At 71.5% G+C, this 114,127-nt stretch carries 108 protein-coding genes, 4 tRNA genes and 1 other RNA gene (2 of these 113 only partly in view); 46 read left to right on the plus strand and 67 right to left on the minus strand.

The genetic code is table 11. The features are described 5' to 3' along the window. The 8 genes from N8N77_RS12550 to N8N77_RS12585 form a co-directional block, all read left to right on the plus strand. A protein-coding gene (locus tag N8N77_RS12550) for a glycoside hydrolase family 3 N-terminal domain-containing protein (RefSeq protein WP_261167213.1) crosses the window boundary here: on the plus strand, positions 1–2,598 show its 3' portion. Its footprint begins 312 nt before the window's first position; 2,598 of the gene's 2,910 nt are visible here — the last part of the coding sequence; the start codon falls outside the window, past its left edge; its stop codon occupies positions 2,596–2,598. Positions 2,599–2,687: 89 nt separating this feature from the next. Continuing rightward, positions 2,688–5,117 carry a glycoside hydrolase family 3 C-terminal domain-containing protein gene (locus N8N77_RS12555; RefSeq protein WP_261167214.1) on the plus strand — a complete coding sequence of 810 codons (2,430 nt, stop codon included), beginning with the start codon at positions 2,688–2,690 and terminating at the stop codon, positions 5,115–5,117. Continuing rightward, positions 5,114–5,764 (plus strand): hypothetical protein, encoded by a 651-nt coding sequence (locus tag N8N77_RS12560; protein WP_261167215.1) that lies wholly within the window; start codon positions 5,114–5,116, stop codon positions 5,762–5,764. The genes N8N77_RS12555 and N8N77_RS12560 overlap by 4 nt, the downstream gene beginning before the upstream one ends. Before the next feature lie 34 nt (positions 5,765–5,798). Next, on the plus strand, positions 5,799–6,527 hold the full coding sequence (locus N8N77_RS12565) for a LytTR family DNA-binding domain-containing protein (RefSeq protein WP_261167216.1): 729 nt from the start codon (positions 5,799–5,801) through the stop codon (positions 6,525–6,527). Next, positions 6,524–7,852 (plus strand): ATP-binding protein, encoded by a 1,329-nt coding sequence (locus tag N8N77_RS12570; protein ID WP_261167217.1) that lies wholly within the window; start codon positions 6,524–6,526, stop codon positions 7,850–7,852. Before N8N77_RS12565 ends, N8N77_RS12570 begins: the two co-directional genes overlap by 4 nt. A 4-nt stretch (positions 7,853–7,856) precedes the next feature. Continuing rightward, complete coding sequence (locus tag N8N77_RS12575) at positions 7,857–8,900, plus strand: glycosyltransferase family A protein (protein WP_261167218.1); 1,044 nt, start codon at positions 7,857–7,859, stop codon at positions 8,898–8,900. Positions 8,901–9,105: 205 nt separating this feature from the next. Then, positions 9,106–10,128: a TerC family protein gene (locus N8N77_RS12580; protein ID WP_261167219.1), complete on the plus strand. Its 1,023-nt coding sequence runs from the start codon at positions 9,106–9,108 to the stop codon at positions 10,126–10,128. A gap of 91 nt (positions 10,129–10,219) precedes the next feature. Beyond that, positions 10,220–11,506 (plus strand): hemolysin family protein, encoded by a 1,287-nt coding sequence (locus tag N8N77_RS12585; protein WP_261167220.1) that lies wholly within the window; start codon positions 10,220–10,222, stop codon positions 11,504–11,506. Here the strand turns inward: N8N77_RS12585 and N8N77_RS12590 are convergent. From N8N77_RS12590 to N8N77_RS12600, 3 genes are read right to left on the minus strand one after another with little or no spacing between them, the layout of a single operon-like run. Beyond that, positions 11,503–12,096 carry an energy-coupling factor transporter transmembrane protein EcfT gene (locus N8N77_RS12590; protein WP_261167221.1) on the minus strand — a complete coding sequence of 198 codons (594 nt, stop codon included), beginning with the start codon at positions 12,094–12,096 and terminating at the stop codon, positions 11,503–11,505. The two genes, N8N77_RS12585 and N8N77_RS12590, sit on opposite strands and share 4 nt — an antisense overlap. Then, complete coding sequence (locus tag N8N77_RS12595) at positions 12,093–12,797, minus strand: energy-coupling factor ABC transporter ATP-binding protein (RefSeq protein ID WP_261167222.1); 705 nt, start codon at positions 12,795–12,797, stop codon at positions 12,093–12,095. Before N8N77_RS12595 ends, N8N77_RS12590 begins: the two co-directional genes overlap by 4 nt. Then, positions 12,794–13,384 carry a biotin transporter BioY gene (locus N8N77_RS12600; RefSeq protein WP_261167223.1) on the minus strand — a complete coding sequence of 197 codons (591 nt, stop codon included), beginning with the start codon at positions 13,382–13,384 and terminating at the stop codon, positions 12,794–12,796. The genes N8N77_RS12595 and N8N77_RS12600 overlap by 4 nt, the downstream gene beginning before the upstream one ends. A gap of 49 nt (positions 13,385–13,433) precedes the next feature. Here N8N77_RS12600 and N8N77_RS12605 point away from each other — a divergent pair, with 49 nt between their 5' ends. Beyond that, the gene (locus N8N77_RS12605) at positions 13,434–13,976 is read left to right on the plus strand and encodes a TetR/AcrR family transcriptional regulator (protein WP_261167224.1); all 543 of its coding nucleotides are present in this window, start codon (positions 13,434–13,436) and stop codon (positions 13,974–13,976) included. Between the two features lie 10 nt (positions 13,977–13,986). On the opposite strand, the gene N8N77_RS12610 is transcribed toward N8N77_RS12605, so the two are convergent. From N8N77_RS12610 to sufB, 7 genes are all read right to left on the minus strand, one after another. Next, a complete protein-coding gene (locus N8N77_RS12610) occupies positions 13,987–15,402 on the minus strand; it encodes an MFS transporter (RefSeq protein WP_261167225.1) in 1,416 nt (471 codons plus the stop codon). After that, positions 15,399–16,556 carry a MalY/PatB family protein gene (locus tag N8N77_RS12615; RefSeq protein ID WP_396652841.1) on the minus strand — a complete coding sequence of 386 codons (1,158 nt, stop codon included), beginning with the start codon at positions 16,554–16,556 and terminating at the stop codon, positions 15,399–15,401. The genes N8N77_RS12610 and N8N77_RS12615 overlap by 4 nt, the downstream gene beginning before the upstream one ends. 64 nt (positions 16,557–16,620) lie before the next feature. Next, positions 16,621–16,950, minus strand: a complete 330-nt coding sequence (locus N8N77_RS12620) for a metal-sulfur cluster assembly factor (protein ID WP_261167227.1) — start codon at positions 16,948–16,950, stop codon at positions 16,621–16,623. Between the two features lie 10 nt (positions 16,951–16,960). Beyond that, on the minus strand, positions 16,961–17,731 hold the full coding sequence (gene sufC, locus N8N77_RS12625; protein WP_261167228.1) for a Fe-S cluster assembly ATPase SufC: 771 nt from the start codon (positions 17,729–17,731) through the stop codon (positions 16,961–16,963). Between the two features lie 35 nt (positions 17,732–17,766). After that, positions 17,767–18,093 carry a non-heme iron oxygenase ferredoxin subunit gene (locus tag N8N77_RS12630; protein WP_261167229.1) on the minus strand — a complete coding sequence of 109 codons (327 nt, stop codon included), beginning with the start codon at positions 18,091–18,093 and terminating at the stop codon, positions 17,767–17,769. Then, positions 18,090–19,313: a Fe-S cluster assembly protein SufD gene (gene sufD / locus N8N77_RS12635; protein ID WP_261167230.1), complete on the minus strand. Its 1,224-nt coding sequence runs from the start codon at positions 19,311–19,313 to the stop codon at positions 18,090–18,092. The genes N8N77_RS12630 and sufD overlap by 4 nt, the downstream gene beginning before the upstream one ends. 1 nt (position 19,314) lies before the next feature. Beyond that, positions 19,315–20,733 (minus strand): Fe-S cluster assembly protein SufB, encoded by a 1,419-nt coding sequence (sufB, locus tag N8N77_RS12640; protein ID WP_261167231.1) that lies wholly within the window; start codon positions 20,731–20,733, stop codon positions 19,315–19,317. A 224-nt stretch (positions 20,734–20,957) separates the two neighbouring features. Here sufB and N8N77_RS12645 point away from each other — a divergent pair, with 224 nt between their 5' ends. After that, positions 20,958–22,061: a heme A synthase gene (locus tag N8N77_RS12645; protein ID WP_261167232.1), complete on the plus strand. Its 1,104-nt coding sequence runs from the start codon at positions 20,958–20,960 to the stop codon at positions 22,059–22,061. Positions 22,062–22,132: 71 nt separating this feature from the next. Next, complete coding sequence (locus N8N77_RS12650) at positions 22,133–22,582, plus strand: dinucleotide-utilizing enzyme (RefSeq protein ID WP_261167233.1); 450 nt, start codon at positions 22,133–22,135, stop codon at positions 22,580–22,582. 61 nt (positions 22,583–22,643) lie between these two features. Here the strand turns inward: N8N77_RS12650 and N8N77_RS12655 are convergent, their stop codons facing one another. Together N8N77_RS12655 and N8N77_RS12660 are read right to left on the minus strand one after the other, a co-directional pair. Next, on the minus strand, positions 22,644–23,948 hold the full coding sequence (locus tag N8N77_RS12655; RefSeq protein ID WP_261167234.1) for an SLC13 family permease: 1,305 nt from the start codon (positions 23,946–23,948) through the stop codon (positions 22,644–22,646). 43 nt (positions 23,949–23,991) lie between these two features. Continuing rightward, positions 23,992–25,368, minus strand: a complete 1,377-nt coding sequence (locus N8N77_RS12660; RefSeq protein WP_261167235.1) for a homoserine dehydrogenase — start codon at positions 25,366–25,368, stop codon at positions 23,992–23,994. Between the two features lie 177 nt (positions 25,369–25,545). Between N8N77_RS12660 and otnK the strand changes: the two genes are divergently transcribed. The 3 genes from otnK to N8N77_RS12675 are packed head-to-tail and all read left to right on the plus strand — an operon-like array spanning position 25,546 to position 28,218. Further along, positions 25,546–26,772 (plus strand): 3-oxo-tetronate kinase, encoded by a 1,227-nt coding sequence (gene otnK / locus N8N77_RS12665; protein ID WP_261167236.1) that lies wholly within the window; start codon positions 25,546–25,548, stop codon positions 26,770–26,772. Then, a complete protein-coding gene (locus N8N77_RS12670) occupies positions 26,769–27,410 on the plus strand; it encodes a class II aldolase/adducin family protein (protein ID WP_261167237.1) in 642 nt (213 codons plus the stop codon). The genes otnK and N8N77_RS12670 overlap by 4 nt, the downstream gene beginning before the upstream one ends. A 19-nt stretch (positions 27,411–27,429) precedes the next feature. Further along, positions 27,430–28,218 (plus strand): DeoR/GlpR family DNA-binding transcription regulator, encoded by a 789-nt coding sequence (locus N8N77_RS12675; protein WP_261167238.1) that lies wholly within the window; start codon positions 27,430–27,432, stop codon positions 28,216–28,218. Positions 28,219–28,227: 9 nt separating this feature from the next. Here the strand turns inward: N8N77_RS12675 and N8N77_RS12680 are convergent, their stop codons facing one another. Further along, positions 28,228–28,743: a YbhB/YbcL family Raf kinase inhibitor-like protein gene (locus N8N77_RS12680; RefSeq protein ID WP_261167239.1), complete on the minus strand. Its 516-nt coding sequence runs from the start codon at positions 28,741–28,743 to the stop codon at positions 28,228–28,230. Positions 28,744–28,774: 31 nt separating this feature from the next. Next, positions 28,775–29,749, minus strand: coding sequence for a thiamine-phosphate kinase (gene thiL / locus N8N77_RS12685; RefSeq protein WP_261167240.1), 975 nt, complete (start codon positions 29,747–29,749; stop codon positions 28,775–28,777). A 43-nt stretch (positions 29,750–29,792) separates the two neighbouring features. On the opposite strand from thiL, the gene N8N77_RS12690 reads away from it, so the two are divergent. Further along, positions 29,793–30,296 carry a DUF3515 domain-containing protein gene (locus tag N8N77_RS12690; protein WP_261167241.1) on the plus strand — a complete coding sequence of 168 codons (504 nt, stop codon included), beginning with the start codon at positions 29,793–29,795 and terminating at the stop codon, positions 30,294–30,296. A gap of 15 nt (positions 30,297–30,311) precedes the next feature. Here N8N77_RS12690 and N8N77_RS12695 read toward each other — a convergent pair whose 3' ends face one another. The 8 genes from N8N77_RS12695 to N8N77_RS12730 form a co-directional block, all read right to left on the minus strand. Continuing rightward, positions 30,312–31,406: a D-alanine--D-alanine ligase family protein gene (locus N8N77_RS12695; RefSeq protein ID WP_261167242.1), complete on the minus strand. Its 1,095-nt coding sequence runs from the start codon at positions 31,404–31,406 to the stop codon at positions 30,312–30,314. Next, positions 31,306–32,421 carry an NAD(P)H-dependent glycerol-3-phosphate dehydrogenase gene (locus N8N77_RS12700; protein ID WP_261167243.1) on the minus strand — a complete coding sequence of 372 codons (1,116 nt, stop codon included), beginning with the start codon at positions 32,419–32,421 and terminating at the stop codon, positions 31,306–31,308. The genes N8N77_RS12695 and N8N77_RS12700 overlap by 101 nt, the downstream gene beginning before the upstream one ends. After that, positions 32,421–33,167, minus strand: a complete 747-nt coding sequence (locus tag N8N77_RS12705; RefSeq protein ID WP_396652843.1) for a lysophospholipid acyltransferase family protein — start codon at positions 33,165–33,167, stop codon at positions 32,421–32,423. The genes N8N77_RS12700 and N8N77_RS12705 overlap by 1 nt, the downstream gene beginning before the upstream one ends. Continuing rightward, positions 33,164–34,522 carry a UDP-N-acetylglucosamine 1-carboxyvinyltransferase gene (gene murA, locus N8N77_RS12710; RefSeq protein WP_261167245.1) on the minus strand — a complete coding sequence of 453 codons (1,359 nt, stop codon included), beginning with the start codon at positions 34,520–34,522 and terminating at the stop codon, positions 33,164–33,166. The genes N8N77_RS12705 and murA overlap by 4 nt, the downstream gene beginning before the upstream one ends. Before the next feature lie 87 nt (positions 34,523–34,609). Then, on the minus strand, positions 34,610–35,206 hold the full coding sequence (leuD, locus tag N8N77_RS12715) for a 3-isopropylmalate dehydratase small subunit (protein WP_261167246.1): 597 nt from the start codon (positions 35,204–35,206) through the stop codon (positions 34,610–34,612). Between the two features lies 1 nt (position 35,207). After that, the gene (gene leuC, locus N8N77_RS12720; RefSeq protein WP_261167247.1) at positions 35,208–36,680 is read right to left on the minus strand and encodes a 3-isopropylmalate dehydratase large subunit; all 1,473 of its coding nucleotides are present in this window, start codon (positions 36,678–36,680) and stop codon (positions 35,208–35,210) included. A 226-nt stretch (positions 36,681–36,906) separates the two neighbouring features. Then, complete coding sequence (locus tag N8N77_RS12725) at positions 36,907–37,986, minus strand: TerC family protein (RefSeq protein ID WP_261167248.1); 1,080 nt, start codon at positions 37,984–37,986, stop codon at positions 36,907–36,909. A gap of 254 nt (positions 37,987–38,240) precedes the next feature. After that, positions 38,241–38,313: transfer RNA gene (locus N8N77_RS12730), tRNA-Glu, on the minus strand. A gap of 144 nt (positions 38,314–38,457) precedes the next feature. Here N8N77_RS12730 and N8N77_RS12735 point away from each other — a divergent pair. Both N8N77_RS12735 and N8N77_RS12740 read left to right on the plus strand, forming a co-directional pair. Next, the gene (locus N8N77_RS12735) at positions 38,458–39,096 is read left to right on the plus strand and encodes an MBL fold metallo-hydrolase (protein WP_261167249.1); all 639 of its coding nucleotides are present in this window, start codon (positions 38,458–38,460) and stop codon (positions 39,094–39,096) included. Positions 39,097–39,150: 54 nt separating this feature from the next. Further along, complete coding sequence (locus tag N8N77_RS12740) at positions 39,151–40,137, plus strand: squalene cyclase (RefSeq protein WP_261167250.1); 987 nt, start codon at positions 39,151–39,153, stop codon at positions 40,135–40,137. Positions 40,138–40,143: 6 nt separating this feature from the next. Here the strand turns inward: N8N77_RS12740 and N8N77_RS12745 are convergent, their stop codons facing one another. The 3 genes from N8N77_RS12745 to N8N77_RS12755 all read right to left on the minus strand — a co-directional run bounded on the left by N8N77_RS12745 (position 40,144) and on the right by N8N77_RS12755 (position 42,935). Further along, positions 40,144–41,436: a CoA transferase gene (locus tag N8N77_RS12745; RefSeq protein ID WP_261167251.1), complete on the minus strand. Its 1,293-nt coding sequence runs from the start codon at positions 41,434–41,436 to the stop codon at positions 40,144–40,146. Positions 41,437–41,465: 29 nt separating this feature from the next. Continuing rightward, a complete protein-coding gene (locus tag N8N77_RS12750) occupies positions 41,466–42,242 on the minus strand; it encodes a MerR family transcriptional regulator (RefSeq protein WP_261167252.1) in 777 nt (258 codons plus the stop codon). Positions 42,243–42,611: 369 nt separating this feature from the next. Beyond that, complete coding sequence (locus N8N77_RS12755) at positions 42,612–42,935, minus strand: heavy-metal-associated domain-containing protein (protein ID WP_261167253.1); 324 nt, start codon at positions 42,933–42,935, stop codon at positions 42,612–42,614. An 85-nt stretch (positions 42,936–43,020) separates the two neighbouring features. Between N8N77_RS12755 and N8N77_RS12760 the strand changes: the two genes are divergently transcribed. From N8N77_RS12760 to N8N77_RS12780, 5 genes are all read left to right on the plus strand, one after another. After that, positions 43,021–43,533 (plus strand): O-acetyl-ADP-ribose deacetylase, encoded by a 513-nt coding sequence (locus N8N77_RS12760; RefSeq protein WP_261167254.1) that lies wholly within the window; start codon positions 43,021–43,023, stop codon positions 43,531–43,533. Beyond that, positions 43,530–44,192, plus strand: a complete 663-nt coding sequence (locus tag N8N77_RS12765; RefSeq protein WP_261167255.1) for a TraR/DksA family transcriptional regulator — start codon at positions 43,530–43,532, stop codon at positions 44,190–44,192. Before N8N77_RS12760 ends, N8N77_RS12765 begins: the two co-directional genes overlap by 4 nt. A 315-nt stretch (positions 44,193–44,507) precedes the next feature. Beyond that, on the plus strand, positions 44,508–45,041 hold the full coding sequence (locus N8N77_RS12770; protein ID WP_261167256.1) for a hypothetical protein: 534 nt from the start codon (positions 44,508–44,510) through the stop codon (positions 45,039–45,041). Between the two features lie 155 nt (positions 45,042–45,196). Continuing rightward, positions 45,197–45,916, plus strand: coding sequence for a hypothetical protein (locus N8N77_RS12775; protein ID WP_261167257.1), 720 nt, complete (start codon positions 45,197–45,199; stop codon positions 45,914–45,916). 90 nt (positions 45,917–46,006) lie between these two features. Then, on the plus strand, positions 46,007–46,753 hold the full coding sequence (locus N8N77_RS12780; protein ID WP_261167258.1) for an HNH endonuclease signature motif containing protein: 747 nt from the start codon (positions 46,007–46,009) through the stop codon (positions 46,751–46,753). Between the two features lie 177 nt (positions 46,754–46,930). Here the strand turns inward: N8N77_RS12780 and N8N77_RS12785 are convergent, their stop codons facing one another. From N8N77_RS12785 to N8N77_RS12825, 9 genes are read right to left on the minus strand one after another with little or no spacing between them, the layout of a single operon-like run. Then, entirely contained in the window at positions 46,931–47,944 is a 1,014-nt protein-coding gene (locus tag N8N77_RS12785) for a peroxidase-related enzyme (RefSeq protein WP_261167259.1), read from the minus strand. Then, positions 47,941–49,806, minus strand: a complete 1,866-nt coding sequence (locus N8N77_RS12790) for an FAD/NAD(P)-binding domain-containing protein (RefSeq protein ID WP_261167260.1) — start codon at positions 49,804–49,806, stop codon at positions 47,941–47,943. Before N8N77_RS12790 ends, N8N77_RS12785 begins: the two co-directional genes overlap by 4 nt. Next, on the minus strand, positions 49,803–51,818 hold the full coding sequence (locus N8N77_RS12795) for a hydantoinase B/oxoprolinase family protein (protein WP_261167261.1): 2,016 nt from the start codon (positions 51,816–51,818) through the stop codon (positions 49,803–49,805). Before N8N77_RS12795 ends, N8N77_RS12790 begins: the two co-directional genes overlap by 4 nt. Then, positions 51,815–53,917: a hydantoinase/oxoprolinase family protein gene (locus tag N8N77_RS12800; RefSeq protein ID WP_261167262.1), complete on the minus strand. Its 2,103-nt coding sequence runs from the start codon at positions 53,915–53,917 to the stop codon at positions 51,815–51,817. The genes N8N77_RS12795 and N8N77_RS12800 overlap by 4 nt, the downstream gene beginning before the upstream one ends. Beyond that, entirely contained in the window at positions 53,914–55,497 is a 1,584-nt protein-coding gene (locus tag N8N77_RS12805; protein WP_261167263.1) for an ABC transporter ATP-binding protein, read from the minus strand. Before N8N77_RS12805 ends, N8N77_RS12800 begins: the two co-directional genes overlap by 4 nt. Continuing rightward, entirely contained in the window at positions 55,494–56,372 is an 879-nt protein-coding gene (locus N8N77_RS12810; protein WP_261167264.1) for an ABC transporter permease, read from the minus strand. Before N8N77_RS12810 ends, N8N77_RS12805 begins: the two co-directional genes overlap by 4 nt. Continuing rightward, positions 56,369–57,298, minus strand: coding sequence for an ABC transporter permease (locus tag N8N77_RS12815; protein WP_261167265.1), 930 nt, complete (start codon positions 57,296–57,298; stop codon positions 56,369–56,371). The genes N8N77_RS12810 and N8N77_RS12815 overlap by 4 nt, the downstream gene beginning before the upstream one ends. Positions 57,299–57,350: 52 nt before the next feature. Continuing rightward, positions 57,351–58,880, minus strand: a complete 1,530-nt coding sequence (locus N8N77_RS12820; RefSeq protein WP_261167266.1) for an ABC transporter substrate-binding protein — start codon at positions 58,878–58,880, stop codon at positions 57,351–57,353. A gap of 17 nt (positions 58,881–58,897) precedes the next feature. Next, positions 58,898–59,968, minus strand: a complete 1,071-nt coding sequence (locus tag N8N77_RS12825) for a C45 family peptidase (RefSeq protein WP_261167267.1) — start codon at positions 59,966–59,968, stop codon at positions 58,898–58,900. 222 nt (positions 59,969–60,190) lie between these two features. On the opposite strand from N8N77_RS12825, the gene N8N77_RS12830 reads away from it, so the two are divergent. Next, positions 60,191–60,904, plus strand: coding sequence for a GntR family transcriptional regulator (locus N8N77_RS12830; protein ID WP_261167268.1), 714 nt, complete (start codon positions 60,191–60,193; stop codon positions 60,902–60,904). 81 nt (positions 60,905–60,985) lie between these two features. Here N8N77_RS12830 and N8N77_RS12835 read toward each other — a convergent pair. From N8N77_RS12835 to N8N77_RS12875, 9 genes are all read right to left on the minus strand, one after another. Next, a tRNA-Gln gene (locus N8N77_RS12835) sits at positions 60,986–61,057 on the minus strand. Positions 61,058–61,141: 84 nt separating this feature from the next. Further along, a complete protein-coding gene (gltX, locus tag N8N77_RS12840; RefSeq protein WP_261167269.1) occupies positions 61,142–62,653 on the minus strand; it encodes a glutamate--tRNA ligase in 1,512 nt (503 codons plus the stop codon). A gap of 48 nt (positions 62,654–62,701) precedes the next feature. Further along, the gene (locus N8N77_RS12845; protein ID WP_261167270.1) at positions 62,702–64,681 is read right to left on the minus strand and encodes a PQQ-binding-like beta-propeller repeat protein; all 1,980 of its coding nucleotides are present in this window, start codon (positions 64,679–64,681) and stop codon (positions 62,702–62,704) included. Positions 64,682–64,692: 11 nt separating this feature from the next. Further along, the gene (locus N8N77_RS12850; RefSeq protein ID WP_261167271.1) at positions 64,693–65,460 is read right to left on the minus strand and encodes a fumarylacetoacetate hydrolase family protein; all 768 of its coding nucleotides are present in this window, start codon (positions 65,458–65,460) and stop codon (positions 64,693–64,695) included. Positions 65,461–65,485: 25 nt separating this feature from the next. Next, complete coding sequence (locus tag N8N77_RS12855; RefSeq protein ID WP_261167272.1) at positions 65,486–66,577, minus strand: branched-chain amino acid aminotransferase; 1,092 nt, start codon at positions 66,575–66,577, stop codon at positions 65,486–65,488. Positions 66,578–66,648: 71 nt separating this feature from the next. Continuing rightward, on the minus strand, positions 66,649–67,701 hold the full coding sequence (locus N8N77_RS12860; protein WP_261167273.1) for a 3-isopropylmalate dehydrogenase: 1,053 nt from the start codon (positions 67,699–67,701) through the stop codon (positions 66,649–66,651). A 2-nt stretch (positions 67,702–67,703) separates the two neighbouring features. Further along, the gene (gene serA / locus N8N77_RS12865) at positions 67,704–69,293 is read right to left on the minus strand and encodes a phosphoglycerate dehydrogenase (RefSeq protein ID WP_261167274.1); all 1,590 of its coding nucleotides are present in this window, start codon (positions 69,291–69,293) and stop codon (positions 67,704–67,706) included. 131 nt (positions 69,294–69,424) lie between these two features. Continuing rightward, entirely contained in the window at positions 69,425–69,775 is a 351-nt protein-coding gene (locus tag N8N77_RS12870; RefSeq protein ID WP_261167275.1) for a hypothetical protein, read from the minus strand. Next, complete coding sequence (locus N8N77_RS12875) at positions 69,772–70,278, minus strand: DNA polymerase III subunit gamma/tau (protein ID WP_261167276.1); 507 nt, start codon at positions 70,276–70,278, stop codon at positions 69,772–69,774. Before N8N77_RS12875 ends, N8N77_RS12870 begins: the two co-directional genes overlap by 4 nt. Positions 70,279–70,334: 56 nt before the next feature. On the opposite strand from N8N77_RS12875, the gene N8N77_RS12880 reads away from it, so the two are divergent. Next, a complete protein-coding gene (locus N8N77_RS12880) occupies positions 70,335–71,387 on the plus strand; it encodes an aromatic acid exporter family protein (RefSeq protein ID WP_261167277.1) in 1,053 nt (350 codons plus the stop codon). Positions 71,388–71,391: 4 nt separating this feature from the next. Then, complete coding sequence (locus N8N77_RS12885) at positions 71,392–72,309, plus strand: 5'-3' exonuclease H3TH domain-containing protein (protein WP_261167278.1); 918 nt, start codon at positions 71,392–71,394, stop codon at positions 72,307–72,309. A 25-nt stretch (positions 72,310–72,334) separates the two neighbouring features. On the opposite strand, the gene N8N77_RS12890 is transcribed toward N8N77_RS12885, so the two are convergent. After that, on the minus strand, positions 72,335–73,594 hold the full coding sequence (locus tag N8N77_RS12890) for a CynX/NimT family MFS transporter (protein WP_261167279.1): 1,260 nt from the start codon (positions 73,592–73,594) through the stop codon (positions 72,335–72,337). A gap of 41 nt (positions 73,595–73,635) precedes the next feature. Beyond that, positions 73,636–74,697 carry an anthranilate phosphoribosyltransferase gene (trpD, locus tag N8N77_RS12895; RefSeq protein WP_261167280.1) on the minus strand — a complete coding sequence of 354 codons (1,062 nt, stop codon included), beginning with the start codon at positions 74,695–74,697 and terminating at the stop codon, positions 73,636–73,638. Between the two features lie 213 nt (positions 74,698–74,910). Between trpD and N8N77_RS12900 the strand changes: the two genes are divergently transcribed. Genes N8N77_RS12900 through N8N77_RS12915 form a run of 4 tightly spaced genes read left to right on the plus strand, consistent with a single transcriptional unit; the run spans position 74,911 to position 79,081 of the window. Continuing rightward, entirely contained in the window at positions 74,911–75,444 is a 534-nt protein-coding gene (locus N8N77_RS12900) for a heme-copper oxidase subunit III (protein ID WP_396652844.1), read from the plus strand. Positions 75,445–75,464: 20 nt separating this feature from the next. Then, entirely contained in the window at positions 75,465–76,271 is an 807-nt protein-coding gene (locus N8N77_RS12905) for a c-type cytochrome (protein ID WP_261167282.1), read from the plus strand. 36 nt (positions 76,272–76,307) lie between these two features. Continuing rightward, positions 76,308–77,360, plus strand: a complete 1,053-nt coding sequence (locus N8N77_RS12910) for a ubiquinol-cytochrome c reductase iron-sulfur subunit (protein ID WP_261167283.1) — start codon at positions 76,308–76,310, stop codon at positions 77,358–77,360. Then, on the plus strand, positions 77,360–79,081 hold the full coding sequence (locus N8N77_RS12915; RefSeq protein WP_261167284.1) for a ubiquinol-cytochrome c reductase cytochrome b subunit: 1,722 nt from the start codon (positions 77,360–77,362) through the stop codon (positions 79,079–79,081). The genes N8N77_RS12910 and N8N77_RS12915 overlap by 1 nt, the downstream gene beginning before the upstream one ends. A 346-nt stretch (positions 79,082–79,427) precedes the next feature. On the opposite strand, the gene prfB is transcribed toward N8N77_RS12915, so the two are convergent. After that, complete coding sequence (prfB, locus tag N8N77_RS12920; RefSeq protein ID WP_261167285.1) at positions 79,428–80,537, minus strand: peptide chain release factor 2; 1,110 nt, start codon at positions 80,535–80,537, stop codon at positions 79,428–79,430. A 150-nt stretch (positions 80,538–80,687) separates the two neighbouring features. Between prfB and N8N77_RS12925 the strand changes: the two genes are divergently transcribed. Beyond that, entirely contained in the window at positions 80,688–81,908 is a 1,221-nt protein-coding gene (locus N8N77_RS12925; RefSeq protein ID WP_261167354.1) for an MFS transporter, read from the plus strand. Positions 81,909–81,933: 25 nt separating this feature from the next. Here the strand turns inward: N8N77_RS12925 and N8N77_RS12930 are convergent, their stop codons facing one another. The 10 genes from N8N77_RS12930 to N8N77_RS12975 all read right to left on the minus strand — a co-directional run bounded on the left by N8N77_RS12930 (position 81,934) and on the right by N8N77_RS12975 (position 90,642). After that, the gene (locus tag N8N77_RS12930; protein ID WP_261167286.1) at positions 81,934–82,125 is read right to left on the minus strand and encodes a hypothetical protein; all 192 of its coding nucleotides are present in this window, start codon (positions 82,123–82,125) and stop codon (positions 81,934–81,936) included. Positions 82,126–82,219: 94 nt separating this feature from the next. Next, the gene (locus N8N77_RS12935; protein ID WP_261167287.1) at positions 82,220–82,855 is read right to left on the minus strand and encodes a hypothetical protein; all 636 of its coding nucleotides are present in this window, start codon (positions 82,853–82,855) and stop codon (positions 82,220–82,222) included. A 743-nt stretch (positions 82,856–83,598) separates the two neighbouring features. Then, on the minus strand, positions 83,599–84,228 hold the full coding sequence (locus tag N8N77_RS12940) for a hypothetical protein (RefSeq protein WP_261167288.1): 630 nt from the start codon (positions 84,226–84,228) through the stop codon (positions 83,599–83,601). A gap of 217 nt (positions 84,229–84,445) precedes the next feature. Continuing rightward, a complete protein-coding gene (locus tag N8N77_RS12945; protein WP_261167289.1) occupies positions 84,446–84,949 on the minus strand; it encodes a hypothetical protein in 504 nt (167 codons plus the stop codon). 242 nt (positions 84,950–85,191) lie between these two features. Next, the gene (locus N8N77_RS12950) at positions 85,192–85,530 is read right to left on the minus strand and encodes a hypothetical protein (protein WP_261167290.1); all 339 of its coding nucleotides are present in this window, start codon (positions 85,528–85,530) and stop codon (positions 85,192–85,194) included. A gap of 423 nt (positions 85,531–85,953) precedes the next feature. After that, positions 85,954–87,081 (minus strand): DUF262 domain-containing protein, encoded by a 1,128-nt coding sequence (locus N8N77_RS12955; protein ID WP_261167291.1) that lies wholly within the window; start codon positions 87,079–87,081, stop codon positions 85,954–85,956. 17 nt (positions 87,082–87,098) lie between these two features. Then, entirely contained in the window at positions 87,099–87,887 is a 789-nt protein-coding gene (locus N8N77_RS12960; protein ID WP_261167292.1) for an FRG domain-containing protein, read from the minus strand. 4 nt (positions 87,888–87,891) lie between these two features. Next, a complete protein-coding gene (locus tag N8N77_RS12965) occupies positions 87,892–89,283 on the minus strand; it encodes a DNA cytosine methyltransferase (protein ID WP_261167293.1) in 1,392 nt (463 codons plus the stop codon). Between the two features lie 211 nt (positions 89,284–89,494). Continuing rightward, on the minus strand, positions 89,495–90,325 hold the full coding sequence (locus N8N77_RS12970; RefSeq protein ID WP_261167294.1) for a helix-turn-helix domain-containing protein: 831 nt from the start codon (positions 90,323–90,325) through the stop codon (positions 89,495–89,497). Further along, positions 90,319–90,642, minus strand: a complete 324-nt coding sequence (locus tag N8N77_RS12975) for a hypothetical protein (RefSeq protein WP_261167295.1) — start codon at positions 90,640–90,642, stop codon at positions 90,319–90,321. Before N8N77_RS12975 ends, N8N77_RS12970 begins: the two co-directional genes overlap by 7 nt. Positions 90,643–90,769: 127 nt before the next feature. Between N8N77_RS12975 and N8N77_RS12980 the strand changes: the two genes are divergently transcribed. Both N8N77_RS12980 and N8N77_RS12985 read left to right on the plus strand, forming a co-directional pair. Then, positions 90,770–90,851, plus strand: a tRNA-Leu gene (locus N8N77_RS12980). A 57-nt stretch (positions 90,852–90,908) separates the two neighbouring features. After that, complete coding sequence (locus N8N77_RS12985; RefSeq protein WP_261167296.1) at positions 90,909–91,616, plus strand: DedA family protein; 708 nt, start codon at positions 90,909–90,911, stop codon at positions 91,614–91,616. Positions 91,617–91,677: 61 nt separating this feature from the next. Here N8N77_RS12985 and N8N77_RS12990 read toward each other — a convergent pair whose 3' ends face one another. Further along, complete coding sequence (locus tag N8N77_RS12990; protein WP_261167297.1) at positions 91,678–92,478, minus strand: Ku protein; 801 nt, start codon at positions 92,476–92,478, stop codon at positions 91,678–91,680. Between the two features lie 78 nt (positions 92,479–92,556). Between N8N77_RS12990 and N8N77_RS12995 the strand changes: the two genes are divergently transcribed. Next, entirely contained in the window at positions 92,557–94,995 is a 2,439-nt protein-coding gene (locus N8N77_RS12995; protein WP_261167298.1) for an ATP-dependent DNA ligase, read from the plus strand. Between the two features lie 2 nt (positions 94,996–94,997). Here N8N77_RS12995 and rdgB read toward each other — a convergent pair whose 3' ends face one another. Genes rdgB through murI form a run of 3 tightly spaced genes read right to left on the minus strand, consistent with a single transcriptional unit; the run spans position 94,998 to position 97,162 of the window. After that, on the minus strand, positions 94,998–95,591 hold the full coding sequence (rdgB, locus tag N8N77_RS13000; protein ID WP_261167299.1) for an RdgB/HAM1 family non-canonical purine NTP pyrophosphatase: 594 nt from the start codon (positions 95,589–95,591) through the stop codon (positions 94,998–95,000). Continuing rightward, entirely contained in the window at positions 95,588–96,331 is a 744-nt protein-coding gene (rph, locus tag N8N77_RS13005; protein ID WP_261167300.1) for a ribonuclease PH, read from the minus strand. Before rph ends, rdgB begins: the two co-directional genes overlap by 4 nt. Before the next feature lie 6 nt (positions 96,332–96,337). Further along, on the minus strand, positions 96,338–97,162 hold the full coding sequence (gene murI, locus N8N77_RS13010; protein ID WP_261167301.1) for a glutamate racemase: 825 nt from the start codon (positions 97,160–97,162) through the stop codon (positions 96,338–96,340). 51 nt (positions 97,163–97,213) lie between these two features. Here murI and N8N77_RS13015 point away from each other — a divergent pair, with 51 nt between their 5' ends. Continuing rightward, the gene (locus tag N8N77_RS13015) at positions 97,214–98,542 is read left to right on the plus strand and encodes a nicotinate phosphoribosyltransferase (protein ID WP_261167302.1); all 1,329 of its coding nucleotides are present in this window, start codon (positions 97,214–97,216) and stop codon (positions 98,540–98,542) included. Positions 98,543–98,572: 30 nt separating this feature from the next. Here the strand turns inward: N8N77_RS13015 and N8N77_RS13020 are convergent, their stop codons facing one another. From N8N77_RS13020 to N8N77_RS13030, 3 genes are read right to left on the minus strand one after another with little or no spacing between them, the layout of a single operon-like run. Next, positions 98,573–98,839, minus strand: a complete 267-nt coding sequence (locus N8N77_RS13020) for a DUF3039 domain-containing protein (RefSeq protein WP_261167303.1) — start codon at positions 98,837–98,839, stop codon at positions 98,573–98,575. 23 nt (positions 98,840–98,862) lie between these two features. Further along, the gene (locus tag N8N77_RS13025) at positions 98,863–100,398 is read right to left on the minus strand and encodes a hypothetical protein (RefSeq protein ID WP_261167304.1); all 1,536 of its coding nucleotides are present in this window, start codon (positions 100,396–100,398) and stop codon (positions 98,863–98,865) included. Between the two features lie 8 nt (positions 100,399–100,406). Further along, positions 100,407–101,312, minus strand: a complete 906-nt coding sequence (locus tag N8N77_RS13030; protein ID WP_261167305.1) for an ABC transporter ATP-binding protein — start codon at positions 101,310–101,312, stop codon at positions 100,407–100,409. Between the two features lie 464 nt (positions 101,313–101,776). Between N8N77_RS13030 and N8N77_RS13035 the strand changes: the two genes are divergently transcribed. The 3 genes from N8N77_RS13035 (at position 101,777) to N8N77_RS13045 (ending at position 104,460) form a co-directional block, all read left to right on the plus strand. After that, positions 101,777–102,484, plus strand: a complete 708-nt coding sequence (locus N8N77_RS13035; protein ID WP_261167306.1) for a hypothetical protein — start codon at positions 101,777–101,779, stop codon at positions 102,482–102,484. A 254-nt stretch (positions 102,485–102,738) separates the two neighbouring features. Further along, entirely contained in the window at positions 102,739–103,431 is a 693-nt protein-coding gene (locus N8N77_RS13040; protein WP_261167307.1) for a phosphocholine cytidylyltransferase family protein, read from the plus strand. A gap of 21 nt (positions 103,432–103,452) precedes the next feature. Continuing rightward, positions 103,453–104,460 (plus strand): hypothetical protein, encoded by a 1,008-nt coding sequence (locus N8N77_RS13045; protein WP_261167308.1) that lies wholly within the window; start codon positions 103,453–103,455, stop codon positions 104,458–104,460. 29 nt (positions 104,461–104,489) lie between these two features. Here N8N77_RS13045 and N8N77_RS13050 read toward each other — a convergent pair whose 3' ends face one another. Beyond that, positions 104,490–104,801 carry a helix-turn-helix domain-containing protein gene (locus N8N77_RS13050; protein WP_261167309.1) on the minus strand — a complete coding sequence of 104 codons (312 nt, stop codon included), beginning with the start codon at positions 104,799–104,801 and terminating at the stop codon, positions 104,490–104,492. A 140-nt stretch (positions 104,802–104,941) separates the two neighbouring features. Between N8N77_RS13050 and N8N77_RS13055 the strand changes: the two genes are divergently transcribed. From N8N77_RS13055 to N8N77_RS13080, 6 genes are all read left to right on the plus strand, one after another. Then, positions 104,942–105,193 (plus strand): DUF6458 family protein, encoded by a 252-nt coding sequence (locus tag N8N77_RS13055; RefSeq protein ID WP_261167310.1) that lies wholly within the window; start codon positions 104,942–104,944, stop codon positions 105,191–105,193. Positions 105,194–105,366: 173 nt separating this feature from the next. Then, positions 105,367–105,442 (plus strand) — tRNA-Lys (locus N8N77_RS13060). A 160-nt stretch (positions 105,443–105,602) separates the two neighbouring features. Beyond that, positions 105,603–106,424, plus strand: a complete 822-nt coding sequence (locus tag N8N77_RS13065) for an inositol monophosphatase family protein (RefSeq protein WP_261167311.1) — start codon at positions 105,603–105,605, stop codon at positions 106,422–106,424. Next, the gene (locus N8N77_RS13070; protein ID WP_261167312.1) at positions 106,421–107,044 is read left to right on the plus strand and encodes a hypothetical protein; all 624 of its coding nucleotides are present in this window, start codon (positions 106,421–106,423) and stop codon (positions 107,042–107,044) included. The genes N8N77_RS13065 and N8N77_RS13070 overlap by 4 nt, the downstream gene beginning before the upstream one ends. A gap of 36 nt (positions 107,045–107,080) precedes the next feature. Further along, complete coding sequence (locus tag N8N77_RS13075; RefSeq protein ID WP_261167313.1) at positions 107,081–108,514, plus strand: NAD(P)/FAD-dependent oxidoreductase; 1,434 nt, start codon at positions 107,081–107,083, stop codon at positions 108,512–108,514. 106 nt (positions 108,515–108,620) lie between these two features. Further along, positions 108,621–108,860, plus strand: coding sequence for a hypothetical protein (locus N8N77_RS13080; protein WP_261167314.1), 240 nt, complete (start codon positions 108,621–108,623; stop codon positions 108,858–108,860). 83 nt (positions 108,861–108,943) lie between these two features. Here N8N77_RS13080 and ssrA read toward each other — a convergent pair. Then, positions 108,944–109,313, minus strand: a transfer-messenger RNA (tmRNA) gene (ssrA, locus tag N8N77_RS13085). Between the two features lie 268 nt (positions 109,314–109,581). On the opposite strand from ssrA, the gene N8N77_RS13090 reads away from it, so the two are divergent. The 3 genes from N8N77_RS13090 (at position 109,582) to N8N77_RS13100 (ending at position 113,039) form a co-directional block, all read left to right on the plus strand. Beyond that, the gene (locus N8N77_RS13090) at positions 109,582–110,247 is read left to right on the plus strand and encodes an SIMPL domain-containing protein (RefSeq protein WP_261167315.1); all 666 of its coding nucleotides are present in this window, start codon (positions 109,582–109,584) and stop codon (positions 110,245–110,247) included. Between the two features lie 159 nt (positions 110,248–110,406). Beyond that, entirely contained in the window at positions 110,407–111,576 is a 1,170-nt protein-coding gene (locus N8N77_RS13095; protein WP_261167316.1) for a M20/M25/M40 family metallo-hydrolase, read from the plus strand. Continuing rightward, a complete protein-coding gene (locus tag N8N77_RS13100) occupies positions 111,573–113,039 on the plus strand; it encodes an MFS transporter (protein ID WP_261167317.1) in 1,467 nt (488 codons plus the stop codon). The genes N8N77_RS13095 and N8N77_RS13100 overlap by 4 nt, the downstream gene beginning before the upstream one ends. A gap of 126 nt (positions 113,040–113,165) precedes the next feature. On the opposite strand, the gene N8N77_RS13105 is transcribed toward N8N77_RS13100, so the two are convergent. Beyond that, the gene (locus tag N8N77_RS13105) at positions 113,166–113,606 is read right to left on the minus strand and encodes a cytochrome c oxidase subunit 4 (RefSeq protein WP_261167318.1); all 441 of its coding nucleotides are present in this window, start codon (positions 113,604–113,606) and stop codon (positions 113,166–113,168) included. A 4-nt stretch (positions 113,607–113,610) separates the two neighbouring features. After that, positions 113,611–114,127: the final stretch of a cytochrome c oxidase subunit I gene (ctaD, locus tag N8N77_RS13110; RefSeq protein ID WP_261167319.1), read on the minus strand. Its footprint extends 1,232 nt past the window's final position; the window shows 517 of its 1,749 coding nt (coding positions 1,233–1,749); its start codon lies beyond the right edge, outside the window — the gene reads right to left on this strand; its stop codon occupies positions 113,611–113,613.

Below are 114,127 nucleotides of genomic sequence, written 5' to 3' on the forward strand. Positions count from 1 at the left end.
GGCACCCTCCCCCTCGAGCCGGGTGCCGTGACGCTGCTCGGCCGCGGCGCCGCCGACCCCGTCTACGGCGGGTCGGGCTCGGGCACCGCCGACACGACGAGCGCCACGAACATCCGCGCCGGCGTCGAGGCGGGCGGCTTCCGCGTGAACGAGACGGTCTACGACCTGCTCGCGGAGTTCGCGGCCGACAACGCGCCCGCCGACGGCGGCCGCACCAACATCGTCATGGACGACCCCGAGGCATCCAACTACAACATCGGCGAGATGCCGGTGGGCGACTACACCGACGCGGCCATCGACTCGTTCGCCGAGTACGGTGACGCGGCCATCGTCGTGATCGGCCGCGGCGGCGGCGAGGGCGGCGACCTGGCCACCGACATGACCGCGTGGGACGACCGCGCGGAGCCGGGCACCCACCAGCTGGAGCTGAACACCGACGAGATCGACACGCTGAACCTCGCGAAGGAGCACTTCGACGACGTCATCGTCCTCGTCAACGCCTCGACGTCGTTCGAGCTCGGCACGCTGCAGGACGACCCGGAGATCGACGGCATCCTCCTCGTCGGCTCCCCCGGCGCCAACGGCTTCCAGGCGCTCGGCTCGGTCCTCAACGGCGACGTGAACCCCTCAGGCCACACGGTCGACATCTTCTCGCGCGACTTCACGGCCGACCCCACGTTCGTGAACTTCGGCGACTACGCGTACGAGAACATCGACGACGCCTACTTCGTGGACTACGAGGAGGGCATCTACGTCGGGTACCGCTACTACGAGACGGCGGCCGCCGAGGGCTTCATCGACTACGACCAGGCCGTCGTGTACCCCTTCGGCTACGGGCTCAGCTACACGGAGTTCCAGTGGACGGTGGCCGGGCAGGAGCTCGGTGACGTCGACGGGGAGATCTCGATCGACGTGGCGGTCACGAACACCGGTGACGTCGCGGGCAAGGACGTCGTGCAGCTGTACTACACCGCCCCCTACACGCCGGGCGGCATCGAGAAGGCGCACGTCGTGCTCGGCGACTTCGTGAAGACCCCGCTCATCGAGCCGGGCGCGACCGAGACCGTCACCGTCACGATGCCCGTCGAGGACATGGCGTCGTACGACTGGCGCGGCGCGGGCGCATACGTGCTCGAGCAGGGCGAGTACGAGCTGAAGCTGCAGACCGACTCGCACAACCTCGCAGCGGGCATCGAGCCGATCACCTACACGGTGGACGAGACCGTCACCTACGCGGACGGCCGCGCGAGCGACGAGGCGCCGGCCGTGAACCGCTTCGACGACGTCTCCGCCGCGTACGACGAGAACCGCACGGAGTTCTCGCGGGCCGACTTCGCCGGCACCTTCCCGACCGCGCCCGAGGGCGACGACTTCGTCGCGAGCGACGCCGTCGTCGAGGGCTTCGAGCCGTACGACGCCGAAGCGGTCAACGCCGCCGCCGAGGTCGAGATGCCCACGACGGGCGCCGACAACGACCTCTCGCTCATCGACCTGCGCGGGCTCGACGCCGACGACCCGAAGTGGGACGAGCTGCTCGACCAGCTCACGGTCGACGACATGACGGAGGTCCTGCTCTCGGGCGCCTACAACACGGCGGCCATTCCCGAGATCGGCAAGATCCGCACAAACGATCTCGACGGTCCCGCCGGCTTCAGCTCGTTCATCAACCCGGCGCTGTGGACGGGCACGGCGTTCCCCTCTGAGTACCTCATCGGTCAGACGTGGAACATCGAGCTCGCGCACGAGATGGGTGTGTCGGTGGGCAACGAGGCGCTCACGATGGGCGCCAACGGCTGGTACGCCCCGGCCGTCAACCTGCACCGCTCCCCCTTCGCGGGCCGCAACTTCGAGTACTACTCGGAGGACCCGGTCATCTCGGGCAAGCTGGCCACGGCGGTCTCGAACGGCGCGCTCGAGCGCGGCGTCTACACCCTGACGAAGCACTTCGCGCTGAACGACCAGGAGACCAACCGCGTCAACGGCAAGGGCCTGGCGACCTGGGCCACCGAGCAGGCGATGCGCGAGATCTACTTCAAGGCGTTCGAGATCCCCCTCAAGGAGACCTCGGGCGAGGTGCCCTACCTCGACGCCGACGGCCAGCGGCGGACCGCCGAGGTCGGAGCGCTCGGCCTGATGAGCTCGTTCAACCTGCTCGGCACGACGTGGGCCGGCGGTTCGACGGCGCTGATGACCGACGTGCTGCGCGGTGAGTGGGGCTTCGACGGCTTCGTGATCACCGACTTCAACCTGTACGACTACATGTACGCCGACCAGGGCATCGCGGCGGGCTCCGACCTGCAGCTCACCTTCGCCGGCTCGAAGGTCATGCAGGACACCGAGAGCGCTGCGGCCGTGCACAACATGCGCACCGCCATGCATCACATCCTCTACACGGTCGCCAACTCGAACGCGATGAACGGCATGGCGCCGGGCGCGACGCTCGAGTACCACATGGCCGGCTGGGAGCTCGGGGTGCTGTGGGCGACCATCGCCCTGGGCGTGCTCATCGCGGCCGGCATCGTGTGGGTCGTCATCCGCGTGCGCCGCCACCGCCCGTCCGGCGCGCCGGCCGAGACGGAAGGCGCCGCCACGGCCTGACGACGCGAACCGGGGCGGGCGCGCTCACACGAGGCGCCCGCCCCGTCCCGCCGTCCCACGGGCGGGACGTCACCCCACAGGAGCAACGCATGACCCACGACGACACGATCTCCCACCTCTCGCTGCTCGAGAAGGCGGCGCTGTTGAGCGGCGAGAACACCTGGCAGACCCGAGCGGTGCCGCGCCTCGGCATCGATCGCCTCTGGCTCGCCGACGGACCGCACGGCGTGCGCAAGCAGACCGGCGCGGGCGACCACCTCGGCATCGCGGCCTCCGAGCCCGCCACGTGCTTCCCCACGGCGGCGACCGTCGCGAACTCGTGGGACGAGGAGCTGGCCGAGCGCATCGGCACGGCCCTCGGACAGGAGGCGCGCGCGCAGGGCGTCAACGTGCTGCTCGGGCCGGGCCTGAACATCAAGCGCAGCCCGCTCGGCGGGCGCAGCTTCGAGTACTTCTCCGAGGATCCCGAGCTGTCGGGCCGCCTCGCCGCCGCGTACGTGCGCGGCATCCAGTCTCAGGGTGTGGCGGCGACCCCCAAGCACTTCGCGGCCAACAGCCAGGAGCTGCGCCGGATGGCGAGCGACTCGGTGCTCGACGAGCGCACGCTGCGCGAGATCTATCTCACGGCCTTCGAGATCGTCGTCCGCGAGGCCCGCCCGTGGGCGATCATGTCGTCGTACAACCTCGTGAACGGCACGTACGCCCACGAGAACGCGCATCTGCTGCAGGACGTGCTGCGCAGTGAGTGGGGCTTCGACGGGGCCGTCATCAGCGACTGGGGCGGCGGCAACGACGCGGTGGCCGCCGTCGCGGCCGGCGGCACCCTGGAGATGCCCTCCCCCGGCTTCACGTCGGCGCGCGAGATCGTCGCCGCCGTCGAGTCCGGCGAACTGGCCGAGAGCGACCTCGACGATCGCGTGCGCGAGCTGCTCGTGCTCATCGAGCGCACCGCGAACACCGCCGCACGCCGCGCGATCGACGTGGCCGGTCACCACGCTCTGGCGCGCCGTGCCGCCGCCGAGTCCGCCGTTCTGCTGCGCAACGCCGACGCGGTCCTGCCGCTGGCCGCCGGCACGCGGGTGGCGCTCATCGGCGACTTCGCCCAGAACCCGCGCTATCAGGGCGCCGGATCGTCCCTGGTCAACGCGACGCGCGTGACGAACCTCGTCGACGCCGTCGCGGCCTCTCCGCTCGCCTTGACCGGCCACGCGCAGGGCTTCCGTCGCGACGGCGCGCCCGAACCGGCCCTCGTGTCCGAGGCGGCGCGCGTCGCCCGCGAAGCCGACATCGCGATCGTCTGCCTGGGCCTGCCCGAGACGGCCGAATCGGAGGGCATGGATCGATCGACCCTGGAGGTGCCGCGCAACCAGGTCGAGACGCTGCGCGCGGTCGCCGCGACGGGCGTGCCCGTCGTCGTCATCCTCAGCGCGGGCGGCGCGGTCGAGACGCCATGGGCGCGGGAGGTGGCCGCCCTCATCCACGCCTATCTCGGCGGCCAGGCCGGCGCCGAAGCCCTCGTCGACATCCTCACCGGCACCGTCAACCCCTCCGGCCGTCTGGCCGAGACGCTGCCCGTCACGCTCGCCGACACTCCGACCGCCGGGGCGTTCCCCGAGGCCGGTGCCGCCGCGGAGTACCGGGAGGGGCCGTTCGTCGGTTACCGCTGGTATGAGAGCGTCGGCGCCGACGTCGCCTTCGAGTTCGGCTTCGGCCTGAGCTACACGACCTTCGCGTATCGCGACCTGGTCGCCACCGGGGACGAGGTGAGCTTCACGCTCGAGAACACCGGATCCGTGCCCGGCGCGGAGGTGGCCCAGCTCTACGTCGCGCGCAGCGATGCCGGCCGCGTGCCCCGGCCCGCCCTCGAGCTGGCCGGCTTCCGCAAGGTGCGGCTCGAGCCCGGCGAGTCGCGCACCGTCACGATCCCGCTTCCCGAGCGTGCCCTGCGCTTCTACGACGTCGAGACGGGCTCGTGGCAGGTCGAGGCGGGGCGCTACGAGGTGCGCGTGGGCGCGAGCGCGCGCGACATCCGCCTGCGGGGCGCCGTCGACGTGGCCGGCACCGTCCCCGCCGGCTCGCCCGACCCGGCCCTGGCGGCGTACCCCTCCCCCGCCGCTCGGGTGACGGACGAGGCCTTCGCCGCCCTGCTCGGCCGCGGTCTTCCGCGAGCCGCGGACGGCGGCGCGATCCGCGCGAACGATCCCCTGCTGCGCCTGGCCGACTCGCCGAGCCCGGTCGGGCGCCTCATCCACCGCGTCCTCGATGGCCGCCGCGCCGCCTCCGAGCGCCGGGGGAAGCCGGACCTGAACATGCTGTTCCTGCTCAACATGCCGTTCCGGGCGATCGCGAAGATGTCGGGCGGGCTGGCGACGCCGGAGCTCGTCGACGGCGTGCTCACCCTCGCCAACGGCCGCACGCTGCGCGGCCTCGGGCGCATCGTGCGCGCGTTCGTGCGGGGTCGCAGCGCGGAGCGGCGCACCCGTCGCTCCTTCGAGACTCTGAGTGGAGGTCGCGCATGATCGCCTCGATCCGGCGCTGGTGGTCGTCGTTCCAGGAGAAGCACCCCGAACTGTCCAAGTTCGCGATGTTCCTGATCCTCTCCAACGGCGTGACGGTGCTGCAGCTGGCGCTCATGCCGCTGTTCCGCTGGGGGTTCGACACCTTCACGGGCCTCGTCGACGTGGATTTCCGGTGGCTGCCCATCGGTTCGAACGTGGACGGCAGCCCGTACTACATGTTCGACTACGCCGCGGGGCCGCTGCCCGCGGGCGGCGGCGGCCTGGCCTACTTCCTGGCGGTCCAGATCACGCTGCTCATCGCGCAGGTCATCAACTTCTTCGCGCAGCGCAACATCACGTTCAAGTCGAACACGTCGATCTGGCGCGCGGCGTTCTGGTACGCGCTGGCCTACGTCGTGATCACCTTCCTCGCGGCGGCCGCGCAGGGCTTCTACAAGGCGCCCATCTACGACCTGCTCATCACGACGTGGGGCTGGGGATCGACCGGCGAGACCGTCGCCGACGTCGTGACGATGATCATCAACGCCGCCATCTCGTTCTGGGTCTTCTACCCGATCTTCAAGGTCATCTTCCGCCAGGTGCCCGCGGAGGGGTCCGACGCCAGCGACCGCGTGACGGAGCACACGCGGGCGGCGCGGGAATCGTGAGCCCGCTCGTGACGCGTCAGTAGGCTGGGACGCCGTGGAGGGCATCGTCCGCGTCGGCGTCGTCGAGGACGACCCGCACAGTCGGGACCAGACCGTCGCCCATCTGAGCCGGTATGAATCGGATCGGGGCGCGCGGTTCGACGTCTCGCTCTTCGACGACGGCGCGGGTCTGGTGGCCGCCTACCGCCCCGAATACGACGTGCTGTTGCTCGACATCGAGATGGAGCGTGTCTCGGGCATGGCCGCCGCGCGTCGCGTGCGCGAGCTGGACGACGATGTCGTGATCGTCTTCATCACGAACTCCCCGCGCTACGCCGTGGGGGGTTACGAGGTGCAGGCGCTCAGCTACCTGCTCAAGCCGGTGTCGTACGCCGCCTTCGCGCAGGAGATGGACCGGGTGCTCGCGCAGCTGGCGCGGCGCGAGCGGCGCACGCTGCTCTTCCAAGCGGACGGCGCCCACCATCGGGTGGACCTGGCGGACATCGTGTATCTCGAGAGCGCCGGGCACCGCGTGCTCATCCACACGCACAGCACCACGCATTCGGTCGTCTCATCGCTCAAGGCGCTCGAGGCGGAGCTCGCCGGCGCCGCTTTCCAGCGCTGCAACAGCGGCTACCTCGTCAACCTCGCGCACGTCACGGGCGTCGAGCAGAGCGAGTGCCGCCTGCGCGACGGCACGGTCCTGCCGATCAGCCGACCCAAGCGCAAGGCGTTCCTCGCGGCCCTCGCCGCGCACATCGGATCGGTCGGGGCGGCCTCGTGATCGGCGAGGCGCTGCCCGACATCCCCCGCCTCTGCACCGGCATCGCCGAGTGGGGTGCGTGCGTGGTGTACCTCGTCATCGTGCGCCGGCGCGTCGGCCTCCTGCCGCTGCTGGGCATCCTCGTCGTGGGCCTTGGGGCGCTCGTCGCGACCCAGCTGCTCGCCGATGCCCTTCCGCTGCCGCTGTGGACCGTCGGCATGCTCGCCGCCGTGCTCGTGATGCTCGTCTTTCTGCGGGTGAGCGTGGCGGGTGGCTGGGCCACGACCGCCTATCTGACGGCGCGGGCGTTCGTGCTGGCAGAGCTCGTCGCGTCGCTGCACTGGCAGCTGCACACGTACTTCTTCGCCACGGCGCAGCTCACCCCTCCGGCGATCGCGCTGCTCGCGGCCACCTACGGCGCGTGCTTCGCCGTCGCCGGCGTCGCGGAAGGCCGCCACCTGCCGCGCGAGGAGACGCTGGAGGTCGGCTGGCGCGAGGTGATCTCGGCGGGCGCGATCGCCGCCGCCACGTTCGCCCTGTCCAACCTCAGCTTCGTCAACGCCAACACCCCGTTCTCGGGGCGGCTCGGCCCGGAGATCTTCTACATCCGGACCCTCGTCGACCTGTGCGGCTACATCGCCCTGTACGCGCAGCAGGAATGGCGGATGGAGCTGCGCTCGCGCGCGCAGACGCAGGCCATGCAGTCGCTGCTGCGCAGTCAGCACGAGCAGTACCGCGCCACCAAGCGCGCCATCGAGGACACGGGCCGCAAGCATCACGACATGAAGCACGCCATCGAGGCGATCCGCGCCGAGTCCGACCCGGGGGCCCGGGCACGCCTCGTGGACGAGCTGGAGCGCTCGTTCGCCGACGACGGCGCCCTCTTCCACACCGGCAGCGCCGTGCTCGATGCCGTGCTGCACGCCAAGGCCACGGTCGCCCGCGAGGACGGCGTTGAGATCACCTGCGTGGCGGACGGGTCGCTGCTGCACGGCATGAGCGACCTCGACGTCGTCGCCGTGGTGGGCAACGCGCTCGACAACGCGATCGAGAACACGCGCCGCGTCGATGACCCGGACAGCCGCACCGTGCGGGTGGCGCTGTTCGCGCAGGACGACTTCGTCATGCTGCGCCTCGAGAACACCTTCGACGGCGTGCTGCATCGCTCGGACGGCCGCATCGTCTCCCGCAAGGGCCGCCGGGCCGACCACGGCTACGGCCTGCGCAGCATTCAGCAGACCGTCGAACGCTACGGCGGCACGGTCTCCATCTCCGCGGACGAGCGGTGGTTCTCGCTGCGGATCCTGCTTCCCTCCCCCACGTCCCACCCCCTGAAGGCGAGTTGAGTTGGTGACAACGCCCGAGATCGAGGACCATCGATACGTGCACCCGCTGCTGACGATCGTCGTCCCCGCGTACGACGCCGCCGCGTACCTGGCGCGGGCGCTCGATCCGCTCGTGCAGGTCGAACGCGTCGAGGTGATCGTCGTCAACGACGGATCGCGCGACGACACGGACACGCTCGCCGATCGCTACGCGTTCGAGCACCCCGACATCTTCCGCGTCGTCCACCAGCGCAACCGCGGTCACGGCGGCGCGATCAACGCGGGCGTGGCCGCCGCCCGCGGCACATACCTGAAGGTGCTCGACGCCGACGATTGGCTCGACGTGCCCGCGCTGCGTCTGCTCCTGGCGACGCTCGAGCGCCTCGAGGCGAAGGGCGGCGTGGACGCCGTCGTGACCAACTACGTGCACGAGCGCTTCGGACGCGGCCGACGGCGCATCCGCTACGACGACGTCATGCCGCGTCGGCGGGTGTTCGGCTGGGACGAGGTGGGCGTCTTCGGCCGGCGTCAATACCTCATGATGCACGCGCTGACGTATCGCACGTCGCTGCTGCGGGCGTCGGGCCTGGTGCTGCCCGAGCACACCTTCTATGTCGACAACCTCTATGTCGTGCAGCCTCTCACCCACACGCGCCGGCTCTACTACCTCGACGTCGACCTCTACCGCTACTTCATCGGGCGCGTGGACCAGTCGGTCAACGACGCCGTCATGGTGCGCCGCGTCGACCAGCAGCTGCGCGTGACACGGCTCGTGCTCGCCGCGCTCCCCCATCCGGCCGCCGTCCCGCAGGGCCTTTACGGCTACGTGCTGCACCACGTCGAGGTGCTGTGCGGCATCACCTCGGCACTGCTCGTCCGGGCGGGCACGCCGGACCACCTGGCCCAGCGCCGCGCGCTGTGGCGCGAGATCAAACGCGAGAGCCCCTGGATCTACACGCGGCTGCGTCACGGCATGGTGGGCACGAGCGCGAATCTTCCCGGCGCCGTGGGCCGCCGCGTGACGCTGCTGACCTACCGTGTCGCCCGCCGCGTGGTGGGCTTCAGCTAGTCCGAGCGCCCCCCACAGTCGGCCGATCCACCGCCCCGTGCGGGAGCCCCGCGCGGATCCCGTAGAATCGGAGGCGCAAGGGGAGTACTCCGACACGGTCGGCTCGTCACTACGGGCGCATCGCGCCCCGGGCCACCGGTTCCCGGCCACGGGAATGGGGAAGACCTTGACGTCGGTTCGTCCACGCCAAGTCCAGGAGCCTTCCTTGAACATCACCCCTCTCATCTGGGGCATCACGATCCTCGTCACGATCGCCTTCTTCGTCTACGAGTTCTTCGCGCACGTGCGCAAGCCGCACGAGCCCTCCATCGGCGAGGCCGCGCGCTGGTCCGCCTTCTACATCGGCCTCGCCCTGCTGTTCGGCGTGGGCGTCGGCGTCGTCTCGGGGTGGACCTACGGCGGCGAGTACTTCGCCGGGTACCTCACCGAGAAGGCCCTGTCGATCGACAACCTCTTCGTGTTCCTCATCGTCATGACCGGCTTCGCCGTGCCGCGCATCTATCAGCAGAAGGTGCTGATGATCGGCATCGTCATCGCGCTGATCCTGCGCGGCGTCTTCATCGCGATCGGCGCCGCTCTCATCGCGAACCTCTCGTGGATCTTCTACGTCTTCGGGGCGTTCCTGCTCGTGCTCGCCTACCGTCAGGCGCGCGGCGGGCACGACGACAACCCCGCCAACGGCGTGTTCATGCGCATGGTGCGCCGCGTGCTGCCCGTCACCGACGAGTACCACGGCGACCGGCTCACGGTGCGCAAGGACGGCCGTCGCTGGGTCACGCCGATGCTGCTCACGATCGTCGCGATCGGCTTCATCGACCTCGTGTTCGCCGTCGACTCCATCCCGGCGATCTACGGGCTCACGGAGGAGGCGTACATCGTCTTCACCGCCAACGCCTTCGCCCTCATGGGCCTGCGTCAGCTGTACTTCCTCATCGGCGGTCTGCTGGAGCGCCTCGTCTACCTCGCCCAGGGCCTCGCGGTGATCCTCGCGTTCATCGGTGTGAAGCTGCTGCTGCATGCCCTGCACGTCAACGAGCTGCCCTTCATCAACGGCGGTCAGGGCGTCGAGTGGGCGCCGGAGATCCCGATCTGGTTCTCGCTGCTGTTCATCGCCGCTACCGTTGCGGTGGCGACCGCCGCCAGCCTCATCAAGACCCGCGCCGACCGCCGGCGCACCGAGGACGGAACCGTCCGTCCCGTCACCGACGCTCAGAAGGAGAGCTCGTGAGCAACGCTCGAAAGGCCGATTCGTCGGACCCTCATAGTCCCAGCGCCCGGTTCGCGCCGGGCGCCGACGTCCCCCAGCGAGAGGGCCGCTGATGGACGAACTCCTCTGGAACATCGCCCTCGTCCTGCTGTTCGTCCTCGTCGGCGGCGTCTTCGCCGCCACCGAGATGGCCCTCGTCACGCTGCGCGAGAGCCAGATCAACGCGATCGCCGCCCGCGGCCGCCGCGGCGAGAAGGTCGCCGGCCTCGCGCGCAACCCCAACACCTTCCTCTCCGCCGTGCAGATCGGCGTCACGGTCGCGGGATTCGCCTCCTCCGCGTACGGCGCGACGTCGATCGCCCCCTCCGTCGCCCCGCTGATCGAGGCGCTCGGCGTTCCGGAACCCCTGGCGTTCACGATCACGACGGTGCTGCTGACGCTCATCATCGCGTTCCTCTCCCTGGTGCTGGGCGAACTCGTGCCCAAGCGGCTGGCCATCCAGCGCAACGCATCGTTCTCGTACGCCGTCGCGCCGGTGCTCGACGTCTTCGCGAAGATCATGCGGCCGGTGATCTGGCTCCTGTCGGTTTGCACCAACGCCCTCGTGCGGCTGCTCGGCGGCGACCCGCACAAGACAGCCGACGAGCTGAGCGAGGAGGAGATCCGCGACATCGTCTCCACGCATCAGGGCCTGCCGGAGGACGAGCGGCGCATCCTCGACGACGTGCTCTCGCTGCGCGGGCGCCAGATCAGCGAGGTCATGCGCCCGCGCCCCGAGGTCGTCGCACTGGATGCCACCTCGAGCGTGGGCGACGCCGTGGAGCGGGTGCGCGAGCTGCCGTTCTCCCGCTACCCCGTCTCCGAGACGTCCATCGACGACATCGTCGGCTTCGTGCACGTGCGCGACCTGTTCGAGACCGCGTCCGAGGATCCGCAGCGTCCGCTCGCGTCGGCCATGCGGCCGATCCCGTACTTCCCCTCGACGGCTCGCGTGCTGCCCACGCTCACGCAGATGCGCGCGGAGAACCACCAGATCGCGGTCGTCGTCGACGAGTACGGCGGCACCGACGGGATCGTCACGCTCGAGGACCTCGTGGAGGAGGTCGTGGGTGAGATCTTCGACGAGTACGACACCGAGGGCGTGCCCACCACGGCCAGCGGCATGATCGACGGCCGCCTCAACCTGCAGGACTTCGAGGAGCTCACGGGCCTGGAGCTGCCGCGCGGTGCCTCCGACACGATCGCCGGCTTCGTCACGGAGCGCCTCGGCCGGCTCGCCGCCGTCGGGGACAGCATCGAGGTGCCCGGCGCGACCATCCAGGTCACGGCCACGGATAGGCGTCGCATTGCCTGGCTGCGGGTCACCCCGCACGCCGCCACGCCGACGGAGGCCCCCTAGGCGAGACCGCGGGCCGTGAGCGCGTCGGCCACGTCATCGCCGTGCCGCAGCGCGAGGACGAGGAGCGTGACCACGGCCCGCGGCCCCAGGCGCACGCCGCGAGCCCGCTGCGCTTCCCGCACCTGCGCGGCAAAGCCCGCGACGACCGGCACGGCGGCGATGGCGAGGGAGACGGTGAACGCCACGCGCCACGGGTCCACTCCGAGGCGCCGCAGCGGAGCCAGTGTGCCCTGCAGCACCTCGAGCAGCTCTCCCATCGGGCTCGTGAGGGTCACGAGCGCGGCCAGCAGCACGACCGCCACCACCCGGGTGGTCCCGATGATCGCGGCTTCGGGTCCGAGGAAGACCCCTTGCGACAGGGCGAGGATGAGCACGATCCACCGCGCGCGCCACAGCTGGCGTGCGATCTCCCGCGGCCCCGCCCCGCCCAGCAGGAACAGCAGCACGACCGCGGTGAAGGCGCCCAGCGCCGTGCCCGCGGTGTGCGGGTACAGCGAGACGACCAGCGCGAGCAGCGCGAGACCGAGCAGCTTCGCCCACGCCGGCGCCCGGTGCAGCGGGCTCGTGCCGGGTCGGTAGAGCGCGATCACGCGAACTCCGCGCGGTAGCGGAAGATGACGCCCTCCGGGTCGCCCGCCTCGACGAGGCGACCGCCGGCGAAGCGCAACGCGACGTCGCACCGCGCGGCCAGCTCGAGATCGTGCGTCACGATGACGACCTGATCCGCCACCGGACCCCGTTCGTCTCCCTCGAGCAGCAGCCGCGCCATGCGGCGCGCGTTGCCCAGGTCGAGCAGAGTGGTGGGCTCGTCCGCCACGACGACGCGCGGCCGGCGCACGAGCACCGCAGCGAGGGCGAGCAGCTGCTTCTGCCCTCCCGAGAGGCTGTACGACGGCTGGTCGGACCGCTCCCCCAGGCCGAAGCGCTCCAGCGCCGCCGCGACCCGCGCCGCGATGTCGTGCCGGTTCGTCCCCGCCGCGCGCAGCGACAGCGCGAGGTCCTCACCCGGCGTGGGCATGAGCAGCTGGGCGTCGGGATTGGTGAACAGGAAGCCCACCGCGTCGCGCGCGCGTCGCGGCTCCCGCGCCACGTCTATGCCCGCCACCCGTACCGCACCCTCGGTCGGTGCGACGAGGCCGTTGAGCGTCCTCGCGAAGGTCGACTTGCCCGACCCGTTCGCCCCGATCACCGCGATCCGCCGCTGCGGCAGCGTCACCGTCACGTCGGTGAGGATACGCGCGCCGTCGATCACCACCCCCAGGCCGCGGGCCTCGATGGCACCGGTCGTCACGCGCGCGCCCGCGCCGCGCCCCGCGCCCGCACCGTGTCGGGGAAGGCCGGCGGGTATGCCCGGTAGAGCAGCAGCGTGAGGACTGTGGCGAGCACGACCTTCACCGCGTCGCCGGGCAGGAACGCCACGTTGGCGATGGCCGCCTGCGTCAGGCTGAGCCCGCCCACGAGCGCTAGCAGCGGGATGCCCACGGCGTACACCACGACCATGCCGCCGACCAGCGCGCCCAGCAGCACGCGCCACCAGGTGAGTCGACCGGAATGCGCGATCCACCCGGCGACGATCGCGCCCGGCAGCCAGCCGAGGAGGAACCCGACCGTCGGGCCCGCGAACACGCCGAGCCCGCCGCGGCCGCCCGCCAGCACGGGCAGGCCGATCGCGACGAGGACGAAGACCACGAGCACGGCCGCGCCCGCCCGCCGGCCGCCCAGCACGGTGCCGGCAAGCATCACGCCGAGCGTCTGCGCGGTGACCGGAACGGGCAGCCCGGGCACCGGAATCGGCCCCATGAGCCCGAGCACCACGATGAGCGCCGCGAACACCGCGATCCGCGCGAGGTCGCGCGCCTCCCAGGACTGCCCTGCCATGTTTCCTCCTGAACACCGTTCACTGAACACCGTTCACTATAGTCGGAGCATGCGTGACCGGGTGCGACACGACAGGGAGAGCATCCTCGATGTCGCCCTGAGCCTGCTCGATGCCTACGGCCTTCCCGACCTGACGATGCGCCGCCTTGCCGCCGAGCTGGGGGTGCAGCCGAGCGCGCTGTACTGGCACGTGGAGAGCAAGCAGGCCCTGCTGGCGGGGCTCGCCGATCGCATCGTCGCGGAGGCCGCTCCCGCCGCCGACGTGGCGGGCGCGGCCCGCGCACTGCGGGCGGCGTTGCTGTCCCACCGCGACGGCGCCGAGGTGGTGCTGAGCTCCGCGGCGCTGTCGCTGGGGGCCCTCGGCGCGCACGATGCGCTGCGCGCCGCGTTCGCCCGCGAGCACCGTCCGGATCCCGAGCTCGCGGCGCGCGTGCTGCTGCCCTTCGTCCTCGGCCACGCCTCGCTCGTCCAGCAGCGCATCCAGGCGGCCGAGTTCGGCGCGGTCCCGGCCGAGCCCGCCACGGTGGCGGAAGCGACCGCGGCGGACTTCGACGCCGGGGTGGCCGCGATCCTCGCCGGCCTGCCGACCTGACCGGCTCCGTTCAGAGCTCGTGCGCGTGCCCGAGCCGCAGGCCGGGCACGAGGGTGAGCAGGATGATCGCGACGGCGAGGGCGAAGACGACCGGGAAGCCCGCGCCGGGGCCGAGCGCGAGGAACACGAGCCCCATCACGGCGATGACGGCCGACGACCCCACCGCGTCGGAGATCTGCAGCGCCGACGAGTTGAAGCCCTGGCTGCTCGCGCTCGAGTACGCGAGCATCAGCACCGACAGGCGGGCGTAGACGAAGCCCATGCCGAGTCCGCCGATCCCCCACGCCAGCGCCGGAACGATGCCGGGCCACGCCCACAGCGCCGAAGCGAACACGAGCCCGATCGAGGCTGCCAGCAGGCCGACGCCGGTCACCACGAGGCGGCGATTGCCGACGCGGTCCGCGTGGCGGGCGGAGAGCTCCGCGCCGAGCGCCCAGGTGATGCCCGCGATCGTGAGCCCGAGCCCGGCGAACGTCGGCGTCCACGCATACGCGTCGATGAACAGCTTCGGCACGTAGACCTCGGCGCCGAAGAACCCGCCCGCGAGCACGCCGCGCATGAGGATGACCGACGGCAGCCCCGGTGCGGCGCGCAGGGTGCCGCGGGGCAGGAGCGGCACGACGGCGGCTCCGAGCACGAGCAGCGCGACGACCGCGACCGCCCACGACCATGGCGTGACGAGCTCCCCCGACAGCGCCAGCGCCAGCGCGGCCCCGGCCACCACCGTGGCGAGCAGCATCCGCCGCACGATGACGCGTCGCGAACCGCTGCCGGGATCCTCCGCGTGGGCGGCGAGCCCACGAAGGCGCGGTGCGATCATGGCCATCGCGAGCACCGCGAGGATCGCCACGCCGGCGAACACCCACCGCCAGTGCAGGAACTCGGCCACGGCGCCGGCGAGGAACGGCCCGACGAGCGCGGGCACGATCCATGCGGCCGAGAACAGGGCGAACACGCGTCCGTGCAGCGGGGCGGGGAAGATCCGCGCCACCACCACATAGAGCGCCACGATCTGTCCGCCCGACCCCAGGCCGAGCACGAGGCGGCCGAGCACGAGCACGCCCATCGTCGGCGCGACCGCGTCGATCACGAGCCCGGCCACGAACAGCGACACCGCCGCGTACAGCGGCGCGACCGGACCCGCCCGATCCGCCCACGCCCCGACCGCGACCATTCCGATCACGCTCGTGGCGAGGGTGCCCGAGAACGCCACCGCGTAGAGCGCCTCGCCGTGCAGCGCCTCACTGACCGCGGGCATCACCGTGGTGACGGCGAGCGACTGCACCGCGGCGAGGAAGATGAGGGCGAACGAGCCGATCGTCACCCACACGTACTTCGGATGCCAGACCGTCTCCGCGCCCGGTCCCGGCGCGCCGGCCGGCGCGGTAAGGGGGATGGGGCCGGAGAAGTCGCGCGGGGCGCTCACGACGCCCGCAGCGCGCCGATGCGGCGGAGCGCCTCCGAGAGGATCTCTGGACCGGTGCCGATGTTGATGCGCGCGAAGCCGCGCCCGGGCTCGCCGAACGATGGCCCGGGGTTCAGCGCGACGCGCGCCGCCTTGAGGATCAGCGCCGCCGGGTCCTCTCCCCACCCGAGCGCGGTGAAGTCCACCCAGGCGAGGAACCCCGCCTGGGGCGGCCGGTACAGCGCGCCGGGCGCGTGCTCGGCGAGCAGGTCGCTCAGCAGGTGGCGGTTGGTGTCGAGCCGGGCGAGGAGGGCGTCCAGCCACGCGTCCCCCAGCGACAGGGCCGCCTCTCCGGCGATGAGACCGAGAATCGAGGTGCGCCATTCCACCTCGTCGGGAATGCGGCGCACGATGCGGGCCGGCTCGTCGGCGGCGGTCACGATGAAGGCGCACTTGAGGCCGGCGAGGTTGAACGCCTTGCTCGCGCTCGTGAGGGCGAAGCCCACCTCGGCCGCCTCCGGGGCGGCGGTGAGGAACGGGGTGAACGTGGCTCCCGGCAGTGTGAGCGGCGCATGGATCTCGTCGCTGATGACCCAGGCGCCGTGGCGCTGTGCGATCCGCGCGAGCTCCGCGAGGGTGCCGGCGTCGTGCACGGTGCCCGTGGGGTTGTGAGGATTACAGAGCAGGATGGCGCGGGCGCCGCCGGCGAAGGCACGGTCGATCCCCGCCAGGTCGAGCGTCCAGCCCTCGTCGGAGCGCAGCAGCGGCACGCTCTCGGCCACCGTGCGGCTCTCGTCGTGCACGTCGAAGAACGGCGGGTAGACCGGAGGGGTGATGACGACGCGATCACCGGGCGCGGTGACGGCGCGCAGCAGCTCGGCGACCCCCATCATCACGTCGCACGTCGTGCGCACGCGCGCCGGGTCCACCTGCCACCCGAAGCGGCGCGCAGCGAAGCCGGCGAAGGCCATCGGGATGCGTGAGTCGCCCGGCGGGGCGTAGCCCGTGTCGCCGCGGCGCACCGCGTCGAGCAGCACCCGCTCGACCGGCTCCGCGAGAGCGAAGTCCGTCTCGGCGACGAACAGCGGCAGGACGTCATCCGGATAGCGCATCCACTTGCTGCTCGTACGGGTCCGCAGGACGTGCAGCGGGAGGGCGTCGAGAGGCGTGGTCACCCGCCTCATCCTACGTCGCCGAACGACGAGGGCCCCGTCCGCGGACGGGGCCCTCGTCGGGGGTTTAGATGGAGAAGCCGAGCGCGCGCATCATGTCGCGACCGTCGTCGGTGATCCGCTCGGGACCCCACGGCGGCATCCAGACCCAGTTGATCCGGAACTGCTCCACGACGCCGTCCAGCGCCTGCGCGGTCTGCTCCTCGAGGACGTCGGTGAGCGGGCAGCCCGCGCTCGTGAGCGTCATGTGGATGACGAGAGCGTCGTTCTCGTCATCCCATCCGAGGTCGTAGATCAGCCCCAGGTCGACCACGTTGACCCCCAGCTCGGGGTCCATGACGTCCTTGAGGGCCTCGGTGACCTCGTCGTACTTCTCGGGAGTGAGCGTCGCGGTCATGGCGTCGACCTTACGCCTCGATCGGCGCGTCCGCAGGCAGGTAGGCGGCGTAGCCCTCGGCCTCCAGGCGCTCGGCGAGCTCGGGGCCGCCCTCCTCGACGACCTTGCCCGCGACCATCACGTGCACGAAGTCCGGCTTGATGTAGCGGAGGATGCGCGTGTAGTGCGTGATGAGCAGCACGCCGAGGCCCGTGTTGGCCTTCGCGCGGTTCACGCCCTCCGACACGATCTTCAGCGCGTCGACGTCGAGACCCGAATCGGTCTCGTCCAGGATCGCCAGCTTCGGCTTGAGCAGCTCGAGCTGCAGGATCTCGTGCCGCTTCTTCTCGCCGCCCGAGAAGCCTTCGTTCACGTTGCGCTGCGCGAACTTCGGGTCCATGCGCAGCGCGGCCATGCCCTCCTTGACGTCCTTCGTCCACTGGCGGATCGAGGGCGCGTCGCCGTCGATGGCGGTCTTGGCGGTGCGCAGGAAGTTCGCGACCGTGACGCCGGGGATCTCGACGGGGTACTGCATGGCGAGGAACAGGCCCGCGCGGGCGCGCTCGTCGACGGCCATCTCCAGCACGTCCTCGCCGTCGAGCGTGATCGAGCCGCCCGTGACGGTGTACTTCGGGTGGCCGGCGATCGTCGAGGCGAGCGTCGACTTGCCCGAGCCGTTCGGCCCCATGATGGCGTGGGTCTCGCCCGAGCGCACGGTCAGGGTCACGCCGTTCAGGATGGGCGTGGTCCCCTCATCGGTCTCGACCGTGACGTGCAGGTCCTTGATCTCGAGGACAGTCATGTTGGTTCCTTCGTGTGGAGTTCGTGGGGCCTGACTCAGGCCTGCTTGATGACGGTGGGATCGATGAGCACGTCGTCGCCCTCGATCGTCACCTCGTAGACGGGCACCGGCTCGTAGGCCGGAAGGTTCAGCGGCTTGCCGGTGCGCAGCGAGAAGGCCGAGCCGTGGGCCCAGCACTCGAGCGTGTCGCCCTCGACGAAGCCCTCGGACAGCGAGATGTCGCCGTGCGTGCAGGTGTCGCCGATCGCGTGGACCTCGCCCTGGGCGTCCAGGACGAGGGCGATCGGAACGCCGTCCACCTCCACGCGACGAGCCTGGTCCTGGACCAGCTCGCTCTTGGCGCAGACGCGGGTGGCGCTCACGCGGCGATCCCCTCGCCGGCGGCGAGCTCCTCCTCGATCGCGGCGGCCAGTTCCTCCTCCAGCTCGGGGAGGCCCAGCTTCTGGACGATCTCGGTGAGGAAGCCGATCACAACGAGACGGCGGGCCTCGGCCTCGGCGATGCCACGGGCCTGCAGGTAGAACAGCTGCTCGTCGTCGAAGCGACCGGTGGCCGAGGCGTGGCCGGCGCCCTTGATGTCGCCCGTCTGGATCTCGAGGTTCGGGATGGAGTCGGCGCGGGCGCCGTTGGTGAGCACGAGGTTGCGGTTCGCCTCGTACGAGTCCGTCCCGACCGCGTCGGGCCCGATGAGCACGTCGCCGATCCACACGCTGCGCGCGCTCGAGCCCTGCAGCGCGCCCTTGTAGAGCACGTTGCCGGTGGTCTCCGGGCCCTTGTGGTGCAGGTACACCTGGCTCTCGAGGTGCTGGCCCGAGTCCGCGAACGACAGCCCGTAGACCTCGCCGTTCGAGCCGGCGCCGGCCAGCTCCACGTTCGGGTTCACGCGCACGACGCCGCCGCCGAAGCTCACGACGAAGTGGCGCAGCGTGGCGTCGCGACCGACACGGGCCTGGTGCGCCGACGCGTGGATCGCGCTGTCGTCCCAGCGCTGCACGGCCACGACCGTGAGCGTCGCGCCGTCACGGACGACGATCTCGACGTTCTCGGCGAGCTGCGCCGAGCCCTCGTGGCGCAGCACGACGACGGCCTGGCTGTGCTCCTGCGCCTCGATGACGAGGTGCGCGTCGGCGCGGCGCTGCGCACCCTGCCCCGTGATGCGCAGGACGATCGGCTCGGCCACCTCCTCCTCACGCGGAATGCGGATGTAGCGTGCCTCCGGCGAGCCCTGCCACGCCACGGCGGCGGGCAGGTCCTCGGGCTCGAACACCTCGCCGCGCGGGGCCGCGCCGATCGCCAGCGTGCCCGCGGCGTACTGCTCACCCGCGTCGAACGTGTATACGACGCCGTCGTTCTGCGCGGCGCGCTCGAACAGCGGCGAGAGCCGCTTGATCGGGGCGTGCACCCAGTTGACCTCGCGCCCGTTGGGGGTGCCGAAGTCTGCCGGCTCGTAGGAGCGGGGGCGCTCCGAGCGCGTCTGGACGGGGACCGTCACCTCGTCCTGCGGCGGGATGATGACCGTCGCGGGGTCGCGGTGGGCGTGCTCGTTCTGCGCCTCTGCAGGCGCCTGCGTGGGGGCCGTCATCTCAGCCGACCGATCCTTCCATGCCCATCTCGATGAGCTTGTTCAGCTCCAGGGCGTACTCCATGGGCAGCTCGCGGGCGATCGGCTCGATGAAGCCGCGCACGATCATCGCCATCGCCTCGTCCTCGGGCATGCCGCGGCTCATGAGGTAGAACAGCTGCTCCTCGCTGACCTTGGAGACCGTGGCCTCGTGTCCCAGCTGCACGTCGTCCACCCGGATGTCGATCGCGGGGTACGTGTCACTGCGCGAGATGGTGTCGACGAGCAGGGCGTCGCACCGCACGGTGTTCGCCGAGTGATGTGCCTTCTCGTCCACCCGCACCTCGCCGCGGTACCCGGCGCGGCCACCGCCGCGCGCGATCGACTTGGAGACGATCGAGGACTGGGTGTACGGCGCCATGTGGATCATCTTGGCGCCCGCGTCCTGGTGCTGGCCGGGGCCGGCGAAGGCGACCGACAGGGTCTCGCCCTTGGCGTGCTCGCCCATGAGGAAGATCGACGGGTACTTCATCGTGACCTTCGAGCCGATGTTGCCGTCGACCCACTCCATCGTCGCGCCCTCGTGGGCGACGGCGCGCTTGGTCACGAGGTTGTACACGTTGGTCGACCAGTTCTGGATCGTCGTGTAGCGCACTCGGGCGTTCTTCTTCACGATGATCTCGACGACCGCCGAGTGCAGCGAGTCGCTCTGGTAGATCGGGGCGGTGCAGCCCTCGATGTAGTGGACGTAGCTGTCCTCGTCCGCGATGATCAGGGTCCGCTCGAACTGACCCATGTTCTCCGTGTTGATGCGGAAGTAGGCCTGCAGCGGGATCTCCACGTGCACGCCCTTCGGCACGTACACGAACGAACCGCCCGACCACACGGCCGTGTTCAGCGCCGCGAACTTGTTGTCGCCCGCGGGGATGACCGTGCCAAAGTACTCCTCGAAGAACTCGGGGTGCTCGCGCAGGGCGGTGTCGGTGTCCATGAAGATGACGCCCTGCGACTCCAGGTCCTCGCGGATCTGGTGGTAGACGACCTCGGACTCGTACTGCGCGGCGACGCCGGCGACGAGGCGCTGACGCTCCGCCTCGGGGATGCCGAGCTTCTCGTACGTGTTCTTGATGTCCTCAGGCAGGTCTTCCCACGACTGGGCCTGCTTCTCGGTCGAGCGGACGAAGTACTTGATGTTGTCGAAGTCGATCTCGCTGAGGTCGGCGCCCCAGGTGGGCATCGGCTTCTTCTCGAACAGCGAGAGCGCCTTCAGCCGGTTCTTCAGCATCCATTCCGGCTCCTGCTTGAGGGCCGAGATGTCGCGGACGACGGCCTCGCTCAGGCCGCGCTTGGCACTGGCGCCCGCGACGTCCGGGTCGTGCCATCCGAATTCGTACACCCCCAGACCTTCGAGCTCGGGGCGGTCGATCAGCACATCGGACATGCGGTCTCTACTCTCCTCATGGGTCCCGAAACGGTGTCAGCCGGCCCGGCGCTCCGGAGATGGAGTGCCGTACAGGGGCCCCGTTGCGACGCGGATCGCGCCTTAGACTGGTAGCTGTCGCCACGGGCGCAACCGCCCGCTTTTTTCAGCGATTCAATTCTACAGGTTCGCTCCGCCGCGGCGCCGTGCGTGTCGGATTCGGAGCGGATCAGGAGGCACACCGCATGGCCACCGCGCCCGCCGCTCCCCCGCTCGCCGCGCCCCGTCCCGCCGCCGCCGGCGGCAGCTGGCTGCGCCTGTTCGCCTGGCTCTCGTTCCTCTTCGAGACGACCATCATCGGCACGGGCGGCGCCGTGCGCCTGACCGGGTCGGGGCTCGGTTGCTCCGAGTGGCCGCTGTGCACGCCCGAATCGCTCGTCCCCACCGAGGCGCTGGGCATCCACGGGTTCATCGAATTCGGCAACCGCACCATGACCGGCGCCGTCGGTATCGTCGCGATCGCGGTCCTGCTGCTCACGCTGCGTGCCGTCGGCACCCGCCGCGACGTGCTGGCGGCAGTGTGGTTCGCGCTGGGCGGAATCGCCGCCGCCATCGTCGCGTACGTCGCCGTGGGCGAGTTCTGGGCCGCGACGGCCGTCCTGCTGCTCGCGGTGATCGCCGCCGCCGTCTTCTCGGTGCGCTCTCTTCCCGCACGCCGCGACCTGCAGATCCTCGCGTGGATCGTCGTGGCGGGCGTCGTCGCGCAGGCGCTCGTGGGCGGCATCACCGTGCTGACCGAGCTGAACGCGTTCATCGTCGGCTTCCACTACGTCTCGTCGCTCGTGCTCGTCTGCGTTACGGCCGCGTACCTCGTGCGCCTGTACGAGGCGCCGGGACGGCGCGAGCGCGTGGTCCCCGCCTGGTTCACGGCGCTGACCCACCTCACGACCCTCGCGCTCGCCCTGACCATCCTCTTCGGCGTGCTGACCACCGCCAACGGCCCGCACTCGGGAGACGCCGACGTCATCCGCAACGGCTTCGACGCCACCGTGCTGGCGCACGTGCACTCGTGGCCGGGCTACATCCTGCTGGCGCTCGTCGTCGCGCTCGTCGCGGCCTCGGCAGCGCGACGGCTCCGTCCTCTCCCGTGGCTCATCGCGCTGCTCGCCGTCATCGCCGTGCAGGTGGTGGTGGGCATCATCCAGGCGCGCAACGGACTTCCGGAGCTGCTCGTCGGGATCCACATGGTGCTGGCCGCCCTGTCGGCCGCGGCGTTCACCGTGGTGGTGCTGCGCCTGAAGCGCCCCGCCGACGCGGTGCAGCGGTCGGGATCCACAGCCGACGCATAGGCGACACATCGGCGGCGCTGGGGCGCGCCGGGGATCGTGGCGGACGTCCACATGCGAACCCGAGGAGAATCATGCCCCGCACGCCCCGACTCATCACGAGCGCGCCCTACTGGGCGCTGCTGATCGGATCGCTCGCCGCCACGGCGGCGGGTGCCGCGATGAGCTTCCCCACGATCGACAACATGAGCGCGACGCTGCTCGACGGCAGCGCCACGACGGCCGACGTCTACGCCGGCCAGGCGCTCGTGACGGTGGGAGGTCCGGTGCTCGGCGCCGGCCTCATCGGCCTCGCCCTCGCCGCGGCGGTCGCCGCCGCCAGGGCGCTCCTGCGCCCGCGCGCGGCGGAGCCGCGCGAGGAGGCCGCCGTCGCGGCCCTCGCCGAGGGGCCCGCGGTGGCCGACGAGAAGCCCGCGGCGGCCGACGAGGTGGCCGAGGGGTCGCCGCTCGCGGCTGGGGATGCGCCCCGCGCCGCGACGCTGGTCGGGTCCTCTCCGTCGGAGACGACGCCGCCGCGTCCCTGACGCCAACGGGCGACGCCCGCCCCCAGGGGCCGGGGGACGGGCGTCGCGACGCGGGATGAGGTCAGGACCAGAGGAAGGGCACCACCATGGTGGCGAGCGTGACCACGGGCCCGATGATCACCATCGACAGTCCCCACAGCGTGAGGTTGCGGTACACGCGCGGCCGATCCTGCTCGACGGTCGATGCGACGATCGTCGCGCCCGTCGTGCCGAACGGCGCGCAGTCCACGAGCGATGCCGAGATCGCCACGGCGTAGATGAACCCCGTCGACTCGAGGCCGCCGCCCGGCACCAGCAGCGGCACCGCGAGGGGGATGAGCGCCCCGATGATGCCGATGGTCGATGCGAAGGCCGAGACGAGCGCCGCGACGACGCAGATCACGAGCGCGGCGACGAGGGGCTGGCTCACGGAGCGGGCAGCCTCGCCGAGCTGGTCGATCGCACCCAGGCGGACGAGCACCTCCACGTAGGTGATGATGCCACCGAGCAGCAGGATCGTCCCCCAGTCGACGCGGCCGACGGCGCGCTTGCCGACGCCCGGGTCGACGAAGGCCAGCACCACCGCGATCGTGAGGGCGACGACGCCGAGGTTGATGTCGACGCCGAGCTGGGTGAGCAGGAAGAACCCGCCGACGAGCACGACGATCGAGACGATGACGAGCACCTGCATGGCGCTCAGACGCGTGGTGGTCTTCGTCTGGGTGGCCAGAGCCACCCCGCCCGTGCCGAGGGCCGGTTCACCGGCCGGTGCCGTGCTGCGCGAGCGGGCGATCAGCTCGCGGCCACCGAACATGAAGAACGCCACGAGCACGACGAGGGCGTTCACGCCGACCGAGACGGCGAACATGAGGCCGGCGTTGTAGGGGATGTCGGCGCTGGAGGCCGCGGTCTGCACGGTGATGCCGACGATGCTCGTGGGCGCGAGCGCGCCACCGACGATCGCCGAGCTCATGGCGATGCCCATCATGGTCGAGCTGATGCGGTGCGTGTGCGCAAGGCTCATGGCGATCGGCACCACCGCGAAGGCGGCGTGCGACGTGCCGAGGCAGGCCACTCCGGTGGCGATCAGCCACAGACCCCACGGCAGCAACGCCACACGGTTGCCGATGAGACCGATGGAGCGGTCGACGAGCCAGTCGATGGTGCCGGTCTCCCGCGCGATGCCGAAGAGATAGGTGATGCCGAGCAGGATGACGAGGGCGTCGACGGGGAATCCCCCGAGCACGTCGTCCAGACCCTCGCCCACCACTCCGATGCCGACGACGAACGCCGCCACGAGCGCGAGCGCGCCCATGTGGATGCCGCGGATGGAGGAGACGGCGAAGACGAGCCCCAGGACGACGAGGGCGATGATCTCCGCGGTCATGCGCCGACCGTCCTCACGCTCGCGCGGTGTGCAGTGGGAATCGTCATCGATCTTCTCCGTTCGTGGAATCGCCGCGGGCGGCGCCCGCGAGGTAGGCGGCGAGCGTCGGGGCGTCCACGCCCTCCACGTCGCCGAGGTGGATCAGCTCGCCCGCCGGCACGTCGCGCGTGAGGCGCGCCCCGTCGAGCAGGTAATAGGGCGCGACGCCCTCGACAGCGTCGAGCATGACGGGCGCGACGCCCGCGATCTCGTGATGGTGGCCCGCCACCGCGAACTCCGTGCCGGCGGCGAGGTCACTGTCCGCCCGCGCGGCGAGCAGGGTGCTCCAGCGCGGGGCGGGCGAGGCGACGCCGTCCATGGCGGCGTGGACGGTGAGCGGCGTCTCGACACCCATGTAGTGATACGGCCAGTAGATGCAGGCGTAGCGGCCGTCGCGGCTGAGGACGTGGCCCTTGCCGCGCAGCGTCTCCCACGTGACCGGATCACCCGTGCGCACCACGGCGAAAACGCCACCGGCGAAGCTCGCCTCGCCCGGCAGGCGGAGGGCCGAGAAGACGTCGACGATGCCCTCGCGCGCGCGGATGCCGCCGCGATCCCGCTCGGCGTACACGTCGGCCAGCTCGGCGATGCGAGCCACCGGGTAGCGCATGCCCTCGATGTCGGCGACGGTGCCCGTGCGGGTGGCCACGACCGTCATCTCGCACGAGTCGGCGGCGGCCGCTCGCTTGAGTCGGCTCACGGCGGCCGCGCGACGCTCGAGCGTCGCCGCGGGGTCGTCGCCGAGCTCGAGCAGGTCGGCCAGCTCGGACGCGTCGACCTCGACGCCCGCCTGCGTGGCCCGGCCCGTGCTCGGGTCGAACACGATGTCGTACTCCCCCGACTTGCCGATCGCGACGATCTCGAGCCCGACCTGCGACACCCAGTCGACCAGGCGGAGCAGGTTGGCCGGCTGGTCACCGTCACCGGGCAGGTAGCTGAGGCCACGCTCGGCGGCGCGGGCGGCCAGCTCGGGCCCCGTGACCGTGTCGACCTCCTTGCTGACCATCACCACGTGCACGTCGTTGTCCAGCGCCGCGGCCGCGTAGCCGTACCCCTGCGGCACGCGCCCGCAGGCCTCGACGAGCACGTCGATACCGTCCCAGGCCACGGCCGCGTGACCGGGCACCACGACGATGCGCCCGTCCGCCACGGCCCCGGCAGTGCGCGACGGCTCGTCGCTGACCGCCACCGTCTCCGCCGGGATGCCGAGCTCGTCGAGCATGGTGCGCACACCCTCGATATCCGGGTCGATGAGCACCGAGGGCCAGATCTCGGGGGTGCGCGTCAGCTGCGCGAGGAAGGTGCGACCATAGCCGCCGTGCGCCCCGGTGAGAGCGATGCGAGTGAGCGGGCGCGTGCGCGCCGAGTGTGCAGGGATCACCGTCGTTCCGTTCGTCGTCCTCCCGCTCGACAGCTGAGCGGGTTCGGGGGCCCACTGTGCCACAGATTCCACAATCGTCCAACTTTGTACCAAATCGCCACATGTGCTGTGATGCCCTGAGAGAGTTTCGCGGGCCGGCCCCGCGGAGGACCGCGCGGGCGGTCGGAGAGGAGCGACGTGCTGGGAGCGATCGCCGACGACTTCACGGGCGCCACCGACCTGGCGACGATGCTGCGCCGCTCGGGCCACCGGGTGAGCGTGGTCATCGAGGGCGCCGGCATCCGCCCCGATCACGCCGACGCGGTCGACGCGATCGTCGTCGCCCTCAAGACGCGCACCGCGCCCCGCGAGCAGGCGGTCGCCGATTCGCTCGCCGCGCTCGCGCGGCTGCAAGCGGCGGGGGCGACGCGCTTCTACGTCAAGTACTGCTCGACGTTCGACTCGACGGACGAGGGAAACATCGGGCCCATCCTCGACGCGATCTCGGACGCCCTCGGGGCGCCGCGCGTCGTCGTCGTGCCCTCGCTGCCCTCCAACGGCCGCACCGTCTACAACGGTCACCTCTTCGTGGGGACGGACCTGCTCGAGAACTCCTCGATGCGCCACCATCCCCTCACCCCGATGACCCGCTCGCGTGTGGCGGACCTGCTGCGCCCGCAGACCGCGCACGCCGTGGGCGAGGTCGCCCTGCCCGCGGTCCGCGCCGGCGCGGATGCGCTGACCCACGCGCTGACGGCGGGCACGGGGCGGTACATCGTGGTCGATGCCATCGCCGATGAGGACCTCGCGACGATCGGCGCGGCGACGGCCGACGACATCCTCGTCTCGGGCGGCTCGGGGCTCGCCCTCGGCATCCCCGGCCCCGCGGGCTCGGACGATGCCTGGGCCGCGCCCCGTGACGCCGGCGGCGTCGTCCTCTGCGGCAGCGTCTCACGCGCCACCCTCGAGCAGATCGAGCGCGCCTCGCGCACCCAGCCCGTGCACGTGATCGACGCCGACGCGGCGATCGCCGACGAGCCGCGCGTGGTGGCCGACATCCTCGCGTGGCTGTCGGCACAGCCCGCCGCCGCGCACCCTGTCGTGTGCGCGGCGCGCACGCGCGACGACGTCGAACCCGTGCGCGGCGGCACCGCTGTCGCCCCGGTCATGGAGCGCGTCCTCGCCGCCGTCGCCCGTGAGCTCGTGGTCTCGGGCACGGACGCGCTCCTCGTCGCGGGCGGCGAGACGAGCGGCGCGGTGGTGCGCGCGCTCGAGATCGACCGGCTGCGCATCGGCCCGGAGCTCGCGCCCGGGGTGTGCTGGTCCACCGCGCGCGCCTTCGGTCGCGACATCGCCATCGCCCTCAAGAGCGGCAACTTCGGGCGACCCGACCTCTTCACGCAGGCCTGGGAGCTGCTGGCATGAGCGCGGCCGAACGCCTGATCGCCGCGGGCCGCCGACTGGTCGACGCCGGCCTCAGTCCGGGCAGCAGCGGCAACATCAGCCTGCGCGTGGGCGACCGCGTGCTCATCAGCGGCACGGGAGCCTCGCTCGGAACACTGACGACGGCCGACATCGCCGAGGTGGCCCTCGACGGCACCGCCCTCGGCGGCGCGCGCGCGTCGAAGGAGACCCCGCTGCACCTGGGCTTCTACCGCCGCGACGCGGCGCACGAGGCGATCGTGCACGTCCACTCCCCCCAGGCCTCGGCGTGGTCCTGCGTCGAGCCGTGGGCGGATCACAGCGCGGTGCCGCCCCTGACGCCGTACTTCGTCATGCGCGTCGGCCAGACGCCCCTCCTGCCGTACCGGCACCCCGGCGCGGCGGAACTGGGCGACGACATCGAATCGCTGGCATGGCCGGCACGCGCCGTCCTGCTGGCCAACCACGGCTCCGTCGTCGCGGGTTCCAGCCTCGACGACGCGATCGATAGGGCCGTCGAGCTCGAGGAGGCGTGCCGGATCGCCCTGCTGACCGAGGGGGCGCCGCGGCGCCTGCTCGCCCCGAGCCTCGTGCACGAGCTCGCCGAGCGTTGGCGCAGCCCGTGGACGCCGGGCTCATAGACTGGCCGCGGGAGGAACGATGCCGCGGACGACATCGCTGATCCCGGAGCAGCGCCGACAGCAGATCCTGCGCCTCCTCCGGACCGAGCAGGTGCTCAGCTACCGTCAGATCACCGAACGCCTGGGCGTGAGCCAGATGACGGCGCGGCGCGACGTCGCCACGCTCGCCGAGCACGGGCGCGTGCGGGTCACCCAGGGCGGCGTCGCCCTGTTGACGCGCCTGGACGCCGAGCCTCGCCGGGCCGAGAAGGCCGAGTCCGACGTCGCCGAGAAGACAGCCATCGCGCGGTTGGCGGCCGGGCTCGTCGAGGACGCCATGACCATCTACCTCGACGCGGGCACCACCGTGCAGGCGATGCGGCCATTCCTCGACGAGCGCCTCGGCCTCACGGTCGTCTCCAACGACCTCGCGACGCTGCAGGCCTTCGGCGATCACGCCGACGTCGAGCTGATCGCCGTGGGCGGCCGCATCGATCGCGACAACGGCTCGATGGTCGGCCGCCTGGCCGAGCTCACGCTGGCCGAGCTCTCGCTCGACGTGGCGTTCCTCTCGTCCAGCTCGTGGGACCCGATCCACGGCGTGACCACGCCCGTCGAGGCCAAGATCGCCGCGAAGCGTGCGGCCCTCGCCTCGGCCACCTCGTCCGTGCTGCTCGCCGACAGCGGCAAGTTCGGCCGCTACGCGAAGTATCGGGTGCTGCGCCTCGACGAGCTGGACACGATCGTCACCGACGCGGGCCTGGACGAGGCAGACTCCGCGCGCGTCGAGGCGCTCGGCGTGGAGGTGCTCCGCGTGCCGGCGCGCTGAGGGGCCGGCTCAGTCGCTCGTCGCCGTCGCGACGAGGATGCCGCGTGCCAGGGTGTGGAAGTGCCGGTTGAAGCCGAGGATGGCCGGCGTGGCGCCCTCGGGCAGCTCCAGCACCGTGTCGAGCGCGTCGACGACGAAGAAGTAGCGGTGCACACCGGTCCCGGGCGGCGGCCCGGCACCGATGAAGCCGGGCTCGCCCGACTCGTTGCGCAGGGCGACGCCGGCGGCCGGGCGGTCGTCGCCCGTGTCGAGCGACGTCACGTCGGCGGGCAGGTTGTAGACGGCCCAGTGCCAGAAGCCGGATCCGGTCGGCGCATCGGGGTCGAAGCAGGACACCGCGAACGACTGCGTGCCCTCGGGCGCCCCTGACCAGCTCAGCTGCGGCGACGTGTCGGAGCCGCCGCCCGCCGATCCCCACTGCGCCTTCGGCAGCGGCTGCCCGTCGGCGATGTCGGTGCTGGTGACGGTGAGCGGCGCGAAGTCCCTCAGCGTGGCGAGCTCTGCATACGGGTCGTAGGAGAACATGGCGCCAGCCTAACCACGGATTTCCGGCGCGTCAGCCCGTGCGCGCGTCCCAGTCCGCATACGGATCCCAGCCACCGCGCCGGCCGTAGGGCTCGCCGCCGACGACCAGTCCCGCGCCCTCCTCGACGCGGCCGATCGGGCGGAACCCCGGAGGGAGCATCTCGCCGGGGAACGTGGCGAGCAGCGCGTGGTCCTCACCGCCCTCCAGCGCCGCCCGCGGGTCGTTCCCCAGGGCGGCCGGGTCGAGGGCGATGCGCACGCCCGACGCCTCGGCCATCCGCGTCGCGTCGAGCGCGAGTCCGTCCGAGACGTCCATCATCGCCGTCGCGCCGGCGAGGGCCGCCATCGGCCCGAGCCCGAGCGGCGGGGCGGGGCGCAGCTGCGCGTCGAGCAGGGCGGCCTCCCCCGGCCCGAGCGCGGCGCGGTCCACGGGCACGGGGTCGCCGCGATCGTCGCGGAAGCGGTCGAAGAGGATCGCGAGGCCACGCCCGGCCGCCCCGAGCTCCCCGGCGACCGCGATGACATCACCCGGTCGGGCGCCCGAGCGCAGCACGGCGGGGCGCCCCTCCAGGTCGCCCAGCGCCGTGACGGCGATCGTCAGCGTCTCGGACACGGTGAGGTCGCCGCCGACGACGGCGCACCCGGGCGCGAGGGCCTCGCACCCCTCCCGGAGCCCGTCGGCGAGGTCCTCGACGAACGAGATCCGCGTGCCGCGCGGCATCGCGAGCGCCACGAGCAGCGCCGTCGGGCGTGCCCCCATCGCCGCCACGTCCGCCAGATTCACGGCGGCGGCCTTCCACCCGAGATCGCGGCCGCTCGACCAGGCGAGCCGGAAGTCCGGCCCGTGCACGAGCGTGTCGGTCGTGGCCACCACCGACGCCGACGGCGTCGAGATCACCGCCGCGTCGTCGCCCGGTCCCACGATCGCCGCGGCGGCTCGTCCCGTGCGGGCTGCGATGCGCCGCAGCACCTCTCGCTCGCTCAGCTCGCCCACGGTCGGATCCATCCGTTCAGGGTATCCACACGCAGCATCGCAATACGCTGGAGGGGTGATCCGCCGACCCCTCGCCACGAGCGCGCGGGTCGCCGCACTCCTCGCGGGCGCGCTCGCCCTCGGCGGCTGCGCGACGACGGTGCATCTACCCGCCGAGCCGCTGGCGAACGACCCGCTCTGCGCGGAGGTGTCGGTGCGCCTGCCCGACGCGCTGGGCGACCTGCCCCGCCTGTGGACCGACGCTCAGGCGACGGCGGTGTGGGGCGAGGACCAGGAGGTCATCTTCTCCTGCGGCCTCGAACCGCTCGCGCCCAGCACGCTGCAGTGCGTCTCGATCGGCGGCGTGGACTGGGTCGTCGACGACTCCGACTTCCCGCGCCTGCGCATGGCGACGTACGGCCGCAGCCCCGCCGCCGCCGTCCTCGTGGACACCGCGGTCGACGCGGACGGGCGAGGGGTGTCGAGCAACGACGTGCTCAGCGCGCTCTCGGGCGCCGTGTCGCAGCTCGAGCAGACGGGCGCATGTGTCGCGCCGGACGAGGCCGAGTACGTCGGCTGACGGGGGCGCGGCCGGTCAGCGGGCCTTCTCGAGCCCCAGCTCGATGAGCTCCGAGATGAGCTCGGCGTAGCTCAGGCCGGACGCGATCCAGCACTTCGGGTACATCGAGATCGGGGTGAAGCCGGGCATCGTGTTCGGCTCGTTCACGACGATCTCGCCCTCGGGCGTGAGGAAGACGTCGACGCGCGCCAGTCCGCGCCCGTCGACGGCCTCGAACACGCGCGCCGCGACGTCGCGGATCCGCGCGATCTGCTCATCGGTGAGGTCGGCGGGGCACACGACGTCGGCGCCCTCGCCGCCGAGGTACTTGCCCTCGAAGTCGTAGAACTCGCGCGTCGTGAGCACGATTTCGCCGGGCAGCGAGACGCGGGCGGGCGCGCCGCCGCGCCCCTCGAGCACCGCGACCTCGATCTCGCGTCCCGAGATCCCGGCCTCGATGAGCACCTTGTCGTCCTCGGCCAGGGCCAGGCGCATCGCCTCGTCCAGCTCGCCCGCGTCGTGCACCTTCGACACGCCCACGCTCGATCCCGCCCTGGCCGGCTTCACGAACTGCGGGTAACCCAGCGCGGCGGCCTCCGCACGCACCTCGTCGGGCGCCGCGGCCCATCGGGAGGCCCGCACGGTCACCCACGGCGACACGGTGATGCCGGCCGCCCGCAGCGCGACCTTCATGAAGTGCTTGTCCATGCAGATCGCCGAATCGAGCACGCCGCCCCCCGCGTAGGGGATCTCGAGGATGTCGAGGAAGCCCTGCATCGTGCCGTCCTCGCCGTGGAGGCCGTGCAGGATCGGCAGCACCACGTCGATCTCACCGAGGGATTCGACACTCCCGTCGGCCCGGCGCACGCGCAGCTCGCGGCCCTCGCCCGGCATGGGCCAGACGACGCGCGTGCCGTTGTCGACCACCTCGGGCAGCCGCTCGGCGTCGAGCGCGAAGCGAGCGGGGTCGTCCTGCTCGAGCACGAAGACCCCGTCGCGCGTGATCCCGACCGGGATCACCGCGTAGCGATCACGGTCGATCGCGCCGAGCACTCCCCCCGCCGTCGCGGAGGAGATCGCGTGCTCGCTGGAACGCCCTCCGAAGAGCACCGCCACGGTCGTCCTGGCCATTCTGCGTCCTCTCGCCCTGCGGGGTGTCGTCGTCCGTCGTCAGATGCGGTCCGATGTCCTTGGGGTCCATCGCACCGTCCAGCACCATCTTCACCTGCTGCACGATGGGCATCTCCACGCCCTTCGCCCTCGCGAGCTTCAGGATCGGGCCCACCGAGCCGAGGCCCTCGGCCGTCTGCTCCATGTGCGCCACGACATCCTGCAGCGTGTAGCCCTGGCCGAGCAGGCGGCCGGCCGTGTTGTTGCGGCTCAGGGGCGATTGACACGTGGCGATGAGGTCGCCGAGGCCGGCGAGCCCGTGCATCGTCTCGGCCTGGGCGCCGTATGCCACCGCGAAGTCCGTCATCTCGACGAGGCCGCGGGTGATGATCGAGGCCTTGGTGTTCTCGCCGTATCCCACGCCGTCGACGATGCCGATGGCGACGGCGATGAGATTCTTCAGCACCCCGCCGAACTCGGTCCCGGCGACGTCCGTGTTGACGAACGTGCGGAAGTAGCGGTTCGAGGCGGTGCGCGCGATGAGCTCCGCTGTCTCGCGGCTGCTCGACGACACGACCGCGGCCGTGGGTTGCTCACGGGCGATCTCGAGCGCGAGGTTCGGCCCGCTGGCCACGGCGATCCGCGACGGGTCGCAGTCGAGCACCTCGGCGATCACCTCGCTCATGCGCAGGCCCGAGCGCTTCTCCACGCCCTTCATGAGGCTGACGACCGGCACGTCGTTGCGGGCGACGAACGGCCGCAGCTGCTTCAGCGCGTCGCGTGCGGTCTGGCTCGGTACCGACAGGTAGATCTGCTCAGCGCCGTCGACCGCTCGCGCCAGCCGCGACGTGGCGCGCACCGAGCGCGGCAGGTTGATGCCGGGAAGGTACTGCGAGTTGCGCTTGGCCTCGTCGATCTCGTGGGCCTGCTCGGGGCGCCGCGCCCACATCGTCACGCGCGCGCCGCCGTCGGCGAGGATCTTTCCGAACGTCGTGCCCCAGCTGCCGGCACCGAGCACCGCCACCCGAGGGCCCATCAGAGGCGCCCCGTCTCAGCCTGCCCGTGCTGGGTGGGGTCCCACCGCGCGGGCGGCGCCGTCTCGCCGCGCAGCTCCTCGAGCAGGGCGGTGATCGCGGCCATCACGCGCTCCGTGCCTTCCTCCAGGGCGGCCCGCTCGTGCTCGCGCCCGCGCAGGTCGGAGAGGTCGACGGGGTCGCCGACGACCAGGGTGACCGGGCGGCGCGGCGGCCAGAGCCGCAGCCGGCCGTAGCGCGGCATGAACTGCTGCTCCCCCCAATGGGCCACGGGGATGACGGGCAGCCCGCCGGCCAGCGCGATCCGCACGGCGCCGGTCTTGCCCCGCATCGGCCACAGGTCGGGATCGCGCGTCAGCGTGCCCTCCGGGTAGACGATCACGCCGCTGCGGTTCTCGACGAGGACCCTGGCCTGCTCCAGCGCCAACGCGCCCTGGTTGCCGCGCTTGACGGGCACCATCTTCGTGGCGCGCAGCGCGGCCCCCAGCACGGGGACGCGGAACAGGCTTTCCTTCGCGAGGAAGCGCGGCAGACGGCCTAGCTTCCAGGTCGCCACGGCGACCGTCAGCGGGTCGATCTCGCTGTGGTGATTCGGGGCGAGAACGAACGGGCCGTCGAGCGGCATCTTCTCGCGGCCGCGGATCTCGAGCCTCGCGAACCACCCGTACAGCGGCACGACGATGGCCGCGAGCAGCCGGAAGACACCGCCCGGCCTCGCACGCTCCGGGGAGATCGGCGCCACGCTCAGCCCACGACGTCGAAGTCGGCGCCGAGGGCGCTGAGCTTGTCCAGGAACTTCTCGTAGCCGCGGGCGATGATCTTGACGCCGCTGACCCGCGAGGTGCCCTCGGCGGCCAGCGCCGCGATCACGTAGGCGTAGCCGCCCCGCAGGTCGGGCACCACGATGTCGGCGCCGTGCAGCGGCGTCGGACCGTTGATGACGGCGGCCTGCTCGAGCGCGCGGCGCGGAACGCGGCGGTTCGGGTCGGCGATGCCGTTGGGGTGCACGACGATGTCGGCGCCCATCTGGTTCAGCGCGTGGGTGAAGCCGAGCCGGTTTTCGTACACCGTCTCGTGCACGACCGACGTGCCCTCGGCCTGCGTCAGCGCCACGATGAGCGGCTGCTGCCAGTCGGTCATGAACCCGGGGTGCACGTCCGTCTCGACCATGACCGGCTTGAGCGGCGACTTGCCGCGACGGAAGGTGATGCCGTCGTCGGTGATGTCGAAGTCGCCGCCGACCTTGCGGAAGACGTTGAGGAAGGTGAGCAGCTCGTACTGGCGGGCACCCTTGACGAAGATCTCGCCGTCGGTGACGAGGGCCGCGCATGCCCACGACACGGCCTCGTTGCGGTCGAAGAGGCTGCGGTGGTCGTAGCCGCGGAGCTCCTCCACACCCTCGATGAAGATCACCCGGTTGGGCTCGTAGGAGATGATCGCGCCCATCTTCTGCAGTACGCCGATCAGGTCCATGATCTCGGGCTCGATGGCGGCGTTGCGCAGCTCGGTCACGCCGCGAGCCTTGACGGCCGTGAGCAGCACCTGCTCGGTCGCACCCACGCTGGGGTAGGGCAGCTCGATGCGGGCACCGTGGAGCCCGTCGGGGGCCGACAGGCGGATGCCGCTGGGCTGCTTGTCGACGATCGCGCCGAACTTGCGCAGCGCGTCGAGGTGGAAGTCGATCGGCCGGTCGCCGATGCGGCATCCGCCGAGGTCGGGGATGAACGCCTGGCCGAGCAGGTGCAGCAGCGGGCCGCAGAAGAGGATCGGGATGCGCGACGACCCGGCGTGCGCGTCGATCTCCTCGAAGTTCGCCGACTTCGCCCGCGCGGGGTCGAGCACGAGCGATCCGGGCTCCTCGCCCGCCGACACGGTCACGCCGTGCACCTCGAGCAGGGAGCGGACGACCTCGACATCGCGGATGTCGGGGACATCGCGCAGGATGCTGGGCGTCTCGCCGAGCAGCGAGGCGACCATCGCCTTGGTCGCGAGGTTCTTCGCGCCGCGGACGTCCACCTGACCCGTGAGCGGGCGGCCCCCGCGGATCTCGAGGATGTCAGCGTCGACGCGCTGTCTGGTCTCCGTGGAGCCGAGAAGTGTCATGGTGCAGATGGCCTCACATCGTCTGGGCGGCTGGTCGCCGCCGGTCGGGGGCCGTCTGCCCCGGTCCTCAGGGGCCTCCGGCCGGGCTCACGGCACCGGTAGGGTGCGTGGCCGCCACGCCTCGCGGCGGGCCTCGAACTGCGCGATCGCATCCGCGTTCCGCAGCGTGAGCCCGATGTCATCGAGCCCCTCGAGGAGCCGCCACCTAGTGTAATCGTCGATGTCGAAGGGAGCCGTGAAGTCGCCGACAACGGCGGTGCGCGTCGTGAGGTCCACCGTCATCTCCACGCCCGGCTGCGCGTCGATCGCCGCCCAGATCCGGTGCAGGTCGTCCTCCGAGATCACCCCCGTGACCAGGCCCTGCTTACCGGAGTTGCCGCGGAAGATGTCGGCGAAGCGGGGGCTGAGCACCACCCGGAAGCCGTAGTCGCGCAGCGCCCACACGGCGTGCTCGCGGCTCGACCCCGTGCCGAAGTCCGGGCCCGCGACGAGGATCGAGGCGCGCGTGAACGGCTCCTGGTTCAGCACGAACTCCGGGTCCTGCCGCCAGCCGTGGAACAGCGCGTCCTCGAACCCGGTCTTCGTGACCCGCTTCAGGAACACCGCCGGGATGATCTGGTCGGTGTCGACGTTGGTGCGCTTCAGGGGCGCCGCCACGCCCGTGTGCGTCGTGAACTTCTCCATGTCAGGCCTCCGCTCCGGTCAGTGCGGGCTCGTCGAGCGGCGCGAGGTCGGCCGGGCCCGAGAGCGTGCCGCGCACGGCCGTGGCCGCCGCCACCAGCGGCGAGACGAGGTGGGTGCGGCCGCCCTTGCCCTGGCGGCCCTCGAAGTTGCGATTGCTCGTCGACGCGCAGCGCTCCCCCGGCGCGAGCTGGTCGGGATTCATGCCCAGGCACATCGAGCAGCCCGCGAAGCGCCACTCCCCACCGAACTCCTCGACGATCCGGTCGATGCCCTCGGCCTCCGCCTCCAGGCGCACGCGTGCCGAGCCGGGGACGACCATGACGCGCACGCCGTCGGCCTTCTTACGGCCCTTGATGATCGACGCGAAGGCCCGCAGGTCTTCGATGCGGCTGTTCGTGCACGACCCCATGAAGACGGCGTCGACCGCGATCTCCTTCATGGGGGTGCCGGCCTCCAGCGCCATGTACTCCAGGGCGCGCTCGGCGGCACGGCGATCGCCCTCGTCCTCGAAGTCCTCGGGCGAGGGCACCCGGTCACCCAGATTCACGCCCTGCCCCGGGTTCGTGCCCCACGTGACGAACGGCTCGAGGTCGTTCGCGTCGATGAAGACCTCGGCGTCGAAGACGGCGCCCTCGTCGGTCGGGAGCGTCTTCCAGTACGCGACGGCCTCGTCCCAGTCCGCGCCCTGCGGCGCGTGCGGGCGGCCCTTCAGGTACGCGAACGTCGTCTCGTCCGGCGCCACCATGCCCGCGCGGGCACCCGCCTCGATCGACATGTTGCAGATGGTCATCCGACCCTCCATGGAGAGCGACCGGATGGCGCTGCCGCGGTACTCCAGCACGTAGCCCTGACCGCCGCCCGTGCCGATCTTCGCGATCACGGCGAGGATGATGTCCTTCGCCGTGACGCCCGGCTTCAGCTCGCCCTCCACCGTGATGGCCATGGTCTTGAAGGGCTTCAGCGGCAGCGTCTGGGTTGCCAGCACGTGCTCGACCTCGCTCGTGCCGATCCCGAACGCCATCGCGCCGAACGCGCCGTGCGTCGAGGTGTGGCTGTCGCCGCAGACGACGGTGATGCCGGGCATCGTGAGGCCCAGCTGCGGACCGACGACGTGCACGATGCCCTGCTCGGCGTCGCCGAGCGAGTGCAGCCGGACGCCGAACTCGGCGGCGTTGCGACGCAGCGTCTCGATCTGGGTGCGGCTGGTCAGGTCGGCGATCGGCTTGTCGATCGCGAGGGTCGGCGTGTTGTGATCCTCGGTCGCGATCGTCAGGTCGGGGCGCCGCACGGGCCGCCCCTCGGCCCGCAGCCCATCGAAGGCCTGCGGGCTCGTGACCTCGTGCACCAGGTGCAGGTCGATGTAGATGAGGTCGGGCTGCCCGCCTTCGCCCTTGGATACCACGTGGGCGTCCCAGACCTTTTCGGCCAGCGTGCGGGGGTGTTCGGGGATCGCGGAAGTCGCGGGTGAAGTCATGTCGGTTCCAGGTCTCGTCGGCGGATCGGGCGCATCACGTGACTCCGCGACGAGCCTGGCCCTAGGACGAGGGCTCGTCGCGGCGACTAAGGAGGAGCACCGCTCGCATGTGACCTACCCTAGCACTCTGCAACGCGCACCCCCCTTTCGCACACAATGTGCCCAGCACAAACGCAAGCGGGACCCCGCTCGGTGAGCAGGATCCCGCTTGCGATGATCGATTCGATCAGCGGTCGTCGTGGCGCGCCCGCGTCTCGGACGACAGCGAAGGCTCGTCCTCGGCGCGCTCGAACGACACCGGGCCCGCCGTCGGCGTGTCGACCGCCGGGCTCTTGCGCGCCTCGACCGCGTTGGCGACGAGGCTTGCCACGGTGGCCACGAGGATCGACGCGATGATCACGCCGAGCGAGACCCAATTGCTGATCTCGGGCGCCCAGTCGACGTGCTCGCCGCCGTTGATGAACGGCAGCTCGTTCACGTGCAGCGCGTGCAGGAACAGCTTCACGCCGATGAAGGCCAGGATGAAGGCGACGCCGTACTTGAGGTACCGCAGCTTGTCGAGCAGGTCGCCCAGCAGGAAGTAGAGCTGGCGCAGTCCCATGAGGGCGAACAGGTTCGCGGCGAACACGAGGAACGGATCCTGCGTGATGCCGAAGATCGCGGGGATCGAGTCGATCGCGAAGATGAGGTCGGTCACGCCGATCGAGATGAAGACGATGATCATCGGCGTCAGGATCTTCCGGCCGTCGACGACGGTGCGCAGCTTCGCCCCGTCGTACTCGTCGTGGATCGGGATGAACCGCCGCAGCACGCGGACGATGAAGCTCTCCTTGTGCGCGTCGTTCTCGTGCTCGTTCTCGAACACCTGCTTGGCCGCCGTGTAGACGAGGAAGGCGCCGAAGATGTAGAAGATCCAGCTGAAGTTCTCGATCAGCGCGGCGCCGAGCAGGATGAACGCGGCCCGCAGGATGAGCGCGATGATGATGCCCACCATCAGCACCTCCTGCTGATAGCGACGCGGCACCGAGAACTGCGTCATGATCAGCACGAACACGAAGAGGTTGTCGATCGAGAGGCTGTACTCCGTGAGCCAGCCGCTCACGAACTGGACGGCGTGCTCGCTGTCGCCCATCAGCCACAGCACCACCGCGAACACCAGCGCGAGGGCGACGTAGAAGCCGACCCACAGCGCCGACTCCCTCGTGGAGGGGATGTGGGGTCGCTTGAGGATGATCAGCAGATCGGCGATGAGGATGAGGACGAGGACGACGAGAGCGCCGATCTCGAACCAGACGGGGATGTCCAACGGCGGAAGCCTTCCGGAGACGTGACGGGATCTCGAAAGTCTCTCCCCCGCGGATCGCGGTGCGCTCCCGGAGCCGCTTCTTCGGGGCTCGTGATGACGGGATGCGCGCTGACGGGATACTCCCTCTCGCGCTTCCAGGGTACCCCCGTGGCGATCCCGGCGCGGGGCGTCGGCCGTCCGGACGTGCTGTGAACGCAGTTCCGCCGCGCATGCGAGAAGCCCCCGGCTCCGTGGAACCGGGGGCTTGTGAACGGTGACCCCAGCGGGATTCGAACCCGCGTTACCGCCGTGAGAGGGCGGCGTACTAGGCCGCTATACGATGGGGCCGTTCTTCAGTTTTTCGTTGCCTCCCGTAGCGGGGCAACTAGAAGAGTATGCCATGGGTCCGGGTAGCCCGACAAATCGGCGCCGCTCCGGCGCGCATCCCGCGCGTGTCGTCCGGAGCCCTCGCCGCGGTGGTTGGATGAGCGTATGCGCGTCACAAAGCACGAACACGCCACTCTCCGTCTGCACGATGCCGGAGACACCCTGCTGATCGACCCCGGCATGTTCACGACGACGCTCGACAGGCTGCACGACCTCGTCGCGATCGTCATCACCCACGAGCATCCCGATCACTGGACGCCGACGCAGCTCGACCACCTCGCACAGGCCGCACCACACGTGCCGATCTACGGGCCGCAGGGTGTGGCGGACGCGGCGAGCGATTACGCCGTCGAGGTGGTCTCCCCCGGCGACACCGTGACCGTCGGGGCGTTCACGCTCCGCTTCTTCGGCGGCCGGCACGAGGTGATCCACTCGAGCCTGCCGGTGGTGCAGAACCTCGGCGTGCTCGTGAACGACCGCCTCTACTACCCCGGCGACTCGTTCCACGTGCCCGAGGGGGTCGAGGTCGACACGCTGGCCGCACCGCTCGGGGCGCCCTGGCTGCGCGTGGGCGATGCCATGGACTTCGTGCTCGCCGTCGGGCCCCGGCGCGCCTTCGGCGTGCACGACATGACGCTCTCGGTGGCCGGTCGCCGTATGCACCGCGACCGCCTGCGCTGGGCCACCGAGCAGCACGGCGGCGAGTTCTTCGTGCTGGAGCCCGGCGACGAGATCGACGTCTGAGCTCCTCCGCGACTGCTCCTACCGCGCCAGCCCGCCGAGCGCTACCGTGACCGCATGGGGTCGCCAGCCGCGCCGGATCGCGAGATCGTCGAGTGGATGCGCGGCACCGATCCGGCGCTCGCCTGGCAGGTTGAGCGCGACCTGCTGACCGCGCCGGAGCGGGTCTGGCAGGCCACCCGAGCCCGCGTGCCCGTCGAGGGCCGGGCGGCGCGCCTGCTGCGGCGGCAGGACCCGGATGGGACGTGGGCGGGCGGGGCGTTCTTCCCGTCCGAGGATTGGGACCCCGCCGGAACCGAGGGCGACCCGAACGGCCAGCCATGGGTCGCGACCACCTGGTCGCTGAATGCGCTGCGGGAGTGGGGCGTCGACGCTTCCGTGCTCGACGACACGGCCGACCGCATCGAACGTGCCGTGCGCTGGGAGTACGACGGTCTGCCGTACTGGGGCGGTGAGGTAGACGTCTGCATCAACGCGTGGACGCTCTCCAACGGCATGTGGCTCGGGCGCGACATGTCGGAGCTTGCCCAGTGGTTCGTGGACCATGAGATGGACGAGGGCGGCTGGAACTGCGAATGGGTCGAGGGATCAACGCGCGCCTCGGTGGAGTCCACTCTCAACGGACTCCTCGGAGTGCTGGACGTGGAGATCCGCACCGGCGGCACCGATGCCCTGCGAGCGGCGCGCCACCGCGCGGAGGAGTACCTGCTGCAGCGGCGCCTGCTGCGCACCCTCACCGACGGCCGGCCCGTCGTGCCGTACGTGGGCGTGTTCATGTATCCCGCGCGGGCCGCGTACACCGTCCTCCGCGCGCTCGACTACTTCCGCGCGGCACACCACCACGACGGCCGCGCCCCCGACCCTCGCCTGGCGGACGCCATCACACTGCTGCGCGAGCGGCGAAACCACGACGGCACCTGGACGCAGGAGCACCGCCTGCCGGGCCGCGTGTGGTTCCACGCGGATGTGCCACCTGGAGAGCCGTCGCCGTGGCTCACGTTCACCGCCCTTCGCATCCTCCGCTGGTGGGAGGAGGGCGCCTGAGGCGCCTCAGAGCCACGCGAGCTCGGCGGAGCCGTATCGCTGCGGCGGCGAGGAGTACGTCACCGCTTCTCCCTCGATGCGGAACGGCGGAGGCGCGTACGTGAGCCTGCCCTCGTCGCTGTCGATCTCGCGCAGCGGGACCTTGAGCGGGGCGGGGTCACCCGGTCCGACGCCGAGCGCGAGCAACTCCCGTGCGGCCCCGATCAGCGACAGGTGCGCCCATCCCGAACGCCCCGATGCGGCGAGCGCGATCCCGGCCGCCGCCATTCCGAGGCCCGTGGCCATGTCGAGTGCCTGCACCGGCAGCGCACCGGGGCGCCAACCCTCCTCGGTGTCGCGTCCGTACGCGTGGGCGATGCCGGTGGCCGCCTGGACGAGACTGTCGAAGCCCCGTCGTCCCCGCCAGCCCGGCGCCTCGCCCCACGCGTCCAGCGAGACGACGGCGAGATGCGGGTGCCGCTCGCGCAGCGATTCGGGATCCATGCCGTGGATCGCGAGCCGGTCGAGCCGGTACCCGAGGACGACGAGGTGGGCCCCGGGCAACAGCTCCTCGATGCCGTCACCGAAGGCGGCGACGGCGGAGCGCTTGGAGAAGCCGGTGTCGAGATGCTGATCCGGCGGTTCGGGCAGGTGCGGCGGATCCACGCGCAGCACGTCGGCGCCGAGCGCGCCGAGCAGACGGGTCGCCGACGGCCCGGCAAGGACCCGCGTCAGGTCGAGCACGCGCAGCCCGGCGAGCGGCCGCGCGCCCGGCGCGGGCTCGAAGCGCCGCCCCTCGCCGAGGTGCGTCAGCCTGATCCACGCATCGTCCGGCGCCAGCGGGAAGACGCCGGGCTCGCGCACCGCCACCGCGAGCCCGCCCGCCTCGAACGCGGCGCGCTCGATGTCGAGCGCCGGAAGGCGCCGCATCGCCGCGCGCGCCTCGTCGCGATCGCCGGCGCGCAGCGCAGCGAGCAGCGCCCGCTCGTGGTGCGGATAGTTCGCGTGCGTGCGCACCCAGCCGTCCGCGGCCCGGAAGAAGCCCGACAGCGGCGCGAAGGCGGCCAGCGGGCGTCCATCGACGCGCAGCGCGGAGAACGACCCGAACCAGCCGGCCGCCCCGGCCGAGTCGAAGGAGACCGCCCGACGAGTGACGGCTGCGATGGCGCGCCCGGCGGCGGCGGTGGATCCGAGCGCCAGTCCCTCCACATCGAGCGGCCCGCCCCACCAGGAGCGCGGGCCCGACCAGGCGACCTCCCCGCCGTCCTCCGGAACACCGGGGAGGTCGCCTGCCCACGTGGGGATGTCGGCCTCTGCCATGCGCCCAGACTAGGGGCGCGGCGCTCGGATCACAGGTTCGCCTCGGCGTAGACGCGCAGGGCGTCACGCACGAACTCCGCGCCGGCCGTGCCGCCCTCGCTCGTGGCGTAGTGGGTTCCGAAGCGCGGGTCGGCGACGTACATCTCCCCCAGACCGATGACATAAGCCTTCGCGTCGCCGCCGCTCGCCGCCGGCGTGCCAGGCACGCCGCTGAGCCACTCGACGTGGCGCCGCGCGAGCTCCTGTGCCTCCGGGCTGTCGGGTGCGGCGCCGCTCTCGGCCAGGGCGATCCAATCGCGCCCCAGATCGGCGGTGCGGCGCTGCCACGCCTCCTTGTCCTCGGCGCTCAGGGAACGCCACCAACGGTCTCCCGCCGCGTACGCCTCGGCGCCCCAGCGGTTCTCGACCTCCTCCTTGTACTGCGTGTGATCGAATCCGTCGAACATCTGCTCCGCCATGACCGGCTCCTCTCCTCTCAGCGCACGAATCGTGGTCGCGACCGACGCGATCTGCCGCGCCAGCCGGTTCTGCTCCTGTCGCAGCCAGGCCAGGTGGGCCTCCAATGCCTCGGCCTCGGACGTCTCGCGCGCGAGCACGTCGGCGATCTGCGGCAGGCCGAGGCCGAGCTCGCGCAACAGCAGGATGCGCTGCAGGCGCACGAGCGCAGCACGGTCGTAGTAGCGATAGCCGTTGTATCCGAGCCGCGACGGCGCCAAGAGCCCGATGTCGTCATAGTGACGCAGCGTGCGGCTCGTCGTGCCGGCGATCCTCGCCACCTGCTGGATCGACCACTCCTCGTCGTTCATGGCTTCGACGCTAGAGGTTGACGCAACGTCAAGGTCAAGCGGTGTCGGGAGGTGCCGTCGGCTCGCGTGGAGCGTCGGGGGCGTGAGCGCTGCGGGCTCAGCAGCTTTGGCGCACACCCCGCTGAGGCGTATCCGTCGATCGTGCGTCGACGCGCGCCAGGCCGTCGGGCGGGCTCGGCCGAGCACCCCTGGGATCAGGGGCGCGAGTTCTCGTCCTCAGCGACCCGCCCTGCACCCGTGGTTCAGTCGGCGCGAGGTGTCGCCCGCGGCGATGTCGCGGCGGGCGGGCCCGGTCGTCGATCGGGGCGCGCGCTCACGGGGAGCGCCCTTCCGCGGGCAGGATGCGGCACGCGAGGGCCCGCCCCGCGATCAGCGGACGACCGAGTAGCCCGCCTCGCTCACCGCCGCGTCGACCGCGTCGGGGCTCAGCGGCTCGGAGTGACGGATGGTCACGGTCGAGACGCCGCCCGCGACGAGATCCACGTCCACGCCCTCGACACCGCCGACCGCCGAAAGCTCCTGCGTCACGGCCGACACGCAGTGCCCGCACGTCATCCCCTCGACCCGGATGACCTCCGTCTCCCCCACCTGTGCACTGGTCGTGGCGGTCGTCGCGGTCTCCGGCGCCGCGCAACACGCGCAGCCCGCCCCGCTGGTGTCCTTCTTGCCAAGCTCGATGCGTTCCACAGCCATTCGCGTCTCCTTCTCGTCGGTCCCCCCATAGTACCCCCCGGGGGTATTCGGTGCCACTGTCGGCGACATCCTTCACACTGGGATCATGACCAGGATCGCAGCGGTGCGGGGCGATATCACCGAGCAGCGGGTGGATGCGATCGTCAACGCGGCCAACAACGGCATGCGGGGCGGGGGCGGCGTCGACGGCGCCATCCACCGCGCCGGCGGACCCGTCATCCTCGAGGACTGCATCGCCCGTTTCCCGCGCGGGCTCGCCACCGGAGACGCAGGCTGGACGACCGCCGGCGCCCTTCCCGCGCGATGGGTGATCCACACTGTCGGGCCGAACCACGCGGCCGGGCAGCGGGACCGGGGCCTCCTCGCGTCCTGCTATCGCCGCGCGCTGGACGTCGCCGACGAACTCGGGGCACGCACGGTGGCGTTCCCGCTCATCAGCGCGGGCGTGTACGGCTGGCCGCTCGAGGACGCCGTCGCCGTCGCGGTCGAGGCGATCGCCGCGACGCCGGGCCGCGTGGAGGAGGCGAGGATCGTCGCGTTCCAGGACGCCACCTTCGCGCTGGTGCAACGAGCCGTCGAGGCGCAGGGGGCATCGTGACGCGGGACGGCGATGCGACCGCGCCGGACCCGCAGACGAACGGTCGTCCGCGAACCGACGCGCCGAGCGGGACCACCGACGGCGGGTCGGTCGCCGGGCCTGCGTCGACGGGAGCGCCCGGCGCGGCAACGGCGGCCCGCGCGTCGGCACGTCAGGCGGGCGGTGAGGCGACGGACGACTCGAACCGCGGGTCCGCGGACGGGGCGAGCGGTGGCTTGCCGGCCGGCATCGCGGCCTGGGGCGCGGCAGCCGGTGACGCGGCCCGTACCGACGCCTCCGACGGCCGGTCGCCGACTGATCCCTCCGACCCCATCGATCCGGGCGAGTTCCGACAGATCCTCGAGGAGCGGCGCGCCCACCTCCTGGCGGGACGCCGGCGCCGCGAGGACGCGCGCGTCACCATGGCCGATGCGCGTTCGGCCGCCACCGCCGACGACGAGCACGACCCGGAGGGCGGCACCCTCGCCGAGGAGTGGTCGCGTCTCGCGGGTCTCGACGCCCAGGCAGCCACCGAGCTCTCCGACGTCGAGGACGCGCTCGCCCGGCTCGACGCCGGGACCTATGGATCCTGCGCTCGGTGCGGGCGCCCGATCCCCGTCGAGCGTCTGCGCGCCCGGCCCAGCGCCTCGCTGTGCGTGCGCTGCGCCGCGATCGGGTGAGCCGACACGGTCGTCGTGACGTGCAACGAGGGTTGCCGGCCTCGGACCGCTGGCCGCCGGTCGGAGACCTCGGCGACCTGGTGCCGCGGCGCACGGATTGTGGCGATCGGCCAACGTCGCGAGCGTGGCATCCCGCTCCGTGAGTGCGCCGCCTCTCGGTTCTTCGAGCGATCGGGGCCGCGCGGCGAGCACGCTGCAGTGGGGCCGCCGATCGCACCGATCCGTCATCGGTCACCGCATGCGCCCTCTTCGCCCTCCCTACCGGACTGTGGACAATCGCTGCAGCCCGGCGCGCACACTCGCTACCGTGAACGCATGTCGCGCTCGCCGCTCGTCGCTGCCCTGGCCGTGGGCATCACTCTCGCGCTGTCGGCCTGCGCCGCCGAGCCCGAACCCGAGCCGACGCCGACCGGGTTCACCACCGAAGCGGAGGCGTTCAAGGCCGCCGAGCAAACGTATCGTGCGTATGTGGAGGCGCTGAACGGCGCTGACCTTCAGAATCCGTCCACGCTCGAGCCTGTCTACAACTGGTTGGCTAACGGCGCTCTGGAAGCGACTCGAGAAGAGTTCACCACCATGTCGGCTTCCGGTTGGACAAAGACAGGAACGACTGTTGCATCATTCGTAGAACCTGTACCCGGTTCATTCAGGGGAAGCGCGCTCTCGTTAAACGCTTGTCTCGATGTTTCTGACGTCGAGGTACTGAACACGGACGGCACCTCCGTCGTGAGTGCCGACAGATCGGATGTTCAAGCGCTCCTCGTCGATTTCACCTGGAGCACTGAGACGCGCACCCATCTCCAGATCTCAGGTGTTACGGGTCGCGAGGGCGAACCCTCATGCGATTGATGGTTGCCGTTCTCCTGGCCGCGGTGGGTACTTGGAGCCTCGGCGGGGCTAGCGCGGCGCCAGCCAATGCGGCCGCGCGTGACTGTGGTGGGTGGGGGTGGGTCAGCGATTGCGAGATCGAGAACGACGGTGCAGGCGTCGGCGTGGGTGGTACCGTGACGCACCCGGGTGGCGGCGGCTCCTCGAATAGCGACGGTGGCACCACACAGCCGATTTCGGGCGACGGCGGAGGCGGCGACAGCGGCGAGCCCGAGCCGCGACCCGAGCGCGACCCGCGATGGGGGCCGTGCCGCGATGACCAGACGTCGCCACGTGCAGACGGTCTTTGCTGGCAGGAGTACGCGCCCGACGAGCAGCCGCCGGCAGCCGAAGGGGAGGCGCCCGTCATCCCTCCCGTTCAGGCGTCCGACGTCGCCCGTTTCGCCCCCGCCACCCCCGCTGTCGGCACCGAACCCGACGGCGTCGCCGTCGTCGGCATGCCCATGAACGTGATCGTCCGCAGCGGCGAACACAGCGCGACCGGCTCGCTCTTCGATCTGCCCATGTCGGTGCACTTCACCCCCGTCGAGATCAGGATCGACTACGGAGACGGCACCACCAAGACCGTTCCCCCTAACGGTGGCACCTGGGACGAACTGGGCCAACCCGAGTTCACGCCCACGCCCACCAGCCATGCCTACGCGGCGCGCGGCCACTATCAGATCACCGCGACGGTCATGCTCGCCGCCGTCGTCGACTTCGGCCCCTGGGGCACGCGCCCGGTCACCGGTCTCGTCGCCTCCCCCGCTGCCGCCCGGACGGTGCAGGCCGTCACGGCCGACACCGGCCTGGTGCAGCAGACGTGCCTCGAGAACCCCGCCGGGCCCGGTTGCTGAGTCGCGCGGCAGCCACGATCACCGTTCGCCTCCGCAACGCGACGACCCGTATGGTCTCGCGCCGCCGCCCCGTACTGAGCAGGCGGAACGATGCCGCAGGCACTGAATCCCGCCGTCCGGTTCAGCCCGACCCTCGAGGGCGACGCGGGGCGCGGCGGCGACACCACCGCCCCGGAGGACGACGTCGCCGCGACGCCTTGGGGCCCGGATGACATCGTGCATGACCCGCGCAGCACGGCCCAGAAGCGGCACGACGTCCTCACCGCCCTCATTCACACGGCGGCGAAGGCAGCCGACACGCCGACGCTCGGCGGCGCCGCGCCGACCCTGCTCGTCACGGTGACCGCCGACGCGCTCCGCACCGGCGGTCCGGTGCACCTGGACGGTGTCGACGTTCCCGTTCCGTCGTCGTTGACGCACCGGATCGCGTGCACGGGAGCCGTGCAGAGGATCCTCCTCAACCGGCACGGCCGCATCATGGGACTCGGCAGCCCCGAACGCCTCTTCAACGCCCACCAGCGCCGCGCGATCGCGGCCCGCGACCGGGGCTGCATCATTCCTGGGTGCACCATTCCCGCCGCATGGTGCGAGATCCACCACGTGGAGGAGCATTCGCGAGGCGGCGCCACCCACACCGACAACGGGGTCCTCCTGTGCTGGTGGCACCACCACAACCTCGAGCGCTCCGGCTGGGGCGTGCGGATGCGCAACGGCACACCCGAGGTCCGGGCTCCCGCATGGATCGATCCGGACCGCGTCTACCGTCCCGCGCAGCCTCCTCCACCCCCTCAGCGGCGGCGACCACGGGCTGTCGCCCGCGAGCCGCAACCCGCGTGACGGAGAGGAAGGGGGTGCGAACAAGTGGGGGCGGGCGTGCGACTGCCCGGTGTCCGACCCGCGCGGAGCGATCACCCCGCCGGCCTCTGGCTCCCCGCGCGGCTCGGCGCGAGAACCGCGGGCGGCTACGCGGAGCGCTCGCGGGCCGAGCGCCGGCCCGCAGCCCGGCGAGGGCAGTTACGCGGGCGCGCCGAGGGTCATCATGAGGCGATTCGCCCACGCGAACAGCGCCGCCGCGGCGAGCGCGTCCGCGATCTGGGCCGGAGAGAATTTGGCCGTCTCGAGGGCGCGCACGTCGGCGCCGTCCAGCCGTGAGGGTGTGAGCGCGGCGCGGGCACCGAGGGCGACGAGGGCGCGGTCTCGCTCGGTCTGCAGCGCCGAGGCGCCGACGGTGGCGAGGGCGACCGCGGTCGTGCGGTCCTGCGACAGCTGCATGTGCCGGCGGCCGTGAACCGATGCGCAGTACTCGCAGCCCGTGGTGAGGGAGGTCGCCAGGGCGACCAGTTCGCGGTCCTGCCGGCTGAGCGCGCCCTCGCCGGCCATGATCTCGTCGTACAGCGCGGTGCGGGCGGCGAGGATCTCCGGCTCGTGCGCCAGCGTGCGGTAGAACGGCGTGAGCTTCGCGGGCAGGCCGTCGCCATCGTGGCGGACGACCTCTGCCGGCTCCACCCAGGGGCGCCACGTCAGCGTCGGGAACGTCTCGGCGCCGGGCTGCAGCGTTCGGTGCAGTGGCGGAAGGGGCGCGGCGACGCCATCACGTTCGGGGCGCCCGAGCAGCCCGAGGCCCTCGTCGAGGCGGGTGCGGAAGCTCGCGTACGCGACCACCTGCGCCGTCGCGACGACCGTTGCGCTGGCGATGCCCAACGCACGCACGCGCGCGATGTCGTCGCCGTCGACGTCGGACGGGTCCACCGCCATCTGATCGGCGAGCTCGAGCAGGGCCGTGTCGTCGTCTCCCAGGGCGTCCCACCCCGCAGGGTCGTCGACGAGCGCGACGTCGGCGCCCCATCCGTGCTCCTGCAGCCGTCGCTCCAGCCGTCCACTCATCGCCGCCGCCTCGTTGACGAGGGCCACCCGGTACGCCACGCGCAGGCGCTGTCTCACCGTCAGCGGGCCTCCGCCGGTGGGCGGCAGGATGCGGGCGTCGACCGCGTCGAGGAGCGGGCCGAGCGAGGCGCGCAGAGAGGTCATGCGGGGGCTCCGATCTGGGCGGCGGCGTGGAGGGATCCCCGCGCCGCGGCGTCCGTCTCCTGCAGGAACCGGGACGCGGTGCGGGGCACGGGGCTGACGATGCTGTGGCCGATCTGCTCGTCGGACGGGATGCCGACGGAGCGGATCGTGCGGGAGCGCCCGCCGTCGGCGGCGATCAGCGCCCCGTCGCGGGGATCAACGTGCAGGGCATCGCTGGGCGCCGCGCCGGTCTCATCGCGGGCCGTGAAGGCGCGCGCGGAACCGCGGTCGCGCAGCGCGCGCAGCAGCGGATCGGCCGTGCGCGCGATCGTCGGGTGGTGCATCCACGACTCGACGACGTGGCTCACCGTCCCGCGTTCGCCGGTGACGTCGCGCACTCGGAAACCCGCGCCGCGCCGGTCCGCCGCGACGCCGGGCCCGAGGAGCTGAACATGCCCGCTCTCGACGAGCGCCAGCAGCTGGCGGACGCGCACCAGCGGCGGGCCACCGCCGAGCCGACGCGCGATCGCGTGGTAACGCCGGTAACCCGACGCGCGCGACGCCGCGGTGATGCGCCCTGCGGCAAGCGGGCCGGCGAGGCGCGCGCGGCCACCGCTGAACGACGTCAGCGCGCGCAGCAGCGGGCTGCCCTCCCCGCGCTCGGCCTCCTCGGCCATGCGCCGGTAGCGCGCGTGCAGCCAGGCGGCGCCCGCCGGCGCGACGGGATCCTCATCGAGCAGATCGGCGGCGGCCAGGCCGCGCAGCGGCTCTCGCAGCACCTGCTCGGCGAACGCGGCGAGGCCGCTCGCGGCGCGCGGCCCGTGCGAGAGGAGCGCGTCGAACGCGCCGTCGACGTCCGCTCCCGGGCGCAGCGCGTCCGGGTCGTGCTCGCGGAGCGTGCTCAGGTGCGCGGCCGCCGCATCGGCGACAAGGGCCGGCCACACGTCGTGATCGAAGTCGAGGACACCGTCGCGTGCGAGGACGGCGTTCAGGAACCGCCGGGACGGAGGTGCCGCCGCGGTGCGCAGCTCCGGCTTCGGCCAGTACGGCCGCCCCGAGCGGGACCCGACGAGCATGCGCGGCTCCCGCCCGCTCGCGGTGTAGGCGAGGGTCCCGTCCGGCCGCGGGGAGAAGACGCCACCGCGCCCTTCCGTCAGACGCGCCACGTTGTCGAACAGGCTCATCCCGAGACCGGTCAGCAGAACGGCCTCGCCGGGCTCGATCGCGTCCAGCGGCTGGTCCAGGGGGTTGTCGGGCGCCACCCACCGCGGGTCGACGGGCCGCGGGTGCTCGGCGTCGAGCCAGCCCAGCGCCAGCACCACCGCCTCCGCGATCGTCTCGCCACCGTCCTCGTCCACGACGACCGCGCACTCGCCGAGGTCGCGCACGTCGACGACCCGACGCGCGAGGTGCCGCACCGCCACGCCTGCCGGCAGCGCGGCCCGGACCGCGCGGTACGCCCAGACGAGATATGCGCCGTATAGAGCGCGGGGCGGGAAGTCCATGGGCGCGAGGCGCGCACAGACCTCACGCAGATCGGCGGCGACATCCGACGAAGCCGGCGGGGCCAGCCAGGCCCACTCCCCGTCCCACCCCGCGGCGCCGGCGACACGTTGCGCCCACTGCAGGAGCGTGGGACCGTGACGCCGGGGCAGCGAGACAGGCACGGTCTCGTCCGCGAAGATCGTCGCCTCCCCCGCCCGCGTGTTCATGAGCAGCTCGCGCGGCTGATCGGGGTCCCAGACGCGGCCCGCGCCCGGCGCGCCCCGCTCGTAGAGCACCAGCTCGAGGTCCTCGTGCGGCTCTCGCCCGAGGCCGGCACCGAGCCGCTCGAGCACCGACAGCCCCCGCGGTCCGCCGCCGACGATCGCCAGCGACGTCATGCACTCTCCAGCTCGGCCAGCAACCGCTCCGCTTCGTCTCGGGCGGCCAGGCGCGACTCGACGGACCCCGGGTCGTTGGGGAAGCCCTGGGGCAGCACGGCCAGCACGGCGTCGAGCAGCGCACCACGCACGCGGGAGCGGTCACCGGGGTCGGCGGCGAAGAGAGCCGCCTCGAAGCGGTCGTACCAGTCCGGCGGGAAGACCTCGTCCCACGCGTCGCGCTCGGGGCCGAACGAGAACGCCTTCGCGTCCTCCTCGACGATCGGGCGCGCGCCGCGCGCCGCCTCGGTCGCCGCGAGGTCCACCTCTCCCCCGACGATCACGACACCGTACTGCTCGCGCGCGGCTCCCACCGACACGAGGCCGGCGCGCACATCCGCGAGCACGGCGTCGACATCGCGCAGGAAGGGGTCACCCCAGCCGCCCCCGCCCGGGGAGCGGAACGTCACCACATCGCCGCGCTGCACGGCCAGCACGTCGAGCTTGCCGAGCTCGCGCTCTCGCGGTGTGCCCTCGTTCAGGATCAGCTGCATCTTCTCGCCCGGCATGCCGCCGGCCACGCCCCACGGACGGAACGTGAACCGCTCGAGCCCTCGGCCGAGGATCTGCGTGCCGTCCGCGAGGATCTCGAAGGAGAGCTGCCGCCCCATGCCACCACGCCAGCGCCCCGCGCCGCCGGAGTCGGGCCGCAGCGAGTAGTCCAGCACCCGCACGCGCAGCTCCGACTCGGACGACTCCATGGGGCTGGAGGCGAGGTTCGAGTAGCTGTTGTCCTTGCCGTCGTGGCCGTCGAGGCCGTACGCGCCGCCAAACCCCCCGAAGATGCGCGTGAGCACCTGCGACGAGCGCCCGTGTGCGTGCTGCTCCGACACGACGATCGGGATGACGACGCCGCTGCCGGCGGCGGGCATGACGTGCGCCGCCGCCTGCGCGAAGCAGCCGCCGATCGCATCCGACACGCGCACGGCCGATCCGTGCCGCACGCCCATCGCCGCCGGATAGTCGGCGTTGACGACCGACCCGGACGGCGCCTGCACGGTGAGGGCACCGACGTGCCCGCCGTGCACGGGCGTCGCCGGGTCGAGCGTCTGCAGCACCGAGCGCACGCGTCCCGTGACCATCGCGTGCGGGCGGCCGTGGCTGACGATGTTGTACGCCGACGACACCTGGGGGTCGGTGCCGGCGAAGTCGACGACCACGTCGCCGGTGGGACGGATCGTCGTGGTCACCTGGAAGCGCACGGGGTGACGGGTGACGCCGTCGTCGTCGAGGAAATCGCTGAACCGGTAAGTGCCGGCCGGCAGGCCGCGGAAGAGCGACCGGGCATGCTCCGCCGCCCCCTCCTGCAGCTCCCGCTGGATCGCGACGAACGCGTCGCGCCCGTACCGGTCCACGAGCGCCGTGACCTCCCGCTCCCCGGCACGCAGGCCGGCGAGCATCGCCTTGATGTCGGAGACGTTCGCGTCGGCGGTGCGGGTGTTGAGCCGGATGAGGTCGAAGAGCGACTCGTTCAGCTCGCCGCCGCGGGCCAGCAGCATCGGCGGGATCTGCAGGCCCTCCTCGAACACGGTGCGGTTGAACGGCGACACGCTGGACGGCACCCGCCCGCCGATGTCCGAGCAGTGGATGAAGGCCCAGCCGTAGGCCACCAGCTCGCCCTCGTGGAAGTAGGGCGCCACGACGTGGATATCGGGCAGGTGGGTGCTCAGCCCCTGCGAGCTGTGCGCGTCGTTCGTGATGAGCACGTCGCCCGGCCCGAGCGGCCCCACCGCGTCCACGGCGGCCGAGACGTCCACGATCGTGAGCAGCGTCGAGCCGACCGAGTCGGGGGCGGCCAGCAGCAGGCCGTCGAGGCCCGCGATCGACGCGCAGAAGTCCTCGCCGTCCTTGACGTAGAGCGAGCGGCTCGTGCGCTTGATGGTGTAGCTCATCTCCACCGCGATCGCCTGCAGGCGGGCGGCCACGGCGGGCGCGTGCAGGCTCCGCGGCGCGGAGGACGGCGTCGTGGTCATGCCCGTGCTCCCATCAGCTCCTGTGCCGCGTCGCGCGCGACCCCCGCGGTGCGGCTGAGGCGGATCGCCCCGTCCGTCTCGGCCGCGGTCCACCCCGGTGGGACGAGGACCGTCGAGTCCGGCAGGTCGAACACGGCGGGGCCGGCCACCGACGCGCCGCCGGCGAGATCGGCCAGGCCGCGCACGGGCACGGCCCGCCATCCGCCCGCGACGAGCATGCGTCGCTCGCGGTCGGGCACCGCGTCCCGGTCGTCCTCGGGCCGCGCCGCGAGGTTCGGGGTGCCGGCGGCGGGCACAGTGACGAGGGCGCGCACCGCGATGACCTCGATCGGCGAGGCCGCGTCCCGGTACCCGAACTCGTCGGTGTGGACGAGGTGGAATCGTTCGGCGAGCGCGGCGGCGTCGAGCTCCTCGTCCGCCGCGAGCGGCACGTCGAGGGCGTATGCCTGCCCGCGGTACCGGGCCGAGAACCCGGTCGCCACCGTGATGCCCGTGTGTCCCCCGGCGTCGCCGAGCTGCGCGCGCGCCCAGGCGACGGCCTCGCGGCGCAGCGTGTCGGCCAGGGCGGCCACCGTCGGCGCGCTCTCGGCGAGCGGTCGGCCCACACCGCGCAGCAGCTCGCGCCGGATGTCGGACCACGCCGCGCCGAGCGCGCAGAACGTACCGGCGTTGAGCGGCACGAGCACCTCGCGGGCGTCCACCTCGTCGGCCAGGAGGGCGCCGGCGACGGGGCCGGCCCCGCCGAAGGGCGCGATGGAGAACTGCCCCGCGGTGTACCCGTGGCGCGCGAGCATCTTCTGCAGCTCGCTGGCCGCGAGCGTCGTCGACAGCTCGAGCACGGCCGATGCGGTGAACGCCACGGGATCGTCCCCCTCGTGCCCGAGCGCGCGGGCGATCCGCTCGGCCTCGGCGCGGGCGCGCTCCAGCCGCAGCGTGCCGAAGCGGTGCGCGAACGACGCGGGCGAGAGGATGCCGGCGAGCAGGTAGACGTCGGTGAGCGTGAGCTCCTCGCCGCCCCGACCGAAGGCGATCGGCCCGGGCACGGCGCCGGCGCTGCGCGGGCCCACCCGCAGCATGCCCTGCCCATCGACCCAGACGATCGATCCGCCGCCGGTGCCGATGGCGTTGACGTCGACGACCGGCGTGATGAGCGGGATGCCGCCCACCTCGCTGCGCGTCGCGTAGGCGGGCGTCGCGTCTGCGATGACGGAGATGTCGGTCGAGGTGCCGCCCATGTCGAGCGAGATGAGGTCGGCGCCCGTCGTGCGCGCCAGCAGCGACGCTGCCATGACGCCCGATGCGGGCCCCGACAGCAGCGTCTCGACCGGTCGGTCGATGGCCGACTCCACGCCGACACAGCCGCCCGCGCTCGTCGTGACGAACAGCGGCGCGGCGATGCCCAGCCCGCGCAGCCCCTCGCGCAGCGCGCCGAGATAGCGGCGCATCAGCGGGGCGACGTACGCGTTGATGGTCGCCAGCGCCGTCCGCTCGTACTCGCGGATCTGCGGCCAGATCGCCGCCGCGGACGAGACGGGCACGTCGCCGAGGCGCTCCTCGATGGCCGCGGCGATGCCCGCCTCGAATGCGGGGTCGGCGTAGCCGTGCAGCACCGACAGGGCCACCGCCGTGACGCCGCGCGCGCGGAGTTCCCGGGCGACCCGGTCGACCTCGCCGGCGTCCGGCGCCGCCAACACCGTGCCGTGCGCGTCGAGCCGCGCGTCGATCTCGACGATGTCGGCTCGGGCGACGAGCGAGGGCAGGTGGGGCTGGCGCAGGTTGTACTCCTCGGGGAGCCGCTGCGTCAGCTGCATCACGTCGCGGAAGCCGCGCGTGACGACGAGGCCGACGTGCGCGCCGGTGCGCTGCACGATGGCGTTCAACCCGATGGTCGTGCCGTGGACGATCGCCTCGATCTCGTCCGCGGTGACGAGCTCCCCCGTCGCGTGGGCGAGACCCTCGAGCACGGCGCGGGCGGGGTCGTCGGACGTGCTCGGCACCTTGAACGAGACCGCGGGTCGCCGCCCCGCGACATCCACGACGACGAAGTCGGTGAAGGTTCCCCCCACATCGATCCCGATGCGATAGCGCCCGATCGTCATCCGTCCTCCTTCGCGCCGACGTCCTCCGCCTCGGGCAGACCGCCCGGGATCGCCTCCAGCAGGCGACGGGTGTACTCGTGCCGCGGCTCGGAGAAGACGCGCGCCGTCTCCCCCGATTCGACGACCTCGCCGTCGCGCATCACCATGACGCGATGGGCGACCTGACGGACGACCGCGAGGTCGTGCGAGACGAACAGATACGCGACCCCGAGCTCGCGCTGCAGCCGCGCGAGCAGGTCGAGGATGCGCTGCTGCACCACGACATCCAGCGCCGAGACCGCCTCGTCGAGCACGATCGTCTCCGGCTCGAACGCGAGCGCCCGCGCGATCGCGACACGCTGCTGCTGGCCACCGGAGAGCTCGCGGGGCCTGCGCGCGGCGTGCGCCTCCTCGAGCCCCACGAGCGAGAGCAGCTCGCGCACGCGCCGGCCCGGGTCCGCCGTGCCGCCGCCGAGGCGGATGGCTTCGCGCAGCGTGCTCTCCACCGAGTAGGCGGGATCGAGCGAGGCATACGGGTTCTGGAACACCGGCTGCACGCGGCGCCGGTAGCGGCGCAGCGCGGCGCCGCGCGCGCGACGCACATCGAACTCCCCGTCGGCGGTGAGCTCGCCGTCGTCCACCTCGTGCAGGCGCAGGAGCGCGCGTGCGAGCGTGCTCTTTCCGCTGCCGGACTGCCCGACGATGCCGAGGGTCTCGCCGCGCCGCAGCTCGAACGAGACCTCGCGCAGGGCCTGTACGCGGCCACGGCGCGCGCCGTAGGTCTTCGTGAGGCCCGCGCCGGCCAGCACGACCGGGTCGGACACGGGCGACGGCGCCCGCGTGGCGACGAGTCGCGCCGACGCTCCGAGGAGCTCGCGCGTGTACGGGTGCGCCCCCAGCTCGGCGGGGGCGCCCTGCTCGACCACCGCCCCGTCCCGCAGCACCACCACGTGATGCGCGCGCTCGCGCGCGATGGCGATGTCGTGGGTGATGAGCAGCAGCCCCGCGCCGTCCTCGGTCGCCCGCGCGCAGAGCAGGTCGAGGATGTCCTTCTGCACGGTCACGTCGAGGGCGCTGGTGGGCTCGTCCGCCACGACGAGCTGCGGCCGCCCGGCCAGACCGAGCGCGATGAGCACGCGCTGACGCTGCCCGCCCGACAGCTCGTGCGGGTACCGGCGGGCGATGCGGTCGGGGTCATCGAATCCGGCGTCGGCGAGGAGGGCGCGCACCCGGGAATCGTCTCGTCCCTGGCCGGCGGCCCGCAGCGCCTCACGCAACGCGCCGCCGACCCGCTGCAGCGGGTCGAGGTTGGTGACCGGGTCCTGGGGCACGTATCCGATCCGCCGGCCCCGCAGGGCGCGGCGCTGCGCCGCGGGCAGGCCCGTGAGCGACGCGCCGTCGAACGCGATGTCGCCCTCGGTGCGCGCGCCGTCGGGAAGCATCCCGAGCACCGCTCGCGCGAACGTCGACTTGCCGCTGCCCGACTCACCGATGACGGCGGTCACCGCCCCTGCCGGCACGACGAGATCCACCCCGCGCAGCGCCCGGTGTCCGCCGGCGTACGCCACGCGCAGGTCGGTCGCGGTGAGAAGCGACGTCATGCCTGCACCACCCTCTCGGCGGCCGCGTCGGCGACCTCCCGGCGCGCGCTCAGCCAGTCACCGATGAGGTTGACGGCCAGCACGAGGATCACGATGGCGATGCCCGGGAACGTGGCCATCCACCACGCGATCGTCAGCTGCGACTGCCCCTGCGACACCATCAGGCCCCAGTCGGGCGCGGGCGGCGAGACGCCCAGACCCAGGAAGCTCAGGCCGGCCTCCATGAGGATCGCGCGCGAGAAATCCAGGGTGACGCACATGACCAGCAGCACCCGCACGTTCGGCAGCAGGTGACGCACGATCACCGACACACCCCGTTGCCCCGAGGAGATGGCGGCGTCGACGAAGGGGCGGGCGCGCAGTTGGATGGCCGCGGCGCGGATGAGCCGGAAGTACGTGGGCCATCCGGTGATGGCGATCACCGCGACGAGCATCACGATGTTCTGGCCGGAGAACGCCAGCAGCGTCAGCGCCACGAGAATCGACGGCAGCGACAGCTGCACATCGGCCAGGCGCGACAGCACGTTGTCGGTCGCGCCGCCGAGGTATCCGGCGGTCAGGCCCAGCGTCGTGCCGATGAGACCGCCGATGAGCGCCGCGCCGAGCCCCACGAGGATGGGGATGCGGCCGCCGGCGAGCGTGCGCGCGAGCACGTCGCGGCCCAGGTCGTCGGTGCCGAACAGGTGCAGCCCGCGCTCGGTGGTGCTGCCGGGCGGCAGCAGCGCCGACGGGAGGTCCTGCGCGAGCGGATCGAACGGCAGCAGCACCGGCCCGACGGTCACGGCGAGAAGGACGATGGCGGTGGCGGCGACGCCGATGACCAGTCCCGCATCGCGGGCCGCGACGCGACGGCGCAGGTTCCGGATGCCGCTCATCGGGAACCACCGGCCAGCCGCACGCGCGGGTCGATGACGACATAGAGCAGGTCGACGATGATGTTGAGGACGGCGAGCGCCGCGCTGAGGAAGATGACCCCGGCGAGGACGACCGGATAGTCCTTCTGGAAGATCGAGTCGACGATGAGCCGGCCGACACCGGGCCAGGAGAAGATCTGCTCGATGATGACGGTGCCTCCGAGGAGCGCTCCGAACTCCATGCCGAGCACGGTGACCAGCGGCAGCGAGGAGTTCGGCAGCACGTGACGGCCGACGATGCGGGACTCGCGCACGCCCCGCGCGCGCAGCGCGAACACGAAGTCCTCGTCGCGCACGCCCACGAGCGTGCCGCGGAACACGCGGGCGATGCTCGGGGCGATCGAGAGGGCGAGCACGGTGCTCGGCAGCACCAGCTGCGCGGGCGATCCGGATCCGCCCGTGGGCAGCAGCCGCAGGTTCACCGCGATCACGAGGACCGCGACGACGGCGATGAAGAAGCTGGGTGTGGCCTGCAGCAGCGACGTGACGGACGTCGCGAGGCCCCGCACCAGCCCCGAGCGGACGCCGCCGGCAAGCCACCCCAGCAGGAGCCCCACGACGAGACCCAGGATCGTGGCGACGACTGCCAGGTCGACCGTCGCGGGCACGCGCGAGAGCACGAGCTCCAGGGCGGGGCGACCCGTCACGATGCTGTCGGGGAACTGCCCCGTGAGCGCCTGCACGACGAACGTGCCGAACTGCGTCAGGAACGGCTGATCGAAGCCGAGGGCCCTGCGGGTGTTCTCGATGACCTCCGGCGGGGCGCCCGCCGGCACGAGCATGAGGACGGGGTCGCCCGAGAGGTGCAGCGCGACGAAGCACGTGGTCGTCACCGCAAGCACGACGAGGACGGCGGCGGAGAGCCGCCACGCCAGGTAGGAGATCACGCGGCGGCCGCCCCCTCCCGGGTCGCGGCCGCCGCGAGGACGACCGCCCGCGTCATTCCGTGAAGCTCATGTCGTACGGCAGGATCCAGCCGTCCGGCGACGGCGTCCACTCGAGCGCGGCGTCCATGCCGTAGATGGCCGGCTGCGGGAAGAGGAACAGCACGGGAGCCTGCTCGCGGAAGTACGCGAGGGTCTCGGAGTACGCCGCCGACTGCTCCTCCGGCGTCGCGGCGAAGCGCGCGTCGGTGAGAAGACGCGTGTACTCGTCGTCGTCCCAGTACGCGTAGGGGCTGCTCTGCTCGAAGAGGCCGAGGAACCCGCTCGTGGTCTGCCACGACTGCGTGATGTAGATGCTCTGGGCCATGTCGCCCTCCTGCACGTACTTCGACAGCCACACGTCGAAGGGTGCGGACGAGATGTCGACGGTGACGCCGACCTCGGCCAGCTGCGCCGCCACGGCCTGCACGATCGCCTCGGCCTCCACGTACTGATCCGTGGGGTACTCGAGCGCGATCTCGAGCCCGTCCGCGTACCCGGCCTCCGCCAGCAGCTCGCGGGCCCGCTCCGGGTCGTACGGGTACGGCTCGAGGTCGGGGTCGAAGCCCGTGAAGTTCTCCGTGAGGATCTGCCCACGGCTGGGCTCGACGGTGCCGCGAAGGATCGCCTCGATGATGGCCTGCTTGTCGACCGCGTAGTTCAGGGCCTGCCGCACCCGCACGTCCGAAACCGGGTCGAGCCGCGTGTTGAGCTTCACGAACGCCGCACGGCTGGATTCGAGCGCCTCGAGCACGACGGACTGGTCGCCCTCGAATCGCGCCATGTCCTTCGGCGAGAGGCCGCTGACGAGATCGATCTCGCCCGTCTGCAGCGCATTCACCTCGGCCTCGGAGCTGCCCAGATCGGCGTATTCGATCGTCGCGATCTGCGCCGCATCCGCCCAGTAGTCCTCGCGCGCCTCGAGCGTGAGCGCACCCTTGGGGGTGTAGTCGGTCAGCGTGTACGGCCCCGAGCCCATGGCGGCCCCCGACGGGTCGTTCTCCTGCGCCCAGTCCGGGTCCAGCAGGTAGAAGAACGACAGGCTCTGCAGCAGATCGGCATCCGGCTGCGCGGTGCGGATGCTGACGGTCGTGTCGCCCTCCGCCGTCACCTCCTCGACGTTCGTGAAGAACGACTGCAGCCGCAGCGCGAGGTCGGGGTCCTGCACCCGCTCGAAGTTCCACACGACGTCGTCCGCCGTGAGGGGGTCGCCGTTGCTGAACGTCACGTCCGGATCCAGCTCGAACGTCCAGGTGAGCGCGTCGACCTGTTCCCACGACTCCGCCGCGTCGGGCACCATCTCGCCGTCGGGCGTGCGGTGCACGAGCGCGGAATAGATCGAGCCGATCACCGACAGGTCGCTGCCGACGCTCGCGGTGTTGTGCGGGTCGAGCGTGTTGACGCCGCCCGACAGCCCGATGCGCAGGGTGTCGCGTTCGGCGGCCTCGCCCTCGCCACCGGAGACGGCGGAGCTGCAGCCCGTCAGGGCGAGGAGCGCGGCGGCTCCCGCCGCAATGACGCTGAGGGCACGGGATGTGGTGTTCATGAGTCCTCGGGAGGTGATCAGCCGGCGAAGCGGATGGCGAAGGTGCCGCGGGTGATGTCGGCGACGGACGTGTACTCGGAGACGCTGCCGGATCCCGGTTCGGCCTCGCGGCAGATGGGCGCGGCCTCCATGATGCGGATGACGTCGGCGAGCTCCCGCGCGGCGCCCTCGTCCGCGGTCTCGTCGGCGAGGAAGCGCTCGCGGCGGAAGGTGTTCTCGTACTCGGCCTCTCGCGGGCCGATCGCGCCGAACTCGTCTTCGGTGGTGACGTAGTGGTTCGTGCGGATCAGCCGCCCGCCCTCGGCGGCGCGGATCGACGACGCCGTCGCGGTGAGCTCCACCCCGTACGCGGCGTCCGCGTCGGCGGTGACGAGGTTGATGCCCACGATGCGCGACTGGGCATCGGCGAGCGCGGCGAACTCGCGCGCGCTGCGGGCCGTGCGGGCGATCAGGTCGCCGTTGAACAGCAGCCAGGCGGAGTCGGCGCGGGCCGGATCGGCACGCACGCGGTCCGACCACACCCCGGAGGTGGAGTACGCCACCCCGTGCGACGTGAGTCCGCTACCCGGCCAGGTGACGGAGCCGGCGGTGTGGCCCGCGATCGTCCGCAGCCCGTCGCCGTGGTCGGTGACGACGGCGACCTGCGCGAACGACCGGTCGTCCCGGAAGTCGCGCGTCTTCGTCAGGAAGGAGCCCTCGGCCCTGCCCGGTCCGAGGTAGAGCTGGGAGCACTCCTGGGGGATGCGCCCGAGCAGGAAGTGAGCCGGGAGGTTCAGTCCCCAGATGCGGTCCTCCGGCTGGCCTGCGCCGTCGGCGATGCCCGCGACGATCTCCGCGAGGTCGGGGTCCTGCGCCGTGGCGAAGGGGCGATTGCGCGCCACCAGCTCGTCGAAGTCGGCACGGGTGAAGCCGGGGTGGTCGGCGATGATGCGGTCGATCAGCGCCACGTTCGCGGCGATCTTCTTCGCCGCGACGGTGCCGTGGATGCGACCCCGCGTGCGTGCATCGCCCGCCGCGTAGACGATGTCGGCGTCGGAGGCATCGGGATCGACGGGGTCGTCGAGCCGGATGCTCTGCCACGCGGTCATGCACTCGCCTCTCGTTGGGAAACGGGGTCGCCCGGCACGGGTCGCCCTCGTCGGGTCAGCGGGTTCGATGCTAAGCGCGCGCGGAAGGCCCGGGCGCCGCGCGCCGCGTGGCGGGACCCAATTCGCGGGCGTGGCCGCGGCGGCCGCGGGGTGTGGCGCGGAAAAACGCGGGTGATGAAAAGGAACGCAACACAGCCGGTCGGCCTCGGTAGTCTTCACCGGGTGACTCCCGCCCCCCGCATCCGCCATTCCTACGCCTTCGTCCGCTCCTGGGTGCGGCGCTTCTCCTCGCCCCTCACCCCGATCAGCGAGCGCGATCTTCAGCGGGCGACGGGCGCGAGCCGCACGGAGGTGCGCGAGGCGCTGGCCGGACTCACCACCGACGGCCTCGTGCGGCGGCGGCAGCGCGCGGGCACCACCGCGGAGGGGCGTTTCGCCGACTTCGCGATCGACCTGCCCCTCGCCTACCAGGCCTCACCGGTGGAGCGTTACCGCCAGGTGACCCTGCACGAGGACTCCGTGCCGAGCTCGCCGGTGCTGAGCGACCTCTTCGGCGACCCGGCCGAGACCCACTTCCTCCTCTCGGACTCGAGGATCGAGCTCGACGGCACGCCGCTCGCCGTGCGCACGTCGTTCTGGCGAGCCAGTGAACGCCGTCGCCATTCCCCCGCGGGCCGCAGCGACTCCGACATGGCGACGTCGTTCGCGCACGCCTTCGGCGTGGAGCTCGCCGCGTGCGAGGCCCGCGTGGACGCCCTCAGCGCGTCCGAGCGGCTCGCGCAGCAGCTGCACGTGACGCCGGGCGAGCCGCTCCTGCTCCGCGAGGCGCTGCTGCGCGGGGCCGACGGCGTCGTCCACGAGGTCAACGTGACGTTCTATGCCAGCCGGCGCATCTCGCTGCGGGTGACCACGCCGTACGGCGGCGAGACGGGCTGACCGACACGCGCGCCACCGAGGCCCCAGGGATTTGCGGCCGGGAACGAGAAAACCCCCGCCGAAGCGGGGGTTTTCGAAAAGCTGGGGTACCTGGACTCGAACCAAGAACAACTGAACCAGAATCAGCCGTGTTGCCAATTACACCATACCCCAAGGGCCGTGCGGCATCGGCCGCAACGACTGTCTAGCTTACCTCACGCGGCGGGGGCGGCCAAACCATCGCGCCCGCCGCGCGTGTCAGCGCTCGAGTCGCGACACGAGCCCGCGCAGCCGCGCGAGGGACTGCTCGCGGCCGAGCAGTTCCATCGACTCGAACAGCGGGGGCGAGACGCGCCGGCCGGTGATGGCCACGCGGGGCGGGCCGTACGCGACCCGGGGCTTCAGGCCCAGTCCGTCGATGAGGGCGGCCGAGAGGGCCTCCTGGATGCGCGACGCCGCGAAGTCCGCCTCGGGCAGCGCCTCCAGCGCGTCGATGCAGGCTCGCAGCACGTCGGCGGCGTTGTCGGGCAGCGACGCCAGCGCGTCGTCGTCGTGGGCGATCTCGTCGACGAAGAGGAAGCCGATCATGCCGGGGGCGTCGCCGAGCAGCGGCAGCCGCTCCTGGATGAGCGGCGCAGCGGCCATGATGAGGTTCGCCTCGCGCTCCGTCAGCTCCTCCCCCACGACGCCCGCGGCGTACAGGTACGGGGTGATGCGCTGGGCGAAGTCCTCGGGAGCGAGCTTGCGGATATGGTCGCCGTTGATCGCCTCGGCCTTCTTCTGATCGAAGCGGGCGGGGTTCGGGTTGACGTCGGCGATGTCGAACGCCGCGACGAACTCGTCCAGCGAGAACACGTCGCGGTCCGGTCCGATCGACCAGCCCAGCAGCGCGAGGTAGTTGAGCAGCCCCTCGGGGATGAAGCCCTTCTCGCGCTGCAGGAACAGGTCGGCACGCGGGTCCCGCTTCGACAGCTTCTTCGTGCCGTCGCCCAGCACGAGGGGCATGTGACCGAAGCGCGGGATGAAGTCTGTGACGCCGGCGTCGATGAGCGCCTGGTACAGCACGATCTGGCGGCCCGTCGACGGCATGAGGTCCTCACCGCGCAGCACGTGCGTGATACCCATGAGCGCGTCGTCCACGGGGTTCACGAACGTGTAGAGCGGGATGCCGTTGGGCCGGACGATGACGTAGTCGGGGAAGGAACCGGCGGGGAAGGTCACCTCGCCGCGGATGAGGTCGACGTATGTGATGTCCTCGTCGGGCACCTTCAGCCGCAGGGCAGGCTGGCGGCCCTCCGCCCGGAAGGCGGCCTTCTGCTCCTCGGTGAGGTCGCGGTCGAAGTTGTCGTAGCCCTGCTGCTTGGGGCGGCCGTTCGCCTCGTTGCGCGCGTCGATCTCTTCGGCCGTCGAGAAGCTCTCGTACACGAGGCCGGCATCCATGAGCTTCTGCAGCACCTCGCGGTGCAGGTCGTGGCGCTCCGACTGGCGGTACGGCGCGTGGGGGCCGCCCACCTCGACGCCCTCGTCCCAGTCGATGCGCAGCCAGCGCAGCGCCTCCAGCAGCTGCTGGTAGCTCTCCTCGCTATCGCGTGCGGCGTCGGTGTCCTCGATGCGGAACACGAGCTTGCCGCCGTGATGGCGCGCGTAGCCCCAGTTGAACAGCGCGGTGCGGATGAGGCCGACGTGCGGCAGGCCGGTGGGCGACGGGCAGAAACGCACGCGTACGTCTGCGCCGGTCGCCGTCGTGGTGCGGGGATCGGGAGTAGCCATCCCGTCCAGCTTAGTTCCGCAGGTCCCCCGCGAGATACGGGCCGGCTCTCAGGGCAGCGCCTCGTACCGGCCGAGCGCGTCGGCCCACTGACCGACCACGCGGCCGGCGGGGGTGACGTACAGCTCCCTCGCCTCGAGCGGGGTGGCGAACGCGCTCACGACCGTCCCGGCGTCCGGTTCGAGCGCCGCGACGTCGGCGGTCGAGTCCTCCAGCATGACGTCGGGTGCGTAGAGCACGCCGTCGACCTCGAACGGCGCGAGCCGCGGTTCGATGCCCTCCGCTGTCCAGTCCAGCGCGGCGCCGTCGGCGGAGAGGCGGGCCAGGCCCGCGGCACCGGCCAGGTAGGTGCGCCCCTGGGAGGTGAAGGCCGTCGGCTGCAGCTCCATGCCGAAGGCATCGCCCAGCCCCATGTCGATGAGCGGATCGCCGACGTTGCCCTGCGGGTCGGGCCGGGCGACCACGCCGTCCTCGCCGCTCGTGAGGGCGGGCGACACGTCGCTGTCGCGGTACGGTGCCAGCGACGGGAACATCAGCCGCTGTCCGTCGGGCGTCTGCCCGAGCCGATCGAGCTCGTACGAGTAGATCGCGGCGTGCTCGCCCTCGTTGCACCACAGGCGCTGGCCATCGTCGACCAGTCGCGAGCACCGCGGCATCCCCCACAACCGCCCCGTGCCGACGTCCACGAAGGCGGTCGCCTGACCCGCCCACAGGGCGAGGATCGATCCCTCCGGACCGACGTGACGCAGCCGGGTCCGATCCAATCCGGGCGCGGTGCGCCACGGCTCGTGGCGCCACACCAGGCTGCCGTCCGAGAGCATCGCGCGCCGGTTCTCCTCCGCCGACAGGTCGACGACCCAGGCCGGGTCGAGGGCGGACGAGAAGCCGAGCACGCGCAGGCCGCTGCCGTCGATCGGCTCGTCGATGACGACGACCGTGCCACCCGAGACAGCGATCGCCGAGACGAGGGCGTCGACGGGCGTCTCGGCGAGCACCTCACCGGTCGCGGCATCGAGCGCGAGAAGCCGGAACCCCGCCGGCACGCCCTCCGCATCGAGCGACGCCTCGGCGCACGCGAGCGAGCCGCCCAGAGGCTGCCGCGCGCACCGCAAGAGATCGCCGCTCTCGCGCCGCCAGCGCTCCTGGCCCGTCTGCGCATCGAGCCCGTGCAGTGCGTAGGCGCGCGGGGTGAGGTCGTCTCCGACGACGGCGCTCACGACGGCCCAGGTGTCGCCCGCTTCGATCAGCTGCGCGTCGTCGATCGTCCCGTCGACCGTGCGGCGGAACTCGACGTCGTCCTCCCCCGGGCGCAGCGCGGGGGCCGACACCGTCCAGGCCGGTGCGGCTTCCGGCGCCTCGGCGAGGTCGGGGCCCGGATCGGTCCCGCCCGACGACATGCCGTCTCCGATCGCGAGGATCGACACGACCGTCACCACCCACGGCAGGATGAAGGCGATCGTCGAGATGATCAGCGCCGCGACGCTGATCCCGCGGCCGGCGGCGCGGCGTGCCAGCGCGACGATGGCGAGCACCGCCGCGGCGATCGCCAGCGGGATGGCAAGGAGTCCGGCGAGGGGGACGAGCGCGAGAAGTGCCGCCACGGCCGCCATCGCGAGGGCGGCGATGGCCAGGCCGCGGCCAGGCCTCGTGCGGGGCGACACGGTGCCCCCGTGCGCGTACGGCGTGACCGGGTAGCCCTGCGCCTGCGCGGGTGGCCGGGCGCGGAGCGTCGCGCCCCCGTACGGCGGCGGCCCGGCGTGCGGCGACGACGCGGCGGCGCGCGCGTACGGCGGCAGCTCGGCGTTCACGGCCGCCGGCGAGGGCGCCGCATCCGGGGGCGCCCACGGCTCGGGCGCCGGCTCCGGCGCGACCGGGCGCGGCGGCACGACGAGCTCGTCGCGGGCCCCGCCACGGGCCTCGGCCCCGCCGACGCCGGGCATCGGCGGCAGCCCCTCGAGGGGCGAGCGCAGGTGCGACCAGTCGAGGCCGTCGCCCTCGCCCTGACCGCCCTCCCCGTCGTCCCCCGCCACGCGCGATCCGTTCAGGCGGCGTCGCGCGCGACGTTGCGGAGGATGCCGATGCCCGGCACCTCGACCTCGACCGTGTCGCCGGCCCGGAACGGACCGACCCCCTCCGGTGTGCCGGTGAGGATGACGTCGCCGGGCAGCAGCGTGAACGCCGCCGAGATGTACTCGATGAGGAACGGGATGTCGAAGACCATGTCGGCGAACGCGCCGCGCTGGCGCTCCTCGCCGTTCAGCCGCGTGATCACCTCGCCGGAGGCGACGTCGAACTCGGTCTCGATGGCAGGGCCGAGCGGGCAGAACGTGTCGAAGCCCTTCGCGCGCGCCCACTGTCCGTCGGAGTTCTGCAGGTCGCGCGCCGTGACGTCGTTGGCCACCGTGTAGCCGAAGACGTACTCCATCGCGTTGGCGGCGGGCACGTTCTTGGCGATGCGGCCGATGACCACGGCCAGCTCGCCCTCCCACTGGGTGTCTTGGGACTGCGGCGGGCGCACGATCGCGTCGCCGGGGCCGATCACGCTCGTGTTCGGCTTGAGGAAGATGAGCGGCGTCGTGGGCACATCGTTGCCGAGCTCGGCGGCGTGGGCGCGGTAGTTGCGACCGACGCACACGATCTTCGAGCGCGGGATGACGGGCGCCAGCAGCGCCACGTCGCCCAGCGGCACGCGCTCACCGGTCGTCTCGAAGCCCGCGAACATCGGATCGCCCGCGAGCACGACCAGCTCGCCGTCGTCGAGGATCCCGTAGCGGATGGCGTCGTTGTGGCTGAATCGCGCGATCTTCACCCGGCCAGCCTAGCGACGCGTGGCGTCAGTCCAGCCGGTACAGCCAGCCGTGGGTGTCCTCGCGGCGGCCGTACTGGATGTCGGTCAGCTCCTCGCGCAGCGACAGCCCCAGCGAGCCGGCCGGCTGCTCGTCCTCGAACCCGGCGCCCTTGAGCGCGCCGATCGGCGTGACGACCGCCGCGGTGCCGCACGCGAACACCTCGACGATGTCGCCGGATGCGACGCCCTCGCGCCATTCGGTGAGCGAGACCGCCCGGCGCTCCACGGCGTGGCCGCGCGCGGCCGCGAGCTCGAGGATCGAGTTGCGCGTGACGCCGTCGAGGATGCTCTCGGACTCGGGGGTCACGAGCGTGCCGTCCTTCTTGACGAACACCACGTTCATGCCGCCGAGCTCCTCGATGTTGCCGTCGGCGTCGAGGAAGACCACCTGGTCGCAGCCCTGCGCGGCGGCCTCCGCCTGCGGCAGCAGGCTGGCGGCGTAGTTCCCGCCGGTCTTCGCGGCGCCCGTGCCGCCCTTGGCGGCGCGCGCGTAGTTCTCGCTGAGCCAGATCCGCACGGGTGTGACGCCGCCCGAGAAGTACGAGCCGGCCGGGCTCGCGATCAGGTAGTACGCGTACTTCTTCGCGGGGCGCACGCCGAGGAACGCCTCCTTGGCGAACATGAACGGCCGCAGATACAGCGTCTGGTCGGGGTTGGCGGGCACCCAGGCCCCATCGACCGCGATGAGCTCCCGCAGCGACTGCAGGAAGTGCTCCTCGGGCAGCTCGGGCATCGACAGGCGACGCGCGCTGCGGTTGAAGCGCCGTGCGTTCTGCTCGGGACGGAACGTGTAGACCCCGCCGTCGGCGTGGCGGTACGCCTTCAGCCCCTCGAAGATCTCCTGCGCGTAGTGCAGCACGGCCGCGGCCGGGTCGAGCGGGATGGGTCCGTACGGCTGCACGCGCGGCCGGTGCCATCCGCCCTTCTCCGACCAGCAGATGTCGACCATGTGGTCGGTGAAGACGGTGCCGAAGCCCGGATCGACGAGCAGCGCCTCGCGCTCGGCGGGGCTCTTCGCGGCGAGGTTCTTCGTCACCGCGAACGAGAGCGGTTCCGTGGTGGGGGCGGCAGTGGTCATGTCGGTCCTGTCTGCGTGTGTGCCGGTGACCGCCGGATCGCGGGATCCGACGGTGAGGCGTCAGTGGAAGATTACGCCTGCAGCCGCGCGGCGATCGCGTCGCCGACCTGCGCGGTGCTGCGGGGCTCCCCCGTCCGGGCGGCGATGTCGCTCTCGATCGCGCGGGTCACGCGCTCCGACTCGGCGTGCAGGCCGAGGTGGTCGAGCAGCAGCGCGACCGAGCCGATCGCGGCCGTGGGGTCGGCCGTGCCGGTGCCGGCGATGTCGGGCGCCGATCCGTGCACGGGCTCGAACATCGAGGGGAAGGCGCCTTCGGGGTTGATGTTGCCCGAGGCTGCCAGGCCGATGCCTCCGGTGATGGCGCCGGCCAGGTCTGTCAGGATGTCGCCGAAGAGGTTGTCGGTGACGATCACGTCGAATCTACTCGGCCTGTCGACCATGTGGATGGTCGCCGCGTCGATGTGCAGGTAATCCACCTCGACGTCCGGGTGCTCCCGGCCCACCTCGGTGACGATCCGGTTCCAGAGGGCGCCGGCGTTCACGAGCACGTTCGTCTTGTGCACGAGGGTGAGCCGCCGGGAGCGGCGCTCGGCGAGGCCGAACGCGTAGCGGACGACGCGCTCGACCCCGTAGGCGGTGTTCACGCCCAGCTCGTTGGCGATCTCGTGCGGGGTGCCGGGCCGCAGCACGCCGCCGTTGCCGACGTACGCTCCCTCCGTGCCTTCGCGCACGATGACGAAGTCGACGTCGCCCGGCGCGGCCAGGGGCCCCGGCACGCTCGGGTAGAGGCGCGACGGGCGCAGGTTCACGTAGTGGTCGAGCGCGAACCGCAGCTTCAGGAGCAGGCCGCGCTCGATGTTCGCGTCCTTCAGGCGCGGATCGTTCGGCACGCCGCCGACGGCTCCGAGCAGGATCGCGTCGTGCGCGGCGATGTCCGCCAGGTCCTCGTCCGTGAGCACGTCGCCCGTCGCGAGGTAGCGGCCGGCGCCGAGCGCGAACTCGGTGCGCTCGAACGCCGTGTCGGTGCCGGCCGTGGCGGCCTCGAGAACCTTCACGGCCTCCGCCGTGACCTCCGGGCCGATTCCGTCGCCCGGGATGACCGCGAGCCGGATGGTGCGCGACATGATCAGTCCTCCACGATCTCGATCTGGCGGACGATGGACGCGCCGATGGCCTCGCCGATCTGCGCGAGCAGGTCCTCGGGCACGCGGGCGTTCACGGTGACGATCGAGAGGGCCTGCCCGTCGATCGGGTGCGCCACCTGCATGCCCTCGATGTTGATGCCCGCGTCGCCGAAGATCTTGCCGTAGATGGCGACGATGCCGGGGCGGTCGTCGTAGCGCATGACGACGTGGTGCGCCGCGATCGGCACCTCGATCTCGTAGCCGTTGATGCCGACGATCTTCTGCACCATCCGCGTGCCGGCGAGCGTGCCGGCCACGCTGAGCGTGGTGCCGTCCGAGAGCGTGCCCCGCAGGATCGTGATGTTGCGGTACTCCGGGCTTTCCTTCTCGACGATCATGCGCGTCTCGATGCCGCGCTGCTCCGCGAACACCGGGGCGTTGACGTACGAGACGGTCTCGCTCACGACGTTCGCGAGGATGCCCTTGAGCGCCGCGAGGCGGTAGACGCTCACGTCGTAGTCGGCGAGCTCGCCGCGCACCTCGATCTCGAGGTGCTGCAGGGCGCCGTGCGCGAGGCCGCTGAAGACCTGGCCAAGCTTCTCGACGAGCGCGATGCCGGGCCGCACGAACGGGTCGATGATCCCGCCCGCCACGTTCACGGCGTCGGGTACGAGGTCGCCCTCGAGCGCGAGCTTGACGGAACGGGCCACCGAGACGCCGGCCTTCTCCTGCGCCTCGTCGGTGGACGCGCCGAGGTGCGGCGTCGCGACGACGTTCGGCAGCGCCGTCAGGCGCGTGTCGGTGGGCGGCTCGCTCGTGAACACGTCGAGGCCGGCGCCGGCGATCTCGCCCGCGGTGAGGGCCTCGTACAGGGCGTCCTCGTCGATCAGTCCGCCGCGGGCGACGTTGACGACGTAGGCGGTGCTCTTCATCGCCTTGAGCTGGGCCTCGCCGATCATGCCCGTCGTCTCGGGGGTCTTCGGCATGTGGATCGTGAGGAAGTCCGCCTGCGCGACGAGGTCGTCCAGGCTCAGCAGTTCAACGCCGAGCTGCTGGGCGCGGGCGCTCGTGACGTACGGGTCGAAGGCGACCACGCGCATCCCGAACGCCTGCATGCGGGCCGCGACGAGGGCGCCGATGCGCCCGAGTCCCACCACGCCGAGGGTCTTCTCGAACAGCTCAGTGCCGGTGAAGCTGCTGCGCTTCCACTCCCCCGCGGCGATCGACGCGCGGGCCGACGGGATGTGGCGGGCGAGGCTGAGGATGTGGCCGCACGTGAGCTCGGCCGCCGAGATGATGTTCGACGTCGGGGCGTTGACCACCATGACGCCGGCGGTGGTGGCCGCCTTGATGTCGACGTTGTCGAGGCCCACGCCGGCGCGCGCGATCACCTTGAGCTTGGGTGCGTGCGAGATCGCCTCGGCGTCCATCTTCGTCGCCGAGCGCACGAGCACCGCATTAGCCTCGGCCAGCGCCTCGAAGAGCGCCGGGCGGTCGGTACCGTCCACGGTGCGCACGTCGAAGTCGGGCCCGAGGGCCTCGATCGTGGCGGGCGAGAGCTGTTCGGCGAGGAGGACGACGGGCTTCGACACGGATGAATCCTTTGGTGCTTGAGCGGGCGCGCGGTGATCGGTCGACGCGCCGCACGCCGTCGGGGCGCGGTCGCTTCCACCTTATCCGCCGCGCGGGGTCGCTCCCGTCGCGCGGCCGGCGGCGGAGGGCGTCAGCCGATGAGGCTGCCCGTGTTGACCGTCGTGTATGCCATGACGTTGAGCCAGAGCACGGCCACGATGCTCAGACCCACCAGGAGCAGGATCGTCAGAATGCGCAGTCCCCGGGTGCGGCCGACCGACACGGCGATCGCGAAGAGCACGACCGGCAGCGCGATGGTCAGCAGCCACATCCCCCATCCGAGGGCGTTGAGCGACAGCCCCGCCGCCGCGGTCGTCTGCACGCTCTGCACGAGCTGCGAGATGCCGCTCCACACCGCGTACGCGTAGAGCAGGGCGAACACGCCCGCGATGGTCGCGACGATCCAGGTCGGTCGCTTCGCGACGCTCGTCGTCTCGGTCACTGCCCGATCACCCCCACCATCACGAACGGCCACGGGACGAGCACGACCACACCCACGAGCAACGCGGCGATCCGCAGCCAGGCGGGGCGGCCGCGCGTGAGGTACCAGCTCGCGGCGAACCAGATCGCCGGGGCCAGGATCGCGAGCACCATGCTGCCGTGGAACATCGCGTCGGCCACGGCGCCCGTCTGCACCTGGATCCAGTCCCGCAGGCGCATCGCGCCGAGCACCCAGCCGACGGTCCACAGCAGATACACGCCGCCCAGCACGCCGAGCGTCACGAGCGCCACGTCACCCAGTCGCCGTGCCTCCGGCTCCCCGTCGTCCGCGCGCTGCTCGGCCGCCGGCTCCGGGGCACGCTCCCCGCCCGTTCGGGGCGCCGCATCGACCGGCGCGCCCGCGGCCGCCACGGGCTCGGCGGCACCGCCGGAGGCCCCAGGGACGAGGGTCGGATCGTCCTCGTCGCCCGCCCAGGAGAGCGCGTCGTCGTCAGGTCGCGGCATAGGGCACAGCGTAGCGATCCCTACTGCGGACCGCCCGCGGGCGTAGCGTGATCGGCATGAAGGTGCTCGGTGCGGTCAGGGCGTCGCGGCGCACGCCGGCGGTGCAGGCGGCGAAGGCGTTCCTCGCCACGATCGCCGCGTGGCTGCTCGCCAGCTGGCTGATCCCGCACGGACCGCCGCCGGTGTTCGCGGCGATCGCGGCGCTGCTCGTCGTGCAGCCGAGCCTGAACCAGTCGTACCTGAAGGCCCTCGAGCGCAGCGCGGGCGTGATCGCGGGCGTCGTCGTGGCGTCGCTCGTGGCCCTCGCCATCCCCGATCCGGTCTGGGCCCTGCCCGTCGCGGTGGGCGGTGCCATCCTGCTCGCATGGGCGCTGCGCATGACGGCCGGCACGTCGAACCAGGCCGGCATCAGCGCGCTGCTCGTCATCGCACTGGGCGCCGCCACGCCGTCGTACGCCTTCGACCGCGTCATCGAGACCGTCCTCGGCGCGGTCATCGGCTTCGTCGTCAACCTCGCGCTCGTGCCGCCCGTCGCCGTCGCGCCGGCCCGCGAGGCGATCGAACGGCTCGGCGAGGAGCTCGCCCGCTCCCTCGAGCGGCTGGCCGACGCCCTGGGCACGACGAACTCGCGCGCCGAGCTCGAGTCGCTCATGGTGCAGGCGCGCCTGCTGCGGCCCATGCGCGACGCCGCGGAGTCGGCACTCGACGCCGCCGCCGACTCGCTCGCCCTCAACCCCCGCGGGCGGCAGCACCGCGAGGCCATCGCGGCGCAGCGCGCACTGCTGGGCACCTTCACCTCGCTGATCCGCCAGACGGTGGGCATGACGCGCGCCTTCTACGACCACCACGACGACGAGATCGCGCGCGAGCCCGCCGTCCCCGGCATCGCGACGCAACTGCGCGCGGCCGCCCACGACGTGCGCCTGCGCGTGCGGCGCTCGGTGCCCGATGCCCCCGAGACGCGCACACTGCCCGCCCTCACCGATCCGCTCACGGTCGACCCGCCCACCGGCCCGCACTGGATTCTCATCGGCTCGCTCCTGGAGGACCTGCGCCGCGTGCACGGCGAGCTGGCGGAGCCGCTCGACGGGGACCGGATGGCAGGATGACGCCATGACCCGGCTCATGCTGCTCGACACGGCCTCGCTCTACTTCCGCGCCTACTACGGGGTGCCCGACACGTTCCGGTCCCCCGACGGCACGATCGTGAACGCGGCGCGCGGGCTGCTCGACATGGTCGCCAAGCTCGTGTCGACGTATGAGCCGAGCCGGCTCGTGGCGTGCTGGGACGACGACTGGCGCCCGCAGTGGCGGGTGGACCTGATCCCGTCGTACAAGACGCACCGCGTCGTGCAGCAGGTCGCCGGCGCGCCCGATGTCGAGGAGGTGCCCGACCCGCTGCAGGCGCAGGTGCCGATCATCCGCGAATCGCTTGCGGCGCTCGGCATCGCCGTCGTCGGGGCGCCGCAGCACGAGGCGGACGACGTGATCGGCACGCTCGCCACGCGCGAGCCCGGCCGGGTGGATGTCGTCACGGGCGATCGAGACCTGTTCCAGCTCGTCGACGATGAGCGCGACGTCCGCGTGATCTACACCGCGCGGGGCATGAGCAGCCTCGAGGTCGTGACCGACGAGGTGGTGCGCGCCAAGTACGGGGTGCACGCGGCGCAGTACGCCGACTACGCCACCCTGCGCGGTGACGCCTCCGACGGCCTGCCGGGTGTGAAGGGCGTGGGCGAGAAGACCGCCGCGACCCTGCTGGCGGCACACGGCGACCTCGCCGGCATCCGCGCCGCCGCCGCGGCGGGCGAGGGCATGTCAGCCGGGGTGCGCGCCAAGCTGGCCGACGCCGCCGACTACCTCGACGTGGCGCCGCGGGTCGTCGCGGTGGCGCGCGACCTCCCTCTCGAGCCCTGCAACGACGCGCTGGGCGGCTTCGACGCCGACGCGGCCCGCGCCCTGGCGGCGCGCTGGGGCCTGTCCCAGCCGATGGACCGCGCGATCGCGGCCATCGAGGCCGTCGCCGGCTGAGCCGGTCCGCCCAGGACGACGGCGTTCAGCGCCGCTGCGCGCCGATCACGGCGCCGGTCAGCAGCACCGTGAAGCCGACGCCCAGCGCGAGGCTAAAGGCGAGCGGCGCGCTCCAGCCGCCCGTGGCGTCGTGGAGCGCGCCCGCGATCGGCGCACCGAGCGTGCCGAACACGTAGGCGAGCCCCTGCACGAGGGCCGATCCCGTCGCCGCCTCGGCGTCGGTGCGCACGACGCGCATCAGCACGGTGAAGATCACGACGAACCCGCCCGCGTGCGCGATCGATCCGATCGCCGCCCACAGCGCCAGCAGCTGCGGCGCCAGGAGCATGCCGCCCGAGACGAGGATCCAGCACGCGCTCACCACCGCCGCGGGCACCATGAGCGGCAGGTACCGTGCCAGCACCGGCACGACGAAGGCGCCGACGATCGCACCGCCCTGGAAGATCGACGCGAGCGCGCCCGCCGTCGTGGCATCCACACCGTTGAGGTCGGCCGCCATGGCCGGCAGCCACGTGGAGATCGCGTAGTAGGCCGCCGACTGGCACGCGAAGGTGCCGGTGAGCAGCCACACGACGGGGTGCCGCACCGCCCGTCCGCGGCCGGCCAGCACCGGTACCGGGCCGGTGAGGGCGAGCGACTCGGCCGCCGTTCCCGCGGCGCGGGTCTCGCCCGAGTAGCGCTCGGCCCACGTGGCGCCGGGAGCGCGGTCGCGCTGCAGGTGCACGACCCACAGCACGATCCCCACCACCGACAGCAGGCCCCACGACAGCAGGGCGAGCGGCCAACCGGCCAGCTCGGCCAGCGGAGCGGTCGCGAGCGTCGCGAAGAGCGAGCCCACGTTGAGCATGGCCGTGTAGGCGGCCGTGACGGTCGCGACGTTGCGCTCCGGCACGTCGCGGCGGATGATCACGGGGATCACGACGTTGCCGATCGTGATGGCCGCGCCGGCGACGATCATGCCCGCGATCATCCAGCCGTATGAGGGCACCGAGCGGATCAGCGTGCCGGCGATCACACCGGCCAGGCAGATGAGCAGCGCCAGCTCGGGGCCGGCGCGCCGGATCACCAGGGCCGCGGCGGGCGTCACGATCGCGAACATGAGCACGGCGCTCGTCATGATGAGCGATGCGCCTGCGGCGTCCAGGCCGAGCTGATGCTCGATGTCGCGCAGCACGGGCGACACGGCCAGCACCGGCGCCCGCAGGCTCAGGGCGGCCACGAGCACGCCCGCGACGACGAGCCAGGGGAACGCCCGCCTCGGCAGCGAGGCGGGCGAGGACGTCATGGCGCCAGTCTACGTCCGGGCCGACGGGCGCCCCGGAGGCCTCAGGCCTCGGCTACCTCGCGGGTGGCGCGCACCCAGGCCTCCAGCTTGGCCTCGGCGCGACCGTCGTCGATCGCCGCCGCGGCCTCGTCCCTGGCCTCGATCAGCCGCTGGATGAGGTTGCGCTGGGCCTGCGAGGGGTCCTGCGAGAGCCGGTACGCCACGATGCCGGCCGCGGCGTTCAGCAGCACGATGTCGCGCACGGCGCCCTGCTCGCCCGCGAGGGTGCGGCGCAGCACGCCCGCGTTGTGCAGGGGGTCGCCGCCCCGGATGTCGTCGAGGGTCGCGGTCGGCATGCCGAGATCGCGCGGGTGGATGTCGAACTCGTGCTGATCGCCGTTCGAGATCTGCCAGATGCGGCTGTAGCCCGTCGTCGTCAGTTCGTCGAGGCCGTCCTCGCCGCGGAAGACGAGGGCGGTGGCGCCGCGGGTGCGGAAGACACCGGCGATGAGCGGCACGACGTCGGGGTTGGCCACGCCCACGGCGTTGGCCTCGGCCCGCGCCGGGTTCACGAGCGGCCCCAGGAAGTTGAAAACCGTCGGCACGCCCAGCTCGCCGCGCACCGGGGCGGCGTGCTTGAAGCCGGGGTGGAACGCGGCGGCCCACGCGAAGGTGATGCCGGCACGCTCCAGCACGCCGGCGACCGCCTCCGGCGACAGCGTCAGGTCGATGCCGAGCTGGCCGAGCACGTCGGACGAGCCCGTCTTCGAGCTCACCGCGCGGTTGCCGTGCTTGACGACCGGGATGCCGGTGGCGGCGATCACGATCGAGGCCGTCGTCGACACGTTCACGGTGCCGATCCGGTCTCCCCCGGTGCCGACGATGTCGAGCACGTTGGGGTCCACCGGCAGGGGCACCGCGGCGTCGAGGATCGCGTCGCGGAAGCCGATGATCTCCTCCACCGACTCGCCTTTGGCGCGCAGCGCCGTGAGGAATCCGCCCAGCTGCGCGGGCGTCGCCTCGCCGCGCATGACCTGCCGCATCGCCCAGTGCGCCTGCGACACGCTCAGGTCGGTGCGCGAGAGAAGGGTGGTGAGCACGTCGGCCCAGGTCGGTTCCGCCATGCACCGATCCTATCCACGGGCGTTTCCCGCCTGACTTTCAGCGGCCGCTTAGGTCGGCCTAACTTCGACGCATTGTCGAAGTTGCCCGAATCATGCCCGAGGATCGGCAATAATGGACGGGTGACGACCCCCGCGACGTATGCCCCGGCACCGAAAGTGAAGCGACCTGACCCGGTCGCGGTCGGCACGATTGTGTGGCTCGGCAGCGAAGTCATGTTCTTCGCCGGCCTGTTCGCGATCTACTTCACGCTCCGCAGCACCGGGCCGGAGCTGTGGGCGGATCGCACCGAGCTTCTCAACGTGCCCTTCGCTCTCATCAACACGATCATCCTGGTGCTGTCCAGCGTGACGTGCCAGATGGGCGTGTTCGCCGCGGAGCGCGGCCAGCCCTACACCGTCAAGGGACAAGGCTGGAAGTCGTGGGGCATGGTCCCGTGGTTCTGGCTGACGTTCGCGCTCGGCGCGATCTTCGTCTGCGGCCAGGTGTGGGAGTACGCACAGCTCGTCGCGCACGGTCTGCCGATCACGGCGGACTCGTACGCCTCGGCGTTCTACATCACCACCGGCTTCCACGCGCTGCACGTCACGGGCGGCCTCGTCGCGTTCCTGCTCACGATCGGCCGCGTGTACGCGGTCAAGCAGTTCCGCCGCAAGGAGGAGACCACGGCGATCGTCGTGTCGTACTACTGGCACTTCGTCGACGTGGTGTGGATCGCCCTGTTCATCGTCATCTACTTCCTCAAGTGAGAGCGGAGCTGAAGAAACACATGGCACGCGAGAAGAAGATGCGTCGCTCGACCGGCCGCCGGAGCCCCCTGGCCACGGCCGCCCTCATCGGCATCGGCCTGCTCATCACGGGTGGTGGCTACGCGGCCGCCTCCGCCGCGGTGGCGTCGACGGCCGAGACCTCCCAGACCCAGACGGCGCTGACCGCCGAGGACGGCGAGAAGCTGTTCCAGGCCAACTGCGCCACCTGCCACGGCATGGACCTGCAGGGCACCGACGACGGCCCCTCGCTGGTCGGCGTGGGCGAGCTCGCGGTCGAGTTCCAGGTCGCCACCGGCCGCATGCCGCTGCAGGCCCAGGGCCCGCAGGCACCGCAGAAGCCGGTGCAGTTCACCGAGGAGCAGATCCAGGCCCTGGCGGCCTACGTGCACTCGGTCGCGCCCGGCCCGAGCTACCCCGACGAGCACATCCTCGACGGCGAGGGCGATGTCTCGCGCGGCGCCGAGCTGTTCCGCATCAACTGCGCGATGTGCCACAACGTGGCCGCCGCCGGCGGTGCGCTGACCGAGGGCAAGTGGGCGCCGGACATCCAGGACACCAGCGGCCTGCACATCTACGCCGCCATGGTGACCGGCCCGCAGAACATGCCGGTGTTCAACGACATGAACCTCACCCCCGAGGACAAGCGGGACATCATCTCTGCTCTGCTCTATCAGCAGCAGATGGAAGCTCCTGGTGGCTTCAACCTCGGTTCGCTGGGCCCGGTCTCCGAGGGTCTGTTCGCCTGGATCTTCGGCATCGGCGCCCTCGTGGCGATCACGGTGTGGATCACGGCGAAGTCGAACTGACGCATGACGAACGAACGTGAAGTGACGAGGAGCACCATGGCACACGAGGGCGACACGCAGGCGGTGGAGGCGTACCGGCCTTCCCCCGGCCTCGCCGTCCCTGTCTCCGATCCGGTGAAGAACCCGGGTCTGCCGCCGCACCGTGCGCGGATGACCGACAAGGACCCGAAGGTCGAGAAGACGGCGGCCCGCACGGTCTACACGCTGTTCTACATCTCGGTGGCCGCCAGCCTCTGGGCCGTCGCGGCGTACATGCTGTTCCCGATCGAGGACGGCTCGACCGTCTCGGTCCGCTACAACAACATGTTCATCGGACTGGGGATCGCGGCCGCGCTGCTGTCGATCGGCATCGGCGCGATCCACTGGGCCAAGGCGCTGATGAACGACAAGGAGTACGTGGAGGACCGCCACCCCACGCGCGGCTCCGAGCCCACGCGCGCCGCCGCCGTCAAGGCGTTCGCCGACGCCAACGAGGAGTCGGGCTTCGGTCGTCGCAAGATGATCCGCAACTCGCTGTTCGTCGCGCTCGGCGCCTCGATCCTGCCCGGCATCACGCTGTTCCGCGGCCTCGCCCCGATGTCCGGCGACCCCGTGCACCTCCTGCAGCACACCATGTGGAAGGAGGGCATGCGCCTCGCCCGCGACCCCGAGGGCACGCCCATCAAGGCGTCCGAGGTCACGCTCGGCTCGGCCTTCCACGTCATTCCCGAGGAGCTCGCGGGTCTCGGCCACGACGAGGGCTACCTCGAAGAGAAGGCCAAGGCGATCGTGCTGCTCATGCGCCTGCTGCCCGAGCAGCTCATCGAGCGCGAGGAGCGCAAGGACTGGTCGTACGACGGCATCGTCGCGTACTCGAAGGTCTGCACGCACGTCGGCTGCCCCGTCGCGCTGTACGAGCAGCAGACCCACCACCTGCTGTGCCCGTGCCACCAGTCGCAGTTCGACGTGACGGAGGAGGCGAAGGTCATCTTCGGCCCCGCCGCCCGTCCCCTGCCGCAGCTGCCGATCACGGTCGATGACGAGGGCTACCTCGTCGCCCGCAGCGATTTCACCGAGCCCGTCGGCCCGAGCTTCTGGGAGCGCCACTGATGAGCACCGCCACGCTTCAGGAAGAGAAGAAGGACGACAAGCCGCTCGGCGGCCGGTTCGTCGGCGCAGCCGCCAACTACATCGACGAGCGCACGAGCCTTTCGGGCTTCGTCAAGGAGCTGGGCCGCAAGGTCTTCCCCGACCACTGGTCGTTCATGCTCGGCGAGATCGCGCTGTGGTCGTTCGTCGTCGTGCTGCTCTCGGGAACGTTCCTGACGTTCTTCTTCCAGGCCTCGATGGTCGAGACGCACTACCACGGCGCCTATGAGCCCATGCGCGGCATCGCGATGTCGGCGGCGCTCGAGTCGACCCTGCACATCTCGTTCGACCTGCGCGGCGGCCTGCTCGTGCGCCAGATCCACCACTGGGCGGCCCTGGTGTTCATCGCCGGCATCGGCGTGCACATGCTGCGCGTGTTCTTCACGGGCTCGTTCCGCAAGCCGCGCGAGCTGAACTGGGTGATCGGCTTCGTGCTGTTCATCCTCGCGATGGCCGAGGGCTTCACCGGCTACTCGCTGCCGGACGACCTGCTCTCGGGCAACGGCCTGCGCATCATCGACGGCATGATCAAGGGCATCCCGCTGATCGGTACGTGGACGTCGTACCTGCTCTTCGGCGGCGAGTTCCCCGGCACCGACATCGTCGGGCGCCTGTACACGCTGCACATCCTGATCCTGCCGCTGCTGGTGATCGCCCTCGTGGGCCTGCACCTCGTGCTCATGATCGTCAACAAGCACACGCAGTTCGCCGGCCCCGGCCGCACGAACGACAACGTCGTGGGCTACCCGATGATGCCGGTGTACATGGCCAAGATGGGCGGCTTCTTCTTCATCGTCTTCGGCGCGATCGTGCTGATCGCCTCGATGGTGCAGATCAACCCCATCTGGAACTACGGCCCGTACGACCCGTCCCCCGTGTCGGCCGGTACGCAGCCCGACTGGTACATCGGCTTCGCCGACGGCGCGCTGCGTCTGGCCCCGTCCAACTGGGACATCTCGCTCGGCAACTACACGCTCTCGATGGGCATCCTGGCGCCGGTCGGCATCCTGGGCCTGTTCATCGTCCTGGCGATGTTCTACCCCTTCATCGAGGCGTGGATTACGGGCGACAAGCGTGAGCACCACATCGCCCAGCGCCCGCGCAACGCCGCGACGCGCACGGCGATCGGCGCAGCCGGTGTCGGCTTCTACGCCACCATGTGGGCCGCGGCCTCGTCGGACATCATGGCGACGCACTTCGGCCTCACCATGGAGGGGGTCATCCACTTCCTGCAGGCCGCGCTGATCATCGGACCGTTCGTGGTGTACTTCATCACGAAGCGCGTGTGCCTTGCCCTGCAGAAGAAGGATCGCGAGATCGTGCTGCACGGCTACGAGTCGGGTCGCATCGTGCGTCTGCCCGGTGGTGAGTACCGCGAGGTGCACAAGCCGATGGACGAGTACGAGCGCTGGAGGCTCATCCCCGACGAGGGCTACCAGCCCCTCGTGGTGCGCCCGAACGACCAGGGCCGCATCCCCGCGAGCGAGAAGCTGCGTGCCGCGTTCTCGCGCTGGTTCTTCGAGGACCGCATCGCTCCGCTCACGCAGACCGAGCTCGACCACGCCGACGAGCACCAGCGTCACGCGCTGACCGAGTACGGCCCGAGCCCGGAGGAGACGCCGCAGTTCCGCCACGGTGGTCACCGCGCCGAGCTCGAGGCGGGCGACGACACCCGCCACTGAGCGCACCGATAGGGGCCCGGTCTTCGGACCGGGCCCCTTTCGCGTTCCCGGGCGTGCGCCTGCGGCGGCTCGAGCGGGTCAGTCCGGTGTTCCCCTCCGTCCCTGCGGACGCTTCGGACGCTGGGGACGCTGCGGGAGCCGACCGCTCCCCCGTTTCGCGCGGCCGTGCGGGCTTCGTCCGCCCCCGCTCGACGACCGGAGCACGCGACGGAGACCAGCGCGGAAACGGCACGCAGCCGGCGACGTCGGGGCACGGCGGCGCCGGCGACTTCGGGGCACGGCGGCGCGGATACACGAAACCCCCGGCCGAATGATCCGGCCGGGGGTTCGCGAGAGCCGCTCGGGCTCAGTCGTCGGTCTTGCGCTTGCGCCAGCGGATGCCGGCGTTGATGAAGCCGTCCAGGTCGCCGTCGAACACCGTGGCGGGGTTTCCCACCTCGTACCCGGTGCGCAGGTCCTTCACCAGCTGCTGGCCGTAGAGGAAGTACGAGCGCATCTGGTCGCCCCAGCTCGCCGTGATCGTGCCGGCGAGCTCCTTCTTCTTGGCGGCCTCCTCCTCCTTCTGCAGCAGCAGCAGGCGGGTCTGCAGCACGCGCATGGCGGCGGCGCGGTTCTGGATCTGCGACTTCTCGTTCTGCATCGACACGACGATGCCGGTCGGGAGGTGCGTGATGCGCACGGCGGAGTCGGTGGTGTTGACCGACTGTCCGCCAGGGCCCGACGAGCGGAACACGTCGACGCGGATGTCGCCCTCGGGGATGTCGACCTCCTGGGCCTCCTCCATGACGGGGATGACCTCGACGGCGGCGAACGACGTCTGGCGCTTGTCGGCGGAGCCGAAGGGGCTGATGCGCGCGAGGCGGTGCGTGCCGGCCTCGACCGAGAGCGTGCCGTAGGCGTAGGGCGCGTCCACCTCGAACGTGGCCGACTTGATGCCGGCGCCCTCGGCGTACGAGGTGTCCATCACCTTCACGGGGTAGCCGCGGCGCTCGGCCCAGCGCAGGTACATGCGCATGAGCATCTCGGCGAAGTCGGTGGCGTCATCGCCGCCCGCGCCGGAGCGGATGGTCACGACGGCGGACCGGTCGTCGTACTCGCCGTCGAGCAGGGTCTGCACCTCGAGCTCGCCGATGGCCTTCTCGAGCGCGGCCAGCTCGGTGCGCGCCTCCTCGGCGGCGTCGGCGTCTTCCATCTCGTTGGCGAGCTCGACCATCACCTCGAGGTCGTCGAGGCGGCTCTCGATCCGGGTGACCTTCGCCAGCTGCGCCTTGGCGTGGCTGAGGGCGCTCGTCACCTTCTGCGCGTTGGCCTGGTCGTTCCAGAGTTCTGGATCGGCGGCCTCCTGCTCGAGGCGATCCACGTCCGCGCGCAGCGCGTCGACGTCGACCACCTCTCGGATGTTCGCGAACGTGGTGCGCAGCGCCTGGATGTCGGCGGAGAGATCGAGCTCAATCATGTCCTCACCAGCCTATCGCGCGGCCGCTGTGAGGCCGTCGGCGCGCGTCGGATGGCACACCGCGGCGGGAGTAACGTGGAGCGGGTGACTGCGTCCTCCGCCTTCGACGACGGCGAGAGCGTTCGGCGCACCCTGCTGCGGTTCGCGCCGATGATCTACGGCCCCACGGCGCTGTACTCGGTGGGCCAGGGCGCCATCGTTCCGCTGCTGCCCGTCATCGCCGCCGAATCGGGCGCCTCCCTGGCGCAGGCCGCTCTCGTGCCGGCCGCGCTCGTGGTGGGCCAGCTGTGCGGCAACATCCCCGCCGGCTGGCTCGTCGACCGGATCGGCGAGCGGCTGACGATGACCACCGCGGCGGTCGGCTCGATCGGCGGCGCGGCCGTCATGCTGCTGGCCGGCTCGGTTCCGCTGCTGGCGCTGGCGGCGCTGGTCGTCGGCTTCTTCGCCGCGGCCTTCGCGGTGGCGCGGCACACGTTCATGACCACCCGGGTCCCCTACACCTACCGGGCCCGCGCGCTCTCGCTGCTGGGCGGTTCCTTCCGCCTCGGCGCCTTCACCGGGCCGTTCGTCGCCGCAGCGCTGCTGGCCGCGTTCGGCTCGGAGCGGGCGAGCATCTGGTTCTTCGGCGCCGTGCTCGTCGGCGTGGCACTGCTCGTCGGCCTCGGGCCCGACCCGGAGGCGCGGCTCGCGCGCCCGGCACCGCCGCGCCAGGAGGCGGGGATGGCCGAGGACACCGGCGAGCCGGTGACGGGCTCCATCCCCACGTCCGAGCGCGCGGGCGTGTTCCGCACCATGTGGCAGAACCGGCGCGTGCTCTCGCGCCTCGGCGCCGCGGCGGCGTCGCTCGCGGCGGTGCGTGGGGCACGCCAGACCGTGCTGCCCCTGTGGGGCGTTTCCATCGGGCTGGATTCCTCCACGATCGCGCTCGTCGTCGGCGTGGCCGGCGCCCTCGACTTCGCCCTGTTCTACGTGAGCGGCCAGGTGATGGACCGCTTCGGCCGCATCTGGGCGGCCGTGCCCTCGACCCTGCTCATGGGCGGCGCGCTCGTGGCTCTCGCCTTCACACACGACGCACCTCAGGCCACCCTCTGGTTCGGCGTCTTCGCGATCGTGATCGGCGTGGGCAACGGGCTCTCCAGCGGCATCCTGCTCACCGTGGGCGCCGACGTGGCGCCGAAGGAGGAGCCGGCGTCGTTCCTCGGCTCCTGGCGCACGCTCACCGATGCCGGCGGCGCCGCCACCCCGCTACTCTTCTCGGGCCTCACCGCGGCCTTCTCGCTCTCGGTCGCCACCGGCGCCGTCGGACTCATCGGCCTGCTCGGCGCGCTGGCGTTCCTGCGCTGGCTGCCGCGCTACGCGCCGGACCGCTGACCCGTCCCGGGTTGAAGACCGCCCGTCAGTTCAGCGCCGTCCGACTTGTCGCCGTGGCCTCGAGCGGCACGCCGTCGGGCACGAACGGCGACAGCAGCGGCGGATGCCACGTGTCGGCGACCGTGACGCGTGCGGAGTGCCCGTCGGGCGTGCCGGCGGAGACGAGCGTCGCTCCCCCGCCGGTCAGCTCGACGACCGCCGCCGCCTGCTCGCGCACGCCCGCCTCCTCCAGCACCGCCTCGGGGCCGCCCTCCGCGGCGACGATCGCGAAGCCGTCGGCACCCGCCAGCGCCGCCGCGTCGGCGAGCGCGTCAAGCCGCTTCTGACTCAGGTACTACGAGGTCGCGTCGACGCACACGACGATGACGGCGAGTGCCAGCAGCGCGTATCCGAGCGTGAGCAGCAGTGTGCTGCCCCGCTCGTCCGTGCCGAGGTGGCGGCGCCGACGCCGGATGTCCGGCGCGACGGCGGCGGCCCCGGAACGGTGAGCGCGCGAATGTCGTGAGAGCCGCGTCATCCCGACCCCAGAAGCGCGAGACCTTCTGTCCGGACGTCGCCTCGACCGGAACGACCGCGATGCGATCGACGCCGAGGATGGACGGCACAAGGGGCAGCCCCACCCCCGAACGGACCGTCACGAGCACCGTCGCACCCGCCGCCGGGCAGCCCGCTGCGGCGGGCACGCACTCGACGCTCACGTCCGTGCGGCCGAGGTCCATGCCGTACTCGCCCGCGATCGAGCGCAGGGTCGCCTCGGCGGTGGCCGCCGGGTCCCCCTCCGAAGCCTGCGTGATGGCGCGGGCCGTGCAGCGCGCGGCGGCCTCCGCGCCGAGCGCGTGGTTCTGCACCTGCCCCGCCGCGACCACGAGGTAGACCAACGGCACGAGCATGAGGAGCCCGACCGTGATGAGCTCGTGCGTAGGGCGAGGATCGAAGCGCCGAGCCACACGCGGTCCCTCAGGTTGAACGCGGCCGTGTCGATGTCCCGCGCGTCATCCTCGGCGAGGTACGCGGCGAGCGCGACAAGGGCCGTCGTGTGCGCTTTGGTGTCCCCTTCGGCGGCGACGATCGCGGCGCACCGCTCGGCGTCCTGCGCGGTCATACTGGACGGATTGTGGGGGAGGTCGGCGAGCCATGACATCGCCGCAGGTGGGATCCCGAGGGTCAGGCGGATGCGGCGCGGATCGGGACGCGCGGGGCGGGGGATCATGACAGGATCTCCAGACGCTCGGAGGGGCTGAGGAGGTCGGCACCGATCTGGCAGGCCGACGCGACGACGAAGCCCGCCGCCCGAGCCCGCTGAAGCGGTCCGCACCCCTCGGCCCTCGCCGAGTGCCGCCGCGGTGCGGCCGACTGGCTCGCCGACGCCCGCCCGGCCCGGCCCGTGTCGCATCCGAACGGCGAGCGGTGCGCCTGGTGCGGAACGGCGACCGCGACCGGTCGTCGTCCCTCCGAAGCATGGTTCGGGAACCTCTGCGCGACGCGCCGCGACCGAGGCGACCGGCGGCACCTCGTACGACGCCCTGTGGCAGGCCATCGATCCCGACCGCGCCACCCGCCACAGCACGTCGATCCCGTTCGACCCCGACGGCGTGCGCCCCTGGTCCCGGGACGGCGGCGGCGGCACCCCCTGGTCGCATCACGGCGGAATCGACGCGCTTCGCGAGCACGTCGCCCTCCTGATCGACGCCTACTGACCCGGCTCCTCGGAGCCCTCCGCCTCGGCGACTCGCTTCATGATGTAGGCCGGATGCATCGCTTTCACCGCCGCGATGCTCGCGTCAAGCTCTGCCGACGCGGCCTCGATACGACGGAACCATTTCGAGCCGTCAAGGTCGGGTTTCTCCCCGCGAGCGTAAGCACTCGCGATCTCCGAGCCCTCGTTTAGCAGGATGGGCACGGTCAGCACCCAACTTGGCGTACCGATCAGGAACGACGGAAACGACTCCTGATCCCCGAGATTCCCGAGGATCAGCCGCAGTTGGGCCCTTGCATCGGCATCCGGCAGCATGTTGATCGCCTGCCCGAGCCTGTACAGGCTTTCGCTGAACAGGTGCCGCTCGTACGCCTCATCGAATGCAGGACCCTCCGCCTTTGTCTCGTTCGTAATCCGCTCGTACGCGATTCCCTCCGCGAGAAACAGGTCCGCGACACGACGCGCCTCCGCACGCAGGTCGGCGACGGCCTCATCCTCGCGCCGTTGTCGATCGCGGCGCGACTCCCGGCGATCGGCGAGCGCCTGCGTGAGAAACACCGTCCCGAGACTCACCGCAGCGCCAATCAACGCCGTGATCAGCGGGAACCACGACGACCACTCCATGCTGTCACCCTAGCGATCGACCTAACCGTGATTAGCGCGCCGCTACCGTGGTCCGCATGTCCGACCCGTTCGCCGACGCCGTACAACCGCACTGCCCCGACTGCGCCGTCGTGATGCGTCCGGCGCCCGACGGCGACCGGTGCCCCGCGTGCGGCCGACTTGTACCGCACCAGGACGTCACGCGGCCCGAGCACGACGGCCCCTCGCTCCCCGGCTACTAAGCGCCGAGCCTGAGCACCTTACGCGCGCTCTCCTGGAACTTCTGCCCGGCCCTTTCGCGTGCTTCGTCATCGTCAGCCTCGTAAGCCTCCTGGAGCGCGAGGACCGCCGCTCTCAACTCGGCGGGGCCAAGCACGATGAGTGGCGTCAGCGACTCGGCAACAGTCGCGTACAACTCGTCGGCCTCGTCCTGGAGCCGCTTGATCCGGTCGACGTCGCCGTCGTACCGATTGCCGGTCGCGATCTTCATCTGCTTCGCCGTGTTCAACTCGAAAGCTAAAGTCAGGCCGTACGCGCGCACGACGGCCTCGTATCGTCGCTCTCGCAGCCACCTCGCGTGCTCGCGGCGCCCCTGGATCCAGGCGCCGATGAGCGTCGCGACGATCGTCAGCAGGACGCCGCCCGCGCCTGAGGCGGCGGCCAGCACCAACCCTTCAATCGCCGCACCATCGCCCACACCAGGCGTCGGGATGGGCGAGGGCGAGGCGGCGTCAAGGATCACGCCGCGAGCCTAGCGGCGGATCTCGGGAACCCCGCGCGCGCACGCGCGCATACGCGCGCGCTTCGGCCGCCGGTCCGGACCCGTGAACCCCACTCACGACTAGGCCGAAACCGGGAAACGCTCCAAGGTCGTTACGACTGCTAGCCCCGCGGTCATGAGTGTGACTGTGTCGGAATACCGTCAGGTGAGATCACGGCACACTCGCGAACGTGACCGATGCAGGATCTCACCCGGGCTGTCGTCTACTCCCAGTTGCTATCGAGGGTCGCCGCGTCGGCGTCCCAGAGGAATAGCTCGTAGTCCGTCGTGATGACATCGATCCCAAGTTGCTTGTCGAGGTACTCGCCTGCCGGGGTGTACGACGACACCTTGAGAAGCGTCACCGAATCGTGGGAGGGATCGGCGTATATCGCCTTTGCGATCGCGTTGCCAGCCTCGACGAGCTCGGCGCGGTCGACGCCGGCACTGCAGATTCGGGCTACCGCCTCGACCATGCCGGGATCATCCGTCGAGTGTATTACCTGCATTCCCGGATTGAGCACGATACCGTCCGGGAGCACCGCATTGGCGGCGGACTCCAACCGCGCTCGAATCCGCCGGCGGATTCGGGACGTAGTCGAGGCACTCCTGCGGCACGTCGGCTGCAGCCTCCACCGTGGGCGTTGGCGTCGGCGGGCACGATGTGCGAGTCGTCGAGCACGGGCTTCGTGCGCATCGTCGCCTCCCCCGTGGTAAGACCGTGCCCCGCCGCTCATCACCGCTCGAGCGTGCGCATCATGCGACCCGAGACGAGGCCGCTCTCTCCGCGGCGCGGGCCGATCCATCGGCGGCGCGGGAGGTCATGGCGGCAGGGCGGTCGCTCTGCAGAGGGATGTGAGCGTGTGGCGGCGGGGTCACAGCTGAACGAAAGAAGCCCCGCCGGGTCGGCAGGGCTTCGGTCATAGTTCAGGTGCAAGCACTGCTTAACACGACACTAAGACACTTTTGACACTTATTGAAGTGACTCAGTCCTCTGCGCCGTCTACGTCGAGCGTTTCATCGCTCATCCGCTCAAGTCCGAGCATCGGATCCGACTCCGTGCCATCCAACACGAAGGCGCGCAAGATCTCCGCCCGTCGCGACAGCGCCGAGCCGTCGTTTGTGGACTGGACAAGCAGGTTGTATTCCCGGAGTCGCGCGTCTGCACGCGTGGTGAAGAGCGTGCTGGAATCGTTGATCCTGGCGGCTTGGCGGCGTGCTTCCTCGAACGTCTGCAGTACAGCAGGGCGAACCTCGCGAGCGAAATCAGCGTCTCGGAAGCATATGTAATAGACGACCACGGTGCCGATTGATCGAAGGAGCGGATCGTTCTCATCGAACGTATCGCACATGCGATCTAGCGTTTCTGTCGCCGCCTGCTCGTACCGGCCCATCTCGGCGTCGCTGATCGTTCGATCCGGATCGCGAGTGGCTCGAAACAGCTCGAGTAGCGTCGCTGCCTTGGTGTCCGACAGTCTGCGTTTGGTACCAAGCTGATGCTCGATGGCGAGGAACTTCGCGGCCAGTTCGCGGTACTTGTATCGAGCACTTCGAATCGGCGAGCGCTCGGTAAGCAGCTTATGCTCCGCCAGGCGATTGGCCGAATCTCGCGTGGGACTCTGGATCGAGTTGCGCTTCTCTGCGGCATTGAGCGCTGTCGCGGCGTTGAGCCGCGTGAACATCTCCTCCACGAGATCGCCACTGTTCGCATGGACTATTACGACCGGTAGCACAAAGCCCCAGAACCTCTCGGCCAACTCCGGGTAGGTCTCGTCCAGCTCGGAGAGCGTCATGCCACTCGCCTTGACGTCGTCATCTTCGAAGAAGTAGAAATCCTCGGCGAGTGTCAACGAGTCATCGGCGAACGCGAGGATGCTCTCGAGACGTTGTTTGCCGTCGATCACCGCATACTCGTAGGTGAGTCCGCTCGGCGAGACCCGCTTGTCCAGAACTTCTTCGAAGTAGAGCTTTGGGAGGTCGAGTCCGTTGATGATGGAGTCGATCAGAGTGGCGCGAGTCCCTGGCTTCCAGACCTCCCCCTCGCGCTGGTATGGAGGATCGAGATCGACCACCGAGCGCATGCGGACGAACCTTGCTATGGTCAGGTCGCGCATCGGGACAGTGCGGATCCTCATGACGAGCCCCCGTAGTTCTTCTTGATTCGTTGCGAAATCCGGTCTAGATCTCTGTAGATCGTCGACTCGTCGAAACCGAGGGCGTCGAGTTGCGTCCGAATGTGCGGCTTCGCGGCGCCCGGGATATTGAAAGCACGCACAGCTGCGGACCCCCGGAGCGGCTCAGGGTCCGCGCGACGAGGCTTTTGTTCGACGGTGAACGTACCGGCCTGGAAGCGGATGCGGTCGAACAGCAGGGGCGCAACCACCGCCCTCGGCGTCTTCTGGATGCCGCCGTCTTTGCCCGGAAGATACTTGTCGAGGTCTTCGTCAGAACTGGACAGCAGCCGCAAGTTTCCGTCGGCATCGCCGGCGTCGCGATTCAGCTTGGTGGGGTTGAGGATGAACAACGTGCCGTCGCGCGAGTCCTCGCTCTTGTGCGCCGCATCCGGTTCCTCAACGGCGAAAAACAGGCCGACGAGCGGACTCTGAGACCAGTCGAGTAGGCGAGTGGGGAGCTCATGATGCTGAGCGAACGCGATCCAACCCCAGTCGTCGAATCCGTACTGGAGGCCGGTCGCCGCTGCTTCGTGGCGGAAGCGCGCGAGCATGGTCTCTTCGTTCTCACGATGGTCGTCGTTCCGAAACGTCGAAGGTGATAACTGCCAGTCCTGCCGTCGATGACCGCGGTACCACCGCTCTACGCCATCGGCTGTGACCGTCGAGAGAATGGCAACGAGATCCTCGACCGAACGTATCTCAGGTGGCTTGGAGGTCGAAGTCGGCGTCGATTGTTCGTCGGTCACACGCTCAAGCTAGCAGAGCCTCTAATGCCGTTTGGTCAACGTCGCCACCTTCAGGGACACGCTGCTCGCTTTGTCGCTCCTGCGTCGTCCCGAGCGCCGCCGACCGTAGCGTTGAGATCAGCGCCTCTCCGATCGACGCAGCCACGTCGACTGCAACAGCGTTGCCGATCACGCCCATCATCCGACTGCGTGATGCGGGGAACTCGTACTGGCGAGGGAAGCCCTGAACCAACGCGGCTTCACGAATAGTGAGATAGCGCACGGTTCCGTTAAGTCGACGAATCATCGCCTCACCGCCTGCGACACCGTGAACTCCCGCTTTGATTGTCTTACTCGGGAGATCCAAGGGGCTTCCCGTGTGATTTGGGTACACGCGAGCGCCGGGAATGGCGATGTGGTTCGGCCATCCCGCCGGCGAGCGCTTCCCGTTCGGAGTCGGCACCTGAGCGAGAAGGTCGCGAAGCGTTCGCCAAGGCAAGAGGTCTAGACTCTTCTCTCCCTCCGTGAGCCGGCGCAGAGACCCGATCACTGATTTCGGCGGCCCCGCTGGCACCTTGAGACCATGCCGCTTCCAGTAATCCCCCGTCACCCATTGGTCCCGGAGCAGAGCCATACGACTGTGCGTCCGCGTGACCCCCGGCCAGTCGGACCGATCCATGAGATCCGCCCGGATTCCAATCAGGAAGACTCGCTTGCGGTTTTGAGCGACACCGAGGTCCGCAGCATCAATCTGCTCTCGAAACACGTGATAGACATCGTCGCCACGGCTTCGAAGAATGCGCGCGTAATGGTCGGACCAAAGCTCATCTGCGTTCAATGGCTCAACGTCCGGTCGACGCATCTGATCCTGAACGTACTCGAGGTACGGCGCGAAAGAAGCTCGCAACAGACCCGGCACGTTCTCGAACACGACGAAGGGTGGCAAGAGGCGTCGCACCAGATCCAACGCGGCCGGGAACATGTTTCGCTCGTCTGCGTGGCCGGCGCTCGCTCCCGCGAGGGAAAACGGTTGACACGGCGGCCCACCCGCGATTAGCGATACAGGTCCCATAGCGGCCAGCTGTGGCAGTACGTCGCGAACATCCTTCTCGATCACGCGATCCTTCTCCCACGTGGCCTCGGAGGCGTTGTGGCGAAGAACGAGAGCCGCAGGGTTCCACCACTCGGCGAGCGCGAGATGCCGAAACCCGGCCCGCTTCATCCCCAAGGCCATCCCTCCGCCGCCCGCAAATAGCTCGATCGATGTCAGATCGAACGTAGACGGAGCGCCGCCGATGGGAGCTACAGAGCGAGCCATCTGTCGCGGTACCTGCCCTCTCGTTTCCACTTCACCGGGACGGGCTACACGCGTTCCGGCGAGGGCCAGACTAATCGATCCCATCATTGGATCGCTCACGCGCTCGACTCTGTTGGCCGTTTGCGTGGCCGTCCGCGCCTCTCTCGCATTGCCTTTTCAGCAGCGAGGACATCCTCGACTCGAGAATGGCCGGCGATTGACTTCAGATCACCGGACTCCACCCATCGGCGGATACGACGCTCAGCGGATGCCAGCGCAGTCCCCTCGGCGCGGATCCGCTCGGCGGCTTCCGCGAGCGTCAGCCAGGTCTTCACGCGGACTCTCCCCTCTTGCGTGCCGCGACAGCGAGCACGTCCTGTTCCTTCACACGACCAAGCTCCCGCATGAGATCACCGTCCTTGATCCACTTTCGGATTGTGGCGACGGATCGCTCGGCAAGGCGAGCGGCATCCGTCATGTTGAGCAGGTGTGGGTACACCCGCGGGTGCTCGACGTCCTCGACGATCGCGACCGGCTCGGCGAAGAACGACGCCCACAGGCCGCCGTCGTCGAGCGAGTTCGCCTCCCACCCGCAGTCGCTCGTCGTGCAGCGGTAGCGGGTCGGGCGCCGGTTCCGACCAGGCTGGACGCGCACCACCTTAAGGTCGCAGTCCGGGCAGGGCACGTTCGCCCACTGCGGCTGATCGTCGAGCGCATACCGCGCTGCGGCATCCGCGATGCGCCACGGGGACGGCTCGCCGCCGTGCACCTGGGCGACGCCCGCCCAGAGCGCCTCGATCTGGTGCGAGTCGTTCGCCAGGCTGTCGAGCTCGTCGAGGATCACCTCGGCGCACCCGTTGACGTCGTCCCACGCATCCGCGCCGTCAATGCCCGCCTCGAGTCCCTCAGCGCGCCACGGGTGGTCGCCGCCGAACTGAACGTACAGCGCCCATCCCCGCATCGTGCGAACGATGTCGTCCGAGGCGTCGATCAGGTCGGCGGCGACCGGGGCCGGCATGTCGGGACGAGACGAGTCGACTCGGATTCGGTCGTACGGCGTGGCCTTAGTCGGGTCCGCGAGCGAGCGCAGGTGCCCGACGAGATCCGCGGCATCCTCGAGGTGTCGGCGCAGAGCGCGGTAGCAGCGCTCGCAGATCAGCACGCCGTCGCGCGCTTCGGCCTCGACGCACCCGCGGCAGTCGCCGCCGCCCTTGCACGTAGTCCGGGCACGCCGCCCAGTGCTCGCCCTTGCTTGTGCGGATCCAGAGGTCCCCAACCGCTCATCGAGGCCAGCACTGCGCGCACCGCCGCCGCCTCGTCCTCGACGGCCGGAACCCCGCGCGCGATCGCCGAATCGCTGTGCCGACGGACCTCGGCACGCACGAGCCGCTCGGCGGCGGCCCCGTCGCGAGACGGATCGACCCCCTCCTCGCGCAGCCGCCGCACGCGATCCATCAACTCGACGTGCACGGCCTCCACTCCGGCATCGTCGCAAGGACCGCGCACCGGCGTCGGAAGTTATCCACAGCGGCGTCTGAAACCGCCGGTCCGGCGGGGATCCCCGCAGGCGATGTCGCTGCGGCTCAGTACACTGGACCCACGGCACGCGGGAGTGGTGAAACCGGTAGACACGCAGGATTTAGGTTCCTGTGCCTTCGGGCGTGTGGGTTCAAGTCCCACCTTCCGCACGGCGACGACGCACGCGTGCGGCGGCGCCCCATCCGGCCTCCCCAGACGGGACACCCTTGCACCACACAGCTCTCATCCCCTGGCTCGATCCCGAGACCATCATCGCCGCGGCGGGACCGTGGGCGCTGCTCGTCGTGTGCCTCATCGTGTTCGCCGAGACCGGGCTGCTGTTCGGGTTCATCCTGCCCGGCGACACGCTGCTCATCATCTCGGGCCTGCTCACGCACACCAATCAGGTGTTCGGCGCGAACATCTGGGTGGTGTCGCTGCTCATCGGGCTGTCGGCGTTCGTGGGCGGCGAGGTCGGCTACGTCATCGGCCACAAGGGCGGGCCCGCGATCTTCGAGCGGCGCGACTCCGGCCTGTTCAGCCGCAAGAACGTGGCGCGCACGAACGCGTTCTTCCAGCGCTTCGGCGGGCTGACGATCATCTTCGCCCGCTTCGTGCCCATCGTGCGCACGTTCGCGCCCGTCGCCGCGGGCATCGGGCACATGCCGTGGCGGGTGTACACGCTGTACAACTTCATCGGCGCCGTCATCTGGGGCGTCGGACTCACCCTGCTCGGCTACGTCATCGCCTACATCCCCTGGGTCCGCGACTTCGTCACCGAGTACATCGACCTCATCCTGCTCGCCGCCGTCGCCGGCACCGCCGTGTTCGTCGTGTGGCACTACCTCAAGGAGCGGCGCGCCGCGCGGCGCGAGCCCGCGCACCCCGTCGAGACGGCCTACCCCGGCCCCGAGGCCGAGCTGCAGGCCGACTGATCCGACGATCACCCGACCGCGCAGGCCGACCGAGCCCGCCGCGGCACCGCGAGCCGACCGGTCAGCCCGCCTCGCGCTTCTGACGCGACTTCTCGACGCTGGCCCGCAGCGCCTCCATGAGGTCGATGACCTCGCCGCCCTCCTCCTCGGTCTCCTCGCCGAAGGTGGCCTCGGTGTCGATCGCGTCGCCCTTCTCGAGCTTGGCGTCGATGAGCGTGCGCAGCTCCTTCTGGTACTCGTCGACGAACTCGTCGGGCTCGAAGTCGCCCGAGTAGCTGTCGACGAGGCTGGCCGACATGTCCAGCTCCTTCTTGCTCACCTTCGGCGCGTCCTCGAGCGACGGGAACGACACCTCGCGCACCTCGTCGGCCCACAGCAGCGTCTGCAGCATGAGCACGTCGCCGCGCACCCGCAGCGCCGCCAGGCGCGTCTTCTGCCGCAGCGAGAACCGCACGATCGCCGTGCGGTCGGTGCGCTGCAGCGTCTCGCGCAGCAGCACGTACGCCTTCGGCGACTTCGAGTCGGGCTCCAGGTAGTACGCCTTGTCGAACGTGATCGGGTCGACCTGCTCGGTGGGCACGAACTCCACGACGTCGATCTCGCGGCTGCGCTCCGATGGCAGCGCCTTCAGGTCCTCGTCGGTGAGCACCACGGTGCGGTCGCCGTCGTCATACGCGCGATCGATGTCGGCATACGCCACCACCTCGCCGCACACCTCGCACTTGCGCTGGTAGCGGATGCGCCCGCCGTCCTTGTTGTGCACCTGGTGCAGCGGCACGTCGTGGTCCTCCGTGGCCGCATAGACCTTGACCGGCACGTTGACGAGCCCGAAGGTGAGCGCGCCCTTCCAGATCGATCGCATGACACCAGTGAACACCCGCCACACCGGTCACGGCCAGGGCTTGACGCGCATCGGGGGGCCTCCCCGTACGCTGTTCGCATGGCGGGGAGCGACGCGGCGGCGCAGACGGTGCGCGTGGGGTCGCGGCGCGTGCGCCTGACGAATCTCGGCAAGGTCATCTTCCCCGAGACGGGCACGACCAAGGGCGACGTCATCGGGTACTACTCCCGCATCGCGCCCCTCCTCCTCCCCCATGTCGCCGACCGGCCCGTCACCCGCAAGCGCTGGGTCGACGGCGTCGGCACCGAGGACGAGCCGCTGCCGTCGTTCTTCGCGAAGGACCTCGAGGCCGGCGCGCCCGACTGGATCCCCCGCCGCGCCATCGCGCACTCCAGCGGGCCGAAGGAGTACCCGCTCATCGAAGAGGCAGCCACCCTCGTCTACCTCGCCCAGGTGGCCAGCCTCGAGTTGCACGTGCCGCAGTGGCGATTCGACGACCGCGGCGAGCGCCGCCACCCCGACCGGCTCGTGCTCGACCTCGACCCCGGCCCCGGGGTGGGGCTGGCGGAATGCGCGGAGGTGGCGCGCTGGGCCCGCGCCATCCTGTCGGACATGGGCCTGGATCCCCTGCCGGTCACGAGCGGCAGCAAGGGCATCCACCTCTACGCCTCGCTGCCGGGCGAGCAGTCCAGCGACGCCATTTCGGCCGTCGCCCGCGAGCTGGCCCGGGCGCTGGAGGCGGATCACCGGGACCTCGTGGTCAGCACGATGAGCAAGGCCGCCCGCCCGGGCAAGGTCTTCGTCGACTGGAGCCAGAACAACGGCAAGAAGACCACGATCGCGCCCTACTCCCTCCGCGGCCGCGCCCGCCCGTGGGTGGCGGCGCCGCGCACGTGGGAGGAGCTGGACGACCCCGACCTGCGCCACCTGCTGTTCGAGGAGGTGCTGGAGCGGGCGGAGCGGATCGGCGACCCGCTCGCCGCGCTCGCGCCGCGCGACGGCGGCCCGTTGGCCTCGTACATCGCCAAGCGCCGCGCTGAGCACACCCCCGAGCCCGTGCCGGCCACGCCGCACCCCGACGATCCGGGTGCCGGCAACCGCTTCGTCATCCAGGAGCACCACGCCACGCGCCTGCACTGGGACGTGCGCCTGGAGCGCGACGGCGTGCTCGTGAACTGGGCGGTGCCGAAGGGCATCCCCGCCACGACGAAGAAGAACAACCTCGCGGTGCAGACCGAGAACCACCCGATCGAGTACCTCGACTTCCACGGCGTCATCCCCAAGGGCCAGTACGGCGCCGGCGTCATGACGATCTGGGACGCCGGCACCTACGAGGCCGAGAAGTGGCGAGACGACGAGGTCATCGTCACCCTCACGGGGCGCGAGGACGGGCCGCTCGGCGGTCCCGTGCGCGTGGCGCTCATCCGCACCGACGGCAGGGGCGAGAAGTCGACATGGCTCATGCACCGCACGAAGACGGACGCGCAGGGCCAGCCGCAGGCCGACGGGCCCGAGGTCGTGCCGTGGAGCGAGCCCCCGCCGCTCGACGAACCGCCCGCCGATCCCCCGCCCGACGACCGCTTCGCGCCCATGCTCGCCGTCGCCGGCTCGACGGGCGCCGCGCGCGACGTCATCCGGCGGGGCGGCGACCCGTGGATCGAGTTCAAGTGGGACGGCGTGCGCGCGATCGCGCACTGGACGGGCGGCGTGCTGCGGCTGCGCGCGCGCTCGGGCACCGACATCACCCTGCGCTACCCGGAGCTGTCCAACCCGGGGGCGGCGAGCATCGACGCCGACGAGGCGGTGCTCGACGGCGAGATCGTGGCGCTCGACGCGGCCGGCCGCCCGAGCTTCTCGCGCCTGCAGGAGCGCATGCATCTCACGCGCGCCATGGACATCCAGCGGATCGTGCCGCGCGTGCCCGTGCGGCTGTACCTGTTCGACGCGCTCGAGGTGGACGGCCGCGACCTCGCCGCGCGGCCCCTGGTGGAGCGCCGGGAGGCGCTCGAGCGGATCGCGGGCGATCCGGGCACGGCGATCGACGTGCCGCCGGTGGCCGAGGACCTCGACGCCGCGCTCGAGACCGCGCGCCGGCTCGACCTCGAGGGCGTCGTCGTGAAGGACCCGCGCTCGCCGTATCGTCGCGGGGTGCGCAGCGAGGAATGGCTCAAGCTCAAGCTCACCCGCACCCAGTCCGTCGTGATCGGCGGCATCAACCCCGGCCAGGGCAACAGGGAGGGCACGATCGGATCGCTCCTGCTGGGCATCCCCGACGGCGACCGCCTGCGCTACGTCGGCAAGGTCGGCACCGGCTTCGGCGACCGCGAGCTGCGGCGTCTGCAGGAGCTGCTGCGACCGGTGGACGAAAGCCCGTTCGCGGAGGTGCCCGGACCGCAGCGGCGGCTCGCGCGATGGGTGGCGCCCGAGCACGTCGGGGAGGTCGAGTTCTCGGAGTGGACGCCCGGCGGCAGCCTGCGCCACCCGCGCTGGCGCGGCCTGCGCCCCGACCTCACTCCCGGCGACGTCGCCGTCGAGTAGCGCTACAGGGCGGCGAGCAGCGGGCCGAGCTCGCGGAAGGCGCGGGCACGGTGCGAGACGGCGTTCTTCTCCTCCGCCGTCCACTCGCCCACCGAGCGCTCCTGCCCGTCCTGGCCATCGGGGATGAAGATCGGGTCGTAGCCGAAGCCGCCCTCCCCGCGCGGGCCCTCCGCCAGTCGGCCGGGCCAGATCCCCTCCACCGTGTGCTCGATCCCGTTGGGCGTGACGAGCGCGATCGTGGAGTTGTAGTGCGCGGTGCGATGCGGATCGCGGATGTCGGCGAGCTGGTCGAGCAGCAGCTCGAGGTTGGCCCGGTCGTTCTTGGCGTGCCCGGCCCAGTACGCGCTGAAGACGCCCGGCGAGCCGCCCAGCACGTGCACGCAGATGCCCGAGTCGTCGGCGAGGGCGGGCAGGCCCGTGTGCGCCGACGCGGTGCGCGCCTTGATGAGCGCGTTCTCGGCGAAGGACGTACCGTCCTCCACCGGCTCGGGCCCGTCGTACGCGACGACCTCGAGGTCGGGGCGGATCGTCGCGACGATCGCCTGGAACTCGGCGACCTTGTGCGCGTTGTGCGTGGCCAGGACGACGCGGCTCACGGGCGCTCCCCCGCCAGCGTCTCGCGCTGGATGACCGTGAGGTCGGCGCAGCCCTTGGCGCCGAGCTCGAGCAGGGCGTCGAGCTCGGCCTTGTCGAAGGGCGCTCCCTCGGCGGTGCCCTGCACCTCGATGAACGTGCCGCTGCCCGTCATGACGATGTTCATGTCGGTCTCGGCGCGCGAGTCCTCGACGTAGGGCAGGTCGAGCATCGGCAGGCCGCCGACGATCCCGACGGAGATGGCCGCCACCGAGTCGCGCAAGGGCGTGGCCTTCTTGGCGATGAAGCCCTTTTCGCGGCCCCATTCGATCGCGTCGGCGAGGGCGACGTACGCCCCGGTGATCGACGCCGTCCGGGTGCCGCCGTCGGCCTGGAGCACGTCGCAGTCGAGGACGATCGTGTTCTCGCCCAGCGCCTTCGTGTCGACGACGGCGCGCAGGGCGCGGCCGATCAGGCGCGAGATCTCGTGCGTGCGCCCGCCGATGCGGCCCTTCACGCTCTCGCGGTCGCTGCGATCGTTCGTCGCGCGCGGCAGCATGGCGTACTCCGCCGTCACCCAGCCGCGGCCCTTGCCCGTGAGCCAGCGCGGCACGCCGTTCGTGAACGACGCCGTGCACAGCACGCGTGTCTGGCCGAACGAGATGAGGGCCGATCCCTCGGCCTGGGCGCTCCAGCCCCGCTCGATGGTCACGGGGCGGAGCTGGTCGAGGGCGCGGCCGTCCGCGCGCGGTGAATCGGTCATGACTTCCTAACGGATCGTGGGCAGATCGATGGCGCCGGTGCGCACGAGGCGCACGTCGCGCACCTCCCGGCCCAGCAGGCGGTTGGCGAGCGCCGTGAACGTGTCGGTGTCGGCGCCGGTCGCCTCGTACACGTGGTGCGGGCGCGCGGTGGGGCCGGCGAGCAGGTCGCGGCCGACGAGCTCGCGGTAGACGTCCTTGGCCGTCTCGCTGTCGCTCGAGACGAGGGTGACCTCCGGGCCCATCACGTAGCTGATGGCGCCCTCGAGGAACGGGTAGTGCGTGCAGCCGAGCACGAGGGTGTCGACGCGTGCCTCGCGCAGCGGGCGCAGGTACTCCTCCGCGACAGCGAGCAGCTCCGGGCTGTCGGTGACGCCCGCCTCGACGAACTCGACGAACCGGGGGCAGGCTGCGGTGAACACCTGCACGCCCGGCGCGATGCCGAGCATGTCCTGGTACGCCCCGGATCCGATGGTGCCCTCGGTGCCGATCACGCCGATCCGACCGCTGCGGCTCGTCGCGATCGCCGTGCGCACCGCGGGGCCGATCACCTCGATCACCGGCACGTCATAGCGCTCGCGGGCGTCGCGCAGCACGGCGGCCGATGCGGTGTTGCAGGCGATCACGAGCATCTTGACGCCCTGCTCGACGAGCGTGTCGAGCACCTCGAGCGAGTAGCGGCGCACATCGGCGATCGGCTTGGGCCCGTACGGCGAGTGCAGCGTGTCGCCGATGTAGTGCAGGGACTCGCGCGGCAGCTGGTCGCCGATCGCCCGGGCGACCGTGAGACCGCCCACCCCGGAGTCGAAGATCCCGATCGGCGCGTCATCCATCGCATCCAGGGTACGCGAGGCCGGGTGCGCGCCCGCCGATAGAGTGAGCCTATGAGCGCCTCCACGGCCCTGCTGACCGATCGCTACGAGCTCACCATGATCGACGCGGCCCTCCGCGACGGCACGGCCTCGCGCCGCTGCATGTTCGAGCTGTTCGCCCGCCGCCTCTCCGGCGGCCGCCGGTTCGGCGTCGTGGCCGGCACGGGGCGGCTGCTCAGCCTGCTGCGCGACTTCCGCTTCGGCGACGACGAGCTGCGCTACCTGCGCGACGAGAACGTCGTCAGCCGCGAGACCCTGGCCTACCTCGAGGGGTACCGGTTCACGGGTTCGATCACCGGCTATCGCGAGGGTGAGCTGTACTTCCCCGGTTCGCCGATCCTCACCGTGGAGGGCACCTTCGCCGACGCGGTGATCCTCGAGACCCTCGCGCTCAGCGTGCTGAACCACGACTCCGCGGTCGCCACCGCCGCCGCGCGGATGAGCATCGCCGCCGGCGAGCGTCCGCTCGCCGAGATGGGCGCCCGCCGCGCCGCCGAGGACTCCGCGGTCGCCGCCGCCCGCGCCGCCTACATCGCCGGCTTCGGTGCCACCAGCAACCTCGAGGCCGGCCGGCGGTGGGGCATCCCCACCATGGGAACCGCCGCCCACTCCTGGACGCTGCTGCACGACAGCGAGGAGGACGCCTTCCGCGCCCAGATCGATGCGCTGGGGAGCGACACGACGCTGCTCGTCGACACCTACGACATCGAGACCGGCGTCGAGACGGCCATCCGCATCGGCGGCACCGCGCTCGGCGGCGTCCGCATCGATTCCGGCGACCTGCCGATCGTCGCCGCGGAGGTGCGCGCCCAGCTCGATCGCCTCGGTGCCACGGGCACCCGCATCACGGTGACGAGCGACCTCGACGAGTACGCGATCGCCGCGCTCGCCGCCTCTCCCGTCGACGCGTACGGCGTGGGCACCTCGGTCGTCACGGGCTCGGGCTACCCGACCGCCGGCATGGTGTACAAGCTCGTGGCGCGGCAGGGCGGCGACGGCGGCTGGGTGGCGGTGGCCAAGAAGGCGCAGGACAAGGGATCGCAGGGTGGGCTGAAGACGGCCTTCCGGCGCCTGGAGCGGGGCGTCGCGTTCGAGGAGCGCGTCGAGATCGCCGACGGCTTCGAGCAGGCGCCGACGGCGGCCGACTACCCCGACGCGCGGGCGCTGCAGGTTCCGCTCGTCGTCGACGGCGAGATCGACACGGCGCACGAGGGCCCCGGCGGGGTCGCCGCGGCCCGCGCCCACCACCTTCGGGTGCGCGAGGAGATGCCGATCCGCGCGCTGGCACTGAGCAAGTCGGACCCGGCCATCCCCACCGTCTTCGTCGACGCGGGCGACTGATCCGGCTCTCCGGCCGGCGGCGGTGCGGGATCAGTCCTTCAGCGACTCGTAGATCTCTTTGCACTGCGGGCAGACCGGGAACTTCTCCGGGTCACGACCCGGCGTCCACTTCTTGCCGCACAGCGCGCGCACCGGCTTGCCGGTGATCGCCGACTCGAGGATCTTGTCCTTCTTGACGTAGTGCGAGAAGCGTTCGTGGTCGCCCGGCTCGACGTTCTGCTCTTCGAGGAGCTGCTCGAGCTCGCGATCGAGAAGTCCCGTGCCACCCTGCCCGGGGCTGTCCAGAGGTGTGCTCATGCCCCGATTCTAGTTGCCGGGGCTCAGGTCGTCGCCGCGAACTCCATGATCTGGTACGAGCGCCGGTCCCACAGCAGCGAACCGATCGCCACGCCGGCGACGAGCACGACCACGCCGGTGGCCAGGCCCATCCACTGCGCGGTCAGGGCGAGCGAGATGTCCTCGGTCAGCGCCCGCCAGGCAAGCCACAGCGTGGGTGCCGAGAGGGCGAGGGCCCCGAGCATCACGAGGGCCTGCGCCACGACGCCGCTGGATCCGGTGCGCTGCGGCTGGCGGAACGGGCTGTCCCCCGGGCGCGGCACGGGGTACGGCGCAAGCACCGACGACATGCTCGACAGGCCCAGCCCCGTCAGGAACAGGCTGGCCGCGACGCCCGCGATCGCCGGCATGAGCGCCCAGCGGCCGTAGGCCGCGGTGGCGACCGGGATCGCGATCGCCAGCACCGTGATCCCGGCGATCAGCACGGGAACGAGGCGGCCCACACGGTCGGCCACCCCGCGCACCCCGGCGGTGACGTGCATCCAGATGGCGGAGGAGTCGTAGGCGACGTCGTTGTGCGAGACCCAGCCCAGGAACAGGGCCATGATCGGCACGGGAACGAGCGCGGCGTAGGCGGCAGGCACGCCCGCGACGAGCAGCGGCACGATCGGAAGCAGGCCCACGACCGGAATGATCCCGAGGTTGACGAGGTGCCGGCTGTCGCCGAACCAGTAGATGATGCTGCGGGCGGCGATGGCTCCGCCGGGCGTGGCGGGTGTGACGGCGAACCATCCGAGGCCGCCGCGGTCGCGCTCATCCAGCGGCGCATCGACCCGCGCGAGCATGCGACGCACGGACCACGCCCACAGGGCGGCCGCGCCCGCCAGCGTCAGCAGGGCGACGACGGCCGCGAGCCCGGCCGTGGGCGACTGGCCGAGCGCCACGGCACCGGGAAGTCCGGCCGCCGCGCCGATCGGGGTGACGGCGAGCACCTCCACGACCGCCTGCAGCTGGCTCGGCACCCGGCCGCGCCACTCCAGCGAGGCGAAGAACACCGCCACGGGCAGCACGACCACCACGATGCCGAGCACGAACAGGCTCGACAGCTCGCGCGTGCGCCGACCGCGCAACACGAGCGCACCGAACGCCATGCTCAGCCGGGCAAGCAGAATGCAGGTCGCGGCATGCACGAGCGCGGCGAGGATCGCCACGCCCGAGGGCACGCCCAGCCGCGACCAGGCGATCGCCGTGCAGATCTCGACGGCGAGCAGCGCGACGGTCGGCACGCTCACGAGCGAGGCCAGCGCGAGGGGGCCGGTCAGCTGCCGCGCGTCCAGGCCGAGCACGGCGAACCGACGCGGATCGAGCGGGTCGTCGGCCGCGCTCATGACGGGCGCGAGCGCGAACCCGACGAGCACGCCCGTGCCGGCGAGCGTGAGCACGGCGTCGGCGACGGCGGGTCCGTCCTCGGCGAGGCTCAGGATGCCGGCGCACGCGAGTGCGACGGCAGCGACGAGGACGACGAGCCCGACGAGCCGAGTGGCGATGGCGCCCGGCGCGCGCAGGCCGCCGACGAGCATGTCGAGTCTCAGTCGGACGACGTGTGCAACCACTCGAGTCCCTCCATGCTCGCGCCGCCGGCCGACAGCTCGACGAAACGCTGCTCGAGCGAGATCTCGCCCTTCACCTCGTCCACGGTGCCCTCGGCCAGCACGTTGCCCCCGACGATGACCGCCACGCGGGTGCACACGCTCTCGACGAGGTCCATGCCGTGGCTCGACAGCACGACCGTGCCGCCGTGTGCCACGTAGGCCGAGAGGATCTCGAGGATGCTGGCCGACGAGACCGGGTCGACGGCCTCGAACGGCTCGTCGAGCACGAGCATGCGCGGCGAATGGATCATCGCGCCCGCGAGCATCACCTTCTTCGTCATGCCGGCGGAGTAGTCGGCGACGACGCGGCCCAGCGCGTCCGAGAAGTCGAAGGCGCGCGCGAGGTCCGCGGTACGCTTCGCGACGACCGAGGGCTTCAGGCCCCGCAGCACGCCGAAGTAGTACAGCAGCTGACGGCCGGTCAGCCGGTCGAACGTGCGCACACGGTCGGGCAGCACGCCGATCATCCGCTTGGCCTGACGTGCACGCCGCACCATGTCGACGCCGAACACCTCGATGCTGCCCTCATCGGGCTTCAGCAGCCCGGAGATCATGGACAGCGTGGTCGTCTTGCCGGCACCGTTGGGTCCCACGATGCCGTAGAACGACCCGGCGGGCACGGTGAGGTCGATGCCGTAGACGGCATCGGACCCGCCATAGGTCTTCACGAGCCCGCGTACACGCAGCGCGTCCTCCCCGCGCGGCGCGGACGCGGCGGGAGCGGGCGCGTCGCCCGCCGCGCCGGGCGCGACCGGCGCCGAGGTGGCCGCCGCGACGGCGGCCGGGATCGGCGGGAGCGGCGGGGTGGCGGGAGATGCCGGTGCCGCCTGCGCTCCGGCCACCGCGTCGGCGGGCGTCGCCTCCGTAGACGCCGACTGCGGCGCCGCGGCGGGGGGGGCGTCCGCGGGGGGCGCCGCGGGGGGGGGGGGGGGGGTGCCGGGGGCGCGGCGGGTGCCGGGGCGCGGCGGCCGTTGCGCCGGCGACCTCTTCCGTGGGCGCTGCGGCCGCAGGCCTCGGTCTCGTGGGCTCGGTGATCGTCTCCTCGGCAACCGCGCGCTGGTCGGCCCCGGAGTCTGTCGACTGCGTGGCCTCGGGGTGCTGCTGCGCCCTCTCGCTCGACTCGGCCGCCGGCGGTTCTCCGACCTCGGGCGCGGTGGCGCCCGTGTCCTCCGGAGCCGCGGGAGGTTCCGCACTCGACGCGTCGGCCGCGGAACCCGCGGCCGGGCGCTTGAAGATCGCAGGTGCCTCGCCCTCGGCGCCCGGGGCGACGGCGCGAACCTCGGGTCGGCCGGTCGGCAGCGGCTGGGTGGCGACGTCCTTGTACTCGGCGTCCCGCGCCGCCGTCTTGCGGGGCGCGGGTGTCGACCGCGACTCCTCCGCGTCCGCGCCGGCCGCGTCGGCACCGTCCGATGCCTTCTTCGCGGCGCCGCGCGCGGTTCCGGAGCCGGTCGCGCCGGCGGCCTTGCCGCGGTTCGTCGACGGGCGCGTGCCGGTGGTGCGCTTCGCCGAGGCGGTGCCGGCCGCCTTCGTGGCCCGCGGCTTCCGGGCGCTCGAGGAGGTCTTGGTGCCCGATGTCGCCTCGCTCTCCTCGGGCTCGCCCTGCGCAGCATCCGGCGAGGGGGCGCTCTTCCCCCGCGCGGCGGCGGACCGGCCCGTCGATGAGCCGGCACCACCCTTGCGGGCAGCGGTGGATCGGGCGCCGCCGGAGCGGGCCGGCTTCTTCGCGGGCTCCGGCGAGCCCGGAGCGGCCGCCTCCGCCGTCGATGCCGCTTCCGTGGCCGCCGCATCCGAGGGCGGCTCGGCCGGCGCCTCGGCGGAGGTCGTCGCGGCGCGAGCGGTGCCGGTGCTCTTGCGCGCGGTGGTGCTCTTGCGGGCTGCGGTCTTGCGCGCCGCGGAGCCTGCTGCGCTCCCGGCGGTCCCCGCCTTACGCCCCGAGGTCGAGGTCGACCGCGCCCGGCTCGCCGAGGGCCGCTTGGCGGCGCTCGAGGCGGTCGCGTCGGCGTCCGGCGCCTGATCGGGCGCTCCACCGTCCGGCGTCTCTGCGGATTCGTCGCGTGGGGAGGGCGTCACCCTCTCAACGTACCCAGCGTCGCCTGAATGCGCGCACGGGGCACGCGCGGTCCGGGGAATCGGCCGGCGTGCAACGATCCGGTCGCGGTCGGCGCGCTATTGTGCCCCTTCCCAGTGATCCTGGCTAGCATCTGGTTCATTCGTCCCGGTGAATCCATGATGAATGCGTCGTGAACGACGAACGAGAGCATGAGGAACATGAGCATCCAGACCGTCATCCTGGCCGCCGGCATGGGCACGCGCCTCGGGCGCGCACTGCCGAAGTCGCTGACCGAGCTGAGCGACGGTCGCTCCATCATGCAGCAGCAGCACGAGAACATCCGCGCCGCGTTCGGTGACGACGCCCGCATCACGACCGTGGTCGGTTACCGCGCGGAGGACATCGTCGAGCGCTTCCCGCAGGCCAACTACGTCTACAACGAGCGCTACGACCAGACCAATACCTCGAAGAGCCTGCTGCGCGCGCTGCAGGCGACGGGGAAGAGCAGCGTCCTGTGGATGAACGGCGACGTCGTGTTCGACCCGCGCGTACTCGGGCGTGCCGCGGCCCTCATCGAGGCCGACCAGTCGTTCGTGGCTGTCAACACCGCCAAGGTCAGCGACGAAGAGGTCAAGTACACCGTCTCGGCGTCGGGGCACATCGACGAGCTGTCCAAGACGGTCGTCGGCGGCATCGGCGAGGCCGTCGGCATCAACTTCATCTCCCGCGCCGACAAGCGCGCACTCGTGCGCCAGCTGCAGCGCGTGGACGACCAGGACTACTTCGAGCGCGGGCTCGAGCTGGCGATCGCGGAGGACGGCATTCGCGTGCTGCCCATGGACATCTCCGACTTCTACGCCGTGGAGGTCGACTTCGCCGAGGACCTGGCGCGCGCCAACCAGTTCGTCTGATCCGCGGCGTAGGATCGCCCCGTGTCCGACAAGGTCGCGAAGATCCACTCCCTGCCGGACGACGCTCCCTGGCAGGGCGAGCCGCCCGCGCAGGGCCATCCGCCACACCTTCGCGCTCTCGACCGAGTGATGTCGATCCACCGCCCGGTCGTGCTCGCACACTTGCGCTCCATTCGGCTGCGCCACCCCGACGCCACGCCGGCGCAGATCGTGCGCCTGCTCGAGCGGCGCTACCTCGCGGCCGTCACCGCGGGCGGCGCGGCGGTGGGTGCCACCGCGGTGGTACCGGGCGTGGGCACCGGTGTGACGCTGGCGCTCTCGGGCGCCGAGACCGCGGGCTTCATCGAGGCGACGACGCTGTTCGCGCAGTCGCTTGCCGAGGTGCACGGCATCGCCGTCGAGGACCGCGACCGCGCCCGCGCGCTCGTGATGACCCTCATGATGGGCGACGAGGGCGTGGATCTGCTGCGTCAGCTCGCGGGGCAGGTCACCGGCAAGGGCGTGGCGCGCGGCGCCTACTGGGGCAACGTGATCACCACGTCGCTGCCGAAGGCCGTCACCCGGCAGGTCGCCGACCGCCTCAAGACGATGTTCGTGCGGCACTTCGCGCGCGTGGGAGCGGGCTCTTTCGTCGGCAAGGCGCTGCCCTTCGGCGTGGGCGCCGCCGTGGGCGGGGCTGGGAACCACGTGCTCGGCCGCCGTGTCGTGGCGGCCTCCCGACGCGCGTTCGGGCCGGCGCCCGCCGTCCTGCCGGCCGCGCTGGAACCGCGCGAGGGAGCGGAGCGGGTCGAGCGGCGCGTGGGCGAGGCGCTGGGGCGTGTCGGATCGACGGTGGTCGGCGCGGCGGGCACCGCCTCGCGCGGCATCGCCGTCGCCGGGCGCGGCCTGGGGTCCCTGGGCCGCGGGGCGGGGCGTGCCGCGCGCCGCGCCCTCCCCGGCCGCGAGCGCAGCGACCGGGCCCCCAAGGGCCCCGGCGTTCCCGGCGACGGCACGGTCGACTCCGACGGGCGTCCGCCTGCTTCGGAGTGATCCCGGCGAGTCCTTCCCGTCGCAGGCCCTCAAGCCTCGGCCGCGAAGCTGCGTCGACGCCGCATCGTGCGCTGCGAGTGACCGTACGGCAGGCGCCCCTCCTGCAGCTCGTCCGCGCCGATGCCCTCCACGAGCGACCCGGGGTCGACCTCGAGGGCGATGGCGATCTGCACGAGGGTCATGAGCGTGGGATTCGCCTGCCCCCGCTCCACCCGTTGCAGGTGGGTGAGGTCGAGATCGGCGCACTCGGCGAGCGCCTTGGCACTCAATCCCGCCCGATGCCGCAGCTCGGCCACACGCAGGCCCACCTTCTTCGCGGCGGGAGAATGCGGCGCTCCCATGCCAACAGCATCCGGACCACGGCGCCCATCACCGATGCGCATATGCCTCAGCATATGTGCCACCCCTCCCGTTCATCCCTGTATCGGTGGGGATGTCAAGCCTCGTGACGCCGCCGGGCCGCCTCCGTAACGTCTGGGGCATGAGCATCGGAACCGGAGTAGTGCTGTTCATCCTCGGCGCCATCCTGGCGTTCGGACTGGAACTGGACGTGCCCTGGCTGAACGACGACTTCGTCGGCTACCTGCTGATGGGGGCCGGTGTCGTCGTCTTCATCGTCGGCCTCGTCCTCGTGCTGCGCCGCCGCAGCTCGGTGGAGCGGACCCGCACGGTGGGCGATGGGGGCTCGGCCTCGCGCGTCACCGAGCGTCGCAGCGACGTCGACCCCCTGTGAACCACGGCCTCGCCGTCCGAACGGGTCGCCCCCTCCTCGGACGGCGGGGTCGCTTCGCACCCGGACCGGTCCATGCACGCGCATGCGCCTATGCGCCGCGATTCGCGATCCGCACGAGAAGCTGATAAAGTCGATCCTCGGTTCGGAACGCCGAAAGGCACCGGAATCGACATGCGCCTCTAGCTCAATCGGCAGAGCAACTGACTCTTAATCAGTGGGTTCAGGGTTCAAGTCCCTGGGGGCGCACCACCAGAAGAATCCCCGGTCCGGCCTGAAAAGGCCGCCGGGGATTCTGCGTTCCGACGAGAACGACGGGCCTCCCCCGCGGCGACGTCCGCCCCGCGCTGGCGTAGCCGTCTTGCGCCGAAATGTTCCCGGAGCGTGATACGACGGCGGGTAGCCTTGAGCGGTGGAGTCCCCCGTTCCCACCTCGCCCGCGGCCGCGTTTAATCCGGAGCGCGACCTGACGCTCGCGCTGCGCCTCGCGGAAGCCGCCGACGCTCAGACGCTGGCGCGCTTCGACGCCGCCGATCTCGACGTGCGGCGCAAGGCGGACCGCACCCACGTGACCGAGGCGGACCTGGCCGCCGAGCGCGCGATCCGCGAGGTGTTGGCCGCCGAGCGGCCCGACGACGCGATCTTCGGCGAGGAGTACGGCGAGGGGGGCGACGCCGCCCGCCGCTGGATCGTGGACCCGATCGACGGCACCGCCAACTACCTGCGGGGCGTCCCCGCCTGGGGCACGATGATCGCGCTCGAGGTGGACGGCGCGGTGCGTCTGGGCGTCGTCAGCATGCCGGCGATGGGCCGGCGCTGGTGGGCCGCGGAGGGCGCGGGCGCCTGGACGAACGCGGCCGATGGCCCGCGCCGCATCGAGGTCTCGCGGGTCGACGCACTCGAGGACGCGTCGATCAGCTTCCAAAGCCTCGCGCAGTGGCGCCAGGCGGGCCGGCTCGACGCACTGCTCACCCTGCAATCCCGCGTGTGGCGCGACCGGGCGTACGGCGACGTGTGGTCCTACATGCTCTTGGCCGAGGGCCGGATCGAGTTCGTCGGCGAGTTCGACGTGAAGGAGTACGACATCGCCGCCGCCGCGGCCATCGTGCGCGAGGCGGGCGGGCGATTCACCTCGTTCGAGGGCGAAGCCACCCTCGCCGCAGGATCGGCCGTCGCCAGCAACGGCGTGCTGCACGAGGCGTTCCTCCGCGCGTTGCACGGGGCCGACACGTGAGCATCCGACCGCACCGCCGCGACGACGCCCGACCGCGGGCGGCGCGGCGAGCCGCGCCCCTGCTCGCCGGGCTCGCGGTCCTGGCCTTCGCGCTGACGGCCTGCGGCCAGTCAGCGCCGCCCGATCCGGAGCCGGCCCAGACGTCGCCCGCCCCGACCGACGAACAGCCACAGGGCGGAGAACCGCAGGCCGGCTCGGGAGACGAGACGCCGATCCCCGAGCTCACCTGCGAGACGATCATCCCCGCCGAGGTGGTGGCGCAGTTCAAGGACGTGGGCTGGACGGCCGAGCCGGAGGACTTCCGCATCGGTTCCACCGTCCTGCCCGATGGGATCCAGTGCGTGTGGGGCGACTACAGCGTCGCGACCGACCACGTGCAGATCTTCGGTTGGGCGCCCGTCGACTCCGCCACGGCGAGCACCGTGCAGGACGAGCTCGAGACGCAGGGGTGGATCCGCGAGGAGGAGGACGGGATCGTCTACCTCACGGAGGATCCGACGTACGCCATCGCGACGGACGACGACGGCTACGGCATGACATACGCCTTCGGCGACGGCTGGGTCACGCTCGCCGACACAAAGCAGAGCCTGCTGCTGGTGGGCTGGCCGCCCGCCGAATGACGGCCGGGCGGGCGCCCATCGTGCCATCCTGGGGCTATGCCTGACGCGATCGTGGTGGGGGCGGGTCCGAACGGGCTCGCCGCGGCCGTGATCCTCGCGAGGGCCGGGCTGGCCGTCGAGGTGCACGAGCGGGCCGAGGCCGTCGGCGGCGCCGTTCGCACCCGCGAGGCCGACGGCTTCCGCTACGACGTGGGCGCCGCGGTTCACCCGATGGCGCTCGGCTCGCCGTTCTTCCGCTCCTTCGGACTGGCCGACCGCATCGACTTCGCCGTCCCGGAGATCTCCTACGCGCATCCCCTGCCGGACGGCCGCACGGGGGTGGCGTTCCGCTCCCTCGACGCCACGGCCGGCGCCCTGGGCGGGGACGGCGGCGCCTGGCGGCGGGCGCTCGGCCCCCTCGTGAAGCGGATCGACGCGGTCTCCGACGCGAGCGGCGGCGTGCTCCTCCCCCGCCCCGGCGCGCTGGGGGGATTCGCGACGATCGCGCTGGCCGCGGCCCCCCACGTACTGGGCCTGACCGGCGCGCTCTTCCGCGACGACGTGGCGCCCGCCCTGCTCGCCGGTGCCTTCGCGCACGGGTTCGCGCGGATCCCGCGCGTGCCCTCGGTCGGCGCCGGTCTCGTGCTCGCGGCGCACGCCCACGCGCGGGGCTGGCCCATTCCGCGGGGCGGCTCGCAGGCGATCGCCGACGCGCTCGCCGCCGATCTCGTCGCGCACGGTGGCGTCATCCGCACCGGCTCTCCGGTGGACGACGTCCGCGCGCTCCCGCCGGCCCGTGCGATCCTGCTCGACCTCGTGCCGCGCGACGTGCTGCGCGTGGCCGGCGCGCGCCTGCCGGAGCGCTACGCGCGCACCCTGCGACGCTGGCGACACGGACCCGCCGCGTTCAAGGTGGACTACGCGCTGTCGCGGCCGATCCCGTGGCGCGACGACGCCGCGCGACGCGCCGGCACCGTGCACCTGGGCGGAACCCTCGGCGACATCCGGCGCGCCGAGGCCGCCGTCGTGTCGGGACGGATGCCGGAGAGGCCGTTCATTCTGCTCGCCCAGCCCTCCCTGTTCGATCCCGGCCGGGCACCCGTCGGTCGACACACCGCCTGGGCGTACGCGCACGTGCCGCACGGCTGGAAGGGCGACGCGACGCCCGTCATCGACGCGGCCATCGAGGAGCATGCCCCCGGCTTCCGCGACACCGTTCTCGCGCGCATCTCCACAGGCCCGGCGGCGCTCGAGGCGATGGACCACAACCTGGTGGGCGGCGACATCAGCGGCGGCGCGATGACCACGTTCCAGACGCTGGCCCGCCCGGTGGCGGGATACGCGCCCTGGCGCTCTCCGGTGCCGGGCCTGTACCTGTGCTCGTCGTCGACAGCCCCCGGGGGTGGCGTGCACGGCATGGGCGGCTGGAACGCCGCCCGCTTGGCCCTGCGAGACGTCTTCGGTCTGGAGATGCCCGAGCTCGGCCCCTGACGCGCCGGACCGATGTGGCCGCGGCCCGTCAAGCCCCCTCCCGGGCGCCGCGCCGCCGCCTAGCGTGGGTCGCACTTCTAAAGCGACGCCAGCGTGAGGAGCGCCGATGAGCAGAGACGTCCGGCACGTCACCCACGTCCTCTACCCCACCGCGCAGGACGACGACCACGGCCCCTGGTCCAACCCGGAGGCCGCCGCGGAGATCGAGGCGCTCCTCGCCGACGGCTATGAGATCGCGGACACGAGCGTCGCGCCGCTCACCTCGCCGTGGCTCTGGTCGGGCCGCATGGTCTCCTCGACCCGCCTCGTGCTCGTCACGACACTGGTCCGGCCGGGACCGGCCTGACCGACCCTTACCGCGCACGACAAAGCCCCCGCGTTCCCTGATCTCGTCAGGGTCCGCGGGGGCTGTCCACAGGTGCGATGCGGTGGTGGAGCTGGGGGGAATCGAACCCCCGTCCAATGCTGAGTCTCTGCGGCTTCTCCGGGCGCAGTCTGTGGAGGCGTTCTGCTCGGCTCCGACCTTCAGCACAGACACATAGGTCGACGAGCCCAGTCGAGGAAAAGTCCCGCGTGACGTCCCGACACCGTCACGCAGCAAGATCCCTAGATGACGCCAGAATCCGTGTCGGGATCACCCACGGTCTGACGGACTATCGGGCTCGCTTAGGCAGCGAGGGCGAAGTCAGTGCGCTTTGCGTTGGCACTTATTGGTTTGCAGGGGGCGTTTACGAGATAACCCTGCATCCTCGGCCCGCTTCTCGCAGATTCACAAGCACTGTCGAAACCGATCAGCCCCGTGGATCCTTCTCGCGAAGGGAACCGCTATCGCACGCTGTGGAGTTGTCATCGCACCGGAGTGCGCTGCCGGCGCCTCACGGCGCATCCCGGCCGGGCCGGACTCGGATCTATCCGAGCATCACAGACTACAACGCAACGCGCCGCAACGCCATTCCCGGCGATTCCGGCGCGGGCGACGCATCCACCGGTGCGCCACCCGCGGGTCCGCGGCGCCGCGCGATCCCTGCGATACCCTCGGCCCAGGCACGCGACGAAGGGAGCCCGTCATGGGCGATGTCATCATCTCGGTGCGGGGCACAGCGCAGCGCCGGGTCGCGCCGGAGCTCGCGATCGCGTCCGTGCAGGTGCGCGTCGACGGACCGGACCGCGCCTCGGTGACGCGGCGCACGGGGCAGGCCGCCGACGCGCTCCGCTCCCGACTGAAGGAGCTCGAGGAGGGCGAGCGGGTCGTGCGGTGGTCGAGTGAGCGGGCCTACTTCTGGTCGAGCAGGCCGTGGAACGCCGACGGCACCCAGCTGCGTCCGGTGCACTACGGCTCTGTGCCGTTCGGCGCCACGTTCGACGACTTCGCGGAACTGTCGGGATGGGTCGGCGAACTGGCGGAGGCGGCGGACGTGCACGTCGGCGACGTGAGCTGGCGCCTCACGGACGACACCCGCGCGCGGCTTGAGCGCGAGACGGCCGCCGAGGCGGTGGGGGTGGCCGTGCAGCGGGCCCAGGCCTATGCCGAGGCGCTGGGGCTCGGCGACGTCGCCCCCGTCGAGATCGCCGACAACGACCTGCTCTCGCGCGACGCGGCGCCCGGATTCGCGGCGCTGCGCATGGGTGCGAACGTCCGCGGCGCGGCCGAGGGGGCACCGCTGGTCGCGCTCGAACCGGAGGACATCCTCGTCTCCGCCACCGTCGAGGGCCGCTTCGCGGCGCGCGCCTGATGACTGCCGTCACCGTGCCGCCCCTTGCCGAGCGGCTTGCCCAGATGATCCGCATCCCCACGGTGAGCGCCGAGTTCGCCGAGCATGGCCACGCGCCCTTCGAGGAGTTCGCCGCCCTCCTCGAGAAGCTCTACCCGCTCACCCACGCCCGGCTGGAGCGTGAGCGGGTCGGCGAGCTCGGCCTCCTACCGCTGGGCCGGCGCGAGCTCTCAGGACCCGCTTGTGCTCATGGCGCACGTCGACGTCGTTCCCGCCGACCAGGGCGACGGCTGGAGCGCCCCTCCGTTCGACGGTCGGATCGCGGAGGGCTTCGTCTGGGGGCGCGGCGCGCTCGACGACAAGGGGCCGCTGCTGGTCATCCTCGAGGCCGTCGAGGAGCTACTGCGGCAAGGATTCTCGCCCGCACGCGACGTGTACCTCTCCTTCGGCGGCGACGAGGAGGTGTTCGGGCGGGCGGCCGCGGCGATCGCCGAGACGCTGGCGGCCCGCGGCGTGTCGCCATGGCTCGTGCTCGACGAGGGCGGCGCCGTCGTTGACGCGCCGCTCCCGTTCGTGCCCGGACGAGCGGCGATGATCGGCCTGGGAGAGAAGGGCATCGTGACCCTCCGCCTTCGCGCCCGCGGGGACGGCGGGCACGCGTCCGCCCCGCGCGGACACACGGCGATCTCCCGCCTCGCGCGGGCGATCGAGCGCCTCAACCCCGCCACGTTTCCGCCCCGCGCCCCGCAGACCATCGCGCGCATGCTCGCGGTGCTCGGAGCCCGGGCCGGCGGGGTTCCGGGCGTCGTACTGCGGGTGCTCGCGAGCGTCCCGCGGCTCGCGGGCCCGGTCCTCGCCCGCATGGGGTCCGAGCCCGCCGCGCTCGTGCGCACGACGCTCGCGGCGACCCGGCTATCCGGTGGCTCGGCCGACAACGTGCTGCCCTCCCATGCGACGGCCACGCTCAACCTGCGCCTCATCCCGGGCGACACGGTCGGCACGGTCGTCGCCCGCGTGCGCCGCCGCGTGCGCGACCCGAAGGTGAGCGTCGAACTGGTGGACGGCTCCGATCCGTCCCCCGAGTCACCAGCCGACAGCGCGGCCTTCGCCGCGTTGCGCGCCGCCGTCGGCGCCGCGTTCCCCGACGCGCTCGTCGTGCCGTACCTGATGATGCAGGCCAGCGACGCCCGGCACTTCCACCGGCGCTGGCCGTCGGTGTACCGGTTCGCGCCGCTCGAGATGTCGGCGGCACAACGAGCATCGATCCACGGCTCGGACGAGCGCGTGGAGATCGCGTCGCTCGAGCGGGGGCGGGACTTCCACATGGAGCTCATCCGGGGGCTCTCGTGAGCGCGACGCAGCCCACGACGAGGCTGGGTCCCCTCGTCGGCATCGTCGGATTCCTCGCCTTCGTCGAGTTCACGAGCGGCATCCTGCAGGGCTACTACACCCCCATGCTCACCGACATCGCCCGGCACCTCGGCGTGCACGACGCCGACGTCAACTGGCTCGAGGGCTCACAGCTCATGCTCTCCGCCCTCGTCGTGCCGGCGTTCGCGAAGCTCGGCGACATGGTGGGCCACAAGCGGATGCTGCTCGTGTCGACCGCGCTCACCGCCGCCGCCTCGCTCGCCCTGCCGTTCACCGACTCATTCGCGGTGTTCCTGACGGCGTGGGCGCTGCAGGGCTTCTACGTGGTCTGGCTGCCTCTGGAGGTGGCGCTCATCTGGTCGCGCGCTCGCGGTGTCGTGGCGCGCACCGGCGAGGGATCGGCGTCGGTGCTGACGGCGCGCGCCGCCGGCATCCTGGTGGCCGCGCTCGAGGCGGGAGCGATCGCCGGCGCGCTGGCGGGCGGCGCCCTCGTCGATGCGCTCCCGCTCTGGATGGTCCTTCTCGTCCCCGGCATCGCCGTCGTCGCGTGCTTCTTCGTCATCCTCTTCGGCGTCGCCGAGTCCCCCTACCCGGCCGGCGGCCGCTTCGACACGACCGGACTCGTGCTCGTCTCGCTCGCCCTGCTCGGGATCACCGGTGGCCTGAGCCTGCTGCGGCTCGCCGGCCCCGGCGACGGCCTCGCGTGGCTCGTGCTGGCCGCGGGGGCGCTCGTGCTCGTGCCGTTCGCCCTCTGGGAGCGGCGATGCGATGACCCGCTCATCGACGTGCGCATGTTCCGCGATCCCGCACTGTGGCCCGTCTTCCTCACGGCCGGCCTCTTCGGCGTCAGCGTGCTCGGCGCCCAGGCACCGCTGTCGACGTTTGCTCGCACCGATCCCGGCGTCTACGGCTACGGGCTGGGCACGGCGGGTTCCACGACCTCGCTGCTGATCGGGTTCTACCTCATCGCCATGATCGTCGGCGCGCTGAACTACCCCATCGTCTCCCGGCTCACCACACCGCGCACCGCCCTCATCCTGGCGGCGCTGTGCGTCGGGATCGGGTTCCTGCTGTTCCTGCCGTCACACGAGACGTACCTGCAGGTGACGGCCAACATGCTCATCGTGGGCGTCGGCTCGGGCGCCCTCGTCGCGGCCCTGCCGTCGGCAGCCGCGGCGGCCGCGCCACACGGCCAGACGGGTGTCGCGACCGGGCTGACGAACTCCGTCAAGACCGTCGGCGGCGCCGTCGCCTCGTGCGTGTTCGGCATCGCGCTCCTGAACGGCGCGTCGGGCGTCGCGGGAGGAACGGCGGGCTCTTTCGCCGGGTACGTGACCGTGTGGGTCGTCTGCGGAGTCACGGCTCTCGCCGCCGCGGGCGCGCTGCTGCTCGTGCCCCGACGGGCCTTCACCGACGCGACGGCCGACGTGCCGCAGGCCTGAGCGCCGCCTGCCTCCGAGCGAGGCCGCGCCCGCTTCGTCGTCCCGCCACTGCCTCGCCGGCTTGCCCGCCCGCCAAACGTGAGGGGCCCGGATCCGTGTGGATCCGGGCCCCTCGTGCGAAAGAGATCAGCGGGCGAAGTTGCCGCGGTAGTACTCGTACACCCAGCCGACGAGCGACACGGCCAGCAGGCCGACCGCGAACGGCAGCAGGAAGATGCCCACCGCCAGCGACAGTGCGCCGAGCGCCGCGGCGCCCGCCAGCATGATCGGCCACCAGGACCAGGGGCTGAACTCGCCCAGCTCCGTCTCGCCGTCGTCGATGTCGGCGTCGAGGCGGTCCTCCGGAAGCTCCACGCCCTTCTGGCCGCGGTGCACCAGCTGCACGTAGAAGGCGATCATGGCCGACATGAACACGGCGAACAGCAGCGCCGTGCCACCGGTCCAGTCCACCGCCCGGTACCAGGGCAGCCCGCGCGGGTTGTCGAGGAGATCCCAGATGGCGTAGACCGCGAACGCGAGGGCGAAGAAGCCCGTCAGCAGCCACCAGATGACGATGTTGGAGCGCATGGCGTTACTTCACCTCTCCGTCGGTCAGATCCACCACGGGCGCGTCGGGCGCGTCCTTGGCCGGCCCCACGCCCACCGGGACGGGCGCCTCGCCGTGGTTCAGGTCGAACGCCGGGCGCTCGCTGCGGATGCGCGGGATCGACGTGAAGTTGTGGCGCGGCGGCGGGCAGCTCGTCGCCCACTCCAGCGAACCGCCGTAGCCCCACGGGTCGTTCACCGTGATCCTCGGCGCCTTGCGGGCCGTGATCCACACGTTCAGGAAGAACGGGATGAGCGAGGCACCGAGAATGACGGCGCCGATCGTGGAGAGCTGGTTCTGCCACGTCCAGCCGTCGGCCTCCGAGTAGTCGGCGTAACGGCGCACCATGCCGTCCACGCCCAGCCAGTGCTGGATGAGGAACGTCATGTGGAAGCCGATGAACAGCATCCAGAAGTGCACGTATCCGAGGCGCTCGTTGAGCATGCGGCCGGTCCACTTGGGCCACCAGAAGTAGAAGCCCGCGAACATCGCGAACACCACG

It is taken from the genome of Microbacterium sp. Marseille-Q6965 (genome assembly GCF_946151065.1).
Classification (GTDB): domain Bacteria; phylum Actinomycetota; class Actinomycetes; order Actinomycetales; family Microbacteriaceae; genus Microbacterium.

Coding starts and splice junctions, on each gene's coding strand:
- N8N77_RS12915 (WP_261167284.1), top strand. CDS start 77,360: ATGAGCACCGCCACGCTTCAGGAAGAGAAGAAGGACGACAAGCCGCTC.
- leuC (WP_261167247.1), bottom strand. CDS start 36,680: ATGACTTCACCCGCGACTTCCGCGATCCCCGAACACCCCCGCACGCTG.
- N8N77_RS12795 (WP_261167261.1), bottom strand. CDS start 51,818: ATGACCACGACGCCGTCCTCCGCGCCGCGGAGCCTGCACGCGCCCGCC.
- rph (WP_261167300.1), bottom strand. CDS start 96,331: ATGACCGATTCACCGCGCGCGGACGGCCGCGCCCTCGACCAGCTCCGC.
- N8N77_RS12855 (WP_261167272.1), bottom strand. CDS start 66,577: ATGACCACTGCCGCCCCCACCACGGAACCGCTCTCGTTCGCGGTGACG.
- N8N77_RS12780 (WP_261167258.1), top strand. CDS start 46,007: ATGCCGCAGGCACTGAATCCCGCCGTCCGGTTCAGCCCGACCCTCGAG.
- N8N77_RS12990 (WP_261167297.1), bottom strand. CDS start 92,478: ATGCGATCGATCTGGAAGGGCGCGCTCACCTTCGGGCTCGTCAACGTG.
- sufB (WP_261167231.1), bottom strand. CDS start 20,733: ATGTCCGATGTGCTGATCGACCGCCCCGAGCTCGAAGGTCTGGGGGTG.
- N8N77_RS12560 (WP_261167215.1), top strand. CDS start 5,114: ATGATCGCCTCGATCCGGCGCTGGTGGTCGTCGTTCCAGGAGAAGCAC.
- leuD (WP_261167246.1), bottom strand. CDS start 35,206: ATGGAGAAGTTCACGACGCACACGGGCGTGGCGGCGCCCCTGAAGCGC.
- N8N77_RS12695 (WP_261167242.1), bottom strand. CDS start 31,406: ATGGCCAGGACGACCGTGGCGGTGCTCTTCGGAGGGCGTTCCAGCGAG.
- murA (WP_261167245.1), bottom strand. CDS start 34,522: ATGACACTTCTCGGCTCCACGGAGACCAGACAGCGCGTCGACGCTGAC.
- N8N77_RS12885 (WP_261167278.1), top strand. CDS start 71,392: ATGACCCGGCTCATGCTGCTCGACACGGCCTCGCTCTACTTCCGCGCC.
- N8N77_RS12805 (WP_261167263.1), bottom strand. CDS start 55,497: ATGACGTCGCTTCTCACCGCGACCGACCTGCGCGTGGCGTACGCCGGC.
- N8N77_RS12875 (WP_261167276.1), bottom strand. CDS start 70,278: ATGCCGCGACCTGACGACGACGCGCTCTCCTGGGCGGGCGACGAGGAC.
- N8N77_RS12670 (WP_261167237.1), top strand. CDS start 26,769: ATGAGCGCGGCCGAACGCCTGATCGCCGCGGGCCGCCGACTGGTCGAC.
- N8N77_RS12700 (WP_261167243.1), bottom strand. CDS start 32,421: ATGGGCCCTCGGGTGGCGGTGCTCGGTGCCGGCAGCTGGGGCACGACG.
- N8N77_RS12645 (WP_261167232.1), top strand. CDS start 20,958: ATGGCCACCGCGCCCGCCGCTCCCCCGCTCGCCGCGCCCCGTCCCGCC.
- N8N77_RS12890 (WP_261167279.1), bottom strand. CDS start 73,594: ATGACGTCCTCGCCCGCCTCGCTGCCGAGGCGGGCGTTCCCCTGGCTC.
- N8N77_RS13105 (WP_261167318.1), bottom strand. CDS start 113,606: ATGCGCTCCAACATCGTCATCTGGTGGCTGCTGACGGGCTTCTTCGCC.
- N8N77_RS12680 (WP_261167239.1), bottom strand. CDS start 28,743: ATGTTCTCCTACGACCCGTATGCAGAGCTCGCCACGCTGAGGGACTTC.
- N8N77_RS13015 (WP_261167302.1), top strand. CDS start 97,214: ATGAGCGCCTCCACGGCCCTGCTGACCGATCGCTACGAGCTCACCATG.
- N8N77_RS13055 (WP_261167310.1), top strand. CDS start 104,942: ATGAGCATCGGAACCGGAGTAGTGCTGTTCATCCTCGGCGCCATCCTG.
- N8N77_RS12585 (WP_261167220.1), top strand. CDS start 10,220: ATGGACGAACTCCTCTGGAACATCGCCCTCGTCCTGCTGTTCGTCCTC.
- N8N77_RS12650 (WP_261167233.1), top strand. CDS start 22,133: ATGCCCCGCACGCCCCGACTCATCACGAGCGCGCCCTACTGGGCGCTG.
- N8N77_RS12760 (WP_261167254.1), top strand. CDS start 43,021: ATGACCAGGATCGCAGCGGTGCGGGGCGATATCACCGAGCAGCGGGTG.
- trpD (WP_261167280.1), bottom strand. CDS start 74,697: ATGGCGGAACCGACCTGGGCCGACGTGCTCACCACCCTTCTCTCGCGC.
- N8N77_RS12860 (WP_261167273.1), bottom strand. CDS start 67,701: ATGTCGCGCACCATCCGGCTCGCGGTCATCCCGGGCGACGGAATCGGC.
- N8N77_RS13075 (WP_261167313.1), top strand. CDS start 107,081: ATGCCTGACGCGATCGTGGTGGGGGCGGGTCCGAACGGGCTCGCCGCG.
- N8N77_RS12940 (WP_261167288.1), bottom strand. CDS start 84,228: ATGGAGTGGTCGTCGTGGTTCCCGCTGATCACGGCGTTGATTGGCGCT.
- prfB (WP_261167285.1), bottom strand. CDS start 80,537: ATGATTGAGCTCGATCTCTCCGCCGACATCCAGGCGCTGCGCACCACG.
- N8N77_RS12955 (WP_261167291.1), bottom strand. CDS start 87,081: ATGCGCGACCTGACCATAGCAAGGTTCGTCCGCATGCGCTCGGTGGTC.
- N8N77_RS13025 (WP_261167304.1), bottom strand. CDS start 100,398: ATGCTCGTCGGCGGCCTGCGCGCGCCGGGCGCCATCGCCACTCGGCTC.
- N8N77_RS12995 (WP_261167298.1), top strand. CDS start 92,557: ATGGCGGGGAGCGACGCGGCGGCGCAGACGGTGCGCGTGGGGTCGCGG.
- N8N77_RS12605 (WP_261167224.1), top strand. CDS start 13,434: ATGCGTGACCGGGTGCGACACGACAGGGAGAGCATCCTCGATGTCGCC.
- N8N77_RS12790 (WP_261167260.1), bottom strand. CDS start 49,806: ATGACGTCGCTGGCGATCGTCGGCGGCGGACCGCGGGGGCTGTCGGTG.
- murI (WP_261167301.1), bottom strand. CDS start 97,162: ATGGATGACGCGCCGATCGGGATCTTCGACTCCGGGGTGGGCGGTCTC.
- N8N77_RS12735 (WP_261167249.1), top strand. CDS start 38,458: ATGCGCGTCACAAAGCACGAACACGCCACTCTCCGTCTGCACGATGCC.
- N8N77_RS12555 (WP_261167214.1), top strand. CDS start 2,688: ATGACCCACGACGACACGATCTCCCACCTCTCGCTGCTCGAGAAGGCG.
- N8N77_RS12745 (WP_261167251.1), bottom strand. CDS start 41,436: ATGGCAGAGGCCGACATCCCCACGTGGGCAGGCGACCTCCCCGGTGTT.
- sufC (WP_261167228.1), bottom strand. CDS start 17,731: ATGACTGTCCTCGAGATCAAGGACCTGCACGTCACGGTCGAGACCGAT.
- N8N77_RS12600 (WP_261167223.1), bottom strand. CDS start 13,384: ATGGCAGGGCAGTCCTGGGAGGCGCGCGACCTCGCGCGGATCGCGGTG.
- N8N77_RS12800 (WP_261167262.1), bottom strand. CDS start 53,917: ATGACGATCGGGCGCTATCGCATCGGGATCGATGTGGGGGGAACCTTC.
- N8N77_RS13080 (WP_261167314.1), top strand. CDS start 108,621: ATGAGCAGAGACGTCCGGCACGTCACCCACGTCCTCTACCCCACCGCG.
- N8N77_RS12755 (WP_261167253.1), bottom strand. CDS start 42,935: ATGGCTGTGGAACGCATCGAGCTTGGCAAGAAGGACACCAGCGGGGCG.
- N8N77_RS12825 (WP_261167267.1), bottom strand. CDS start 59,968: ATGACCGCGTGGCAGAGCATCCGGCTCGACGACCCCGTCGATCCCGAT.
- N8N77_RS13050 (WP_261167309.1), bottom strand. CDS start 104,801: ATGGGAGCGCCGCATTCTCCCGCCGCGAAGAAGGTGGGCCTGCGTGTG.
- gltX (WP_261167269.1), bottom strand. CDS start 62,653: ATGGCTACTCCCGATCCCCGCACCACGACGGCGACCGGCGCAGACGTA.
- thiL (WP_261167240.1), bottom strand. CDS start 29,749: ATGGATCCGACCGTGGGCGAGCTGAGCGAGCGAGAGGTGCTGCGGCGC.
- N8N77_RS12655 (WP_261167234.1), bottom strand. CDS start 23,948: ATGACCGCGGAGATCATCGCCCTCGTCGTCCTGGGGCTCGTCTTCGCC.
- N8N77_RS12620 (WP_261167227.1), bottom strand. CDS start 16,950: ATGACCGCGACGCTCACTCCCGAGAAGTACGACGAGGTCACCGAGGCC.
- N8N77_RS12770 (WP_261167256.1), top strand. CDS start 44,508: ATGTCGCGCTCGCCGCTCGTCGCTGCCCTGGCCGTGGGCATCACTCTC.
- N8N77_RS13040 (WP_261167307.1), top strand. CDS start 102,739: ATGAGCATCCAGACCGTCATCCTGGCCGCCGGCATGGGCACGCGCCTC.
- N8N77_RS12820 (WP_261167266.1), bottom strand. CDS start 58,880: ATGAACACCACATCCCGTGCCCTCAGCGTCATTGCGGCGGGAGCCGCC.
- N8N77_RS12785 (WP_261167259.1), bottom strand. CDS start 47,944: ATGACCTCTCTGCGCGCCTCGCTCGGCCCGCTCCTCGACGCGGTCGAC.
- N8N77_RS12675 (WP_261167238.1), top strand. CDS start 27,430: ATGCCGCGGACGACATCGCTGATCCCGGAGCAGCGCCGACAGCAGATC.
- N8N77_RS12750 (WP_261167252.1), bottom strand. CDS start 42,242: ATGAACGACGAGGAGTGGTCGATCCAGCAGGTGGCGAGGATCGCCGGC.
- N8N77_RS13020 (WP_261167303.1), bottom strand. CDS start 98,839: ATGAGCACACCTCTGGACAGCCCCGGGCAGGGTGGCACGGGACTTCTC.
- N8N77_RS12905 (WP_261167282.1), top strand. CDS start 75,465: ATGGCACGCGAGAAGAAGATGCGTCGCTCGACCGGCCGCCGGAGCCCC.
- N8N77_RS12900 (WP_396652844.1), top strand. CDS start 74,911: ATGTTCTTCGCCGGCCTGTTCGCGATCTACTTCACGCTCCGCAGCACC.
- N8N77_RS12810 (WP_261167264.1), bottom strand. CDS start 56,372: ATGAGCGGCATCCGGAACCTGCGCCGTCGCGTCGCGGCCCGCGATGCG.
- N8N77_RS12910 (WP_261167283.1), top strand. CDS start 76,308: ATGGCACACGAGGGCGACACGCAGGCGGTGGAGGCGTACCGGCCTTCC.
- N8N77_RS12880 (WP_261167277.1), top strand. CDS start 70,335: ATGAAGGTGCTCGGTGCGGTCAGGGCGTCGCGGCGCACGCCGGCGGTG.
- N8N77_RS13090 (WP_261167315.1), top strand. CDS start 109,582: ATGGGCGATGTCATCATCTCGGTGCGGGGCACAGCGCAGCGCCGGGTC.
- N8N77_RS12740 (WP_261167250.1), top strand. CDS start 39,151: ATGGGGTCGCCAGCCGCGCCGGATCGCGAGATCGTCGAGTGGATGCGC.
- N8N77_RS12925 (WP_261167354.1), top strand. CDS start 80,688: ATGATCTACGGCCCCACGGCGCTGTACTCGGTGGGCCAGGGCGCCATC.
- sufD (WP_261167230.1), bottom strand. CDS start 19,313: ATGACGGCCCCCACGCAGGCGCCTGCAGAGGCGCAGAACGAGCACGCC.